General features: G+C 71.6%; 104 protein-coding genes and 4 pseudogenes (1 of these 108 only partly in view). 66 read left to right on the plus strand and 42 right to left on the minus strand.

Annotated elements, in window-relative coordinates; genetic code table 11:
* From AB0M56_RS33765 to AB0M56_RS33820, 12 genes are all read left to right on the plus strand, one after another.
* A protein-coding gene (locus tag AB0M56_RS33765) for an ABC transporter permease (protein ID WP_364183671.1) crosses the window boundary here: on the plus strand, nucleotides 1-638 show its 3' portion. The gene continues 406 nt to the left of window position 1, outside the view; 638 of the gene's 1,044 nt are visible here — the last part of the coding sequence; its start codon lies off the left edge, out of view; its stop codon occupies nucleotides 636-638.
* Complete coding sequence (locus AB0M56_RS33770; protein ID WP_364183673.1) at nucleotides 631-1,683, plus strand: ABC transporter permease; 1,053 nt, start codon at nucleotides 631-633, stop codon at nucleotides 1,681-1,683. Before AB0M56_RS33765 ends, AB0M56_RS33770 begins: the two co-directional genes overlap by 8 nt.
* A gap of 18 nt (nucleotides 1,684-1,701) precedes the next feature.
* On the plus strand, nucleotides 1,702-2,775 hold the full coding sequence (gene rhaS / locus AB0M56_RS33775) for a rhamnose ABC transporter substrate-binding protein (RefSeq protein ID WP_364183675.1): 1,074 nt from the start codon (nucleotides 1,702-1,704) through the stop codon (nucleotides 2,773-2,775).
* 72 nt (nucleotides 2,776-2,847) lie between these two features.
* A complete protein-coding gene (locus tag AB0M56_RS33780; protein ID WP_364183677.1) occupies nucleotides 2,848-3,186 on the plus strand; it encodes an L-rhamnose mutarotase in 339 nt (112 codons plus the stop codon).
* A 12-nt stretch (nucleotides 3,187-3,198) separates the two neighbouring features.
* On the plus strand, nucleotides 3,199-4,374 hold the full coding sequence (gene rhaI / locus AB0M56_RS33785) for an L-rhamnose isomerase (protein ID WP_364183680.1): 1,176 nt from the start codon (nucleotides 3,199-3,201) through the stop codon (nucleotides 4,372-4,374).
* Between the two features lie 2 nt (nucleotides 4,375-4,376).
* Nucleotides 4,377-6,407, plus strand: coding sequence for a bifunctional aldolase/short-chain dehydrogenase (locus AB0M56_RS33790; protein WP_364183683.1), 2,031 nt, complete (start codon nucleotides 4,377-4,379; stop codon nucleotides 6,405-6,407).
* Nucleotides 6,408-6,419: 12 nt separating this feature from the next.
* Nucleotides 6,420-7,880 (plus strand): L-fucose/L-arabinose isomerase family protein, encoded by a 1,461-nt coding sequence (locus AB0M56_RS33795; RefSeq protein WP_364183686.1) that lies wholly within the window; start codon nucleotides 6,420-6,422, stop codon nucleotides 7,878-7,880.
* A gap of 14 nt (nucleotides 7,881-7,894) precedes the next feature.
* The gene (locus AB0M56_RS33800; RefSeq protein ID WP_364183946.1) at nucleotides 7,895-9,355 is read left to right on the plus strand and encodes a rhamnulokinase family protein; all 1,461 of its coding nucleotides are present in this window, start codon (nucleotides 7,895-7,897) and stop codon (nucleotides 9,353-9,355) included.
* Nucleotides 9,352-10,077 carry a (Fe-S)-binding protein gene (locus tag AB0M56_RS33805; RefSeq protein ID WP_364183689.1) on the plus strand — a complete coding sequence of 242 codons (726 nt, stop codon included), beginning with the start codon at nucleotides 9,352-9,354 and terminating at the stop codon, nucleotides 10,075-10,077. The genes AB0M56_RS33800 and AB0M56_RS33805 overlap by 4 nt, the downstream gene beginning before the upstream one ends.
* A gap of 17 nt (nucleotides 10,078-10,094) precedes the next feature.
* On the plus strand, nucleotides 10,095-11,546 hold the full coding sequence (locus AB0M56_RS33810; RefSeq protein ID WP_364183949.1) for a lactate utilization protein B: 1,452 nt from the start codon (nucleotides 10,095-10,097) through the stop codon (nucleotides 11,544-11,546).
* Nucleotides 11,543-12,124 (plus strand): LUD domain-containing protein, encoded by a 582-nt coding sequence (locus tag AB0M56_RS33815; RefSeq protein WP_364183691.1) that lies wholly within the window; start codon nucleotides 11,543-11,545, stop codon nucleotides 12,122-12,124. Before AB0M56_RS33810 ends, AB0M56_RS33815 begins: the two co-directional genes overlap by 4 nt.
* Before the next feature lie 120 nt (nucleotides 12,125-12,244).
* Complete coding sequence (locus AB0M56_RS33820; protein WP_364183694.1) at nucleotides 12,245-12,898, plus strand: response regulator transcription factor; 654 nt, start codon at nucleotides 12,245-12,247, stop codon at nucleotides 12,896-12,898.
* On the opposite strand, the gene AB0M56_RS33825 is transcribed toward AB0M56_RS33820, so the two are convergent.
* Together AB0M56_RS33825 and AB0M56_RS33830 are read right to left on the minus strand one after the other, a co-directional pair.
* Complete coding sequence (locus AB0M56_RS33825) at nucleotides 12,895-13,257, minus strand: response regulator transcription factor (RefSeq protein ID WP_364183697.1); 363 nt, start codon at nucleotides 13,255-13,257, stop codon at nucleotides 12,895-12,897. The two genes, AB0M56_RS33820 and AB0M56_RS33825, sit on opposite strands and share 4 nt — an antisense overlap.
* 376 nt (nucleotides 13,258-13,633) lie before the next feature.
* Complete coding sequence (locus AB0M56_RS33830; protein WP_364183699.1) at nucleotides 13,634-15,139, minus strand: DUF4118 domain-containing protein; 1,506 nt, start codon at nucleotides 15,137-15,139, stop codon at nucleotides 13,634-13,636.
* 387 nt (nucleotides 15,140-15,526) lie between these two features.
* Here AB0M56_RS33830 and AB0M56_RS33835 point away from each other — a divergent pair, with 387 nt between their 5' ends.
* Both AB0M56_RS33835 and AB0M56_RS33840 read left to right on the plus strand, forming a co-directional pair.
* Entirely contained in the window at nucleotides 15,527-15,733 is a 207-nt protein-coding gene (locus AB0M56_RS33835) for a hypothetical protein (RefSeq protein ID WP_364183702.1), read from the plus strand.
* Entirely contained in the window at nucleotides 15,730-15,921 is a 192-nt protein-coding gene (locus AB0M56_RS33840) for a hypothetical protein (RefSeq protein ID WP_364183705.1), read from the plus strand. Before AB0M56_RS33835 ends, AB0M56_RS33840 begins: the two co-directional genes overlap by 4 nt.
* 120 nt (nucleotides 15,922-16,041) lie before the next feature.
* On the opposite strand, the gene AB0M56_RS33845 is transcribed toward AB0M56_RS33840, so the two are convergent.
* A complete protein-coding gene (locus AB0M56_RS33845) occupies nucleotides 16,042-16,527 on the minus strand; it encodes a helix-turn-helix domain-containing protein (protein WP_364183709.1) in 486 nt (161 codons plus the stop codon).
* A 665-nt stretch (nucleotides 16,528-17,192) separates the two neighbouring features.
* Between AB0M56_RS33845 and AB0M56_RS33850 the strand changes: the two are divergent.
* Nucleotides 17,193-17,453 (plus strand): annotated as a pseudogene (locus AB0M56_RS33850) (cupin domain-containing protein); the annotation flags it as partial.
* Between the two features lie 56 nt (nucleotides 17,454-17,509).
* Here AB0M56_RS33850 and AB0M56_RS33855 read toward each other — a convergent pair.
* Nucleotides 17,510-18,058: a carboxymuconolactone decarboxylase family protein gene (locus tag AB0M56_RS33855; protein WP_364183712.1), complete on the minus strand. Its 549-nt coding sequence runs from the start codon at nucleotides 18,056-18,058 to the stop codon at nucleotides 17,510-17,512.
* A gap of 120 nt (nucleotides 18,059-18,178) precedes the next feature.
* Between AB0M56_RS33855 and AB0M56_RS33860 the strand changes: the two genes are divergently transcribed.
* The gene (locus tag AB0M56_RS33860) at nucleotides 18,179-18,766 is read left to right on the plus strand and encodes an ABATE domain-containing protein (RefSeq protein WP_364183714.1); all 588 of its coding nucleotides are present in this window, start codon (nucleotides 18,179-18,181) and stop codon (nucleotides 18,764-18,766) included.
* 4 nt (nucleotides 18,767-18,770) lie between these two features.
* Here the strand turns inward: AB0M56_RS33860 and AB0M56_RS33865 are convergent, their stop codons facing one another.
* A complete protein-coding gene (locus tag AB0M56_RS33865; protein WP_364183717.1) occupies nucleotides 18,771-21,557 on the minus strand; it encodes a transcriptional regulator in 2,787 nt (928 codons plus the stop codon).
* Between the two features lie 154 nt (nucleotides 21,558-21,711).
* Here AB0M56_RS33865 and AB0M56_RS33870 point away from each other — a divergent pair, with 154 nt between their 5' ends.
* Complete coding sequence (locus AB0M56_RS33870) at nucleotides 21,712-23,199, plus strand: sialidase family protein (protein ID WP_364183719.1); 1,488 nt, start codon at nucleotides 21,712-21,714, stop codon at nucleotides 23,197-23,199.
* Between the two features lie 60 nt (nucleotides 23,200-23,259).
* On the opposite strand, the gene AB0M56_RS33875 is transcribed toward AB0M56_RS33870, so the two are convergent.
* From AB0M56_RS33875 to AB0M56_RS33895, 5 genes are all read right to left on the minus strand, one after another.
* Complete coding sequence (locus tag AB0M56_RS33875; protein ID WP_364183723.1) at nucleotides 23,260-24,849, minus strand: ABC transporter ATP-binding protein; 1,590 nt, start codon at nucleotides 24,847-24,849, stop codon at nucleotides 23,260-23,262.
* An 11-nt stretch (nucleotides 24,850-24,860) separates the two neighbouring features.
* A complete protein-coding gene (locus AB0M56_RS33880; protein WP_364183726.1) occupies nucleotides 24,861-25,733 on the minus strand; it encodes an ABC transporter permease in 873 nt (290 codons plus the stop codon).
* Nucleotides 25,730-26,686 carry an ABC transporter permease gene (locus AB0M56_RS33885; protein ID WP_364183728.1) on the minus strand — a complete coding sequence of 319 codons (957 nt, stop codon included), beginning with the start codon at nucleotides 26,684-26,686 and terminating at the stop codon, nucleotides 25,730-25,732. Before AB0M56_RS33885 ends, AB0M56_RS33880 begins: the two co-directional genes overlap by 4 nt.
* 3 nt (nucleotides 26,687-26,689) lie before the next feature.
* Entirely contained in the window at nucleotides 26,690-28,321 is a 1,632-nt protein-coding gene (locus tag AB0M56_RS33890; RefSeq protein WP_364183730.1) for an ABC transporter substrate-binding protein, read from the minus strand.
* Nucleotides 28,322-28,459: 138 nt separating this feature from the next.
* The gene (locus AB0M56_RS33895; protein ID WP_364183732.1) at nucleotides 28,460-30,250 is read right to left on the minus strand and encodes a gamma-glutamyltransferase; all 1,791 of its coding nucleotides are present in this window, start codon (nucleotides 30,248-30,250) and stop codon (nucleotides 28,460-28,462) included.
* A gap of 70 nt (nucleotides 30,251-30,320) precedes the next feature.
* On the opposite strand from AB0M56_RS33895, the gene AB0M56_RS33900 reads away from it, so the two are divergent.
* Nucleotides 30,321-31,193 (plus strand): LysR family transcriptional regulator, encoded by an 873-nt coding sequence (locus AB0M56_RS33900; RefSeq protein ID WP_364183735.1) that lies wholly within the window; start codon nucleotides 30,321-30,323, stop codon nucleotides 31,191-31,193.
* A 79-nt stretch (nucleotides 31,194-31,272) separates the two neighbouring features.
* Nucleotides 31,273-32,346 (plus strand): hypothetical protein, encoded by a 1,074-nt coding sequence (locus tag AB0M56_RS33905; RefSeq protein WP_364183737.1) that lies wholly within the window; start codon nucleotides 31,273-31,275, stop codon nucleotides 32,344-32,346.
* Here the strand turns inward: AB0M56_RS33905 and AB0M56_RS33910 are convergent, their stop codons facing one another.
* The 8 genes from AB0M56_RS33910 to AB0M56_RS33945 all read right to left on the minus strand — a co-directional run bounded on the left by AB0M56_RS33910 (nucleotide 32,347) and on the right by AB0M56_RS33945 (nucleotide 38,588).
* Nucleotides 32,347-33,012, minus strand: coding sequence for a hypothetical protein (locus tag AB0M56_RS33910; RefSeq protein ID WP_364183740.1), 666 nt, complete (start codon nucleotides 33,010-33,012; stop codon nucleotides 32,347-32,349).
* A 447-nt stretch (nucleotides 33,013-33,459) separates the two neighbouring features.
* Entirely contained in the window at nucleotides 33,460-33,726 is a 267-nt protein-coding gene (locus AB0M56_RS33915) for a hypothetical protein (RefSeq protein ID WP_364183743.1), read from the minus strand.
* On the minus strand, nucleotides 33,723-34,583 hold the full coding sequence (locus tag AB0M56_RS33920) for an SAM-dependent methyltransferase (RefSeq protein ID WP_364183746.1): 861 nt from the start codon (nucleotides 34,581-34,583) through the stop codon (nucleotides 33,723-33,725). Before AB0M56_RS33920 ends, AB0M56_RS33915 begins: the two co-directional genes overlap by 4 nt.
* Before the next feature lie 81 nt (nucleotides 34,584-34,664).
* Complete coding sequence (locus tag AB0M56_RS33925) at nucleotides 34,665-34,820, minus strand: hypothetical protein (protein ID WP_364183748.1); 156 nt, start codon at nucleotides 34,818-34,820, stop codon at nucleotides 34,665-34,667.
* A 168-nt stretch (nucleotides 34,821-34,988) separates the two neighbouring features.
* Entirely contained in the window at nucleotides 34,989-35,822 is an 834-nt protein-coding gene (locus AB0M56_RS33930; protein ID WP_364183751.1) for an EamA family transporter, read from the minus strand.
* A 194-nt stretch (nucleotides 35,823-36,016) separates the two neighbouring features.
* The gene (locus tag AB0M56_RS33935; protein WP_364183754.1) at nucleotides 36,017-36,826 is read right to left on the minus strand and encodes a DNA-formamidopyrimidine glycosylase family protein; all 810 of its coding nucleotides are present in this window, start codon (nucleotides 36,824-36,826) and stop codon (nucleotides 36,017-36,019) included.
* A 102-nt stretch (nucleotides 36,827-36,928) separates the two neighbouring features.
* Entirely contained in the window at nucleotides 36,929-37,057 is a 129-nt protein-coding gene (locus tag AB0M56_RS33940) for a hypothetical protein (protein WP_354870323.1), read from the minus strand.
* 85 nt (nucleotides 37,058-37,142) lie between these two features.
* Entirely contained in the window at nucleotides 37,143-38,588 is a 1,446-nt protein-coding gene (locus tag AB0M56_RS33945; RefSeq protein ID WP_364183757.1) for an aldehyde dehydrogenase, read from the minus strand.
* 176 nt (nucleotides 38,589-38,764) lie between these two features.
* Between AB0M56_RS33945 and AB0M56_RS33950 the strand changes: the two genes are divergently transcribed.
* From AB0M56_RS33950 to AB0M56_RS33985, 8 genes are all read left to right on the plus strand, one after another.
* The gene (locus AB0M56_RS33950) at nucleotides 38,765-39,580 is read left to right on the plus strand and encodes a fumarylacetoacetate hydrolase family protein (protein WP_364183760.1); all 816 of its coding nucleotides are present in this window, start codon (nucleotides 38,765-38,767) and stop codon (nucleotides 39,578-39,580) included.
* Nucleotides 39,577-40,347, plus strand: a complete 771-nt coding sequence (locus AB0M56_RS33955) for a fumarylacetoacetate hydrolase family protein (protein WP_364183763.1) — start codon at nucleotides 39,577-39,579, stop codon at nucleotides 40,345-40,347. Before AB0M56_RS33950 ends, AB0M56_RS33955 begins: the two co-directional genes overlap by 4 nt.
* Nucleotides 40,348-40,361: 14 nt before the next feature.
* Nucleotides 40,362-40,574: a tautomerase family protein gene (locus tag AB0M56_RS33960; RefSeq protein ID WP_354870316.1), complete on the plus strand. Its 213-nt coding sequence runs from the start codon at nucleotides 40,362-40,364 to the stop codon at nucleotides 40,572-40,574.
* On the plus strand, nucleotides 40,571-41,284 hold the full coding sequence (locus AB0M56_RS33965) for an alpha/beta fold hydrolase (protein ID WP_364183766.1): 714 nt from the start codon (nucleotides 40,571-40,573) through the stop codon (nucleotides 41,282-41,284). The genes AB0M56_RS33960 and AB0M56_RS33965 overlap by 4 nt, the downstream gene beginning before the upstream one ends.
* Entirely contained in the window at nucleotides 41,281-41,775 is a 495-nt protein-coding gene (locus AB0M56_RS33970) for an aromatic-ring-hydroxylating dioxygenase subunit beta (protein WP_364183769.1), read from the plus strand. Before AB0M56_RS33965 ends, AB0M56_RS33970 begins: the two co-directional genes overlap by 4 nt.
* A 7-nt stretch (nucleotides 41,776-41,782) precedes the next feature.
* On the plus strand, nucleotides 41,783-42,787 hold the full coding sequence (locus AB0M56_RS33975; protein WP_364183772.1) for an amidohydrolase family protein: 1,005 nt from the start codon (nucleotides 41,783-41,785) through the stop codon (nucleotides 42,785-42,787).
* Complete coding sequence (locus tag AB0M56_RS33980) at nucleotides 42,784-44,064, plus strand: aromatic ring-hydroxylating dioxygenase subunit alpha (protein WP_364183774.1); 1,281 nt, start codon at nucleotides 42,784-42,786, stop codon at nucleotides 44,062-44,064. Before AB0M56_RS33975 ends, AB0M56_RS33980 begins: the two co-directional genes overlap by 4 nt.
* 135 nt (nucleotides 44,065-44,199) lie before the next feature.
* Nucleotides 44,200-44,985 carry an IclR family transcriptional regulator gene (locus AB0M56_RS33985; RefSeq protein ID WP_364183777.1) on the plus strand — a complete coding sequence of 262 codons (786 nt, stop codon included), beginning with the start codon at nucleotides 44,200-44,202 and terminating at the stop codon, nucleotides 44,983-44,985.
* 10 nt (nucleotides 44,986-44,995) lie between these two features.
* Here AB0M56_RS33985 and AB0M56_RS33990 read toward each other — a convergent pair whose 3' ends face one another.
* Nucleotides 44,996-45,787 (minus strand): fumarylacetoacetate hydrolase family protein, encoded by a 792-nt coding sequence (locus tag AB0M56_RS33990; protein WP_364183780.1) that lies wholly within the window; start codon nucleotides 45,785-45,787, stop codon nucleotides 44,996-44,998.
* Between the two features lie 128 nt (nucleotides 45,788-45,915).
* Here AB0M56_RS33990 and AB0M56_RS33995 point away from each other — a divergent pair, with 128 nt between their 5' ends.
* The 13 genes and pseudogenes from AB0M56_RS33995 (at nucleotide 45,916) to AB0M56_RS34055 (ending at nucleotide 59,307) form a co-directional block, all read left to right on the plus strand.
* A complete protein-coding gene (locus tag AB0M56_RS33995; RefSeq protein WP_364183783.1) occupies nucleotides 45,916-46,989 on the plus strand; it encodes an extradiol ring-cleavage dioxygenase in 1,074 nt (357 codons plus the stop codon).
* A complete protein-coding gene (locus tag AB0M56_RS34000; RefSeq protein WP_364183786.1) occupies nucleotides 46,986-47,990 on the plus strand; it encodes an NAD(P)/FAD-dependent oxidoreductase in 1,005 nt (334 codons plus the stop codon). Before AB0M56_RS33995 ends, AB0M56_RS34000 begins: the two co-directional genes overlap by 4 nt.
* Before the next feature lie 18 nt (nucleotides 47,991-48,008).
* Nucleotides 48,009-48,350, plus strand: a complete 342-nt coding sequence (gene fdxA / locus AB0M56_RS34005; protein ID WP_220240399.1) for a ferredoxin — start codon at nucleotides 48,009-48,011, stop codon at nucleotides 48,348-48,350.
* 13 nt (nucleotides 48,351-48,363) lie between these two features.
* Nucleotides 48,364-49,887, plus strand: a complete 1,524-nt coding sequence (locus tag AB0M56_RS34010; protein ID WP_364183789.1) for an aldehyde dehydrogenase family protein — start codon at nucleotides 48,364-48,366, stop codon at nucleotides 49,885-49,887.
* 206 nt (nucleotides 49,888-50,093) lie between these two features.
* Nucleotides 50,094-51,428: a beta-propeller fold lactonase family protein gene (locus AB0M56_RS34015; RefSeq protein WP_364183792.1), complete on the plus strand. Its 1,335-nt coding sequence runs from the start codon at nucleotides 50,094-50,096 to the stop codon at nucleotides 51,426-51,428.
* Between the two features lie 170 nt (nucleotides 51,429-51,598).
* Nucleotides 51,599-52,999, plus strand: coding sequence for an FAD-dependent oxidoreductase (locus AB0M56_RS34020; protein WP_364183794.1), 1,401 nt, complete (start codon nucleotides 51,599-51,601; stop codon nucleotides 52,997-52,999).
* A gap of 164 nt (nucleotides 53,000-53,163) precedes the next feature.
* A complete protein-coding gene (locus tag AB0M56_RS34025) occupies nucleotides 53,164-54,399 on the plus strand; it encodes a beta-propeller fold lactonase family protein (RefSeq protein ID WP_364183797.1) in 1,236 nt (411 codons plus the stop codon).
* A 54-nt stretch (nucleotides 54,400-54,453) separates the two neighbouring features.
* Nucleotides 54,454-54,756, plus strand: a complete 303-nt coding sequence (locus tag AB0M56_RS34030) for an urease subunit gamma (RefSeq protein ID WP_220247702.1) — start codon at nucleotides 54,454-54,456, stop codon at nucleotides 54,754-54,756.
* A gap of 9 nt (nucleotides 54,757-54,765) precedes the next feature.
* Nucleotides 54,766-55,050: pseudogene (locus tag AB0M56_RS34035) on the plus strand (urease subunit beta); the annotation flags it as partial.
* 92 nt (nucleotides 55,051-55,142) lie between these two features.
* Nucleotides 55,143-56,861: an urease subunit alpha gene (ureC, locus tag AB0M56_RS34040; protein WP_364183800.1), complete on the plus strand. Its 1,719-nt coding sequence runs from the start codon at nucleotides 55,143-55,145 to the stop codon at nucleotides 56,859-56,861.
* Nucleotides 56,862-56,928: 67 nt separating this feature from the next.
* Nucleotides 56,929-57,660, plus strand: coding sequence for an urease accessory UreF family protein (locus AB0M56_RS34045; RefSeq protein WP_364183803.1), 732 nt, complete (start codon nucleotides 56,929-56,931; stop codon nucleotides 57,658-57,660).
* A 13-nt stretch (nucleotides 57,661-57,673) separates the two neighbouring features.
* Complete coding sequence (gene ureG / locus AB0M56_RS34050; protein WP_364183806.1) at nucleotides 57,674-58,372, plus strand: urease accessory protein UreG; 699 nt, start codon at nucleotides 57,674-57,676, stop codon at nucleotides 58,370-58,372.
* On the plus strand, nucleotides 58,369-59,307 hold the full coding sequence (locus AB0M56_RS34055) for an urease accessory protein UreD (RefSeq protein WP_364183809.1): 939 nt from the start codon (nucleotides 58,369-58,371) through the stop codon (nucleotides 59,305-59,307). The genes ureG and AB0M56_RS34055 overlap by 4 nt, the downstream gene beginning before the upstream one ends.
* A 434-nt stretch (nucleotides 59,308-59,741) precedes the next feature.
* Here AB0M56_RS34055 and AB0M56_RS34060 read toward each other — a convergent pair whose 3' ends face one another.
* Nucleotides 59,742-62,387, minus strand: a complete 2,646-nt coding sequence (locus AB0M56_RS34060) for an AAA family ATPase (protein WP_364183812.1) — start codon at nucleotides 62,385-62,387, stop codon at nucleotides 59,742-59,744.
* A complete protein-coding gene (locus AB0M56_RS34065) occupies nucleotides 62,384-64,912 on the minus strand; it encodes a LuxR C-terminal-related transcriptional regulator (protein WP_364183815.1) in 2,529 nt (842 codons plus the stop codon). The genes AB0M56_RS34060 and AB0M56_RS34065 overlap by 4 nt, the downstream gene beginning before the upstream one ends.
* A 202-nt stretch (nucleotides 64,913-65,114) precedes the next feature.
* Here AB0M56_RS34065 and AB0M56_RS34070 point away from each other — a divergent pair, with 202 nt between their 5' ends.
* Entirely contained in the window at nucleotides 65,115-67,814 is a 2,700-nt protein-coding gene (locus AB0M56_RS34070) for an AAA family ATPase (protein WP_364183818.1), read from the plus strand.
* Here AB0M56_RS34070 and AB0M56_RS34075 read toward each other — a convergent pair.
* Together AB0M56_RS34075 and AB0M56_RS34080 are read right to left on the minus strand one after the other, a co-directional pair.
* On the minus strand, nucleotides 67,805-68,065 hold the full coding sequence (locus tag AB0M56_RS34075; RefSeq protein WP_364183822.1) for a DUF6510 family protein: 261 nt from the start codon (nucleotides 68,063-68,065) through the stop codon (nucleotides 67,805-67,807). The genes AB0M56_RS34070 and AB0M56_RS34075 overlap by 10 nt on opposite strands.
* Complete coding sequence (locus AB0M56_RS34080) at nucleotides 68,062-68,928, minus strand: molybdopterin-dependent oxidoreductase (protein WP_364183825.1); 867 nt, start codon at nucleotides 68,926-68,928, stop codon at nucleotides 68,062-68,064. Before AB0M56_RS34080 ends, AB0M56_RS34075 begins: the two co-directional genes overlap by 4 nt.
* 206 nt (nucleotides 68,929-69,134) lie before the next feature.
* Between AB0M56_RS34080 and AB0M56_RS34085 the strand changes: the two genes are divergently transcribed.
* Together AB0M56_RS34085 and gcvH are read left to right on the plus strand one after the other, a co-directional pair.
* Nucleotides 69,135-69,425 carry a hypothetical protein gene (locus AB0M56_RS34085; protein WP_364183828.1) on the plus strand — a complete coding sequence of 97 codons (291 nt, stop codon included), beginning with the start codon at nucleotides 69,135-69,137 and terminating at the stop codon, nucleotides 69,423-69,425.
* A 214-nt stretch (nucleotides 69,426-69,639) separates the two neighbouring features.
* Nucleotides 69,640-70,041, plus strand: a complete 402-nt coding sequence (gene gcvH / locus AB0M56_RS34090; RefSeq protein WP_364183831.1) for a glycine cleavage system protein GcvH — start codon at nucleotides 69,640-69,642, stop codon at nucleotides 70,039-70,041.
* Nucleotides 70,042-70,386: 345 nt separating this feature from the next.
* Here gcvH and AB0M56_RS34095 read toward each other — a convergent pair whose 3' ends face one another.
* Nucleotides 70,387-70,707, minus strand: coding sequence for a hypothetical protein (locus AB0M56_RS34095; protein ID WP_364183834.1), 321 nt, complete (start codon nucleotides 70,705-70,707; stop codon nucleotides 70,387-70,389).
* A gap of 283 nt (nucleotides 70,708-70,990) precedes the next feature.
* On the opposite strand from AB0M56_RS34095, the gene AB0M56_RS34100 reads away from it, so the two are divergent.
* Nucleotides 70,991-72,346: an MFS transporter gene (locus tag AB0M56_RS34100; RefSeq protein WP_364183837.1), complete on the plus strand. Its 1,356-nt coding sequence runs from the start codon at nucleotides 70,991-70,993 to the stop codon at nucleotides 72,344-72,346.
* 72 nt (nucleotides 72,347-72,418) lie between these two features.
* Complete coding sequence (locus AB0M56_RS34105) at nucleotides 72,419-72,976, plus strand: flavoprotein (protein ID WP_364183840.1); 558 nt, start codon at nucleotides 72,419-72,421, stop codon at nucleotides 72,974-72,976.
* 5 nt (nucleotides 72,977-72,981) lie between these two features.
* Here AB0M56_RS34105 and AB0M56_RS34110 read toward each other — a convergent pair whose 3' ends face one another.
* Nucleotides 72,982-73,911, minus strand: a complete 930-nt coding sequence (locus AB0M56_RS34110; RefSeq protein ID WP_364183842.1) for an AraC family transcriptional regulator — start codon at nucleotides 73,909-73,911, stop codon at nucleotides 72,982-72,984.
* A gap of 300 nt (nucleotides 73,912-74,211) precedes the next feature.
* Here AB0M56_RS34110 and AB0M56_RS34115 point away from each other — a divergent pair, with 300 nt between their 5' ends.
* The gene (locus AB0M56_RS34115) at nucleotides 74,212-74,712 is read left to right on the plus strand and encodes a DinB family protein (RefSeq protein ID WP_364183952.1); all 501 of its coding nucleotides are present in this window, start codon (nucleotides 74,212-74,214) and stop codon (nucleotides 74,710-74,712) included.
* A 2,039-nt stretch (nucleotides 74,713-76,751) separates the two neighbouring features.
* Here AB0M56_RS34115 and AB0M56_RS34120 read toward each other — a convergent pair.
* Nucleotides 76,752-77,858, minus strand: a complete 1,107-nt coding sequence (locus AB0M56_RS34120; protein ID WP_364183845.1) for an NACHT domain-containing protein — start codon at nucleotides 77,856-77,858, stop codon at nucleotides 76,752-76,754.
* A gap of 140 nt (nucleotides 77,859-77,998) precedes the next feature.
* Between AB0M56_RS34120 and AB0M56_RS34125 the strand changes: the two genes are divergently transcribed.
* On the plus strand, nucleotides 77,999-79,021 hold the full coding sequence (locus AB0M56_RS34125; protein ID WP_364183848.1) for an LLM class flavin-dependent oxidoreductase: 1,023 nt from the start codon (nucleotides 77,999-78,001) through the stop codon (nucleotides 79,019-79,021).
* A 48-nt stretch (nucleotides 79,022-79,069) separates the two neighbouring features.
* Here AB0M56_RS34125 and AB0M56_RS34130 read toward each other — a convergent pair whose 3' ends face one another.
* The 9 genes from AB0M56_RS34130 to AB0M56_RS34170 form a co-directional block, all read right to left on the minus strand.
* Nucleotides 79,070-80,806, minus strand: a complete 1,737-nt coding sequence (locus AB0M56_RS34130) for an amidohydrolase (RefSeq protein ID WP_364183851.1) — start codon at nucleotides 80,804-80,806, stop codon at nucleotides 79,070-79,072.
* 275 nt (nucleotides 80,807-81,081) lie between these two features.
* Nucleotides 81,082-81,300, minus strand: coding sequence for a hypothetical protein (locus AB0M56_RS34135; protein WP_364183854.1), 219 nt, complete (start codon nucleotides 81,298-81,300; stop codon nucleotides 81,082-81,084).
* A gap of 72 nt (nucleotides 81,301-81,372) precedes the next feature.
* The gene (locus tag AB0M56_RS34140) at nucleotides 81,373-81,678 is read right to left on the minus strand and encodes a hypothetical protein (protein WP_364183857.1); all 306 of its coding nucleotides are present in this window, start codon (nucleotides 81,676-81,678) and stop codon (nucleotides 81,373-81,375) included.
* Nucleotides 81,679-81,872: 194 nt separating this feature from the next.
* Nucleotides 81,873-82,805: a TIGR03619 family F420-dependent LLM class oxidoreductase gene (locus AB0M56_RS34145; protein ID WP_364183860.1), complete on the minus strand. Its 933-nt coding sequence runs from the start codon at nucleotides 82,803-82,805 to the stop codon at nucleotides 81,873-81,875.
* An 88-nt stretch (nucleotides 82,806-82,893) separates the two neighbouring features.
* The gene (locus AB0M56_RS34150) at nucleotides 82,894-83,517 is read right to left on the minus strand and encodes a TetR/AcrR family transcriptional regulator (protein ID WP_364183863.1); all 624 of its coding nucleotides are present in this window, start codon (nucleotides 83,515-83,517) and stop codon (nucleotides 82,894-82,896) included.
* Nucleotides 83,518-83,846: 329 nt separating this feature from the next.
* Nucleotides 83,847-84,383: a hypothetical protein gene (locus tag AB0M56_RS34155; RefSeq protein WP_364183866.1), complete on the minus strand. Its 537-nt coding sequence runs from the start codon at nucleotides 84,381-84,383 to the stop codon at nucleotides 83,847-83,849.
* 156 nt (nucleotides 84,384-84,539) lie between these two features.
* On the minus strand, nucleotides 84,540-85,361 hold the full coding sequence (locus tag AB0M56_RS34160; protein ID WP_364183869.1) for a nuclear transport factor 2 family protein: 822 nt from the start codon (nucleotides 85,359-85,361) through the stop codon (nucleotides 84,540-84,542).
* A 137-nt stretch (nucleotides 85,362-85,498) separates the two neighbouring features.
* The gene (locus AB0M56_RS34165) at nucleotides 85,499-85,906 is read right to left on the minus strand and encodes a YkvA family protein (protein WP_364183872.1); all 408 of its coding nucleotides are present in this window, start codon (nucleotides 85,904-85,906) and stop codon (nucleotides 85,499-85,501) included.
* A gap of 65 nt (nucleotides 85,907-85,971) precedes the next feature.
* Entirely contained in the window at nucleotides 85,972-87,399 is a 1,428-nt protein-coding gene (locus tag AB0M56_RS34170; RefSeq protein WP_364183875.1) for a helix-turn-helix domain-containing protein, read from the minus strand.
* 196 nt (nucleotides 87,400-87,595) lie between these two features.
* Here AB0M56_RS34170 and AB0M56_RS34175 point away from each other — a divergent pair, with 196 nt between their 5' ends.
* The 7 genes and pseudogenes from AB0M56_RS34175 to AB0M56_RS34205 all read left to right on the plus strand — a co-directional run bounded on the left by AB0M56_RS34175 (nucleotide 87,596) and on the right by AB0M56_RS34205 (nucleotide 92,331).
* Nucleotides 87,596-88,621, plus strand: a complete 1,026-nt coding sequence (locus AB0M56_RS34175; protein ID WP_364183877.1) for an amidohydrolase family protein — start codon at nucleotides 87,596-87,598, stop codon at nucleotides 88,619-88,621.
* Nucleotides 88,621-89,373, plus strand: a complete 753-nt coding sequence (locus tag AB0M56_RS34180; RefSeq protein ID WP_364183879.1) for an iron-sulfur cluster assembly protein — start codon at nucleotides 88,621-88,623, stop codon at nucleotides 89,371-89,373. Before AB0M56_RS34175 ends, AB0M56_RS34180 begins: the two co-directional genes overlap by 1 nt.
* On the plus strand, nucleotides 89,370-90,395 hold the full coding sequence (locus tag AB0M56_RS34185) for an NAD(P)-dependent alcohol dehydrogenase (protein ID WP_364183882.1): 1,026 nt from the start codon (nucleotides 89,370-89,372) through the stop codon (nucleotides 90,393-90,395). The genes AB0M56_RS34180 and AB0M56_RS34185 overlap by 4 nt, the downstream gene beginning before the upstream one ends.
* Before the next feature lie 67 nt (nucleotides 90,396-90,462).
* Complete coding sequence (locus AB0M56_RS34190; RefSeq protein ID WP_220240434.1) at nucleotides 90,463-90,783, plus strand: putative quinol monooxygenase; 321 nt, start codon at nucleotides 90,463-90,465, stop codon at nucleotides 90,781-90,783.
* 197 nt (nucleotides 90,784-90,980) lie between these two features.
* On the plus strand, nucleotides 90,981-91,313 hold the full coding sequence (locus AB0M56_RS34195) for a hypothetical protein (protein ID WP_364183885.1): 333 nt from the start codon (nucleotides 90,981-90,983) through the stop codon (nucleotides 91,311-91,313).
* Nucleotides 91,314-91,388: 75 nt separating this feature from the next.
* Nucleotides 91,389-91,799: pseudogene (locus AB0M56_RS34200) on the plus strand (MsnO8 family LLM class oxidoreductase); the annotation flags it as partial.
* 67 nt (nucleotides 91,800-91,866) lie between these two features.
* On the plus strand, nucleotides 91,867-92,331 hold the full coding sequence (locus AB0M56_RS34205) for a hypothetical protein (RefSeq protein WP_364183956.1): 465 nt from the start codon (nucleotides 91,867-91,869) through the stop codon (nucleotides 92,329-92,331).
* Nucleotides 92,332-92,349: 18 nt separating this feature from the next.
* On the opposite strand, the gene AB0M56_RS34210 is transcribed toward AB0M56_RS34205, so the two are convergent.
* A complete protein-coding gene (locus AB0M56_RS34210; RefSeq protein ID WP_364183954.1) occupies nucleotides 92,350-92,526 on the minus strand; it encodes a helix-turn-helix domain-containing protein in 177 nt (58 codons plus the stop codon).
* A 172-nt stretch (nucleotides 92,527-92,698) separates the two neighbouring features.
* On the opposite strand from AB0M56_RS34210, the gene AB0M56_RS34215 reads away from it, so the two are divergent.
* From AB0M56_RS34215 to AB0M56_RS34245, 7 genes are all read left to right on the plus strand, one after another.
* A complete protein-coding gene (locus AB0M56_RS34215; RefSeq protein WP_364183888.1) occupies nucleotides 92,699-93,205 on the plus strand; it encodes a flavin reductase family protein in 507 nt (168 codons plus the stop codon).
* Nucleotides 93,202-93,501: a hypothetical protein gene (locus AB0M56_RS34220; RefSeq protein ID WP_364183891.1), complete on the plus strand. Its 300-nt coding sequence runs from the start codon at nucleotides 93,202-93,204 to the stop codon at nucleotides 93,499-93,501. The genes AB0M56_RS34215 and AB0M56_RS34220 overlap by 4 nt, the downstream gene beginning before the upstream one ends.
* 25 nt (nucleotides 93,502-93,526) lie before the next feature.
* Nucleotides 93,527-95,149, plus strand: a complete 1,623-nt coding sequence (locus AB0M56_RS34225; RefSeq protein ID WP_364183894.1) for an NAD(P)/FAD-dependent oxidoreductase — start codon at nucleotides 93,527-93,529, stop codon at nucleotides 95,147-95,149.
* A gap of 79 nt (nucleotides 95,150-95,228) precedes the next feature.
* The gene (locus AB0M56_RS34230) at nucleotides 95,229-96,008 is read left to right on the plus strand and encodes an IclR family transcriptional regulator (protein WP_364183896.1); all 780 of its coding nucleotides are present in this window, start codon (nucleotides 95,229-95,231) and stop codon (nucleotides 96,006-96,008) included.
* A 92-nt stretch (nucleotides 96,009-96,100) separates the two neighbouring features.
* Nucleotides 96,101-97,438: an MFS transporter gene (locus AB0M56_RS34235; protein ID WP_364183899.1), complete on the plus strand. Its 1,338-nt coding sequence runs from the start codon at nucleotides 96,101-96,103 to the stop codon at nucleotides 97,436-97,438.
* A complete protein-coding gene (locus tag AB0M56_RS34240; RefSeq protein ID WP_364183902.1) occupies nucleotides 97,435-98,559 on the plus strand; it encodes a thiolase family protein in 1,125 nt (374 codons plus the stop codon). The genes AB0M56_RS34235 and AB0M56_RS34240 overlap by 4 nt, the downstream gene beginning before the upstream one ends.
* Nucleotides 98,556-100,307 (plus strand): ATP-dependent acyl-CoA ligase, encoded by a 1,752-nt coding sequence (locus AB0M56_RS34245; protein WP_364183905.1) that lies wholly within the window; start codon nucleotides 98,556-98,558, stop codon nucleotides 100,305-100,307. The genes AB0M56_RS34240 and AB0M56_RS34245 overlap by 4 nt, the downstream gene beginning before the upstream one ends.
* Before the next feature lie 21 nt (nucleotides 100,308-100,328).
* On the opposite strand, the gene AB0M56_RS34250 is transcribed toward AB0M56_RS34245, so the two are convergent.
* The gene (locus AB0M56_RS34250) at nucleotides 100,329-100,526 is read right to left on the minus strand and encodes a hypothetical protein (protein WP_364183908.1); all 198 of its coding nucleotides are present in this window, start codon (nucleotides 100,524-100,526) and stop codon (nucleotides 100,329-100,331) included.
* Here AB0M56_RS34250 and AB0M56_RS34255 point away from each other — a divergent pair.
* Together AB0M56_RS34255 and AB0M56_RS34260 are read left to right on the plus strand one after the other, a co-directional pair.
* Nucleotides 100,518-100,784, plus strand: a complete 267-nt coding sequence (locus AB0M56_RS34255) for a hypothetical protein (protein WP_364183911.1) — start codon at nucleotides 100,518-100,520, stop codon at nucleotides 100,782-100,784. The two genes, AB0M56_RS34250 and AB0M56_RS34255, sit on opposite strands and share 9 nt — an antisense overlap.
* Nucleotides 100,785-100,872: 88 nt before the next feature.
* Nucleotides 100,873-101,319 (plus strand): hypothetical protein, encoded by a 447-nt coding sequence (locus AB0M56_RS34260; protein ID WP_364183912.1) that lies wholly within the window; start codon nucleotides 100,873-100,875, stop codon nucleotides 101,317-101,319.
* 4 nt (nucleotides 101,320-101,323) lie between these two features.
* Here AB0M56_RS34260 and AB0M56_RS34265 read toward each other — a convergent pair whose 3' ends face one another.
* The 5 genes from AB0M56_RS34265 to AB0M56_RS34285 form a co-directional block, all read right to left on the minus strand.
* Complete coding sequence (locus tag AB0M56_RS34265; protein ID WP_364183915.1) at nucleotides 101,324-101,572, minus strand: hypothetical protein; 249 nt, start codon at nucleotides 101,570-101,572, stop codon at nucleotides 101,324-101,326.
* 73 nt (nucleotides 101,573-101,645) lie between these two features.
* Nucleotides 101,646-101,777 carry a hypothetical protein gene (locus tag AB0M56_RS34270; RefSeq protein ID WP_364183918.1) on the minus strand — a complete coding sequence of 44 codons (132 nt, stop codon included), beginning with the start codon at nucleotides 101,775-101,777 and terminating at the stop codon, nucleotides 101,646-101,648.
* Between the two features lie 255 nt (nucleotides 101,778-102,032).
* Nucleotides 102,033-103,172 (minus strand): CoA transferase, encoded by a 1,140-nt coding sequence (locus AB0M56_RS34275; RefSeq protein WP_364183919.1) that lies wholly within the window; start codon nucleotides 103,170-103,172, stop codon nucleotides 102,033-102,035.
* The gene (locus AB0M56_RS34280) at nucleotides 103,165-103,983 is read right to left on the minus strand and encodes an enoyl-CoA hydratase/isomerase family protein (protein ID WP_364183922.1); all 819 of its coding nucleotides are present in this window, start codon (nucleotides 103,981-103,983) and stop codon (nucleotides 103,165-103,167) included. Before AB0M56_RS34280 ends, AB0M56_RS34275 begins: the two co-directional genes overlap by 8 nt.
* 31 nt (nucleotides 103,984-104,014) lie before the next feature.
* Nucleotides 104,015-104,593 (minus strand): TetR family transcriptional regulator, encoded by a 579-nt coding sequence (locus AB0M56_RS34285; RefSeq protein WP_364183925.1) that lies wholly within the window; start codon nucleotides 104,591-104,593, stop codon nucleotides 104,015-104,017.
* A 128-nt stretch (nucleotides 104,594-104,721) separates the two neighbouring features.
* Between AB0M56_RS34285 and AB0M56_RS34290 the strand changes: the two are divergent.
* From AB0M56_RS34290 to AB0M56_RS34300, 3 genes and pseudogenes are all read left to right on the plus strand, one after another.
* Nucleotides 104,722-104,889: pseudogene (locus AB0M56_RS34290) on the plus strand (SDR family NAD(P)-dependent oxidoreductase); the annotation flags it as partial.
* The gene (locus AB0M56_RS34295) at nucleotides 104,862-105,551 is read left to right on the plus strand and encodes an SDR family NAD(P)-dependent oxidoreductase (protein ID WP_364183928.1); all 690 of its coding nucleotides are present in this window, start codon (nucleotides 104,862-104,864) and stop codon (nucleotides 105,549-105,551) included. The pseudogene AB0M56_RS34290 and the gene AB0M56_RS34295, both read left to right, overlap by 28 nt.
* A gap of 45 nt (nucleotides 105,552-105,596) precedes the next feature.
* Nucleotides 105,597-106,514 (plus strand): SDR family NAD(P)-dependent oxidoreductase, encoded by a 918-nt coding sequence (locus AB0M56_RS34300; protein WP_364183931.1) that lies wholly within the window; start codon nucleotides 105,597-105,599, stop codon nucleotides 106,512-106,514.
* The last annotated feature ends 125 nt before the right edge of the window (nucleotides 106,515-106,639 follow it).

Here is a 106,639-nt window from a genome sequence, read left to right on the forward strand (position 1 = left end):
GCCGCGTCCCGGCGCTGGTCGTCACCCTCGGCACCTTGTACGCGTTCCGCGGCGCGGTCTACTTCTGGGCCGGCGGGCAGCAGATCAACGCCGACAAGCTCCCGCGCTCGTTCCTCGACTTCGGTGACGCGTCGGTGCTCGGGGTGCCGGGGCTGGTGCTGATCGCAGTGCTCGTGATGGTGATCGCCGGCGTGGTGCTGCGCAACTACCGCGGCGGCCGTGAGCTGTACGCCATGGGCTCGAGCCCCCAGGCCGCGCAGCTGGCCGGCATCAAGGTCGGGCGCAACACCACCATCGCGTTCCTCGTCAGCGGAGCGCTGGCCGGCCTCGCGGGCGTGCTGTTCGCGGCCCGCTTCGGCACGGTCGACGCCGCGGCCGGCACCGGGTACGAACTCAACGTCGTGGCCGCCGCGGTCGTCGGCGGGGTCGCCGTGTTCGGCGGTAGCGGTTCGGTGTGGGGCGCGAGCCTCGGCGCGCTGCTGCTGACGGTGATCGGCAGCGCGCTGGCCGTGCTGGACATCGACCAGTTCTGGCAGCAGGCGATCGTCGGCGCCCTGATCCTGCTGGCCATCGGCGCCGACCGGCTGGTCGCCGTGCGCGTCGCCAAGGCACTGAAGAAGAGGGACTCCCATGTCTGACCTCACCACCACGACGGACACAGCCCGGCGGCCCGCCTGGCTGGCCCGGCTCGCGAGCTGGGACGTCGCCGTCATCGCGATCGCGATCGTGGTGCTGCTCGTCGCGTCGGGCACCATCGACAACTTCGGCACCGGCCGCAACTACACGTTCCTGCTGCTGGACCTCCTGCCGATCGCGCTGATGGCGCTGCCGATGACGTTCATCATCGTCACCGGCGAGATCGACCTGTCGGTGGCGAGCACACTCGGGCTCACGTCCGCGGTCATGGGTTCGCTGTGGAACTCCGGGCTGACGATCGAGACGATCATCCCGCTGTGCATCGTGCTGGGCGCGATCCTCGGCGCGGTGAACGGCTTCTTCATCACGGTCCTGAAGCTGCCTTCGCTGGCCGTCACCATCGGCACCATGGCGCTCTACCGCGGCCTCGCGTTCGTGGTGCTCGGTGACAGCGCGGTGGCCGACTTCCCGCAGTCCTACACCGCGTGGGTGACCGGGACGCTCGGCGGCAGCTCGATCCCCAACGTCCTCATCCCGCTCATCGTGCTGGCGATCGTGTTCGGCGTGGTGCTGCACGCCACCCCGATCGGGCGCGGCGTGTTCGCGGCCGGAGCCAGCGACACCGCGGCCCGGTTCGCCGGCATCCGCACCGGGCGCACGAAGTTCTGGCTCTACGTCGTGAGCGGCGCGGTCGCCGGGCTGGCCGGGGTGCTGTGGACGCTGCGCTACTCCAGTGCCCGAGCCGACAACGGGTTCGGTCTCGAACTCGCCGTGGTGGCGGCCGTGCTGCTGGGTGGCGTCTCGATCTTCGGCGGCAAGGGCACGCTGCCGGGCGTACTCGGTGGTGTGGTGCTGCTTTCGGCGCTGCAGAACGCGTTGCGGCTGCAGGACGTGTCGAACGAGGCGCTCAACATCGTGACCGGCGTGCTGCTGATCATCTCGGTGCTGCTGCCCAACATCCTCTCCTCCTCCCGCGCCGCGCTGCAGCGGCGCAGGCGACGATCCCCGTCCCCGAAAGCCGGAGCTCTCGCCGGCGCCGAGCAGTAACCCAGAAAGGTGACGAAGATGTCCCGACGAATCCTGACCGGCGTCGTGTCGGTGGTGAGTGCGGCAGGCCTGGTCCTGAGCCTCACCGCGTGCGGTGGCACCACGAAGAACGACAGCACGGCGTCCGGCCCGGCCGCGTCCACCGCGTCCGCGGACCCGAACGCGGCGAGCAAGCAGGGCGTGAAGATGGCGTTCCTGCCCAAGCAGCTCAACAACCCCTACAGCGACATCGAGGTCGGCGGCGGCAAGACAGCGCTGGACGAGCTCAAGGGCACCTACAAGCTCGTCGGGCCGAACGACGCCAGCGCGTCCTCGCAGGTCAGCTACATCAATACGCTGATCCAGCAGCAGCAGGACGTGATCGGCATCGCCGCCAACGACCCGAACGCGGTGTGCCCGTCGCTCAACCAGGCCCGCAGCGCCGGCATCAAGGTCGTCGCGTTCGACTCCGACGCGGCGAAGAGCTGCCGCGACGTGTTCATCAACCAGGCCAGCACCCAGGGCATCGGCGAGCAGCTCGCGAAGATGGCGAACGAGCTGGCCGGTGGCGACGGTGAGATCGCGATCCTCTCGGCGACGCCCAACGCGACCAACCAGAACGCGTGGATCGCCGTGCTGCAGAACGAGCTCAAGAAGCCCGAGTACTCGAAGCTGAAGCTCGACAAGATCGCCTACGGCAACGACGACGACCAGAAGTCGTTCCAGGAGGCCCAGGGCCTGCTGCAGTCGTTCCCGAACCTCAAGGTGATCGTGTCGCCGACCACCGTCGGCATCGCGGCCGCGGCGCGCTACGTGAGCTCGTCGAGCTACAAGGGCAAGGTCGCGATCACGGGGCTGGGCACGCCGAACCAGATGCGCGCGTTCGTCAAGGACGGCACGGTCAAGGAGTTCGCGCTGTGGAACCCGGCCGACATCGGCTACCTCGCCGCCTACGCGGGTGTGGCGCTGAGCTCCGGGCAGATCACCGGCGCGCAGGGCCAGAAGTTCAAGGCCGGCAAGCTCGGTGAGTACACGATCGGCGCCGACGGCGAGATCGTGCTCGGCCCGCCGACCGTGTTCAACGCCGACAACATCGACAAGTTCAACTTCTGAGCGGAGCTCCGGCCGGGCCTGCTCGGCCCGGCCGGACCGCTGGACCCATCGAGTCCACTGAGGACGGAGACCGTGGCGCGATACTGCTTCCAGCTCCAGGTCCGGCCCGAGCGGATGGCCGAGTACGCCGAGCGCCACCGCGCCGTGTGGCCGGAGATGCAGGCGGCCCTGCGCGACACCGGCTGGCGCAACTACTCGCTTTTCCTGCGTGAGGACGGCCTGCTGATCGGTTACGTCGAGGCCGACGACCTCGCCGCGGCGCAGGCCGCGATGGCCGAGACCGAGGTCAACGCCCGGTGGCAGGCCGAGATGGCGCAGTTCTTCACCGGCCTCGACGGCCGCGGGCCCGACGAGGGGTTCGCCCTGCTCACCGAGGTTTTTCATCTGGACGACGAGCGCGCGAGCGCGTGAGAAGGAAAAGACGTGATCGACTTGCCCGACCGGACAGCCGTGAAATCCGCTCTGCGGGCGCAGCGGATCGAGACCCCCTCGTGGGCGTTCGCCAACTCCGGCACCCGGTTCAAGGTCTTCACCCAGGCCGGGGTTCCCCGCACGCCCGAGGAGAAGATCGCCGACGCGGCCACCGTGCACCGCTTCACCGGGGTCGCGCCGAGTGTCGCGTTGCACATCCCGTGGGACCGTGTCGAGGATTTCAAGGCATTGCGTGCCTATGCCGAGGACCTGGGTGTGGGGATCGGTGCGATCAACACCAACGTGTTCCAGGACAACGACTACAAGCTCGGCTCGGTCACCAACCCCGACCCGGGCATCCGGCGCAAGGCGACCGACCACCTGCTCGAGGCGATCTCCATCATGGACGCCACGGGCTCGCGCGACCTGAAGCTGTGGTTCTCCGACGGCCTCAACTACCCGGGCCAGGACGACCTGCGCGACCGTCAGGACCGCCTGGCCGCCGCGTTGCGCGAGGCGTATGACCGCCTGGGCGAGAACCAGCGGATGCTGCTGGAGTACAAGTTCTTCGAGCCCGCCTTCTACGCCACGGACGTGCCGGACTGGGGCACCTCGTACGCGCACTGCATCGAGCTGGGTGAAAAGGCGACGGTGTGCATCGACACCGGCCACCACGCGCCGGGCACGAACATCGAGTTCATTGTCGCGTTCCTGCTACGGGCCGGGAAGCTCGGTGCGTTCGACTTCAACTCGCGCTTCTACGCCGACGACGACCTGATGGCCGGCGCCGCGGACCCGTTCCAATTGTTCCGGATCCTGTACGAGATCGTGCGCGGTGACGCGCTGGATCCGGCTTACGGCATCAACTTCATGCTCGACCAGTGTCACAACATCGAGGCGAAGATCCCGGCGATCATCCGCTCGGTGATGAACGTGCAGGAGGCCACGGCCAAAGCGCTGCTGGTCGACCGCGACGCCCTGCGCGCGGCCCAGCAGTCGGGCGATGTGCTCGGCGCCAACGCTGTGCTGATGGACGCCTACAACACCGACGTGCGGCCGATTCTGGCCGAGCTGCGCGAGGACGCGGGGCTGGCCCCGGATCCGGTCGCCGCCTACCACCGCAGCGGCTACCAGCAGAAGATCGAGGCCGAGCGCGCCGACGGGCAGCAGGCCGGATGGGGAGCATGAGCATGACCGTGCCCGAGGAGCTCATCGCCCGCAGCAACGCGCTGGGCGCCGATCCGCGGAACACGAACTACGCCGGCGGCAACACCTCCGCGAAGGGCGAGGTGCTCGACCCGGTCACCGCCAAGCCCGTCGACCTGTTGTGGGTCAAGGGTTCCGGCGGTGACCTGGGCACCTTGACCGAAGCCGGACTCGCCGTGCTGCGGCTGGACCGGCTGCGGGCGCTCGTCGACGTCTACCCCGGTGTCGAGCGCGAGGACGAGATGGTCGCCGCGTTCGACTACTGCCTGCACGGGCGCGGCGGGGCCGCGCCGTCGATCGACACCGCGATGCACGGTCTCGTCGAGGCGGCGCACGTGGACCACCTGCACCCGGACTCGGGCATCGCCCTGGCCACGGCGGCCGACGGGGCCGCGTTGACGAAGGAGTGTTTCGGCGACCGCGTCGCGTGGGTGGACTGGCGCCGGCCCGGGTTCCAGCTCGGCCTGGACATCGCGGCGGTGAAGGAGGCCAACCCGCAGGCGATCGGCGTGATCCTCGGCGGGCACGGGATCACCGCGTGGGGCGCGACTTCCGAGGAGTGCCGGCGTAATTCACTGGAGATCATCCGCACTGCGGAGAGGTTTCTCGCCGAACGCGGCAAAGCCGAGCCGTTCGGCGTGGTCGTCCCCGGTTTCGAGGGGTTGCCGGAGGACGAGCGCCGCGCGCGGGCCGCGGCGCTGGCGCCGCTGATCCGTGGGCTCGCGTCCACGGATCAGCGGCAGGTCGGCCATTACACCGATGCCGACGTGGTGCTGGAGTTCCTCTCACGGGAGAAGCTCGGGCGGCTCGCCGCGCTGGGCACGTCGTGCCCGGACCACTTCCTGCGCACCAAGGTCCGGCCGCTGGTGGTCGACCTGCCCGCGACCGCGCCGCTGGAAGACGTCGTCGCGCGGCTGAAGGAGCTGCACGCCGAGTACCGCGAGTCCTACCGCGCCTACTACGAGCGTTATGCGACGCCCGATTCGCCGGCCATGCGCGGTGCCGACCCGGCCATCGTGCTGGTGCCCGGCGTCGGCATGTTCTCCTTCGGCAAGGACAAGCAGACCGCGCGCGTGGCGGGGGAGTTCTACGTCAACGCGATCAACGTGATGCGCGGCGCGGAAGCCGTCTCGACATACGCGCCGATCGCGGAGAGCGAGAAGTTCCGCATCGAGTACTGGGCGCTGGAGGAGGCCAAGCTCAAGCGCCTGCCGAAGCCGAAGCCACTGGCCGGCCGGATCGCGCTGGTCACGGGCGCCGGCTCGGGCATCGGGCGGGCGATTGCCGAACGGCTCGCGGCCGAGGGCGCCTGCGTGGCCGTCGCCGATCTGAACACCGAGGCGGCCGAAGAGGTCGCGACCGGCATCGGCGGTGCGGACAAGGCCATCGCCGTGACGGCGAACGTGACCGACGCGGCGGGCGTGGCGGCGGCGGTCGACGCGACCGTGCTGGCGTTCGGCGGGCTCGACCTGGTCGTGAACAACGCCGGGCTCTCGATCTCGAAGCCACTGCTGGAGACCACCGAACGCGACTGGGACCTGCAGCACGACGTGATGGCCAAGGGCTCGTTCCTGGTCTCCCAGGCCGCGGCCAAGGCGATGATCGCCCAGGGGATGGGTGGCGACGTCGTGTACATCTCGTCGAAGAACGCGGTGTTCGCCGGCCCCAACAACGTCGCCTACGGCGCGGCGAAAGCCGACCAGGCCCACCAGGTGCGGCTGCTGGCGGCCGAGCTCGGCGAGCACGGCATCCGCGTCAACGGCATCAACCCCGACGGCGTGGTCCGCGGCTCCGGCATCTTCGCCGGCGGCTGGGGTGCGCAGCGCGCCGCGGTCTACGGAGTGCCGGAGGAGAAGCTCGGCGAGTTCTACGCCCAGCGCACGATCCTCAAGCGCGAGGTGCTGCCCGCGCACGTCGCCGCCGCGGTGTTCGCGCTGACCGGCGGCGACCTCACCCACACCACGGGCCTGCACATCCCGGTCGACGCCGGGGTCGCCGCGGCCTTCCTCCGTTAGGGAGTGGACCTCATGACCGACACGCTCGGGCGGCCCGGCCCGTCAGTGCCGTCCCTGCTGGACCGCATCACCCCGCGCCGCACCCGCGTCGGCCTCGTCGCCGGCGGGCTCGGCGCGTACTGGCCGCAGTTCCCCGACCTGTTGCCGCAGCTGCAGGACTCGGCGCGCCGGGTCGCCGAGCGGCTGTCGGGACTGGACTGCGAAGTGGTCGACGCCGGGTTCATCTCCGACGCGGCAGAAGGCGCGGCCGCCGCGGAGAAGCTGCGGGTGGCCGACTGCGACCTGATCATCGGCTTCCTGACCACGTACCTGACGTCGAGCATGCTGGTGCCGATCGCGCAGCGCTCGGGCTCGCCGGTGCTGCTGCTGAACTTGCAGCCCACCGAGGCGATGGATCACGCGTCCTTCGACACGGGCGCGTGGCTGGCCTACTGCGGGGCCTGCCCGCTGCCGGAGATGGCCAACGCGTTCCGCCGCGTCGGCGTCGAGTTCCGCTCGGTGTCCGGGTATCTCGAGGACGAGCGGGCCTGGGTGAAGATCGCGCGGTGGATCAAGGCGGCCGGCGTGCGCGCGGCGTTCCGGCACGGCCGCCACGGCCTGCTCGGGCACCTGTACCCGGGGATGATGGACGTGGCCACCGATCCGACGCTGGTGTCGGCTCAGCTCGGCGGGCACGTCGAGATCCTGGAGGTCGACGACCTGCGCGTGCGCGTGGAGCAGGTCACCGACGCCGAGACGGCGGCCCGGATGGCGCTCGCACGCGAAGTGTTCACTGTGGACGATTCGGTCGTCGACGAGGATTTCGCCTGGGGAGCCAAGGTTTCGGTGGCGCTGGACCGCCTGGTCGGGGACTTCGGGCTGGACTCGCTCGCGTACTACCACCGAGGGCTCGACGGCGAGACCCACGAGCGCGTCGGGGCCGGGTTCATCCTTGGCGCGTCGCTGCTCACGGCCCGCGGAGTGCCCACGGTCGGCGAGTACGAGATGCGGGCGTCACTGGCGATGCTGTTGCTGGACCGGCTCGGTGCCGGCGGTTCGTTCACCGAGCTGCAGGCGCTGAACTTCCGTGACAACGTGGTAGAGATGGGCCACGACGGCCCGGCGCACCTGGCGATCAGCGCGCGCAAGCCGCTGCTGCGCGGACTCGGCGTCTACCACGGCAAGCGAGGCTGGGGCGTGTCCGTCGAGTTCGACGTGCAGCACGGCCCGGTGACGCTGTGCGGCCTCGGCCAGCTGCGCGACGGCACGTTCGTGCTCGTCGCGTCGGAAGGCGAGGTCGTGCCCGGGCCGCTGCTGCAGATCGGGAACACGACCTCGCGGGTGGACTTCGGCTGCGACCCCGGCGAGTGGACCGACGCGTGGTCGGCCACCGGGGTGAACCACCACTGGGCCCTGGGGACCGGTCACCGCGTCGCCGAGCTGAAGGCGGTGGCGGACCTGCTGGGACTCGAGCTGACCGTGGTGTCCGGCTGATGGGTGTCCGGGTGATGCGCGTGGCCGCCGTCGACCTCGGTGCCACCAGCGGCCGGGTGATGGCCGGGACGGTCGGGCCCGGGCGGCTCGAACTGGACGAGGTGCGCCGCTTTCCGAACGGCGGCGTCCGGGTCGCGAGCGCCACGGGCTCCACGCTGCACTGGGACGTGCTCGGGCTGTACCGCGAGGTGCTGGCCGGGCTCGGCGACGCCGGCGACGTGGCGGGTGTCGGCATCGACGCGTGGGCCGTCGACTACGGGCTGCTCGACGCCGACGGCCGGCTGCTCGGCAACCCCGTGCACTACCGCGACTCCCGCACCGACGGCGTGGCGGAGTTCGTGCACCGGACGATCCCCGCGCCGGAGCTGTTCGCCGTCACCGGGCTGCAGGAGCTGCCGTTCAACACGCTCTACCAGCTGGTGTCCGAAGGTGACCGGCTCGCGGCGGCCGAAAGGGTGCTGCTGATCCCGGACCTGCTCGGCTACTGGCTGACCGGGAGCGTCGGCGCGGAGCGCACCAACGCGTCGACCACGCAGCTCTACGACGTGCGCGAGCGGACCTGGGCGGACGACCTCGCCGAGCGGGCCGGCATTCCGGCGCGGCTGCTGCCTCCGCTGCGCGAGCCGGGGGAGCGGATCGGGACGCTGCTGTCGGAGCTGGCCGAAGAGCTCGGGAAACCGGAGCTGCCAGTGGTCGCCGTCGGTTCGCACGACACGGCGTCGGCGGTCGTGGCGGTGCCTGCCGAGCCCGGCACGAACTTCGCCTACATCTCCTCCGGCACGTGGTCGCTGGTCGGGCTGGAGCTCGACGAACCGCAGCTCGGCGCCTCGGCGCTGGCGGCGAACTTCACCAATGAGACCGGCGTCGACGGCAAGATCCGCTTCCTGCGCAACGTGATGGGTCTGTGGGTGCTGACCGAAACCCTGCGGACCTGGGCCGCGCACGGCGAGCCCGCGGACCTGGCGACGGTGCTCGCGGAGGCGGCCGCCGCACCCGCGCTGGCGGCCGTCGTGGACATCGACGCCCCCGAGTTCCTCCCGCCCGGCGACATGCCCGCGCGCATCGCCGCTGCCTGCCGCAGAACCGGGCAGCGGCCGCCGGAAAGCCGGGGCGAGCTGGTGCGGTGCATTGTGGACAGTCTGGCGCTCGCGTACCGGCGTGCGGTCCGGCAGGCCGCCCAGGTCACGGGCCGGAGGGTCGACGTGGTGCACCTCGTCGGCGGCGGTGCTCGCAACGAGCTGCTGTGCCGCCTGACGGCCGACGCGTGCGGCGTGCCGGTGCTGGCCGGGCCGGTGGAGGCGGCGGCGCTGGGCAACGTCCTCGTGCAGGCGCGGGCCCTCGGCGCCGGCCTGCCGGACCTCGCCGCCATGCGTAGGCTGATCCGCGAAACCCAGCCGCTGCGGCGATACCAGCCGGGCGGCGGGAACTGGACTGCCGCCGAGGCGCGGCTGAGCGGGGCGGGGGTGGTGGCGTGAAGGTCGCCGTGCTCGTGACGTGCATCAACGACACGATGTTCCCCGACACCGGCAAGGCGGTGTTCCGGCTGCTGCGGCGCCTCGGCGTCGACGCGGACTTCCCGGAGGCGCAGACCTGCTGCGGCCAGCCCATGGTCAACACCGGCTACCTCGACGAGGCTGTGCCCGTGGTGCGCGCCTTCACCGACGCGTTCGCCGGGTACGACTACGTCGTCACCCCGTCCGGATCCTGTGCAGGTTCGGCACGCCACCAGCATGGGTTGGTCGCCCGGCGTGCGGGTGATCCGCGGCTGGCGGAGACCGGGCCGAAGGTCTACGAGCTCAGCGAGTTCCTGGTCGACGTGCTCGGCGTGACCGACGTCGACGCCTACTTCCCGCACCGCGTGACCTATCACCCGACGTGCCATTCGCTGCGGATGCTCGGCGTCGGCGACAAACCCTTGCAGCTGCTGCGCAACGTGCGCGGGCTCGACCTGGTGGAGCTCCCTGCCGCTGAAGAGTGCTGCGGGTTCGGCGGGACGTTCGCGGTGAAAAACGCCGAGACGTCCACCGCCATGGGCGCGGACAAGGCCCGCCACGTCCGCGACACCGGCGCGGAGGTGCTCGTCGCGGGCGACAACTCTTGCCTGCTGCACATCGGCGGCCTGCTCTCGCGCGAGCGCTCCGGCGTCCGCGTGCTGCATCTCGCCGACGTACTGGCCTCGACCGAGGAGGACGCGTGAGCGCCACGTTCGTCGGGATGCCCGCGTTTCCGACGGCCGCGCGCGAGGCGCTGGCCGACAGCCAGCTGCGCCGCAACCTCGCCCACGCCACCGGCACGATCCGCGCCAAACGCGCGGCCGTCGTCGGGGAGGTGGACGAATGGGAGGAGCTGCGCCTCGCGGGCGCCGCGATCAAGGACAACACGCTGCGGCACCTCGATGAGCACCTGCTGACGCTGGAAGCGGCGTTGCAGTCCCGCGGCGCGACCGTGCACTGGGCCCGGGACGCGGCCGAAGCGTGCGACATCGTCGCGCGGATCGCCCACGGCCACGGCGTCGGCGAGGTCGTGAAGGTCAAGTCGATGGCCACGCAGGAGATCGGCCTCAACGAGGCGCTCGCCGCCCAGGGCATCACCGCGTGGGAGACCGACCTCGCCGAGCTGATCGTGCAGCTCGGCGACGACCTGCCCAGCCACATCCTCGTGCCGGCGATCCACCGCAACTGTGCGGAGATCCGCGAGATCTTCCGCCGCCGGATGGCCGCCGCCGGCCGTCCCGCGCCCGAGGACCTGACCGACGAACCGGCCGAGCTCGCGGCCGCCGCGCGGCTGCACCTGCGCGAGAAGTTCCTGCGCGCCAAGATGGCGGTGTCGGGTGCGAACTTCGCGGTCGCCGACAGCGGGACGCTGGTCGTGGTCGAGTCCGAGGGCAACGGCCGCATGTGCCTGACGCTGCCCGAGGTGCTGGTTTCCGTGGTGGGCATCGAGAAGGTGGTGCCGACCTGGTCCGATCTGGACGTGTTCCTGCAGTTGCTGCCGCGGTCCAGCACGGGGGAGCGGATGAACCCCTACACCTCCACGTGGTCGGGGATCACACCCGGAGACGGGCCGCAGGAGATGCACGTGGTGCTGCTGGACAACGGCCGCACCCGTGCGCTGGCCGACGAGGTGGGGCGGCAGGCGTTGCGGTGCATCCGCTGCTCGGCGTGCCTGAACGTGTGCCCGGTCTACGAACGCACCGGCGGCCACGCCTACGGCTCGGTGTACCCCGGCCCGATCGGCGCGATTCTCAACCCGCTACTCAAGGGCGTCGGCGTCGACGAGCAGACCGACTCGCTGCCGTATGCCTCCAGCCTGTGCGGCGCCTGCTTCGAAGCGTGCCCGGTCCGCATCGACATCCCCGAAGTGCTGGTCCACCTGCGCTCCCAGGTCGTGGACGCGCACCGCGGCGGGGCGCCGAAACCCGAAGCGGTGGCGATGAAATCCGCGTCCTGGGTCCTGTCCGACGCGCGGCGGCTCACCCTCGCCGAACGCGGGATGGGTGCGGCGGGCAAGGCGTTGAACCGCTTCGGCCGCGCGGTCCTGCCCGGTGGCCGGAGGGCGGTGCGGCGCCTGCCCTGGCCCGCGTCGCTGTGGACCGGCGCCCGCGACCTGCCCGCGCCGCCGGCGGAGTCCTTCCGCGCGTGGTGGCGCCGGACGGGCCGCCGATGAGCGCGCGCGACGAGATCCTCGCGGCCGTCCGCGGCGCGCTGCGGGACGCCGACCACGCCGAGGCGCCCGTGCCGAGGGGTTACCGCGGCGCACCACCGCCCGCGGACGTGGTTTCCCTCTTCGCCGAACGCGTGGTCGACTACCGCGCCACCCTCAGCCGGTGCACGCCGGCCGACCTGGCCGACACCGTCCGCGCCGCGCTGGGTGCGGCTGAAAACATCCTGGTTCCCGACGGCTTCCCGGTCGGCCTCGGCGGAGCGGCCGACGCCGACGACCTCGACTCCTGCGACGCAGTGGTCACCACCGCGGCCGTCGGGATCGCGCGCACCGGCACGCTCGTGCTCGACCACGGCGCGGGCCAGGGCCGCCGCGCGCTCAGCCTGGTTCCCGATGTGCACGTGTGCGTCGTCCGTGAGGACCAGATCGTGCCGGGCGTGCCCGAGGCGGTCGCGCTGCTGGACCCGGACCGGCCGCAGACGTGGATCAGCGGGCCCAGCGCCACGAGCGACATCGAGCTGAACCGCGTCGAAGGCGTGCACGGGCCGCGGACCCTGCACGTGGTGCTCGTCGGTTCGTGACACGCCGCGCGAGTTGGTGACACGCCGCGCGAGTTGGTGACGGCTGAAGCGCTATGGGACGATTTGTCCACTTGACTTCCGCGGCATCCGGGCAGCACCGCGGCGAAAGCGGTGGTGGCGATGACGGTGCCACGAGTGGTCCTGGCCGAGGACGACGTGCTGCTGCGCGAGGGCCTGGCCAGCCTGCTCGACCGCTCGGGGTTCGCCGTGGCCGGTCAGGCGGGCGACGCGGCCGCGCTGCTCGACCTCGTGCGGGAGCACCGGCCCGATCTGGTCCTGGTCGACGTCCGCATGCCCCCGACCCACACCGTCGAGGGGCTCGAGGCCGCGCGGACCATCCGTGAGGAGCTGCCCGAGATCGGCATCCTGGTGCTCTCGGCCCACGCCGACGTCGACCACGCGATGGAGCTGCTGGCCGGCGGCCGCGGCATCGGGTACCTGCTCAAGAGCCGGGTCGCCGACGTGGGGGAGTTCCTCGACACGCTCCGGCGAATCGCCAAGGGCGGCTCGGTCGTCGAGCCGGCGCTGGTGCGGGAGCTCGTCGAGGCCCGCCACCGCAACGACCCGCTGGCCGCGCTGAGCGCCCGTGAACGCGAGGTGCTGGGCCTGATGGCCGAGGGCCGCTCCAACGCCGGGATCGCGCGCCGGCTCTGGGTCACGGAAGGGACCGTGGAGAAGCACGTACGCAGCGTGCTGGCCAAGCTGGACCTGCCGGAGACCACGGACGACCACCGCCGCGTGCTGGCGGTGCTGGCCTACCTCGACAACCGTTAGCCGGTCGTGCCGAGCAGGCCGTGGATGGCCCGCGCCGACAGGATGGCCTTGGGCAGGAACCCGACCGCGGGACCCTCGGCGATCACGTCGCGGTAGTCCTCTTCCTCGTGGGTCGAGATCACGATGATGCGCGACGAGCCGCCGGCATCCGTGCGCGCCAGGCGCCCGACCAGGTCGAGACCGCTCTCGCCGCCCAGGTCGATGTCGACCAGCACGACGTCGGGGCGTAGCTCGTCGACGGACCGCAACGCTTCCGCTCCGCCCCGGGCCACCCCCGCGACCGTGACTCCCTCACGCTCCAGCAGCCGACGAGCCGCGGCCAGGAAACCCGGACTGTCGTCGACGATCAGGCACCGCACGTATTCACCCTCCCAGAACCGCGCAGTACGCGCATTCCCGCTAACCGGTACGGCCACGACCGGTCACCCCGTCCGCGTACACCTCGTCGAGCTGATGCAACCGGATGCGCCGCAGCGACTCCGCGAAAGTGCAGGCGCCGTACCAGAACCAGCCGCAGGCGTCGCAGTGGCTGTGCCAGCGCCCGCACCGGGTGCAGTACCTGTTGTTTGCGTGGTGGTGGACTGTCATGACCGGACTTCTTCCCGAGGAACCCTTGTTGCCTCCGTCTGGTCACCCAGTGTGGTGCCTCGAGGGGCTCGCCGTCGTCACGGCGAGCGGGAATCCCCGGGCCCGGCCAGCGGGGTAGCTCACCTACCGGCTGGCCGGTACGGCCGCTCAGCTTGCCTGCCTGACCAGCGGGAACTCGGCGCGCAGCGTCGTGCCGTCGGCGGGTGGGCTGTGGAGGAAGATCCGCCCGCCCAGCGCTTCGACGCGGTCCTTCAGCCCGGCCAGCCCGGTGCCGCGGGCGAAGTCGGCGCCGCCCGCGCCGTCGTCGTGCACGACGATGCGCAGCACGTCGGCGCGGGTCTCCACGACGACGGTGATGGCGGTGGCCTGCGCGTGCTTGGCCGCGTTCGTGAGCGCCTCGGCGACGACGTAGTACGCGCCGACCTCGATCGGCTCGGGGAGCCGGCCGTCGGCGCGGACGTCGAGGTTGATGGTCTGCGGCGAGCGGCGCGCGAGGGCCTTGAGCGCGGGCACGAGGCCGAGCTCGGCCAGCAGCGCGGGGTGGATGCCGCGAGCCATCTCGCGCAGCTCGTCCAGCGCGTCGGACAGCCCGTCGGCGATGCGGTCGAGCTCCCCGCGCGCCTCGAGGGACTCGTCGGGGATCAGCGCCTGGACCGCGCGCACCTGCAGGGAGAGCGAGACGAGCTGCTGCTGGGCGCCGTCGTGCAGGTCGCGCTCGATGCGCCGGCGGGTCCGGTCGGCGGTGGCGACGATGCGCGCTCGGGAGGCCTGGAGCTCGGCGCGGGCCTCGGCGTTTTCGATCGCGGTGGCGACGAGCTCGGTGAAGCTGGCGATCTGCGCCTCGGTGTTGTCCGGGAAGCGTTCGGCGCTTTTCGTCGATGCGGCGATCACGCCCCAGAGCCGGCCGGACGCCACGATCGGGCAGCCGACGGACGAGCGGATGCCAAGGCTGCGGGCCTCGCGCGCGATCGCGCCCGTCTCGCCGGCGAAGCTCGCGAGTCGTACCGGTGCGCCCGTGACGCGCACTTCGCGCGCGACACTGAGCCCGTCGAGCTCGATCTTCGTCCCGACAGCCAGGTGCACGGGCACCCGGGTCCAGGCGGCGACGCCGGTGACGGTGCCGTCCACTTCGTACCGTTCCATGCGGGCCAGGTCGGCGTCGCAGAGCAGGCCGACCTCACGCGTCACGGCTTCGAAGACCTCCGGCGGCGAGACCGATTGGGCGACGAGCGTCGCGACGCGGCGCAGGGCCGACTGCTCGTCGGTCAGGCGTTCGGAGATCAGGGCCGTGCGCTGTAGTCGTGACGCGAGGGTCCCCACTACGACCGCGGTGATGAGGAAAACGCCCAGCGCGACCGCGTTCTGGGCGTCGATGAGCTGCAGGCCGGAGGGCGGCGGGGCGAACAAGGTCGCGTAGACGACGACGCTCAGCAACGAGGTGCCCACCGCCAGGGCGGTTCCCCAGATCACGGCGACCGGCAGCACCACGACCAGGTACAGCATCAGCAGGGACACCGAGTCCACGTGCGGTTCGAGCAGCAGCGCGATACCCGTGACGGCGGCGACGGCGACCACTGCGGCGAGCGCGCCGCTGGAGCGCCGCCGCATGAGCTCTCCGGTTCGGCGGCGCTGCACCATCGTTTCGTTGGACACGCCGCAACACCCATCCTGAGGATAGGCGCCGCCCGCGCGCACAGCCAGCCCCCGGCCCGCGGGCGAAAGTCCGGGTAGCGGGGGCGGGGGACTCCAGGTGGCAGGAATGCGGACCGGAGCCGGTCCCGGCAATCCTGTGAGGACTCGAAAGCCATGGCGGTAGCCGGCACCGGGACGTGAAGATGTCGCCCGCCCCCGAGATCTGCTCCGGATCGGAAGGTGGAAGCGTGATGCGTCAGCACGGCTTGCCCGACCGGGGACGCGCGGTCGCCGCCCGCCGCGTCACGGCCGGACCTCGGCAGCGGACGCGGTCGGGCCGGCTGCCGCGCAGCTGCCCCACGACCGTGCTCGTCGCTCGGCGCCTCACGAACGCGGAGAGGACGATCCATGCCTGAGCAGTTCTCCCGCTGGGGTTTGCAGCTGTTCGGCTGCCCGTGCTCCGTGTGCGGCCGCCCGGCCGAGCGCCTGTGGTTCCTCGCCGACAGCCGCGTCGTCTCGCACCCCGGCGGCGGGCCGCTGTGCCGGCTGCCGAACCCGCAGACCGACGAAGACGTCTCGGCGCCGGTCGTCTCGCGAAGAATGAGTGCGGCGTGACCGAATACGTGGGACGGCCGAACTGGTGGTCGAGTGATCGGCTGCTGGGCTGGGACGACTTCGACCTGCGCGGCCAGGCGGCGCGGCTCGGACTGCCGACCGGCTGGCTGCTCGACCGGGCCGAGCGCGGCTCGGGTGAAGGTGCGCCACAGCGCGCCGATTGCCAGGCAATCCCTGGCGGACAGTGAAAACCGGGACGGACCGCCGTCCCCGCAGCTACCCGGCCGAGGTCGTGTGTCCCCCGCCCCGCGACGTCGGCCGGGTTCCCAATTCGCGAGTGGCGATGCGGGTTCCCGCACGGGCGGACATCACGGCCGCACCCAGGTCTCGTTAGGCACGACGGCGAGGGCTTCGAGGTCGAGCGGCTCACCGGAGTCGGTGTGGGGCGCGACGCTGACGGGTTTTCCGGAGCAGCGCTCGACGATCCGGACCGGACCGCCGTCGGGCTGCAGGTGCTTGTCGGCCCACTGCATCAGCGCGAGCACGACCGGGAAGAGATCGCGGCCCATCGGGGTGAGCACGTATTCGTCGCGCGGACGTGAGCCGGGCTCCCGGTAAGGCTGCTTCTCGAGCGCGCCGAGCTCCACGAGCTGCTTGAGCCGGGCGGCCGCGACGCTGGGGGAGAGGTCCGTGCGGTCGACGAACTCGTCGAAGCGCGTCGTGCCGTAGAAGGCCTCACGCAGCACGAGCACGGTCGCGCGGGCGCCCACGACATCGATCGCCTTGGTGATCGAGCAGTTCTCGGTCAGCCATCCGCGCCGGTCGGTGACCGCGCCCTCCAGAGTCATCGCCATGCGGTGAGTCTACCCCTGAGTTGCGATCGCCGAAGTCAGCTGCGTAGAGTCTGACTTCGACAATTCGAACCCAGCAGGGGGATCACCGATGCAGGCGGACTGGACTTACGCGACGGCCGGCGAACTGTCCGCTGCTCTGCGCGCGGGCAAGGTGAGCGCGGTCAAGCTGACGGAGTCGGCGATCGCGCGCATTGAGAAATACGACCCGGAGCTCAACGCGGTGTGCGTGCGCGACTTCGGTCCCTCCGGCGAGGCCGTGGCTCTCTGGGCAGCGGCCGACGACCACCCAGCCGGGCTGGGCCACGTTTCCCGATCCGTTGGCGCCCCGAGCGGTCGCGGCCCGCAACGCGATCGTCCACGACGCCGACGGAAGGCCGGTGATCGGAAAGACCCTGGGCGACGGCATCGAGCACGTGGCCGCGACGCGCCGGGGCGAGCCTGGTCCAGGCGGACGGACCGGACCTGCCCGCCGCGACCCGCGTCGTCGGGCGCGGGCCGGACCTGCACTTTCTCCTTGACCGCGACTGGCTGCGGCTGGCCGTCGAGGACCTCCCCGGCGAAGGGCTGCGATAGCCGGCTGACCGGCGACGTCACGACGCTTCCGCCGCCGAGCGCCGGCGCGTCTACAGGCCGGCCGACGGCATGAGCGTCTACCTGGCTTCTCCCGATACGAGTCGCACGCTGCTGTCGGGCATCGCCCTGCTGGAGCCGTGCACGACGGTAAAGAATGGGTCCACGTCGTGCGCGGCGCGGTGCAGCTCACGCTCGACGGCGGGGAGTCCGAAGTGGACCTCGAACCCGGCGACAGCGTCTATCTGCGCACGGGCCGGCGGCACCGCTTCGCGAACCGCGGAGATGTCGCGGCGGAGGTGATCACTGTGCTGTCGCAGGGCGGGTTCCCCGGTGGCGGTCCGGTGGCCGACTGAAATCTGTGCGCTGAGCGGGGTTCGAGCCTGGTTCGGCTCGAACCCCGCTCGCGAACTCAGTCGTGCTGGTGGGGCTGCACGACGGGGAACTCGTTGTCGGTGTCGGCGACGATGTTGAAGTAGTTCGTGAGGATGTTGAGCGCCAGGTTGGCGATGACCTCGCCGATCTCGGCGTTGGTGACGCCGGCTTCGCGCACGGTCTTGAGGACGGTCTCGTCGATCGTGCCGCGGCCGCGGGCGATGGCGTCGGACAGGGTGAGCAGGGCGGCGACGTGCTCGTCGGCCGAGTCGGCGCGGCGGGCGCGCTCGATCTCGTCGGCGTCGAGCTTGGCGACCTTCTTGCCGAGCATCGTGTGCGCCGACAGGCAGTAGGTGCACTGGTTGTATTCGGCGGTGGCGAGCGCGAGGCGTTCGCGGACCGCGGCGGGCAGCACGCCGCCGGCGAGCGCGCCGGACAGGCCGAGATAGCCCTTCAGGAGCGCGGGGCTGCTCGCCATGGTCTTCGCCATGTTCGGAATCGCGCCCATGTTCTTCTTCGTCTCGGTGAGCAGGACCGCGGCCTGGCCGGTGGCGTGTTCGAGCTCGATCTGGGGCAGCGTCGACATCTCGGAACCTCTCTAATGTTTGAAACTTGTGTAACCGTTAGGCCAAGGTGGCATGAGCCGGCTGGCGCTGTCAAATGGTTGTGACTCAGACTTCCATTAGGGAGTGGTAGTGTGGGTGCCATGACGACCGCTGCCCTGCTCGGCGAACCACTCCCGGTGGAGCTGATGAACACCGTGAACGCGGGCCGCGACGGCGTGACCGACGCGCTGACGGACGAGGCCGACGTCGCCGGTTGGCTGGCGGCGGTCGCCCCTCGTCTCGAGACCGAGGCCGGCGTGGCGCTCGACGGCGACTCAGCGCCCGTCGCCGACCGGCTTCGACGCTTGCGCGACGCCCTGCGCGCGCTCGCCGCCGAAGCCACGGACGACCCTCGCCCGGTCGCGGTCGAGGTGGCCCGGGCCGAGGCGCTGGCCACGCTCAACGACCTGGCCCAGACCCGCGCCGAGCTCGTCTGGCCCGAGGACGGCGAGCCCGCGCGCGTGCTGCGTTCGGGCGGCACCCCGGCCGAACGCGCTGTGGCATTCCTGGCGCACCAAGGCATCGACCTGCTCGGCAGCGACCAGCGGCAGAAGCTGCGCGCCTGTCTGGCGCCCAACTGCCTGCTGTTTTTCGTGAAGGACCACTCCCGGCGTGAGTGGTGCTCGGCCGGGTGTGGAAACAGGGCGCGCGTTCAGCGGCATTACCAGCGTCACCACGCCAAGAGCTGACGGGCTACGCGCCGTTGTCACTCCGAGCGGCGTCCGGCGGGTTGACGACCGGCAGGTCCCACGCCCGGCGGAACGCGCTGATGGTCAGCCACGCCAGTCGGGCGTTGACCGGGAAGAGCTGCCGGACCGATGTGAGGGTGTCGAACGACGAGTCTCCCTCGCCGCGTCCGCGTTCGAGATCCGCCGGGCCGAACGCCGGGCCGAACACTTCGAGGACGGTGCCGAGGTAGTACAGGTGCCCGAGCGTTTCGAGCTGAAGCCGGTGCAGTGCAACGGTTCCGGTCGTCACCGCAGCGGTGACCGGCGGCTGAGCCGCGGCCGTCAGCAGCGAAGCGCCCTCAGCCACGGCATGGGCGTCGACGTGCCGGACCAGCTCGCTCACGGCGATGTCGTCGAAGGTGTCGCGGCCCACGACCGTGCGCAGGGCCGCCCGCTTGTCCCGCAGTTCCTCCCCGACGAGCCGGCGCGCCACGTCGGCCAGCTGCCCGGCCGAGCCGAGCACCTGCCGCGTCACGCGGATCAGCTCGCGCGGCAGCCCACCGGAGAGGCAGTGCGCCAGGCACACGAACGGTTCGGGCAGCCCCAGCACCCGCCGGTTCAGCAGCTGCCGCGCGTCGTCGAGCCGCAGGTATTCGAGCCGGAAGATGCTGTCGAACGTGCTGTCGAAGGCGTCGCGCACCGGCAGGCCGCGCCGTTCGAACGACGCCAGCGCGTCCTCCGACACCGAGACCAGTAGCAGGAACCCGGGAACGTCGAACGTCAGCACCGCCTTGATCTCGTTGACGAAATCCTGGGCCGCCTCCGCCGAGACGATCTTGTCCAGCTCGTCGAGGATGACGACCACGGACGGCGTGGCCATCTGCGGCAACCCGCGGACGCAGTCGACGGTCAGGCCGAGGAAAGCGCTGAACTGGTGCACGATCTGCGGATACGTCAGCGGCTGCCGGGTGGTCTCCCGAGAGCCGCTCACGCCGGCTTCGGCACCGACCGGCAGGCCGACTTTGCCCGACCAGCCCGACGTGTGCTTCTGCTGATAACGGATCCGGCCGAGGTTGCCCTCCGCGACCGCCTTCAGCCCCCGCACGTCACCGGGTTCGAGCCGGGGTTGCTCGTGCACCTCCGCCGGCTCCGGTGGCGAGACGCGGCGGCGGCGCCGCGCCAGAGTCGCGACACCGGCCACGCCCAGCAGCGTCACGAGCGTCCACCAGTTGGCCGTGAGCCAGGTTCGTAGATCGGCCTGCGGACTGCGCAACGTCAGCGACCCGAGGACACCGACCATGACCCACGCGACCACCACAGCGGCGAACGGCCACGCCCGACGCAGCACGGGCCACACCGCCGCCCACCGGCTCGGCCGATCCGCCGCCTCGGCGCCCTCGGACTCACAGAACTTGATCACCGCTTCGCACACCCGCGCGTAGAGGTGCAGCACGAACTCGCGCGCGTCGTAGCGCACCGGGACGCTTTCCAGCAAGGCGATGTGCACGCGGTTCGGGTCCAGGAACCGGCCCGCCTGGTACGCCTCCAGCAGCGTCGACTTGCCCACGCCGCGCGGGCCCGCCATCCCGACCGCGCCGCCGCGGATGCCCGAGAGCAAGGACCGCAGCCGCCTGGCCGCGTCGGTGTCCAGGAAGACCTGCTCACCGGGGCGCATCTGGCCGAGCGCACCGCGATCGAGCTCGGGCAGCTCGGTGCTGAACGGCGGGTCGAGTACCGCGGCGAGGTGCAGCCGCACGCTCTGCTCGACCTGCGCCACAGCGGCTTTCGTCCACTCCTGGCTCGCCGTTTCGCGGGCCAGCTCCAGCTGGTCGTGGCGGCGGGTCCACGCGGGACTGCCGAACCGGGCGGGATCCCGCGAGAGCCGCGCGGGCACGGAGCTGAGCAGGAGCGGACCGCCGAAGACCGCGATCAGCGAACACAGCAGGTCGGCCACCAGCCACGCAGCCCAGTCCCCGCTCGCCGCGGTGAACACCGGGCTGAGGATCGCGGCCGCCGCCACCGTGACGAGCAGTTCCCGCCAGACGACCGGACTCGGGACGCGCCGGCCCGGCGGCTCGTCCTTGAGCTTCAAGAACGCGATCGCCATCACCATGAACAGCAGAAAAGCGGTGACGAGGCCGAGGGCAACCCAGACGATCACTGCCCAGAACGGGCCCATGCTCTCGCGCGAAGACGGCCACAGCCGCAGGATCAGCAGCAGGTACGTCGTGGCGAAGCCGGTCAGTAACGGCCAGCCCGCACCGCCGAGGGCCGGTTCGCCGGTCAGCCGCCGACCCGCCCGCGCGACGGCGAGGTACGCCGGCCGGAGCAGGGCGAATCCCGCGACCACGACGGCGGCCGACACCCAGAAGTGCGCGGTCGGGCTCAGCGGGGTCTGGAGCAGCTGCCAGACGACGACCGGCACCAGGACACCCAGCCACAGTGCGGAACCCAGCAGCGCGTGGGCGGCCTTGTCGCGCGGGTCGGGCTGCCCGGCCGCCTGCTGGGGCGGGGTTTCGTGTGCTTCGAGTGCCTGGCGCGCCTGGCGCAGCACGGAGATCTGCTCGTTGGTCTCGCTGAGCAGCGTGTCCGAGTCGCCGGTGACCTGCTGCACGACCTTCGCCCGAACGCCCTCATCCCGCACCCGGTGAGCCACGGCCACGTCCGGGGATTCGGCGAAAAAGCCGAGCATGGCCTCGGCCATGGGCTTGATCAACTTGCGCAGCTCTTCGACGAGCTCGTCACGGACCGGTTCGGCGTTCTTCGCGGGTTCCGGGAGGGCATCGGCGAGAGACTGTGGCGGCGCGGTCACAGCGGGGAACTCTATCGGGGCGAACGCCCCCACATCGGCGATTCCGGAAACTTCGACCTTCTGGCGCGCTGCGAACAATCGCCGTTGTACGTCGCTTGTACGGTCCGCCGCGATCCTGGCCGCACTTCAGAGGAGTCAGGACGGAGCCGGGATCATGGGATTGAGACGTTTCGCGACGGGGGTGCTGGCGGCCGCCGCCGCGGCGGCGGGGCTGGGGGCGCTGCCCGCCGCGCCCGCGTCGGCCGACGTGGCGAGCACGGTGGTGTTCCAGGCGAACACCGGCGGGTACGACTGTTTCCGCATTCCCGCGGTGGTCAAGGCGCACAACGGCGACCTGCTCGCCTTCGCCGAGGGACGGCACACGGGGGCCGGCTGCGCGGACATCGGTGACGTGGACGTGGTGCTCAAGCGGTCGAAGGACAACGGCAAGACGTGGAGCGCGTCGACCATCGCGGTGCAGGGATTCGGCGACACCAAGGACAACGCGGTGCCGATCGTGCTGCCGACGGGCCGGGTCGTGCTGCTGACCGAGATGCAGTGCGTGAAGTCGGCCGCCTGCGGGCGGGTGCCACGCGTGAGTTACAGCGACGACAACGGCGCGACCTGGACAGCCCCCAAGGCGCTCACCGCGCAGCTCGGCTTCACCACCGCGCCCGGCTGGCTCGCGACCGGCCCCGGCCACGGCATCGTGCTGCAGCACGGAACGCACGCCGGCCGGCTGGTGGTCGGCATGAGCTACCAAGCGAACACGTCGAGCGCAGACGTCGGCGCGCTCATCTACAGCGACGACCAGGGCGTCACCTGGCACCTGGGCGCGAGGGACGAGGCCACCGACCCGAACACGCTGAACCCGCAGGAGATCAGCGTCGCCGAGCTCGCCGACGGACGCGTCTACGCGGCCGCGCGCAACGACCACTACTCGAAGCCCGCAGACGCCTGCGCCATCCACAACCGCGCCTTCGCGATCAGCTCCGACGGCGGGGCGACGTTCGACAAGAAGTTCGCCGTGGAGACCGGTCTGACGACCCCGCAGGTGCAGGCGTCCGTGCTGGAGATGAGCGCCACCACGGCCAGCGGCGCGTACGATCGGCTGCTGTTCGCCGGACCGTCCACTTGCGACCGTCGTAAGGAGCTGCGCGTGCGCTCGTCCTTCGACGAGGGCGGCACGTGGACGAGCGACGCGAACAGTCTGCTCGTGTGGGGCCACGACGCGTCCTACACCGACCTGATCTCGCTGAGCCCGACGTCGGTCGGCCTGCTGTACGAGGCCGGCCCCGAGTTCCAGGCCGACGCCGGTATCCGCTGGTCCACGGTGTCGGAGACCCAGCTCGGCGCCCCGGCCTGCGGCACCGGCTACGGCGTGATCGACTCGGCCCCGCTGGGCACGACGGGCACCGCGTACCTGTCCTACAACGCGGCGAACGGCCAGAACTGCGTCAGCACCATGAAGAAGACCGGTGCGGGCACGCCTTCTCAGACTTCGGCCTACCTGCAGGTGGAAGGCGCGACGCGGAAAACGGACTCGGGCGCGTTCTCCTACTACGCCGGCCCGGTGGCGGCGGCCGCGGCGGGCAAGTGCGTGCAGTGGGGTGGCGCGATCGGCGCGGACAAGTACGACAGCCCCCTCGAACACTGCGGCTGATCGGACACTGCGGCTGAAACCGGGGTCCTCCGGCTCGGCAGGCCGGAGGACCCCCGCCTGTCACAGCGTGACCGCGCCGGCCCCGGGCACGGCATCGAGCAGCTGCCGGGTGTACGGATCGGCCGGCGAGGACAGGACCTCGCCGACCGGCCCGTGCTCGACGACACGGCCGGCCTGCATCACGAGCACGTCGTGGGCCAGCGACCGGACCACGGCGAGGTCGTGGGAGATGAACAGGTAGCTCAGCCCGAGTTCCTCCTGCAGGTTCCGCAGCAGGCCGAGGATCTGGTCCTGCACCAGCACGTCCAGCGCCGACACCGGTTCGTCACACACGACCAGCCGGGGACGTACCGCCAGCGCGCGGGCGATGGCGACGCGCTGGCGCTGGCCCCCGGACAGCTCGTGGGGATAACGCTGGGCCAGCGCGGCGGGCAGCGCGACCTGGTCGAGCAGCTCCGCGACCTGCATCCGCCGCGACGCGCGGTCGCCGACGCCGAACGTCCGCAGCGGCTCGGTGATCAGCCGCTCGACCGTCCACATCGGATCGAGCGACGCGTACGGGTCCTGGAACACCGGCTGCATCGCACGCCGGGCGGCCCGCAGCCGGGCGCCGCGCAGGCCGACGACCTCGGCGCCGTCGAGGCGGATCGTGCCGGACGTCGCGGGCACGAGGCCGAGCACCATGTGCGCGGTGGTGGTCTTGCCCGAACCGGACTCCCCGACGATCGCCGTGGTCCGCCCGTGCCCGACGGTGAACGACACGTCGTCCACGGCAAGCAGCGCACCACCGCCGCCGCGCACGCGGTACTCCTTCGCCACGTGCGACACCTCGAGCACCACGTCGGCGGCCGCCGAGGCCTCGTGCATCGGGCCGGTCAACGACGGAGCCGCCGCCACCAGCCGCTGCGTGTAGCCCTCCCTCGGCTCGGTCAGCACCCGGCGCGCCGGGCCGGTCTCGACGATCTTGCCCTCGGACATCACCACGACCCGGTCGGCCCGGTCCGCCGCCAGCCCCAGGTCGTGCGTGACCAGCAGCAACGCCGTGCCCAGCTCCTGCGTGAGCTTCTCCAGGTGGTCGAGGATCTGCCGCTGCACGGTCACGTCGAGCGCGGAGGTCGGCTCGTCCGCGATGAGCAGGTCGGGCCGGCAGGCCAGGCCGACCGCGATCAGCACGCGCTGGCGCATCCCGCCCGAAAACTCGTGCGGGTACTGCCGTGCCCGCCGCGCCGGTTCGGGGATCCCGGCCTCGCCGAGCAGTTCCACCGCCCGAGCCCACGCCTCCCGGCGCGAGCACATCCGGTGCGCCACGAGGGTTTCGGCGACCTGCCGGCCCACCCGCGCCACGGGGTTGAGGTTGGACATCGGGTCCTGCGGCACCAGCCCGACCTCGCGTCCGCGCAGGCGGCGCAGCCGTTTCTCCCCGGCGTTTGTGAGGTCCTCGCCGCGCCACCGGATCGCGCCGCCGGTGACGCGCCCGGCGCCGGGCAGCAGGCCGATGACCGCGTGCGCAGTGGTGGATTTGCCGGAGCCGGACTGCCCGACGACGGCCACGCGTTCGCCCGGTGCCATTTCGAGGCTCACGCCCCGCACGGCCGGGGTGCGGCCGAAGGACACCTCGAGGTCACTGATTTCCAGGAGCGGTTCGGTCATCGTGGTCCCCTTCACCGCGTGCTCTTCGGGTCCAGCGCGTCGCGCAGGGCGTCGCCGAACAGGTTGAACCCCAGGCAGATCAAGGCGAGCGCGATCCCGGGGAAGATGCCCGGCCAGGGGGTGCGGAACAGGTACTGCTGCGCGTCCGACAGCATGATCCCGAGGCTCGGCGCGGGCGGCTGGATGCCGAGGCCCAGGAACGACAGCACCGCCTCGCCGATGACCGCGACCGGCATGATCACCGTGGCCTGCACGATGATCGCCGAAGCGGCGTTGGGCAGCACGTGCTGCCCGAGGATCCGCCACGGCCCGGCGTGCATCGTGTTCGCGGCGAGGACGAAGTCGGTTTCCTTGAGCCGCAACGTGTCGGCGCGCACCACACGGGTCATCGTCGGGATCTGTGCGATGCCGAGCGCGATCGCGGCGTTGGTGAGGCCGCCGCCGTTGATCGCGGCGAGCCCGACGGCGACGACCAGGAAGGGGAACGCCAGCATGAGGTCCGCGAGCCGGGAGATCAGCGCGTCGAGCCACCGCCAGTACCCGGACAGCAGCCCGAGCGGCACGCCCACGAGCACGGCGAGCAGCACCGACAGGGCCCCGACCTCCAGCGACGCGCGCGTGCCGTAGAAGACGCGGGAGAGGATGTCGCGGCCGAGGTCGTCGGTGCCGAGGGCGAACCCGACCGTGCCCGGCTGCTGGAACGGCGTCTCGAAATGCACCTCCGTCGGCGCGTACGGAGCCAGCAGCGGCGCGAACACCCCGGCGATCACGACGATCAGCAGCAGCACGCCGCCGATCACGCCCAGCGGGTTGTGCAGAAGCCGTCGCGTCACACGACCGTGGACACGGGCCAGTAACGCGGGGGTTTCGGCGGCGATCGTCATCGGGTCCTCCCGGAGACTCGCAGGCGTGGGTCGATGACCGTGTAGAGGAAGTCGACGAGCAGGTTGATCACGATGTAGGCCGTCGTGATCACGAGGACCACGGCCTGGATCACCGGGTAGTCGCGGGTGAAGACCGAGTCGAGCGTCAGCTTGCCGATGCCCGGCAGGCTGAAGATGCGCTCGGTGACCACGGCGCCGGCGATGAGCCCGCCGAGCTGGAGCCCGACGATCGTGGTGACCACGATGAGGCTGTTGCGCAGGCCGTAGCGGAAGATCACCGCGGTGCGCCCGAGTCCCTTCGCCCGCGCGGTGCGCACGAAATCGGCGGTGAGTGTCTCGACCATCGAGGAGCGGGTTTGCCGCTGCACCACCGCCGCGTGCGTGAGGCCGAGGATCACCGCGGGCAGCGTGAGGTAGTAGATCCCGCGCAACGGCTGGTCGAACGGCGAGACGTAGCCGGACGCGGGGAACCACCGCAGCTGCACGGACAGGTAGAGCACGGCGAGGATGCCGAGCCAGAACGTCGGCACCGACAGCGCGAACAGCGAGAAGCCGTTGGCGCCCCATTCGGGCCAGCGACCGCGGAACACTGCCGCGACGACGCCGGCGAGCACGCCGATCAGGACGGCGACCAGCATCGCGAACACCGCGAGCTGCACTGTCACCGGCAGGGTCGCGCCGATCATCTCCCGAACCGGCGTCCCGGTGCGCACGGACTTGCCGAAGTCACCGGTGAGCGCGTGGCCGACGAACTTGAAGTACTGCACCGGCAACGGGTCGTCGAGCCCGAGCTGCGCCCGTACGGCCGCGATGGCGGCGGGGTCGGCTTCCTCGCCGGCCATCGCCGTGGCGGGGTCACCGGGCAGCGCGCGCACGCCGACGAACACCACGATCGACGCGAGCACCAGGGTCAGGGCGGACTGCCACAGGCGGTGGAGCAGGTAACGTCCCACGGCTCAGCCCTCCTGACTGTCGGTGAACGCGGCCTTGCCGAGCCGGACCACCCCGTCGGCGTACACCTGGATGCCGGTGACGCGGGTGGAATGCACGGTGAGGTTGCGGACCCGGTAGGTGTAGACGATCGGGTTCTGCTGCTGGATCAGCTGCACGGCCTGCCCGTAGAGCGCGGCACGCTGCTTCGTGTCGATGCTGCGTGCGGCGCTCGACAGCAGGTTGTCCAATGTGGAGGAATTGAAGCCGCCGTAGTTGCCGCCCGAGCCGGTGGAGAGGAAGCGCGCGGTGTTGGCGTCCGGGTCGATGCGGCCGGACCAGCCGAGCATCAGCGCCTCGAAGGTGCCACGTTTCTGCACGTCCAGCAGGGTGGAGTACTCGACCGGCACGATCTGCACGTCGAACCCGCCCTCGGCGACGCTGGCCTGCAGGGCCTGGGCGTATCGCAGCTGGTCCTGGGTGTTGGTCACCTGCAACGAGATCGGGAACGGCACGGGCACACCGGCCTCTTTCAGCAGCTGCCGCGATTTGGCGGGATCGAACGGCGGGCAGGCGTTGCTGGCGGCCGACGAGTAAGGCGTTTTCGGGGCGACGGGGGAGCAGGCGGGATCGAACCAGTTGTTGAAAACGGTGTCGACGAGCGTCTGCCGGTCCAGGGCCAGGGAGAACGCGAGGCGGATGCGGGGATCGTTCGCGATGGGTTTGTCGATGTGCTTCGTGGGTTTGCCGACGCCGTCGACGTTCCCGGTGTTGAAGGTGACGCTCTGGTAGCCCAGGGAAGGGGATTGCAGCACCTTGAGATCCGGGTCCTGTGCGAGCGCGTCGACGTCCTGGGGCGAGATCGTGTCGGCGACCTGGATGTCACCCGAGCGCAGGTTCGCCGCGCGAATGTTGGCGTCGGTCATGATCCGGTAAGTGATCTTGTCGAGGTGGACGTCTTTGGCGTCGTAGTACAGCGGGTCGCGCTCGACGTCGATCTCGGTCTGCGGCACGCGTTTCACGAACTTGAACGGGCCGACGCACACGGGGTTCTCGCCGAAGTCGTCGCCTTCTTTCGCGAGCGCGGCAGGCGACATGATCATGCCGGCGCGGTCGGCCAGCGCCGCGGTGATCGGCGCGAAGGGTTTCTTGTAGTGCAGCACGACGTGGCTCTTGTCGGGCGCGTCGATGCGGCTGATCGGGCCCATTTCGCTTTTGCGCTGGGAGGTTTTGAGCTCGAAGTGCCGGCGCAGGCTCGTCGCCACAGCCGGCGCGTCGAACGGGGTGCCGTCGGCGAAGACGATGCCGGTGCGCACGGGGATCGTGACGGTGAGGCCGTCGGGAGAGATGACCGGCAACGCGGTGGCCAGCTGCGGCACGATGGTGCTGGTGTCGTCGATGTCGTAGAGCTTTTCGCAGATCGTGGTCATCACGTAGCGCGTGTAGAGCGAACTGGACGTGGTGGGGTCGAGTTTGTCGGGCTCGTTGGACAGGCCCATGACGAGGTCGCCGCCGCGCTGGACCGTTCGGTTGCCGACAGGGGTGCCGAAGTCGTCGCGGTGCTCGCTGCGAGCGCTCGCGTGTTGCACGGGTACGCACGCCGTGAGTGTCAGCACCGCCAGCCCGGCCAGGAGGGGGAGCAGGGACCGAGGAGACATGGCGAACAACGTACGTCGGTTTTTCCCCCACTCGATTTCTGGCTGGTTAATGCGTGTTAAATCGTTATTCGCCGAAAATGGACATGCCGAAAAGCGGGCCCGGGAATCGGGTCCGCTTTTCGGCGGGATGTGCGGTGATTATCGCCCGGCGGCGTACCCCTGCATTCCGCGGGGGTTCGCGGCGGCCGAGAGGACGCCGGTCTCCGGATCGCGGGCGACGGCGCACAACCTCCCTTCGGACCAAGGTTCTCCGACAGTCACGAGGTGGCCTCGGCGCTCCAGTTCGGCGATGATGTCATCGCCGATCCGCGATTCCACGGTGACGCTGCCGGCCACCATCGCGCGCGGATAGAACGAGCCGGGGAAACTGTCGGTGTGCCAGTTGGGCGCGTCGATCGCGCCCTGCAGGTCGAGGCCGCTGCGCACTTTTTCGCGCAGCGCGACGGCGAGGAAGAAATGCGCGCTCCACTGGTCCTGCTGGTCGCCGCCGGGGGTGCCGAACGCCATCACGGGCACTCCGTCGCGCGAGGCCAGCGACGGTGTGAGCGTGGTGCGCGGGCGCTTGCCCGGGGCCAGCGAGTTGGGCAGGCCGGGGTCGAGCCATGCCATCTGCAGCCGGGTGCCGAGCGGGAACCCGAGCTGCGGGATGACGGGGTTGGACTGCAGCCAGCCGCCACTCGGCGTCGCGGCGATCATGTTGCCCCACCGGTCGACCACGTCGAGGTGGCAGGTGTCGCCGCGCGTCGCCCCGTCCTTGGCGACGGTCGGCTCACCCGCGCCGGCGGCCGTGGCCACGGCGCCGCCGCTCGCCACGTACCGGGCGTGCTTGCTCAGGCGTGGTTCCCGGCCGTCGGGGCGGCCCGGGCGCAGCTCGTGCGACGCGCGTTCGCCGATCAGCTTGCGGCGGGTTTCGTTGTAGGCGGGAGAAAGCAGCGTGGTGATGTCGACGTCGGCGCTGTCGCCGTACCAGGCTTCGCGGTCGGCCATCGCGAGCTTCGTGCCCTCGATGAGAGTGTGGTAGTAGTCCGGCGTGGCGTAGTCCAGGCCGTCCGCGTCCGGCAGGAGCGCGAGCTGCTGCAGCAGCGTCGGGCCCTGGCTCCACAGGCCGGCTTTCGCGATGGTCCAGCCGTTCCAGGTGAACGTGACCGGGTCCTCGTAGGTCGCGCGAAAGGCGGCGAGGTCGTCGCCGGTCAGGGTGCCGGCGTGGCGTTCGCCCGAGGTGTCCATGGTGGGCTTCGCCGCGAACTCGGCGATGGCTTCGGCGATGAAGCCCTCGCGCCAGACCTTTCGGGCGGCTTCGATCTGCGTCTCGCGGCTCGCGCCGGCGGCTTCGGCCTCGGTGATGAGGCGACGCCAGGTGTTCGCGAGAGCGGGGTTCTTGAAGAGCTCGCCGGGCTTCGGTGAGCGTCCGCCGGGGAGGTAGAGCTCGGCGGAGGTGGTCCACTCGGTCTCGAACAGCTCGCGCACGGTCTCCACGGTGGCGCCGACGCGATCCACGGCGGGGTGGCCGTTCTCGGCGTAGGAGATCGCGTACTTGAGGACCTCGCGCAGCGGCTTCGTGCCGTGGTCGTGCAGGAGCAGCAGCCACGCGTCGACCGCGCCGGGCACCGCGGCGGCGAGCGGCCCGGTGCCGGGCACGAGGTCGAGGCCGAGCGAGGTGTAGTGCTCGATCGTGGCGCCGGCCGGCGCGCCGCCCTGTCCACAGAGGACCTTCGGCGTGCCGTCCGCCGGGGCGACGATCATCGGCACCTCGCCGCCAGGGCCGTTGAGGTGCGGCTCGACGACGTGGAGCACGAACGCGGCCGCGACGGCGGCATCGTAGGCGTTGCCGTCGTCTTCCAGCACGGCCATCGCGGCGGCCGAGGCGAGCCAGTGGGTGGACGACACCATTCCGAAGGTGCCCTGCAACGTGGGACGGGTCTGGAACATCCCTGCATCGTCGCGCGTACGTCGGCGTACGTCAAAGACATGTATGACACCGTTGCGATAGCCTGACGCTATGGAACGTCGGCAGCTCGAGTACTTCGTCGCGATCGTCGAGCACGGCGGCTTCACCCACGCGGCGCGGGCGCTGCGGGTGGCCCAGCCGTCGCTGTCGCGCGCGATCGCCAAGCTGGAGCACGAGCTGGGTGTGGCACTGTTCCACCGCGTCGGCCGCAACGCCGTGCTCTCCAGCGCGGGCGAGTTCATGGCCGACCGCGCGCGGTTGGTTCTCCGCGACCTCGACGCCCTGCGCGCCGCGGCCCGGGCCGTCGGCGACGGTCTCGCCGGGCGCGTCGACGTGGCAGCCACGTCGTCCTCCGCGCTGGAACCGGTGATCAGCATCATCGCCGACCTGCGCGAACGTCACCCGGGCGTGCTGGTGAGCACCTCCTCGGCGCTGTCGGCGGCGGAGGTCGTGGCGATGGTCCTGCAGGGCCGCTGCGAGGCCGGGGTGTGCGGCAGCGCGGAGCGTCCGACCGGCCCCGGCTTGGTGGCCCACCACCTGCGCGACGAGGAGTTCCTGCTGGTCGCGCCCCCAGGCTCGGGCGTGGGCGACCCGGTCGAGTGGTCCGACCTGCGCGGCATGCGCTTCGTCGTCACCAAACCCGCCACGGCCGTGCGCGCGCTGTTCGACCGCATCGCCGCGACCGTCCCGGACGTCTCCATCGCCGCCGAAGTGGGCGACCGCAGCGTCGTCCTCCCGATGGTCCTGCGCGGCATCGGCGCCGGCCTGATGCCCGACGGCTGGACCGACCTGGCCCGCCGCGCCGGCGCGGAAGTGGTGCGCTTCTCGCCGGCTGAACGACTGCCGCAGTGGCTGGTGCACCGGTCCGGGCCGATTACGGCGGCTACGCAGGCGTTTCTCGACACGACGTTGGCGGCGCGGTAGTCGCGTTCAGTCTTGTGGTGGATGGTCACGTGGGAGTCTGCGATCTACCGTCGATCGAGTAGCGGGTCGGGTGCGCTCGGTGACGGGAGTGACTGTGGTCCAGCCTGGTGACTTCTCCGCGTTGGTGGCCCTCCGCGCGAAGGAAGGCGAGCTGACCGCGCTTGGCGAGCTCCACCGAGCCGATCAACTCCGGCTGGTTCAGCCGCTGCTCCAGTTCGACGCCGACGGAACACCGACGAAGCAACTCGACGATGTCGAAACGGCTGTCCGAATCCTCCACAACCTCGGCCGGGTGGCCATGCTCGACGCTACCGACGTCGCGGAACATTCGGGCTACGGCGCGGCCGGAGCCCTCGGCGGCCTGACCGACCGCCTCACCCACCAGGCTGATCTCTTCCAGCCGATCGCCTTCATCCCCGTGGTTCGCAGCGATCTCGCCGCGACGCGGATCGCCCCGCTCGGGCGGCTCTGCCGGGAGCTGGGTGCCGGCGGCGCGCTGCGAATCCGAAGACCCACGCCGGATGCGGGGCGTCTCGGGCGCCTGCTCGAGATGCTTCGCGTGGACCCGGAGGACCTCGACCTGATCGTCGATCTCGAGTACCTCCCGGAACTGACCTCCGACGCAATCGCGCACGCGCAGCGCGTTCTGGGGACTTCAGCGTCGTTCGGCGGGTTCCGGTCGACGAGCCTGCTGGCCGGTTCGGTGCCGCCCGCGTTGTCGCAGACCGAGGTCTGGGAGGCTCCGCGAGTCGAAGAAGCGGCGTGGGACACGCTGGTTCGAGCCGGGGCACAGGGCCTCCGGTTCGGAGACTACGGCGCGGTGCACCCGGGTTCGGGCCCTGCGTTCCCGCCGCGGCACGTCACCCTCAGGTACACCTGCTGGGACCACTGGCTCTACTCGCGCGAGCGCATCCCCAAGCCGGACGCGGAAACCGGCGAGACGCATTCGGAACCCCCTCGGAACCGCACCTTCCGAGCGGTCTGCCGCCACGTGGTGGAGTCCGAAGGCTTCGCCGGTGCCGAATTCTCGTGGGGCGACCGGGCCATTCGCGAAGCCGCGGAAGGCCGAGGCCACGGCCTCGGCTCCACCAGCAAACCCGTCGCCTTCGCGACGTCGCACCACTTGGCTCATCTGGCGAGCCGCGCGGCGTGATCAGCTGAACTTGGCCGAAGCCACCATCCCGTCGAAAGCCGCGTCCTGGGCGGGGGTGCTGGCGTGTTCGACGATGAGGATTTTGCTGGTGGGCAGCCACCACATGCGGACCTGGTTGTTCTGCGCCGGGTCCTTGCAGGTTTCCTGGAAGCGCGCGTATTCGGCCTTCTTCGGGCCGACCGGGGCGAAGCCGTGCTCCAGGACCGCGCCGCCGGTGGCTTCGGAGGCGACGCCGGGGTCGGCGGACGGGCCGATGCACGTGGGGACGTCCGTGCCGGGGTACCAGCCGAACGCGCGGGTCGAGCTGGGAAGGTTGATCATGCCCTCATCGGCGGCCTGGCGCAGATCCAGGATCTTGCCCGCGCAGGCGAAGGTGGCCGACTGCAGGCAGCCCTCGTAGCCGGGGTCGCGCGACTCGACGGCGTACTGCGTGCCGGCAGGGAGGGTGACGGTCATGGTGGCGACGGTCGCGGTGACGCCGTCGGTGGAGGGGTAGGACGGTTGCGTGGAGGGGACGGGGGAGCCGGTGCCCGGCGAACCGCCGAGCTGACCGACCTCACCCGCCGCGCTGGGCTGCGCTTGGCCGGTGATGGTCTGCGTGCAGGCCGTCAACGCCATCGTCGCCGCCAGTGTGACGGTTGCCAGAAACCAGGATCTTCTTCGCACCGCTACCCCTTTCCTCAGGCCTCCGGTGACTTCGACGTCGACGAGCGGCGCCGGTTCCGGTGCAGGCCAAAGGTTAGGCCACGGTGCCGGGCCGTCCGCAGAGTGCGCTCGCGGGTGGCCCGGGGTGCGGTCAGCACTCGTTCACGCCGTCGGATTCGTCGTGCCACTCGTCGACCCGGCTGTCGCCGTCGGGGGCCGTTCATGTTGTAGAACAGGGATTTGGTCCCGTTGGCCTGGTTGCTCCGCACTGCGGAGACCCGGTCGTTGCAGGGTTGTCCGGGGGTTGTCCGCGTCTTCTGGGAGCGGTGTGGGTGACGATCAGTTGGTCCTCGGTGTCCGACAGGTACAGGGATTCGTAGCCCAGCACCAGAAGTCGCGCGCGGGTGCCGCAGGCAAGTCAACCTGCGCCACGGCATCCTCGTCCCGACCGGGCAGCCGCCTTGAGGCTCAGCCGAACATCGCGCGGTGGCGGCCCACAAAATCCGCGAAGTCGGATGCCGGCCGGTCCGTGAGGGCGGCGACGGTCGTGGTCACCGTGTCGGCACCGCCGTCGCGGCAGACGCGGGCGGCAGCGTCTCGGGCTTCGCGAGATCGAGCGTCACCGCCGGTTGTCCGGACTCGAACGCGCGAGCGGTAGGTCGCCGCGGCGTCCGCGCCGAGCAGGGCGATCAGTGCCGAGCCGACGTTGCCGCCGGCGCCGGTCACGAGGATCACGGCTTGCGCGCGATGCCGCCGACGATGAGGCGCTGGGCTACGTTCATCCCGGACAACAGGGGACCAGCCGGCCACCAGGCCGCCAGCGGCACGATCTCCGGCTCGGCGCCCGGGCCCTGCGGCACGAGCTCGAGACCGTGGAACAGCTCCCGGATCTCCGCGCGCGTGCGCATGGTGGCCCCGCCGAGCGCGCCGCTGCGGACGGTCTCGATGAGCTGCTCCATCGCCTGCGCGTCGTCGGAGCCGTCGTGCGGGTCGAGGATGTGGGAGATCACCACGAACGAACCCGGCGGCAGCCGGTCGATGAACTCCTGCGTGACCTCGGCCGGGCGGCCGCGGTCGCCTTTCCAGTGGTGCAGCGTCGCGACGAACAGCAGCGCGATCGGCCTGGTCCAGTCCAGGTGCCCGCGCACCACCTCGTCGTCGAGGATGCTGGCGGGCCGGTAGATGTCGCCCTCGACGTAGCGGGTCCGCTCGTTCTCTTCGAGCAGCGCGCGGCCGTGCGCGGTGACGACCGGGTCGAAGTCGGTGTACACGACCTTTGCTTCGGGGCTGACGCGCTGCACGACCTGGTGCACGTTCTCGGCCGTCGGCAGGCCCGAGCCGCAGTCGAGGTACTGGTCGATCCCGGCGTTGCGCGCGAGGAAGGTGCACGCGCGGATGAGGAACGCCCGGTTCTCGACGGCGAGGTCGCGCACCTCCGGCATCTTCTCCGCCAGCTCGCGGGCGACCTTGCGGTCCACCTCGTAGTGCGTGTTTCCGCCAAGCAAGTAGTCGTACACGCGCGCGACGCTCGCCCGGTTCGGGTCGACGCCTGGCGGGCTGTCGAGTGCCGATCGGTCCGCGTGCTGCGACATCCGGGTGCCTCCTCGGTTTGCGTGGCGGGTGCGACACCGAGGGTAGGGGTTCGCAGGTCACCGCGTAAAACCGGGAGCGGTTCACGCGGCGCGCGGAACGGCCTTCGCGGCCGTTGCGACGCGGTCGCGCAGCCGGCGGTGGCCGGGGTCGTCGGTGTGGCGCGGGCTCCAGGACATCGCCTCGGTGATGTTGCCGACGATGCAGCGCACCGAGTACCAGGTGGATGGTCCGCTCACCGAGCTCGCACGGCAGGTCCGTGGCCGCGGCGACACCGCCGAGCTCGCCGTCCGTGCGCCGAGGCCGAGTCGAAGTCGCACTACACCTCGGTGAAGTACCAGCCGGAGTACGTGCGTGAGCGGGACGTGCGCGACGGGTACTTCAAGCCGGCCTGGCGCCGGGCAGGGTCACGGCTGGCCGAGCGTGATGGCCGTGACCCCGGCCGCGGCGATGGCGAGGCCGGTGATCTGCGGGCGGCTCCAGCGTTCGTGCAGCAGGCCGCGCGCGAGGACGATCGTGATGGCGGGGTAGAGCGACGTGATGACCGCGACTACGGCCAGCTGGCTCGCCCCGGTGGCCGCGACGAACAGCAGGTTGGCCGCACCGCCGAGGATGCCGGCGGCGGTCGCCGGCCACCACGCGCGCGCCCACGACGTCGGACGCAGCCAGATCGCGGCGATCACAAGCAGGAGCACGCCGACGGATTGGCCCGCGACCAGTGGCCAGCTGCCCGCCGCCGTGCCCGCGCGGTCGAGGCCGATGAACAGGACGCCGAACCCCGCGCCGGCGATCACGCCCTCGACCAGGCCGGACCGCCTGCGTTCGGTGTCGTCGCCCTGGTGTTGCGAGACCAGCGCGATGGCCGGCAGCACCAGCGCGATGCCCACCCACGACAGCCACGCCAGCCGGTCGCCCGTCGCGAACCCGACGAGCGCGGGCAGCGCCGCCGCCAGCACCGCGGAGACGGGCGCGACCACGCTCATCCGCGCCGTGGAGAGGCCCCGGTACAGGGCGAACGTGCCGACCGCCGTGCCGAGCCCGCTCACCGCGCCCCATGCGAGCTCCTCGGCGTGCGGGGCGCGCGGCCCCATCACCAGCACGGCGATCAGGGCCGCGAGCAGGCTCCACGGCTGCGCGAGGACTGTGACGGCGTTCGGGTCGCTGCGCCGCCCGCCCACGCCCGCGACGAAATCGGAAGCGCCGTAGCTGAGCGCGGACAACAACCCCAGGAGGACACCCACGCGTCCATTCTGCCGAGTTCCCGCCGGGCCGGGATCGCGGCGTCGGTGAGTGCGCTGGTGGGCCTCGGCGGAACGGCTTCCGGCCGGGCCGGCCTCGCACACCGAAGGCTCGGCGCACGATCTCGCCGCCAGCGAGCCCGGAGCGCCGCGCGCCGCCGCGCCCAGGGCGTCTCGCCGGTGGTTCCGGCGCGGCCTCAGTGAGGGAGCTGCTGCTCCGCGCTGCACCACCAGCTCGTGCGGCCGCCGACTTTGCCGCGCGCCATGGGCGCGTGGTCGCGCGGGCATGACGCGCCGGGTTTGCGGTAGGGGATCACGGTGAGGGTGTGGACGCCGCCGTGGTCGAGGGCGGCGGTGACGGAGCTTCGGGTGGCGCGCAGGAGGCGGTCGAGGGCCGGGCGGTCGAGCTCGTCGACGCGGTGAGCCGGGTGCACGCGGGCGCGCCAGAGGATCTCGTCGGCGAGGAGGTTGCCGATGCCGGCCAGGGCGTGCTGGTCGAGCAGGCGCGCCTTGACGGGCGCGGTGCCCTTGGTGATCGCGGTGCGGAACTCGGCGGGCGTGACCGCGGCGGCGTCGGGCCCGAGCAGTTCGATGTGCGGGTCGAGGGTGATGCGGCCGAGGCGGCGCGGGTCGACGAGCATCATCAGGCCGCCGTCGTCGAAGGTGAGGGCGAAGCGCGACCAGCGGTAGTCGCCCTGCACGCGGCGGCCTTCCCAGTAGTCGCCGCCGTCGATCTCGGTGCCGTCGGCGTCGGCGATCACGATCTTGCCCGACATCCCGAGGTGCACGCCGAGCGCCGGACCGTCGTCGCCGGTGTCGCACCACAGCGACTTGCCGCGCCGGTGCGCGGCCACGAGCCGGCGCCCGAGCAGCGCCTCGCGGATCTCGCCGGGCGCGTGGGGCCGGCAGACGTAGGAATCGGTATCGTCGACCTCGACGATCAACCGGCCGAGCGCGGCCCGGTCGATCACCGATCGGGCCGACTCGACCTCGGGCAGTTCGGGCACGGGCGACTCCGCGGCTCGGGGTGGACACGACGGCGACCATTGTCACCGATGCGACGCGAACCAGGCCGGCGACCCGCGAGCCCGCGGATCACCGGCCGTGCGTCACTGGCAGGCTTCGCAGTCCGGGTCGTCGATGCGGCACGAGGCGCCGTCGGTGAGCTCGAAGTCGAAGTCGTCGAGCACGGGCACGGGCAGGGCCTCGGCCGTCTCGGACGCGGTGGAAGCAGTCATGTCTCTCCCTCGGGTCGGAACAGGTGTCTCCCTTCTGTAGCGCCGAAGATCGTCCGGCATTCCGTGACCCGGACCACAACGGGCGTCAGAACTGGTAGATCGACTTCGCCTGCTGGTAGCTCGCGAGGCCGTCCGGCCCGAGCTCGCGCCCGATGCCGCTCTGCTTCACGCCGCCGAAGGGGGCGGCGAGGTCGGGGACGTACCCGTTGATCCCGATGGATCCGGTGCGCACGCGGGCGGCGAGCGCGAGGCCCCGGTCCACGTCGGCGGTCCAGACGCTGCCGGCGAGGCCGTAGTCGGAGTCGTTGGCCAGCGCGACGGCTTCGTCGTCCGTGTCGTACGGCGTCACCGTGAGGACGGGGCCGAAGATGTCCTCGCGCGCGACGGGCCAGCGGTTGTCCACGTCGGCGAGGACGGTCGGCTGCAGGAACCAGCCCTCGTCCAGCCCGCGCGGGCGCGCGCCACCCGCGACCAGGCGGGCGCCGTCTTCGAGGCCGCGGGCGATCGCGTCCTCGACCGTCTGCCGGTGGCGCTGCGACACCAGCGGGCCGATCTGCGTGGCGGGGTCGAGCGCGTCGCCGACGGTCAGCGAGCCGGCGAACGCGGCCAGCGTGTCCACGACTTCGGTGTAGCGGCTGCGCGGGGCGAGCACGCGGGTGGAGAGGAAACACGTCTGCCCGTTGTTGACGAGCATCGCGCCGAACAGTGCCTCGCCAACCCGTGCCAAGTCGAGGTCGGCGTCGTCGAGCACCACGGCCGCCGATCGCCCGCCCAGCTCGAGGATCACCGGGCGGATCAGCGTCCCGCAGATCTCGGAGATCCGCCGCCCGATCGCGGTGGATCCGGTGAACGCCACCAGGTCCACGCCGGGGTGGCCTACGAGGTAGGAGCTGGCGTCGGCTTCGGCGGGCACGACGTTGAGCACACCCGGCGGAAACCCGGCCTCGATCGCCGCTTCCGCGACGGCCCGGGTGTCGAGCACGGTCTGCGGCGACGGCTTGAGGATCACCGTGCACCCGGCGGCGAGCGCGGGCGCGTACTTCTGTGCGGCCAGCGCCTGCGGGAAGTTCCACGGCGCGATCGCCGCGACCACACCGGCAGGTTCGCGCCGGACGTGCGTAATGCCGCCGAACATCCCCGGATTGCTGGTCTGCTCCGGCTGCGCGCGCACGAGTCCCGCGAAGTAGCGCAGCATCGCGGACGGGAATTGCGCTTCGATCTGCCCGGAGACGGCGATGGGCATGCCGTTTTGCTCGCTCACCGTCCGAGCCGTCTCGGCACCGCGCCGGTCGAGGGCCACGGCGAACCGGTCGAGCGCGTCGGCGCGTTCGGAGACCGGCCACGTGGCCCAGCCGGCCGGATCGTCGAACGCGCCGCGCGCGGCGGCCACCGCCCGGTCCACATCGGTGCGGTTCGCGGACACCGTGGTGCCGAGCGGTTTTCCGGTGCCGGCCGAGCAGACGGAGATCGTCTCCGTACCGGCAGAAGCCGCCCATTCGCCGCCGATGAAAAGGGATTCACTGGTCGTCATTGCCCACTCTCCCTGGAAAAAAGGTTCTCGCTCGCCGAGCCAACCGGGGTGATCGACATCGCTCCACGGATCGGTCCATTGGGCGGGCCCGGAACCGGAACCCGGCTGCGCACGAACCGGTCCACTGGCCGAACCGTCCGGGTGTTTTCGCGCGCGGCGGCCCGCACGCTGCCTGCATGGCACTCAGTGAAGAGGACGTCCGGCACCTCGCCGGCGAGCTGTGGGAGGCGGAGCGCAAGGCCGCTCCGGTCGCCCCCATCACCGGCAGGTTCCCCGGCGCGGACGTCGAAGACGCGTACGGCATCCAGCTGGAGGGCGTGCGGCTTCGTTGCGAGGCCGGCGATTCCGTGCGCGGGCACAAGGTCGGGCTCACGGCCCGGGTGATGCAAACGCAGTTCGGTGTGGACCGGCCCGACTTCGGCCACCTGCTCGCGTCGATGTTCCATCCGGAAGGAGAACCGCTGCCCGTCGGCTCGCTCATCGCCCCGCGAGTGGAGCCCGAGCTGGCGTTCGTGCTCGACTCCCCGTTGCGGGGCCCCGGCGTGACCGTGGCCGACGTGCTCGCCGCGACCGCGTTCGTGATGCCGGCGCTGGAGATCATCGACTCGCGCATCCAGGACTGGCGGATCGGGATCGTCGACACCGTGGCGGACAACGCGTCGTCGGCGCGCGTGGTGCTGGGCGGCAAGCGCACCCCGATCGCGGGCCTCGACCCGCGGCTGATCGGTGTGGTGCTGCGGCGCAACGGCGAGATCGTCGAGACGGGCGCGAGCGGCGCGGTGCTGGGGAACCCGGCGCAGGCCGTCGCGTGGCTGGCCAACACCGTGGCCGGCGACGGCGTGGTGCTCAAGGCGGGCGACGTGATCATGCCCGGCACCTGCACGCGTGCGGTCGAACTCAAACCCGGTGACACCGTGCGCGCGGACTTCGAGCACCTGGGCCACGTCGGCGTTTCCTTCAGCGCCGCCCGCGCCGCGGAGGTGGCCGCATGACCGGCGCACGCACCTGGGCGGGCCGGCTCGACGACGCCGCCACCACGCAGGCGACGGTCGCGCCGCTCACCACCGACGGCCTGGCCGACCTCCGCACCGCCTACGAGGTGCAGGACGCGCTCGTCCGCCTGCGGCTCGACCGCGGCGAACGCCTGGTCGGCGGCAAGCTCGGCCTGACCAGCCGCGCCAAGCAGCTGGCGATGGGCGTGGACAAGCCGCTCTACGGCCTGGTCACCAGCGGCATGAGCCGCGCCTCGGGCTCGCGCCTGTCGCTGAAGGACCTGATCCACCCGCGCGTCGAGCCGGAGATCGCGTTCGTGCTCGGCGAGGCGCTGGAAGGCCCCGACGTCACGGTCTCCGACGTCCTCGGCGCGACGCGGTACCTCTGCGCCGCGCTCGACGTGATCGACAGCCGTTACGAGGGGTTCTCCTTCCGCCACCTCGACGCGATCGCGGACAACGCGTCCTCCGCGGCCTTCGCGCTGGGCGACGACCTGGTCGCGCCGCACGGAGATCTCGCGTTGACCGGCTGTGTGCTCGAGGTCGACGGGCAGGTCGTCGAGTCGGCGGCCGGCGCCGCGGTGATGGGCCACCCGGCCGCCGCCGTCGCGTTCATGGCCAACCAGCTCGCCCTGGCCGGGAAACGCCTCGAGGCCGGCTGGGTCGTGCTCTCGGGCGGGCTCACCGCCCCTGTTCCGTTGATGGCCGGTTCGACCGTGACCGCGACGCTCAGCGGGCTCGGCAGCGTCACCCTCGGCGCGGAATAAGGGAAAGGGACACCATGCCGTTCATCCAGATCAACCTCGGGGCCGGTCGCACGCCCGAGCAGAAGGACCAGCTGATCCGCGCCGTGTCCGCGGCGGCGGCCGAGGCGATCTCCGTGCCGGAGACGTCGGTGCGCGTGTGGGTCGTGGAAGTGCCGGCGACGGAGGTCCTCGTCGGCGGGGTCACGCTCGCCGAGCGGCAGGCCGCGAAACCGGCGGGCCCGGCATGACGCACTTCGTGCTGGTGCACGGCGGCTGGCACGGCGCGTGGTGCTGGGAGGCCGAGGTCTCCGCGCTGGAGGCGCTCGGCCACTCGGCGACGGCCGTGGAACTGCCGTCGGACGACGTGCGCGCGGGCACTCGCCAGTACGCCGCCACGATCGCCGCCGCCGTGCGCGGTCCTGGCGACGTCGTGGTCGGTCACTCGCTGGCCGGCCTGGCGATTCCGCTGGTCCCGCAGCGGACGGCGGTCGCCGCGCTCGTCTTCCTGGCGTCGTTGCTGCCCGAGCCGGGCCGGTCGTGGCGGGACCAGCTGACGCTCGGACGCCCCATGGCCGAGTGGTTCCACGAAAACGGCCTGCCGAAGCAGGAACGCGACGAGCAAGGGCGAACGGTGTGGCCGGCGTCCGTCGCGGCCGAGCTGTTCTTCCACGACTGTCCACCCGAGACAGCCGCCGCGGCCGCGGCCAGGCTCCGGCCCCAGTCGCCGGCCCCGATCACGGAAGTCACGCCCCTGCAGGCGTTTCCCGAGCTGCCGATGCACTACGTCGGCTGCCGCGCCGATCGCGCCGTCTCCGGGGACTGGGCCGAACGCACCGCGAAGGACCGGCTCGGCGCCGAAGTCACCTGGCTCGACACCTCCCACAGCCCCTTCCTGTCCGCCCCCGGCGAGCTGGCCGGCCTGCTCGTCACCCTCGCTTCGAGATCGGAGGTCCGATGACCGCCGCCGCCACCACGCCCGACCTGCACCACCGCGTCGAACAGTTCCTCTACCGGGAAGCCGCTCTGCTCGACGAGTGGCGGCTCGACGAGTGGTTCGCGCTGATGCACCCGCGGATCGAGTACCGCGTTCCGTCGCCGGGCTCCGACCACCTCGAACCGCGCCGCACGCTCCAGGTGATCCACGACAACCACACCCGGCTCGGCGGGCGCGTGACCCGGTTGAAGAGCAAGCACGCGCACGCCGAAAGCCCGCATTCGCGCACGCGCCGGCTGGTCACCAACGTCCGCGCCGAACCTCTCGGCGACACGGTGGTGGCGCACGCCAACTTCCACGTGATGCGCACGCGGCTCGGTCAGCTCGACCACTTCCTCGGCACCTATCGCCACGTGCTGGTCGAAGACGGCGCCGGGTTCCTCGTCCTCGAACGCGTCGCGACCCTCGACCACGGCATCGTCGAGGCGGGCGGCACCGTGTCGATCATCCTGTGACGGGAGCGTGACCGTGCTCGACCTGCACACCCACGTGGTGCCTCGGGAGACGCCCTTCCGCACCTCGGCCGAACCGCGCTGGGCGCGGCTCGACACCGGAACCGGGGTCGTCTCCGTGTCCGGCAAGCCGTTCCGGACGGTGCACCGCGTCGCCTGGGATCTCGGCGCCCGTCGCGCGGCCGCCGAAGCCGCGGGCGGCACCGGCCAGCTGCTGTCCGCCATGCCCGAGCTGCTCGCGCCGTGGGCCCCGCCCGGCGAAGGACTCGCCTACGCGCAGGCCTTCAACGCTTGGCTCGCGGACGAAGTGGGACAGCACAACGGGTTCTTCACCGGACTGGGTGTCGTTCCGTTGCAGGATCCCGATGCCGCCGCCGACCTGCTGACCGAGATCGCCGACGCCGGTCTGCTCGGCATCGAGGTGCCCTCGAACCCGCCGACGGCGCCCCTGCACGCGCCGGCGTGGGCCGGGTTCCTCGACGAGGCCGAACGGCTGGGGCTGCTCGTGTTCGTGCACGCGGCCGGGGGTCCGGGGGTCGCGGACTATCCGCACCCGATGGCCGCCAACGGGGTGCTGTTCCCCGCGGGCATCGGCACGGCGCTCGGCGGCCTGATCGTCACGGGTGCGCTGGCCGCGCGGCCCGGGCTGCGCCTGCTGGCCAGCCATGGCGGCGGCGCCCTGATCACCGAGCTGCCGAGAATCGACTACCTGCGCGGGATCACCCCCGCGCTGCGGGAGCTGATGCCCGAGTCCGCTGTGGACTCCGCGCGCCGTCTGTGGTTCGACCCGCTGCTGTTCGACGCCGGCCTCGTGCGCCACCTCGCCGGCACCGTCGGGCCGGACCGGATCGTGCTCGGCACGGACCACCCGTTCATGCCCACCGACCCGCTCGCGTTCCTCGACGACCCGGCGCTGCCCGCGGGGTTCGCGAAGGCCGTGCGCGAGACCAACCCCGCGGCGCTGCTCACCGCGCTGACCCGACCGAACTCCCGGCAAAGGAGCTGGAGACGATGACCTCCGAACCGATCGCACCCCCGTCCACCACGCTGGTCGACGACCGCGCCGCCGACGGGCTCTTCCGCGTCGACCGGGCCGCGCTCGTCGACGAGGGCGTGCTCGCACAGGAACGCCGCGCCATCTTCGACAAGTGCTGGCTCTACGTCGGACACGTCTCGGAGGTGCCCGACCCGGGCGACTTCCGCGCCCGCACCGTGGCCGGGCGTCCGCTCGTGCTGTGGCGCGGCAGCGACGGCGAGGTGCGGGTGTTCCTCAACGCGTGCCGGCACCGCGGCGCCCAGCTGTGCCGGGTGCCCGAAGGCAACGCGCGCGGGATGTCGTGCTTCTACCACGCGTGGACCTACGCCAACGACGGCCGGCTGACCGCGCTGCCCGACGTCGACGGCTACGGCCCCGACTTCGACCGTTCCCGCTTCAGCCTGAACTCCCCGCCGCGCGTCGAGGAGTACCGCGGGTTCGTCTTCTGCTGCTTCGATCCCGACGCTGTGACGTTGCCGGAGTACCTCGGCGAAGCCCGCGACTACCTGGACCTGGTGGCGGACCAGTCGCCGGACATGGAGGTGGTCGACGGCGTGCACGAGTACTCGATGGAGGCGAACTGGAAGCTGTTCGTGGAGAACAGCCTCGACGGCTACCACCTGATCCCCTTGCACCGCACGTACTTCGACTACCTGAAGTCCACCGAGGACTCCTACCTCGACCCGCGCAAGGCGACCGAGGCGAAGGATCTCGGCAATGGGCACGCGGTGATCACCGTGGAGGGGCCGTGGGCCCGCCCGGTCGCGCGGTGGACGCCGGCGATGGGGGAGGAGAACCGCGAGTACGTCGAGGGGCAGCGGGCGCGGCTCGAAGAAGAGTTCGGTGCCGACCGCGCGCGCCGGATCGCGACGACCGACCGGAACCTGCTGATCTTCCCCAACCTCGTGATCAACGACATCATGGGGATCGTCGTCCGCACGATCACGCCCACCGCGGCCGGGCGCACGCTGGTGGCGCAGTGGACGATGGCGACGAAGGGCGAACCGGAGTCGGTGCGTGCGCGGCGGCTGGACTCGTACGTGACGTTCCAGGGGCCGGGTGGGCTGGCGACGCCGGACGACATGGAGGCGTGCGAGTCCTGCCAGGAGGGGTTCGCCGTCGCGGCCGAGTCGCCGTGGTCGGACATTTCGCGGGGGATCCACAAGGAAGCCACGGGTGGACCGTTCGTCGCGTCCGACGAAGTGCAGCAACGTGCGTTCTGGCGTCGGTGGCGGGATCTCCTCGGCAGCATTTGATCAGAGAGTGTTTTGATTCGGCAGCATTTGAACAGGCAGTGTTTGTTTCGGCACTGCGTAATCGGAGTGCCACCACGCGTCGACCCCCACCCGAACAAATCCGGCCTGACGGCCGAGAACGGATATCGTGGCCGGATGCGCATCAGTGCCGAGGAGACGGAGCAGCACCGGTCGGTGGGGGACCGGATGCTGCTCATCCTCGACACCGTTGCGACCTCGCCCGGCGAGGTGGGGCTCAGTGAGCTCGCGCGGCGGACCGGGCTGAAGAAGGCGACCGTGCACCGGCTGGCCCTGGACCTCGTGGCGCACCGGATGCTCGAACGCGGCGCGTACGGCTACCGCCTCGGGCTGCACCTGTTCGAGCTGGGCCAGCACGTGCCGGCTTCGCGGCGGCTGCGGGCGACCGCGTTGCCGTTCATGGCCGACCTGCTGACCGCGACGGGTGAGGTCGTGCAGCTGGGCGTGCTCGACGACACGGACATCGTGTACGTCGAGAAGCTCACCGGCCAGCACAGCGCCTCGGTGCCCTCGGCGGTCGGTACACGGCTGCCCGCGTACTGCACCGGACTGGGCAAGGCGATTCTCGCATTCAGCGACGACTCCGCGGTCGACCGCGTGACGTCCGCGCCCATGCCGGCGCGGACCGGGACCACGATCACCGATCCGCGGCACTTCCTGCGCGAGCTGGCGAAAATCCACGACTCCGGCATCGCCTACGACCGGGAGGAGGGCACGCGGGGCATCGCGTGCGTCGCGGCGCCGATCGTGGTGGAGAGCTACGTCGGGCGCGACGGCCACCGAGCCGTCGCCGGGCTTTCCGTGACGGGCCCCGCGCACCGCCTGCAGCCGGCGCGGCTGGGGGCGGCGGTGCGGACCGCAGCCCTGAGCATCAGCCGTCTCCTGGGCTACCCGCTGCACTGACCCCGCGGGTTCACGCGTCGGTTTCGCCGGCCGGCCTGCGGACGCTCACGGTGGTGGTGCCGCCGAAGCGGGCCGTGATCGTGCCCCCGGCTCGCAGCGGCACGGCGGAGGTGAGGCCGCCGGTGATGATCAGTTCGTCCTTCTTCAGGCCGCTTCCGCGCGCGGCCAGCTGCGCGGCCAACCACGCGACGCCGTGCAGCGGATGCCCGGCGGCCGCCGCGGAGGTCGCGGTCGCGACGAGGGCGTTGTCTTCGTGCAGCTCGACGGTGACCCGGTGGGCGTGCAGCGGATCGACGTCGAGCACCGGTCCCAGCACGACTCCCGCGGCCGAGGAGCCGTCGGCGGTGTTCTGTTCGGCGGTGAAGCGGTAGTCACGCCAGATCGAGTCGACGACCTCGAGGCACACGCGCACCTCGGCGATCGCGTCGGCGACCTCGTGCAGCGCGAGCCCCGGGCCGGTCAGGTCGCGGCCCAGGACGACGCCGATCTCCGGCTCGACGCGGGGGTGCAGGAAACCGGTGGCTCGTGCGCCGTCGCGCAGCACCATGTCGTCGAGCAACGGGCCGTGATTGGGTGCGGTGACGCCCATCTGCCGGCGCATCGCGGCGGAGGTGTAGCCGAGCTTGTAGCCGATGGCGCAGCGTCCGTCGGCGAGGCGCAGGCGCGTGAGGTCGTCCTGGATTTCGTACGCGCTGTCCAGCGACAGCGCGGTCGCTTCCGTTGCCGCGTCGAGAAGCGTGCGTTCGGTGCGGGCCCGGTGCAGCACTTGCGCGAGGGCGGGGATTTCGATCGTGTCGGTCACTTCCTCATCGTCGCGGCCGGCGGCCGTCGATGAGTCCCACCGGTCCACTCGCCGGTCCGAGGCGTGGCCGGGGGTCCCGCCGGTTCCGAGACTGGACGTCACCACCCACTCGACGACGAGGAGGAACCATGGCCGAAGTACTGGGTCTCGGGGTCACCCACTACCCACCGCTGAGCGGTACCGACGACAACCTGACGCGGGTGTTCCGCGGCGCGCTCGCGGACCCGAAGCTGCCCGCCGAACTGCGCGACCCGGCGTCGTGGCCCGAGCGGGCCCGCCGTGAATGGGCCGGGGACGAAGGTGTCGCGGCCGGGAAGGCGCACCGCGCGGCGTTGCTGGAGGGCTTCCGCCGCACGCGCGCCGCGCTGGACGAGTTCCAGCCGGACGTCGTGCTGATCTGGGGCGACGACCAGTACGAGAACTTCCGCGAGGACCTCGTGCCGCCGTACGCCGTGCAGATCTACGACGACCTCACAGTGCACCCGTGGCGCCACGCCGACGAGTCGTCGAACATGAAGGGCAAGCCCAACGTCTGGGGCGAGGGCGAGAACACCGAGCGCCTCATCCGCGGCCACCGGCCGTTCGCCCGCCACCTGGTGGAAGGTCTGCTGGCACGCCACATCGACGTGCCGTACTCCTACGAGCCGCTGCACCACCCGGGTCTCGCGCACGCGTTCCTCAACACGGTGCTGTACCTGGACTACGACCGCGAGGGGTTCGACTACCCGGTGGTCACGTTCCCGTTGAACTGCTACGGCCGCAAGGTGATCAGCTTCCAGGGCAACATCAGCCCGCTGGGTGTGGAGCGCGAGCTCGACCCGCCGTCGCCCTCGCCGGCGCGGATCATGGACGTCGGCGCGGCGGTCGCGCGGATCTGTGCGGACAGCCCGTACCGGGTCGCGCTCATGGCCAGCTCCAGCTGGTCGCACAGCTTCCTCGTGGACTCGACGATGCGGCTGTTCCCCGATTCCGCGGCCGACGAGAAGATGTACGACGCGCTCGTCGCCGCGGACTATCCGGTGTGGGAGAACACGACGCTCGCGGACGCGGAGAAGGCCGGCCAGCAGGAGCTGCTGAACTGGTGGGCGCTGCTCGGCGCGATGCGGGAGCTGGGCCGCGGGCCGAGCTGGACGAGCTTCGTGGCGTCGAACATCTTCGTGTCCAACAAGGTCTTCGCGGTCTACGACGCGGAGCAGCGGTGACGCGCTGCGACGTCGCGGTCGTCGGCGGCGGGCCCGCGGGGCTGTTCGCGGCCGTGTACGCGGGGATGCGCGGGCTGTCGGTGGCGGTCGTCGACGCGCTGCCGGAGCCTGGCGGGCAGATCACCGCGCTGTACCCGGAAAAGCTCATCCGCGACGTCGCCGGGTTCCCCGCGGTGAAGGGCCGCGACCTCGTCCGCGGACTGGTGGAGCAGCTCGACCAGTTCTCGCCGCGGATGCTGCTCGGGCACCGGGCGACGGCGCTGGACGACCTGGCGGACGGGCGGCTGCGGCTGGGCTTCGACGACGGTGCTGTGCTGGAGGCCGGCGCGGTCGTGGTCACGGGTGGGATCGGCACATTCTCCCCGCGCAAGCTGCCGTGCGGCGAGGAGTTCCTGGGCCGCGGGCTCACCTACTTCGTCCGCGATCCGGCCGAGCTCGCCGGCAGCCGCGTGCTCGTGGTCGGCGGCGGCGATTCGGCGCTCGACTGGGCCGAGACGTTGCAACACAACGCGGACGTCACGCTCGTACACCGCCGCGATACCTTCCGCGCGCACCTGCACACCGTGGGCCAGGTGCTGGCCGGCCCGGCGACCGTACGCACGAACGCGACCGTCGAACGTCTCGACGGCGACGCCCGGATCATGCGCGCGACCCTGCGCGACACGGTGAGCGGCGAGATGACCCAGGTGCCGTGCGACCACGTCGTGGCGGCACTGGGGTTCGTCGCGAACCCGGGCCCGCTGCTGCAGTGGGACCTGGCGACGCGCGACCGCAAGATCGTGGTCGACGCCGCCATGCGCACGTCGCGGCCCGGCGTCTTCGCCGCCGGCGACATCTGCACCTACGACGGCCGGGTCCCGCTCATCGCGGTCGGTTTCGGCGAGGCGGCCACCGCCGTGAACCACGCGGCCGTCCGCCTCGACCCGACCGCCTCCCCCTTCCCAGGGCACTCCACCGACGGCCCGGCACCCGCCGCCCGGCCCCTGCGAGTCCCCGCCTGACCCGAGAGGACCCCGGCCATGGCCTACGTCATCACCGACGCCTGCGTCGACATCCTCGACCGCGCGTGCACCGAGGAATGCCCGGTCGACTGCATCTACGAGGGCGATCGCAAGATGTACATCAATCCCGTGGAATGCATCGACTGCGGCGCGTGCGAACAGGCCTGCCCGACGGGCGCGGCGCTCGCCGACCGGATGCTCGCCGGCACCGACGCGCAGTGGAACACGGCTGACAATGCCGGGTTCTTCACCGAAGCGCTGCCGGGCCGGGAAACCCCGCTCGGCACCCCCGGCGGCGCTACCCACCTGGGCGCGGTCGGCGTGGACACCGAAACCGTTGCCGCGCTGCCTCGAACCTGATTCGGAGAGAACTGTGACAACCCTGGAAAACCGGCCGGTCGCCGGAGTCGATCCGTGGACCGGTGAGGCGCTGGATGCCAGCGCGGTGGAGAACAGCTCGGAGGAAGTGCGCGCCATCGTGGCGGAGGCGGCCGCGGCGGCGCCTGGGCTGGAGGCGCTGGGCCGGCGAGGGCGGGCAAACCTGCTGCGTGCGCTCGCGCAGGCGCTCGAAGCCGCGCGCGAGCAGATCGTTTCGGTCGCCGACGCCGAGACGGCGCTGGGTGCGCCGCGGCTCGGCGGGGAGCTGACCCGTACGTGCTACCAGTTCGAGTTCTTCGCCGACGTCGTGGCGGACGGCGGCTACGTGGAGGCGACCCTCGACCCGGCCGGGCCGACGCCGATGGGGCCGCGGCCGGACCTGCGGCGCATGCTGGTGTCGATCGGGCCTGTCGCGGTGTTCGGGGCGAGCAACTTCCCGCTGGCGTTCTCGGTGCCCGGCGGGGACACGGCGTCGGCCCTGGCGGCGGGGAACCCCGTGGTGGTCAAGGCGCACGGATCGCACCCCGCGACTTCGCGGCTCGTCCACGAGGTACTGCGGGAGGCGCTCGTCGCGGCGGGGGCACCGGCCGGGGCGCTCGGGCTGGTCTTCGGGCGGGCGGCGGGGGAGAGCCTCGTGACCGATCCCACGGTCAAAGCGGTCGGGTTCACGGGCTCGCTGTCCGGCGGCCGGGCGCTGCTGGACCTCATCCACGGCCGTGCGGAACCGATCCCGTTCTACGGTGAGCTCTCCAGCCTCAACCCGCTGGTCGTCACCGCTGCCGCGGCGCGCGAGAGGGGCGCCGAAATCGGGATGGGCCTCGCCGCGTCGGTCACCGGGTCGGCTGGGCAGCTGTGCACGAAACCCGGTCTCGTGCTGGTGCCGGCCGGTGCCGAAGGCGACGCTGTGGTGGCCGCTGCGGCCGAAGCTCTCAGCAACGCGGAAGTCGTGCCGTTGCTCAACCAGCGAATCCACCAGGCGTACCTCAGCGACATCGCCGAGCTCGTCCGCGCCAAGGAAGTGTCCGAAGTAGCCAGTGGACCGAAGCCAAGCGGCGGGTACGGGGTGGCTCCGCTCCTGACCACAGTGGACGCCGACGGGATCCCCGCCGAGGCGTTCGCGGAGTACTTCGGCCCCGCCGCTGTGATCGTGCGGTACCGGAGCCAAGCCGAGCTGCTCGCCGTCGTCGACCAGGCGCCCGCGTCGCTCACCGCCACGCTGCACCTCGGCGCGGACGAGGCCGCCAAGGACCTGGCCACCGAGCTCGGCCGGCGCGTCGGCCGGCTGGTTTTCAACGGCTACCCGACCGGCGTGGCGGTGAGCTGGGCCCAGCACCACGGCGGCCCGTGGCCGGCGACCAACAGCCTCCACACCTCCGTCGGCGCGACGGCGATCCGCCGGTTCCTGCGGCCCCTGGCCTGGCAGAACGCCCCGACGCACCTGCTGCCCGACGAGCTCACCGACGAGCCCCGAGCGCCCCTGCCGCGCCGGATCGACGGGCGGCTGCAGCTTCCGCACTGAGGGAAACAATTCTTACCAGGCGATGACAACCTGACCCCCGTGGGTAAGAATCAGAAATCCGCACAAAACAACCCCGGAAACTCGTAGTGGATCGTTAATATATTACCATTCCTTTCGTATCCTTCCGGCACGTTTCCGATCACCCTTAGGGTCGTGCTCAGCCACGTCGGAAATTCCCGTGACGTGGGTAAAGGGAGGAACGATTCGTGAGCAAGTCTTCGTCGCGCAGGGCGGTTCGCACCGCGCTGGCGGCCGCGGCGCTGGTGCCGTTCGCCGCGGTGTTCGCGGGGGGCACCGCGGCGGCGTCGCCGGCCGCGGACTGGGTCCGGCCGGGGTCGGTTTTCGTGGGCACCAACCACAACAGCAGCAGCGATCCGAGCGAGCCGGGCAACCAGATCGCCTACTACCACCGCGCAAGCGACGGCAAGCTGACGCTGGTCGGCAAGTTCGCCACCGGTGGTCAGGGGTCGGGTCCGGGTCAGCGGTTCGCGGGTGACGGCCTCGGTTCGGGCAATTCGGTCCGGCTCACCGCCGACCACCGTTTCCTGCTCGTGACCAACGCCGGGAGCAACACCCTTTCCGTGTTGCGGATTCTGCCGGATCGCCTGCAGGTGGTCGACGTCGTGCCGACGAGCGACGGTTCTTCTTCGCAGCGTTTCCCGAACACTGTCACGCAGCACGGAAACGTCGTTTACGTCCTCAACGCTTCGGGCCAGGGCAGCATCACCGGCTTCCGGCTCGGGCTCGACGGCCGGCTCACTCCGATCGCCGGCTCGACCCGGCAGCTGAAGGCCGCTCAGGACCGCTTCGCGCCCGACGCGCTGAAGGACCCGACGCAGGTCGCGTTCAGCCCGGACGGGCACCACCTGCTGGTGTCCATCAAGGACGGCCCCACCAACGACGTGATCCATGGCGCCAACCCGACCGGGCCGGGCCGGGTGCTCACCTTCGGCGTCGACGGTGCCGGCAAACCCAGCAAGGACTTCGTTCGCACCGACTTCGACAACCGCGGCCCGTTCGGGTTCTCCTTCGACCGCGAGGGCAACGTCGACCTCGCCGAGTTCGTGGGCGGCGGCGTGGAGGACGGGCACCCGACCGGCGCGGCGGGCAGCTACCGCATCGGGCGTGACGGGCACTTGACCCCGATCAGCACGGCCGTGGCCGACCACCAGATCGACACGTGCTGGGTCGTCAACAACGGCAAGTACGCCTTCGGCTCCAACTACACCTCCGGCACCATCTCCAGCTGGAAGGTGAACCCCGACGGCAGCCTCACCCTCCTGCACGAGGTGGCCGGTACCACGGACAAGTCGGCCAACAGCCAGGGCAGCACCCCGCTCGACCTGGGCGTGAGCCCGGACGGGAAGAACCTCTACAACGTGCTTCCAGGCTCTGGCAAGCTCGCCGCCTGGTCGATCGGCGCGAACGGCGAGCTCACCAAGATCGGCGAGTTCGGCGGCCTGCCCCAGACCGTGAACGGTGACCACGCGCCGAGCGACTTCAGCGCGCTCGGCAGCCCCGCGGGCATCGACGTGAGCTGACCCCACGCCCGGGATGGCCGCCGAAAACCGGCCATTCCGGGCCTGGTCCGTGAAACCGCGGCCCACTGGGGTCGCCGGCTCGGGTGTTCCTCGATGCGACGGCGCCGCCCACCGGGGCAGGGTCGGCCCGTACCGCGTTGTCCACACTCGTGCGCAAAGGGCCTTCAATCATGGAAACCGTCGAAAATTCGCTCCAAGCCGACCTCCTCGTGGTCGGCTTCGGCAAGGGCGGCAAAATCACCGCCGGTACCATGGCCCGGCTCGGGAAGCGGGTCATCGTCGTCGAGCAGTCGCCGGAGATGTACGGCGGCACCTGCCCGAACGTCGGCTGCGTGCCCACCAAGGCGCTGGTGCACCGCTCCCGCAACCGCCGCCCGTCCGACTCGCCGCAGGAGTGGTACGAGCGGGCCGTGGGCGAGGTGCACGACATCACCTCGCTGTTCAACAAGGGCAACTTCGACGGGATGGACGGCCTCGAGACGGCGTCGGTCCTCACCGGGCACGCGGTGTTCACCAGCCCCGACACCGTCCTCGTGGACACCGCCGACGGCCCTGTCACCGTCCGGGCCGAGCACATCCTCATCAACACCGGCTCCACGCCGGTGATCCCCGACCTCCCGGGCCTGCGCGAGAGCAAGTACCTGGTCACCAGCACCGACCTCATCCACCGCACCGAGCTGCCGAAGCGGCTGGCGATCGTCGGCGGCGGCTACCTCGGCATCGAGTTCGCCGCCATCTACCGCCAGTTCGGCTCTGAGGTCACGCTCTTCGAGTCGACAGCGCGCATTCTCGACCACCTCGACGACGACGTGCAGGCCGTGGCCGAGAAGATCCTCGTCGACGAGGGCATCGAGATCGTCACCGGCGCCAATGTCACGGGCGTCGAGGACGGCGACGGCGAGGCGATCGTGCAGTACATGCACGACGGCCGCGAGCGCACCCTGGCCGTGGACGCGGTCTTGTCCGCCGCCGGTCGCAAACCGGCCACCGAAGGTCTCGGCCTCGCCGCGGCGGGCGTCCGCGTGACCGCCCGGGGCGCGGTGGAGGTCGACGAGCACCTGCGCACCAGCCAGCCGCACATCTTCGCGCTCGGCGACGTCAACGGCGGGCCGCAGTTCACCTACGTCTCCCTCGACGACAGCCGCATCGTGCTCGATCAGCTGCGCGGCGAGGGCAAGCGCACCACGACCGACCGCGTCGCCGTGCCGCGGACGCTGTTCATGACCCCGCCGCTGGCGATGGTCGGCCTCACCGAGCGTGAGGCGCGTGACGCGGGCCACCGGATCAAGGTCTCGAGCCAGCCGGTCGCGGAGATCATCGCGATGCCGCGCGCCTACGTCGTCGACGAGACGCGCGGCGTGATGAAGTTCGTGATCGACCTCGACACCGACGAGATCCTCGGCGCCTCGCTGCTGAGTGTCGACGCACAGGAGCTGATCAACACCGTGGCGCAGGCGATGCGCCACGGCATCAAGGCCGCGCAGCTGGGCGAGGCGATCTACACGCACCCCTCGTCGACGGAAGCGTTCAACGACGTGATCTCCACGGTGGTCCGGAGCGACGAGAAGTAGCCGCCACACGCGGAAACGCCCCATATCGTCCACAAAGGATGTTTTGGGGCTTTTCTTTTCCCGCCACCACAACGCACTGGGGGGTCGGGCCCGGGTGCACCCGGACGCGACGCGGGCGCCGCGCGGGCAGGCTCTGACGCGACGACCGGAAACGGAGAACCCACATGCCAGGTATGCAGGCCGCCGGCCACCTCTACCTCCAGACCAACGAGGTCAGGAACGCGATCATCCACTACGCCCGAGGGGCCGACGGCGCCCTCACCGAGGTGGAACGCGTGCCCACCGGGGGTGGCGGGTCCGGGGTGTACAAGCCGATCAGCGGTCAGGAGAGCGCGCCGAACGCCTTCGAGGCGGCGGGCAGCGTGATCCTCACGGCGGACCAGCAGTTCCTGTTCGCCACCAACGGCGGCGACAACTCCGTCTCCAGCTTCTCCGTCGGCAGCGACGGCAAACTGACGCTGCTCGACGTGAAGCGCACGGGCAACATCGTGGCCGGCCGCAGCGGCACCGCGAAGTCGCTGGCATTCTCGCCGGCCACCAGCACGCTGTACGTGCTGCACTCGTTCGGCCCCGACCACGTGCGGCTGATGACCGTGGACCCCGAAGGCCGGCTCACCGCGCGGCCCGAGGGCTACACCGTGAACACGCCGGACAAGCCGCTGCGCGTGTCCACGATGGTCGTACTCTCGCCGGACGAGCGCTTCCTCGTCGTCGGCACCACGTTCGACCAGCCGGCCGCGGCCAACCCGGACGGTTCGCCGATCCTGTGGGCCGACCAGCCGGACGGCTCGAAGAAGTCGGTCGCGTCCAACGCCCCCGACCCCGACGGCATCATCGTCTTCCCGCTGCAGCACGACGGTTCGCTGGGCGAGGGCATGTTCCAGGACGGCGGCGGCGGTTCGCCGTTCTACCCCGCGTTCCTGCACCACCGCCCCGACCACTTCGTGATCGGCTACGCCGTGGCCGACGGGGTCGCGCTGGCCAAGCTCGACGACCGCGGCCAGATCGGCACCGGACCGGTCGTGAAGATCGACACCAGCGCGGGCCTGCCCTCGGAGCTGTGCTGGCTCGCGGTTTCGCCCGACGACAAGTGGATCTTCGCCACGAACTTCGGCTACAGCAACATCTCCTGCTTCCGCATCGACGGCGACGTCGTCTCGCTGGTGCACGACAACGCCTGCCCGAAGATTCCCGGCGACGGCACCTTCCGCGCGCTCAACGGCACCGTCAGCAGCGGCCCGAGCGACAACTGGCTGACCCCGGACGGCACCCACCTGTACCAGATCTACGCCAACGCCTCGAAGCTCGTGGGCTACGTGGTGCAGTCCGACGGTTCGCTCGTCGAGGTCACCGCCGCGGAGATCCCGTACAACAGCCCGCAGGGCCTGGCCGGGTTCTGAGCCGTGACGGCGGGTGAGGCCGGCCAGGCGCGCATCGAGGCGACATTGTCGTCGCTGATGCTCAGCCCCCGGGAAATCGAGAAGCTGGTGATCTACCAGGTGGCCGAGCTGGCTCGGCGGCGCAAGGACCGCGGTCTGAAGCTCAACTTCCCGGAGTCGATCGCGTTGATCACCGAGGCGCTTCTGGAGGCGGCCCGGGACGGCAGGTCGGTGGCGGAGGTGACCGAGCTGGGCAAGCAGGTGCTCACGCGCGAGGACGTGCTGCCCGGCGTGCCGGAGATGGTGAACGTGGTGCAGGTCGAGGCCACGTTCCGCACAGGCACCCAGCTCGTGGCCGTGGCCGACCCGATTCCGTAGGAGCGCACGATGATTCCAGGCGAATGGCTGCTGGCCGACGAGCCGATCGAGCTCAACGCCGGCCGGCGCACCGCGCGCCAGCCGGTGCGCAACACCGGTGACCGGCCGATCCAGATCGGTTCGCACTTCCACTTCTTCGAGGTGAACCGGGTGCTGGACTTCGACCGCCCGGCGACGCTGGGCATGCGGCTCAACGTGCCCTCGGGGCAATCGATCCGCTTCGAGCCCGGCGACGAACGCGACGTCGAGCTCGTGGAGTTCGGCGGTGCCGGGCGGGTGGTCGGCTTCAGCGGCCTGCTCGACAGTGGTTTCGCGGTTCGCGGAGCGGCGGCCCGGGCCCAGGCTCGGGCCGCCGAGCGCGGCTTCACGGGAACGGGGGAGCAGGCGTGACGACGGTTTCGCGGCGGCATTACGCGTCGCTCTACGGCCCGACGGCGGGCGACCGCTTCCGCCTGGCCGACACCGAGCTGCTCGCCCGGGTGGAGCGCAGTCTCATCCTCCCGGGTGAGGAAGCGATCTACGGCGGTGGGAAGTCCATTCGGGACGGGATGGCGCAGGCGCCCGGCGTCCGCAACGCGGACGGCGCCCTGGATCTCGTGATCACCTCGGTGATCGTGATGGACGCCGTGCTCGGCATCCTCAAGGCGGACATCGGCGTCAAGGACGGGCTGATCGCCGGCATCGGCCAGGCCGGCAACCCGTACGTGCAGGACGGGGTATCGCCCGGGCTGGTGATCGGGCCGGGCACGGAGGTGATCTCCGGCGAGGGCCTCGTCGCCACCGCCGGGGCGATCGACACCCACGTGCATTTCCTGACGCCGGCCCAGATCCCGCACGCGCTCGCCGGTGGCGTCACCACGCTGCTGGGCGGCGGGACCGGGCCGGCCGACGGGTCCAAGGGCACGACCTGCACGCCCGGGCCCTGGAACCTGGCCCGGATGTTCGAGGCGACGGCCGCGCTGCCGGTCAACATCGGCCTGATGGGCAAGGGCAACAGCAGCCGCCCGGAAGGCCTGCGCGAGCAGGTGGAGGCCGGCGCCTGCGGCCTGAAGGTGCACGAGGACTGGGGCGCCACCCCGGCGGCGCTGGACTGCGCGCTGTCGGTCGCCGACGAGTACGACGTGCAGGTGGCGCTGCACGCCGACACCCTCAACGAAAGTGGCTACCTGGTCGACACGCTCGACGCGATCGACGGCCGGACGATCCACAGCTACCACACCGAGGGCGCCGGCGGCGGCCACGCGCCCGACATGATGGCGATCGCGTCACTGCCCAACGTGCTGCCGTCCTCGACCAACCCGACGCGTCCGTACACCACCGACACGACGGACAACCTGTTCTACATGACGATCGTGACGCACCACCTCAACCCCGACAACCCCGAGGACGTCGCGTTCGCGCAGTCGCGGATCCGCGCCGAGACCGAGGCGGCCGAGGACGTGCTGCACGACCGGGGTGTGCTGAGCATGTACTCCTCGGACGCGCAGGCCATGGGGCGCATCGGGGACACCGTCACGACGTGCTGGCGCACCGCGGACAAGATGAAGAAGCTCACCGGCAGCCTGCCCGGGGAGGCTGCGGGCGACGACAACCAGCGGATCCTGCGGTACCTGGCGAAGCTCACGATCAACCCGGCGCTGACGCACGGCATCGGCCACGTCGTGGGCTCGTTGGAGCCGGGCAAGCTCGCCGACATCGTGCTGTGGCCGACGAACACCTTCGGTGTCAAGCCCAAGTACGTGCTCAAGGGCGGGTTCGTCGCGTGGTCGGTGATGGGTGACGCCAACGCGTCCATCCCGACGCCGGAACCGGTGCTGCTGCAGCCGATGTTCGCCGGCCTCGGCAAGGCGGTGGGGCGGACGTCGATAACGTTCCTCTCGCAGGCGGCGAAGGAGAGCAAGCTGTTCGAGCGGCTCGGGATCGACCGGTGGACCGAGGCCGTGCGAGGGTGCCGGACGGTGGGCAAGGCGCAGATGGTGCGCAACGAGCTCACGCCCGACATCGCGGTGGACCCCGAGACGTACCAGGTCACTGTGGACGGTGAGCCGGCCGTGGTGCCCGCGGTCGACGAGGTATCCATGTCGCAGCTGTACTACATCGTCTGAAGTGCGGGATCGTCTGATGTGCGAGGTCGTCTGATGTGCGCGCCTGTCCGATGACCGGGATCCGCTGATGCCGCCGTATCTCGGGGGCGCCGAGTGGCTCACGGGCTTCCTGTCCGTGCTGCAGCTGAGCGATTCGGCGTTCCCGAGCGGCCGCTACACGCTGTCCTACGGCCTGGAAACCCTGGTGCAGTCGGGTTTCCTGGCGACGCCGAGCGATCCGCGGGTGCTCTCGGCGCTGCTGCGGGACCAGCTGCTGCTCGGGGTGGCCCCGTCGGACGGGGTGGCGCTGGCGTGCGCCCACCGCGCCACGGCGTCGGGGGACTCCCTCGACCTCGAGTGCGTGACCCGAGCCGACGAACGGCTGACCGCGGTGAAGCTGGCGCGGGAGGCGCGGGAGACGTCCACCCGCACGGGCCGGGCGCTGCTACGGATCGCCCGGTCGGTGTTCCCGACCGAGGCGTTGCGGCACTACGCCGACTGTGTCGCGAAAGGACGGTCGCCCGGCAACCACGCGGTGGTGCTGGGAATCCTGAGCGCGTCGGTGGGCGTGCCGCGGCTGGAGGCCGTGGCGGGGGAGCTGTTCGCGTTCTCCGCGGCCTGGGTCGCGGCGGGCGTGCGGCTGGCCGTCACCGACCACAGCACCGCGCAAGCCGTGCTCCACGACGTGCGGGCCGCCACGGCCGAAGCGGCGATGTGCGCCGTGGACAAGGACCCCGACGCCATCACGAGCTGCACGCCGCTGCCGGACGTGGCGGCGATGCGGCACGAGCAAACGCAACTGCGGCTGTTCGCCAGCTGAGAGAAGGAAAACCATGGAACCCCACCCGCATTCGCACGACCACTCGCACTCCCACGCGGAGTTCTCCGCCGTGCGCTCGCCCGGCGTCGCCCGCATCGGCATCGGCGGCCCGGTCGGGTCGGGCAAGACGGCGCTCATCGAGGCTTTGGTGCCGATGCTGATCGCGGCCGGCCACCGCCCGCTGGTCGTCACCAACGACATCTTCACCAGCGAAGACGCCCTGCACGTGCGGCGCACCCTGGCCGGCGTGCTCGCGCCGGAGCGGGTCGTCGGCGTGGAGACCGGTTCGTGCCCGCACACCGCGGTGCGCGACGACCCGACCATGAACCTCGACGCCGTCACCGAGCTCACCGACCGCTACCCCGACGCGGACGTGGTCCTCGTCGAGTCGGGAGGTGACAACCTGACGCTGACGTTCAGCGCGGCGCTGGCCGACTACTTCGTCTTCGTGATCGACGTGGCGCAGGGAGACAAGATCCCGCGCAAGCGCGGCCCGGGCGTGACCCACTCCGACCTGCTGGTGATCAACAAGGTCGACCTGGCGGACCTCGTCCGGTCCGACCTGGCGGTGATGGATCGCGACGCCGGCGCCGTGCGCGAAGGCCGCCCGTTCGTGTTCACCAACTGCTTCACCGGTGAGGGGCTCGACGAGGTCACCCGCCGTGTCCGCGACGTGATCGGCCGGTTCGCGCCCGCAGCCGAAGTGGGATGACCCGTCGCGACGACCCGGCGTGGTGCACGCCGGCCCGGTTGCCCGAGGAGCTGCTCGGCTTCGACGGGCCCATCCGCGACGGCCTCGGCGTCGGGGCGCCCGGCAAGCTCGGCGTGCTCGACCTCGCGCTCGCCCCGCGCGGCGGCACCACCCGGGTCGTCCGGCAGTACCAGCGCGCGCCGCTGCACATCTACCGCCCGATCCACCTCGACCCGCTGCGGCCGGACATGGCCTTCGTGTTCCTGCAGCAGCAGGGCGACGGCTTCGTGCAGGGCGACCGCTACCGCATCGACGTCGACTGCGCCCCCGGCTCGGCCGTCCACCTCACGACGCAGGCGTCCACCAAGGTGTTCGGTGCGCGCGACAACTACGCGACGCAGCTGGTGAACCTGACCGTCGGCGCCGGCGCGGTGCTGGAGTACCTGCCCGACCCGGTCGTCCCGTTCCGCGGCTCGCGCCTCTTCCAGCGCACGGCCGTGAGCATCGCGGCCGACGCGACGGTGATCCTCGGCGAGATTCTGCTCCCGGGCCGCGTGGCGCGTGGCGAGGCCCACGTCTACGACCTCTACTGGGCGGAGCTGGAAGCCCGCACCCCCGACGGCGCGCTGCTGTTCACCGACACCTTGCGCCTGCGCCCGGGCGGTGCCGGCGATCCCGCCTCACCCGCGACGCTGGGCGGGTACCAGGTCGTGGCGAGCCTATACGTGGTGTCGGACCGGATGCCGCCGGCCGAGCTCGTGATCGCGCTGCGCGAGGCCCTGGCCCGGGTGCCGGACGTCCTCGCCGGCGTCTCCGAGCTGCCGGCCGCGTGCGGCGTGGGCGCGCGGCTGCTGGGACACACCTCCCAGTCGGTCCAGGCCGCGATGCACGCCGCGTGGGACCGCGCGCGCCTCGGCCTGCTGGGCGCGCCGGCACCCGACCTGCGCAAAGGCTGAGCTCACGGGTGGACGTTGGGGGCAGGCAGGCGTATGCGTCTTGTCTGCACCCCGGGTCTGCCGGGTTGGGCGAGTCACCCTGCGGGGGATGACCTGGCTGAGAGTTGCGGGGCCTGGTGGCCCGGGACGTGCAGATCGGCCACAAGGCTGCGCGCCACGGGCCTCGCGGCCCCGGAGCGCCTCAGTGAGCGACCGACCCGAGATCGGCAACTGCCCGCGCCCGCTTCCCCGACGCCCAAGCACTGGTCGCCGCGGCCGGAGTCGCGCGCTCGACCCGCCAATCCGGCAAACACCACACCGTCACCTACTGCCGCGGCTGCAACACACCTGGACCAGAATCCTTCGGCGCTGCCGGCACGACCACATCCCCGACAACCCCGGCCTCCACGGCCACCTCACCACCCTCCGCGAGAAGGCCGCTTGACATAGGGCTCTCAGTCGTCCGCGCAAGCGGCCAGGACCAGGTGCAGCTCGGTGCGCGTGGTGATGGACAGCTTGGTGAACACCTTGTGCAGGTGGTACTCGACCGTGCGCGGGCTGATGGACAGGGCGGTGGCGATCTCGGGGTTGGAGCGGCCGTCGCGGGCGAGCGAGGCGATGCGGCGCTCCTGCGGCGTCAGCTGGGAGCTGGTTTCCGGCACCCGGCGGCGCGCACGTTCGCCGGTGGCGAGGAGTTCGCGCATCGCGCGGGCGGCGAAGGCTTCGGCGCGCATGGCGAGGAACGCCTCGTGGGCGGCGCGCAGGGGGCCTCGTGCGTCGATGCGCCGGCCGCGGCGGCGGAGCCACTCGCCGTAGAGCAGGCGGGCGCGCGCGAGGTGCGGGGTGATGCGGGAGCGACCCAGGCGGTCGATCGCTTCCGTGTACAGGTCTTCCGCTGCTTGGCCGTCGTGAAGCAGCGCGCGGGATCGCGCGTCGACGCCGAGGGCCCATTCGGTGCCGCTGAGGCAGGCGCGTTCGGAGAGGCGGTCGGCCGCCGCCGCGGCGGTGGTCAGGTCGCCGGAGCGGACGGCGCCTTCGACGAGCTCGACGAGGGACCAGCCTTGGAGCTCGATACCGTCGCGGTCGAGGACGTCGCGGGTCGCCTCGGCAGCTTTGGCGTACGCGGTGAGGCCGTTGCGGAGCACGGCGGTGGCGTAGCGGGCGGTGGTGCGGGCCATACCGCCGTTTTCGAAAGAGGACTCGGCGAACGTCGGCAGCTCGTGCCCGCGCCACGCGGCCAGCACGCAGGCGGCGTGCGGGAACGACGGGGTGCCAGAGAGCCGGGTGAGGGATTCCGCTTCGGCCACCAAGGACTCCGCGACGGCGAATTGTCCGAAGTGGACTTCGGCCAGTGCGCGGTGGGTGAGGACGTACGGCAGGATCGTGCGGGCGCCGGTCTCGCGCGCGCCGGCGAGTTCCTGCCGGGTGAGGTCGTGCCAGGTGTCGTCGTCCCACAGGTCCGGTGCGACGAGGCAGGCCAGCAGCCGGGAGCGGGCGTCGTCTTCGTGGTCGTTGTCGAGGGTTTTCAACGCGAGCTTGAGTGGCTCGACCGCGGCCGCGTAGCCGGCGGTGCAGCGTTGCGCGACGCCTTCGAGTAGCCGGTCCGAGCCCGTCGGCCGATGGGTGGCCAGGCGTGCGAGCACCGCGTGGACGATGTCGACGTGGCCGGTGAAGATCGCGGCGCCCAGGGCTTCGAGGTACGCGGGCCTCGCGAGGCGGGGTTCGCACACTTCCAGGTCCTGGGCCGAGGTGAGCAGCCGTCCGACCGCGGGCCCGCCGCGGCCGGAGTCGAACGCCATGCGGGCGCGCACCCGGTTCGACCGCGCCCGGGCTGCGACGCCGGGAGAGCCCAGCTCCGCGACAGCCAGCAGGCGGACCGCCGCGTCCACGGCTCCGGCCGCGTGGTGCGCGTCCGCCGCCGCGATGGCCCGCTCGGCGCGCAGCCGCGGGTCGGGGGTGCGCAGCGCGGCGTGTTCCAGGAAGGCGGCCGCGGCCGGCAGCCCGCCCCGGCGTCCGGCATCGTCGGCGAGGCGGGCCAGGGAATCGGCGACGGCTTCGGCCGGTTCGACCGTCGCGTGGGCGAGGTGCCACGCGCGCCGGTCGGGTTCGCGCTGCGGATCGGTCGCGAGGGCGAGGGCGCCGTGGACCAGACGGCGTTCCGCACCGGACGCGAGGCCGTAGACGCACTGGCGCAGGCGGGGTTCGCGGAAGGTGACCCACGCGCCGAAGGACACGAGGCCCGCCGTTTCGAGCGGCTCGGCCGCGTCCGGTCCGATCGCGAGCCCGGTGGCCGCATGCCACAGCCGGACGGGCTCGCCGAGCGGTTCGGCGGAGGCGAGGATGAGCAGGAGCCTGCTCTCCGGTGTCAACGTTTTCGACGGGCCGGCGATTTCGGGACAGGACAAGGGAACCACGCCGTAACCGCCGGCGAGGCCGGCCGCCGGGCGGACGGCGTCGAGCAGCAGCCGCGGATTTCCCCGGGCCTCCGCCACGACGCGGTCGAGCACGGCGTGGTCCAGCGGCGCGGCCGGCGCGGACCTGAGGAGCTCGCGCGACTCGGCGTGGCCCAAGGGTTCGAGGCTGAGACTCGGCAGGTCGGCGAACCGCTCTCCGCGTTCGGCGAACACCAGCGCGACGGGCACCGGCCCGAGCCGCCGGGTGGCGGCCGCGAGGACGGAGGCCGAAGCCTCGTCCAGCCACTGCGCGTCGTCGATCAGGCACAGCACCGGCTGCTTTTCTGCCGCCAGCGCCAGCAGCTCCACCACGGCGACGCAGACGGGGAGCCGTTCGGGCGCGGCACCCGCGCGGAGTCCGACGGCCCGTTCCAGCACCTCGCGCCGGTGCGCGTGCAGCCGGGAGAGCTCGGCGGGCAGGGCCGAGCACAGCAGGTGCAGCGCGGCGTACGGCAGATCCGCTTCGGCGGCGATCCCGCGGACGTTCAGCACCCGGTGCTCGCCGGCCGCGTTCGCGATCTGCGTGAGCAAGGCCGTTTTCCCGAGGCCCGCCGCGCCGCGGACCACGACCGCGCCGCCGCGGGTCAGCAGGTCCCGGAGCCGGGCGCGTTCGAGGTCGCGTCCGACGAGGGGGAGTGTCGCGTTCATCGTGCGGCGGCCTCGATTCCGTGCTGGTGCTCGGTGAAGGCCAGGTGCAGCTCGGTTCGCGACGTGATGCGCAGCTTCGCGAAAACCTTGCGCAGGTGGTACTCGACCGTGCGGGGGCTGATCGACAGCGTGGCGCCGATCTCCGAGTTGGTGAGGCCGCCGCGGGCGAGCGCGGCGATCCGGTGTTCGTGCCGGGTCAGCGCCGAGGTGGTGATTGCGGGGGTCTCGGGTTCGCCGATCGCGAGCAACGCGCGGTCCGCGAAGGCCGTGGCCCCCATGCGGAGGAACTCGTCGTACGCGGCGCGCAACGGCTCACCGGCTTCCTCGTCGCGTCCGTGCCGTCGCAGCCATTCCCCGTAGCCGAGCCGAGTGCGGGCCAGGAGCGGTCGGATCCTCGTCCGGGCAAGCCGTTCGATCGCTTCGAGGTACAGGCGTCCGGCCTCGGGACCTTCGGCCGACAGCGCACGGGACCGGGCCTGGGCGCCGAGCGCCCAGTCCGTCCCGCACCGGTCGGTGCGGGAGACGAGCGCCTCGAGCGCCGTCGTCGCGATGTCGAGCCGGCCCGCGCCCACGGCGGCTTCGACCAGCTCGACCAGCGCCCAGCCGGCCGTCGCCAGTTCGTCGCGCTCCACGACACGCCGTGCCGCGGCGAGCGCGCGCGAGTAGTCGCCGACGGCGTTGCCCGCCACCGCGGCGGCCAGCTCGCCGCACGTGCGGGCGAGTCCGTGGCCGGTCGGGCCGCCGAACTCCTGACCACGCCAGGCCGCGACGAGCACAGTCGCGTGCTCCAGCGGTGCCTGGCCCAGCTTCATGCTCATCGTGCGAGCCTCGTCGTCCAGCGCGGCCGCCTCGGTGAGATTGCCGGTATGGACCGAAAACAGTGCTTTTCCGGCCAAGACATCCGGCAGGGCGCCGGGATCGGCCGCTTCGCTCACCAATCGGTGCCACGCCTGGTCGTCCCACAGTTCAGCGGCGACGAGCCCGGCCGGCCACGATGGCCGAGCGGTTTCGAGAGCTGTGGTCAGCGGCCCGACGGCAGCGTCGAAACCTTCGGTGCCGCGCAGAATCAGCCCGGCCCCGAGTCCGTCGTCGTGGCTGGGCGGCATGGGGGCGAAATCGACGCCGGTGAGGACGGCGGCGCCGAGCGCGTCGAGACACGCTTGGCTTGCCGGGCCGAAGGGGAAACTGTCGCGGGTCGCGCGCAGCAGTGCTTCCGTTGCGGAGGGGGTGCGGGTCGAGATGAACGTGAGCCAGGCTCGCAGCCGAGTGGCTTCGGCCCGCTGTGCCGGTTCGAGGGGGCCGACCATCGCATCCAGCAGCTGAAGCGCGTTTCCGGGCTGCCCGGCGTCGAGTTCCGCTGCGATCGCGGCCAGAGTGCGCTCGGTCCGCAGGGCGGGGTCGGAGGTGAGTGTGGCGGCGACACGCACGAACGCGGCCGCCGCGCTTTGCCCGCCACGCTTGCGTGCCGAGGGCACCTGTGCGAGCAGGCCGTCGGCTGCCGCCGGATCCGGGCCTGGCACCGAGTGTGCGCGGTGCCAGGACCTCCGGTCTTCTGACGTTGCCGCGTCGGCCAGCGCTCGATGGACCGTACGTCGCTCCGAAGGGGTGGCCCGATGATAAACCCAGCCACGCGCGGCCGGGTCGGAAAACGTGACCCGCTCGCCGAACGCGAGCAACCCGTCCGGCGCGACCGCCGGGATCCCCAGCCGCGCGGCGGCTTGCCACAGCAGAGTCACCTGGCCCGTCGGATCCGCGGCGGCGGCCAGCAGCAGGGTGCGGCCGCCCGGGTCGAGGCGCAGCACCCGCTCCTGGGTGTCGGCGTCCGGGTTCCCGTCGGGCAGGCCGAATCCACCGGCCGGCGCGAAGGCCGTTACGGCCGAAAGGATCGCTCGCGGATTCCCCCGGATCTCCGCGACGAACCGCTCGACCACGTCCTCGTCCACCGGACCCGGCACCAGCGAATCGACCAGCGCACGAGCACCGGCCCGGCACAACCCGGGCACCACCAGCTCCGGCAAGTCCTGCAGCCCACCGAACCCGGTGCGCTCCGCGAAGAGCAGCACCACCCGCCGCCCTGGCAATCGCCGTGCCACGAAAGCCAGAGCGCGCGCCGAAGGCTCGTCCAGCCGGTGTGCGTCGTCGACCACGCACAGCAACGGGGCCGCGGCCGAGAGGAGGAACGTCGCTGCCACCCCGACCGCGAACGGATCGGAGTCCTCCGTGATCGCACGCAGTGCCAGCGCATGGTGCGGCATCAGCTGCCCGAACACCCCTTCGAGCGCGGCCGACAGCTGCCGCAGCCCCGCGTACGGCCGCGTCCCGGACGAGCGCACATGGACCACCCGGTACCCGCGCGTTCGCGCGACGACGTGTCGCAGCAACGCCGTTTTCCCCACGCCAGGAGCACCCCGCAGCACGAGCGCGCCGTGGCCGTCCCGCACGTGCTGATCGAGCAGGTGGACTTCGGCGGCACGGCCGTGCAGAGTGACGTCGGTTACTACACTGGCCGGGTTCGGGTCGGGCACGGCGTCGACGCTCGCGGGTCCCCGGCCGCTTCGAACCCGGGCCGCCCCGGGCGCGACCCCGGGACCAGGGCGAACCCGGGCGAACGGGGCGACACCGGTGAACGCTGTGTACCCGGCGCCGCCCGATGATCGGGATATCCTGCGGGCGCCCGCTGGTCGCCGTGACCGGAAGGGAAGAGCGAGCACACGGGCAGGTGGGTGAGTGCTGGACCGGCGCGCGGAGCGCGAGACCCTCGACCGGCTGCTGGACTCCGTCCGCGCCGGCAAGAGCCAGGTGCTCGTGCTGCGCGGCGAGGCGGGTGTCGGCAAGACCGTGCTGCTCGACCATCTGGCCCGCCAGGCCGCAGGGCTCCGCGTCGCCCGCGCCGGGGGCGTCCAGTCCGAAATGGAGCTCGCGTTCGCCGGCCTGCACCAGCTGTGCGCGCCGATGCTCGATGGCGCCGAAACCCTGCCGGACCCGCAGCGAGTGGCGCTGCGGACCGCGTTCGGCCTGAGCCCAGGCCCCGCGCCCGACCGGTTCCTCGTCGGCCTGGCCGTGCTGGGTCTGCTGGCCGAGGAGGCGCGAAACCGGCCGTTGCTGTGCGTGATCGACGACGCTCAGTGGCTGGACAGCGCTTCCGCGCAAGCCCTCGCCTTCGTCGCCCGCCGGCTGGTCGCCGAGTCGGTCGCGCTGGTGTTCGCGGTGCGCGAGCCGGCCGCGGCCACGGAGCTGACGGGCGTCGCGCAGCTCGTGGTCGAGGGCTTGCCCGACGCGGCGGCCCGCGACCTGCTCGACTCCGTGCTGCGCTTGCCCGCCGACGACCGCGTGCGCGACCGGATCGTCGCCGAGACCCGCGGAAACCCGCTGGCGCTGGTGGAGCTCTCGCGCGGGCTGAGCCCGAAGGAGCTGGCCGAGGGGTTCTCCCTGGCCGGTGCGACCACGATCCCGCGCCGCATCGAGCAGCGCTACCAGGCGCGGCTGGCCCAGCTCGACTCCGACACCACGCGTTTGCTGCTGATCGCCGCACTGGAACCGCAGGGCGACCCGGTGATGCTGTGGCGTGCGGCCGGCCTGCTCGACATCGGCGCCGAAGCGGCGGAACCCGCGCTGGCGGCCGGGTTGATCGAGATCGGCACCCACGTGCGCTTCCACCACCCGCTGGTGCGCTCGGCGATCTACCAGGCCGCGGCACCGAGCGAGCGGCGCCGGGCGCACTGGGCGCTCGCGCAGGTCACCGACCCCGCGACCGACCAGGACCGCCGCGCCTGGCACGTGGCGCAGGCCGCCGAAGCACCCGCGGAAGAGGCCGCCGAAGAGCTCGGCCGGGCGGCCTGCCGGGCGCAGTCCCGGGGCGGCATGGCGGCCGCCGCGGCGATGCTGGAGCGCGCGGCGGAGCTGACGGCGGACCCCAAGACCCGGGCGAAGCGCACCCTCGAGGCGGCCCACGTCACGCACGTCGCGGGCGCGCCGGAGGAAGCGCTGCGGCTGTTGTCGATCGCCGAGGCCGGCCCGCTCGACCGGCTCGAGAAGGCCGAGGCCGACCTGCTGCGCGGCCGGATCTCGATGACCGTCAACCGCGGCCCCGCGGCACTCCCGCTGCTGTTCGCCGCGGCCCGTCAGCTCGAGGAGCTGGACGTGCGGCTGGCCCGCGAGACCTACCTCGACGCGCTGCTGGCCGGGATGTTCGCGAGCGTGACCGGCGCCGACCTGCGTGAGGTTGCCCGAGCCGCGCGCGCCGCACCGCGGTCGCCGCAGCCGCCCGGCCCAGCCGACCTGCTGCTCGACGGCCTGGCGATCCGGTTCACCGACGGGTTCGCGCCCTCGCTGCCGATGCTGCGGCGGGCGCTGAGTGCGTTCCGCACCCCCGACTTGTCGCTGAAGGAACTGCACTGGCTGTGGCTCGCCCACATCATGGCCGGGAACATGTGGGACGAGCAGACGCTCGACACCGCGCGGCACCTGCAGCTCGCGCGCGACAAGGGCGCGCTCAACACCCTGCCGCTCGCGCTCGCGTCGCACATCGGCGCCCACGTCTACGCGGGTGACCTGGTCACCGCGGCGCACCTGCGCGACGAGCTCGCCGAGGTGTCGCGGGCGACCGGGATTCCGGCGGCGACGTACGGGACGCTGCTGCTGGCCGCGTGGCGCGGGCGCGAGGACCAGGCACGTGACGTGATCGCGCGCACCGAAGCGGAGGCAGTGCGGCGAGGGGAAGGGTTCGGGCTGCTGATCGTCGGGTCGGCCCGGGCGGTGCTGTGCAACAGCCTCGGCCACTACGCGGAAGCGCTGGCGTCGAGCGAAGACGCGCGCCGGCGGCCGCCGGTGATGGGCGTGGAGCCGTGGCTCGCGCTGGTGGAGCTGATCGAAGCCGCCACCCGGCTCGGCAGGATCGAGGCGGCCGAGGACGCGTTCGCCCGGCTCGTGGAGACCACCCGCGCCAGCGGCACCGACTGGGCGCTGGCCGTCGAAGCCCGTTCACGCGCGTTGCTGGCCACCGGCGAAGACGCCGAGAGCGCTTACCGCGAGGCCGTGGACCGCCTGTCGCGCACCCGCATCCGGGGCGAGTGCGCGCGGGCACGACTCCTGTACGGGGAGTGGCTGCGCCGCCGGCGCCGTCGCGCGGACGCGCGGGAACAACTGCGCGCCGCCCACGACATGTTCACCGAGATGGGCATGGAGGCCTTCGCCGAACGCGCGGGCCGCGAGCTGCGGGCGACCGGCGGCACCGCGCGCAAGCGTTCCGTCGAGACCGGCACGGAGCTCACCGCGCAGGAGGCCCAGATCGTGCGGATAGTGCGCGAGGGACTGTCCAACGCGGAGATCGGCGCGCGGCTGTTCCTTAGCCCGCGCACGGTGGAATGGCACCTGGGGCGGATCTTCGACAAGCTCAACGTCACGTCCCGGCGCCAGCTTCAGAGCTGAACGGGCTCCTCCAGCGCCGCGAAGCCCGACACGTCCACGCAGTTGATACCGCGCTTCTCCACGATGACCATCAGGATCGCGTCGCAGTGCCTGCAGCGGGCCACCACACCCGGCGCGTCGCGGTAGACCCGCAGCTGCGCCAGGAGTTCGGTGGCGCCGCACGACGCGCAGGTTCCGCTCACCGTGGTCATCTCGCCGCCGAACACCGCGTTGAGGGTGCCGGCGATGGCGTTGCCGTCGAACGTCGTCATGGTGTCCCCGTTCCGCTGAAGCGTTCGGTCCGGATCCGCTCGGGCCGGTGGCCGAGGTCGACGAGTGTGTTCGCCACCGTCTCGACGAATCCGGTCGGCCCGCACACGTAGACCAGGGGCTCCTCGGTGGGCGGCAGGCCGGCCCGAGTGAGGAAGTCCCGGTCGATCCGCCCGTGCTCACCCGGCCCGGTGCCCGAGTTTTCGCGAGTGAGTGTGACGCGGATGTCGATCCCGCCGCGTCCCCCGATCCGGGTGAACTCGTCGGCGTAGATCAGGGTTTCCCGCGACCGCGCCGAATACAGCAGCCGCATCGGCACCGTGCTGCCCGCCGCGGCGTGGTGGCGCAGCATGGAACGGAACGGCACCACGCCGGAGCCGCCCGCGACGAGCAGCACCGGACTGTCGGACCCGGACTCCCACACGAAGTGCCCGCCGACGGGGCCGCGCAGCTCCACCTCGTCGCCGACGCGCAGCTCGTCGACGAGGTAGGGCGAGACCTCGCCGTCGTCGAGCCGCTCGACCGTGAGCACCACGTGCGCGTAACCGGCCCGGGTCTCCACACTGTCGAGCAGCGTGTCGAGCGAGACGCCGGTCCACGTCGTGTCGAGCTTCGACCACTTGGTGACGCAGTGGATGTCCACGGTGATCGACTCGGAGGGCAGCGAGCGCAGCGCGTCCCAGGTCCAGGTGACGGGCCGCTTCGCGGCTTCGCGGACGGTGAACGTCCAGTCGTCGGCGACCACCTTCGGCGTCGGCCCCGCGGAGAGCACCGGGAACCCCGGCGTCACGTACTGCCCCGGCGGCACCCGCGCCGGGTCGACCTCGGCTCGTCGCTTGCTGTGGAAGTTGCGGGTGAAGGCCATCAGGCGCACCTCCCGTGCCCGGCTGCTCCGAGTTCCATGCGGCCCAGCGTTTCTCCCCGGCCCCGCGCTTCGCGTCGGGGAACCCCCGGGTGGACCCACCGGGGCGGCCGGGACCGGGGCCCCACGCCCGGGCTCCCCCCGATGCGACGGGCCGCGGTGCCAGGCACTCTGGCGGGCAAGGGGAGTAGTCGGGGAGGAGTGAAGGGGTGACCGGCACGATCGGCTCCCGGACCGGCCTGCGGGTGGTGGTCACGGGGGTGCTCGAGGTCCGCGCCGCGCAAGACGGGCAGCTCGACCTGGCCGTCGTCCTGGACGGCTCGGGGGACTGCGTCGCGCTCGAGTTCCCCACGGACCCCACCGCGCTGACCCGGGCCAGCATCCTGCGCCCGGTGACCGCGTCCGGTTGGCTGCGCCAATCCGAAAAGCACTGGATCCTGCACGTGGAGTGGCTGCGCCCGGTGCGCGCGAGCGGCTACCTCCCGGACAACGAGCAGTAGCGCTCGGCCCGGGACGTGATGCACAACTTGGTGATCACCTGGTGCAGGTGGGCACGAGCGGGGCCCTTGCCGCGATGCCGCGAGGGACTTGGCCGAATTCGGTCACCCGACTCGGTGCCGCACTGGGGTTCACCCCGATGCGATCCGGGCGTTCGCGGAGCACAGTCGCCGGCACCGCATCGTCGAACCCGTTCCCGGAGAGGTGTGCCCCGCGATGGCTGAAGTGGACCCCGACGTCGAATACACTGAGCAGCACGTGTGGGTGCGGTTGTCGCCGCGTGGCTCGGCGCGCGTGGGGATCACGGACTTCGCGCAGGAGTCGCTGGGGGACCTGATCACCGTCACCTTGCCCGCGGTGGGCGACGAGTTGGTGGCCGGCGAGGCCTTCGGCGAGATCGAGTCGACCAAGAGCGTGTCCGAGGTCTACGCCCCGGTGCCCGGGGTGGTCACCGCGGTGAACCCGCTTCTCGTCGACAGCCCGGAGCTCGTCAACGACGAACCGTACGGGGAGGGCTGGCTGATCGTGCTCAGCGTCGTCGTGGACTCGGCCGAATCCGCGTCCGGCGAGGTGAAGCTGATGAGCGCGGACGAATACCGCGGTTTCACCGCGGAATAGCGTACGAGATTGAAACTGATTCCGTCCGGCACCTTTTCGTTCCTTGATCCGGTGACCGATCTATCGCGGGATAATCCGGCCCCTGGTGGAACTGCGCAGGCCCTGGTCAGCTTCCGGGGAAAGATGAAATCCGCACGAGGAGTCCCCTGAAGAAGACTGCGCGTTTGTCGTCGCGGCCGGGGTGCGGTAGCTGCGGTGGGGAACACGCTCGTTTCGGGGGCCGGCACGGCTTCCGTGGCGACGGCCGGGCCACGCTCGACGACAAGACCTTTCTACGCGGGCGATTCCGTCGGCCCGGCACGTTGGCCGCGTCGCTCGGGTCGTTCGACGACCGCGCGTCGTCGATCAAGGTGGTCGGACCAGCAGCCAGGAATCCATTTGCTTCTGCCTCGATGCCAATGTCAGCGTCGCGCATTTCTCGGGGACGGTGGCCGCCGGTTCCACGTTCATGCTCCCGGTGCGGCGGCTTGTCAATCCGGCGTACGACAACTCCATTTCCTCGATTCTGCCCAAGCTGCCCGGAGACCGCAACCGACGGGGTGGACGGAGAATCGTGAAATCCTGAAGCTCGTCGCGGTCACCGACGATCCCGAGGCGCGCGCCATCGTCGACACCCTCACCACCCTGCTGCCGCGCGGACTCCGCGTCGCCGACGGCGGGGGACAAGGCGGCTCCGGCCACCTCACCGTGGACGACGCCCGCGGCAACACGCGGGGCTACGGTGTGCCCGCGCCGCGCGAAAAGCCGGTCCTCTCGTCCGAATCGCTCAGGCGCATCGCCCTTCGCCCGAACGGAAGAAAACGGTCGCGAACCGGCTGCGCTGAATCCCACCCGGATCGTGTGAAACCCGCACCGGGCCTGGGCAAGCAGCGGTGAACCGGCAGACTTCGATGATCCGGGAGACACTCGTACGCGGCCGCTGAACGGCGGGCGGCCGGAAGGTGGATCCATGGTGGAGGGGAAGGCCGGCGACATCCAGGTCGTCGAGCCCGTGGTGATCAACCGGGCGGTCGGCGCGGCCGCGATCGGCAACATCACCGAGTGGTACGACTTCGGCGTCTACGGGTACTTGGCGACGACGATCCAGAAGGTGTTCTTCACGGACCTGCCGGCTTCGGCCGGGCAGATCGCGACGTTCGGGGTGTTCGCCGTCTCGTTCCTGATCCGCCCGTTCGGCGGGCTGATCTTCGGGCCGCTGGGTGACCGGATCGGGCGGAAAAAGGTCCTGTCGCTCACGGTGATCCTCATGGCGCTGGGCACGTTCGCCCTCGGGGTGATTCCGAGCTACGGCGCCATCGGCCTCGCCGCGCCCCTGCTCGTGCTGCTCGCCCGGCTGGCGCAGGGCATCTCCACCGGCGGTGAGTACGGCAACGCCATGACGTTCATCGCCGAGTACGCGCCGGACCGCCGGCGCGGGTTCTTCGGCAGCTGGCTCGAGTTCGGCACGCTGACCGGCTACGCGTTCGGCGCGACGATCGCCACCGTGCTCAGCGCGGTCCTGTCCGACCAGGCGCTGCTGACGTGGGGCTGGCGCATCCCGTTCCTGCTCGCACTCCCGCTCGGGGCCGTCGGGCTCTACCTGCGCCGGCGGCTGGAGGAGTCGCCCGCGTTCGCGCAGCTCCAGGAGACGGAGAAGCCGGACGAACGCGTCCGGTCACTGGGCGGCGAGGTGCGCGCGGTGTTCACGAAGTACTGGCCCGCGATGCTGCTGTGCGCCGGGCTCGTGCTGACGTGGAACGTCGCGAACTACATGCTCACCAGCTACATGCCGACCTACCTGACGGAAACGCTGCCCGAGCAGCACACCGGCGTCGGCAAGACGGCGTCGGAGATCCTGCAGATCGTGGTGCTCGTGCTGCTGATGGTGGTGATCACGTTCGTCGGCCGGCTGTCGGACAAGGTCGGCCGGCGGCCGGTGATCCTGGCCGGCTGCCTCGGGCTCGTGGTGCTGTCGCTGCCCGCCGTTCTGCTGGTCCGCGCCGGCGGCACCACCTCGACGTTCTTCGGCCTGCTGGTGATGGGGCTCGTGCTGGTGCTGTTCTCGGCGATCCTCCCGTCGACGCTGCCGGCGCTGTTCCCCACGAACGTCCGCGCCGGCGGGCTGTCGATCGCGTTCAACCTTTCGGTGTCCCTGTTCGGCGGGACCACGGCGACGGTGATGAGCGCGCTCGTCTCGGGCACGGGGGACCTCAACTGGCCCGCGTACTACCTGATGATCGCCGGGGTGATCGGCGGGATTTGCGTCCTCTTCATGCGGGAGACGGCGCGCAGACCGCTGCCGGGATCCGTCGCGCGAGAGGGTTAGCCGGCGCAAGGCGTCACCCGTCCGGGCACAGCTGGTCACGCCTGAGCGGGCGCGACCGGCCATCGTGGTCGCATGGACAACACCTTCGAAGGTCGCCTGCTCATCGGGGCGACCGGCTCGGCCGCGGTCGCGACACTGCCGATGCACCTCGGCGCGCTGCGGACGGTCTTGCGTGGCCCGATCACCGTGCTCATGACGCACACCGCGGCGACTTTCCTGCCCGCGCACACCGTCGGCCTGTTCGCCGACCGCGTGGTGACGGGCGCGGACGCGGCGACGTGGCCGGCCGACAACCACGCCACACTGGCCGCCGGACACGACCTCACGGTGATCCTCCCGGCCAGCGCCCACACGCTGTCCACGGTCGCGGCGGGCGCCGCGCCGAACATGCTGGCCACGACCGTGCTCGCCGCAACGCACCCCGTCGCGTTCTTCCCGGTGATGACGGGGGAGATGTGGGCCAAGGCGGCGGTGCAGCGCAACGTGACCCAGCTGCGGGAAGACGGCTACCACGTGTACGACCCGGCGTCCGGCCCGCGCTACGACGTGGCGACCGGCGCGTTCGTCGAGAGCCCGCAGCCCCCGCCGCCGCCCCGGTTCCTGGAGATCGTGCGCGAGCTGATGGGCTGAGCCTCTCAGGGCCGGTTGGCCCGGAAGGTCCCCGGTGTCGTGCCTTCGACGGCGCGGAACGCCCGGTGCAGCTGGGCCGCGCCGCCGAACCCGGACTGCGCGGCGATCACGGCCAGCGGCAGGTCCGGCCGGTCACGCAGCAGCCGCCGGGCGCGGGCCACGCGCAGGCGCCGGATCAGCGCGGTGAGCGACTCCCCGTCGTCGGCCAGCGCCCGGAACATCGACCGCCGCGACAGCCCGCACCCCGCGGCCACCGCGCCGGCGTCCAGCGCCGGATCGGCCAGGTGCTGCCGGACGAACCGGTGGATCCGTTCCCGCGACAGCGAGGCCGACGTCGGGGTGGTGCCGCGGGCGGCCCAGTCGAGGGCCGTTTCCAGCAGGCCGACGGCATGCGGCAGCAGCGCGGCGGCCACCGCCGGGTCTTCGCGCTGCTGCCGGGCCAGCCCGGCGAGGAATTCGGCGACGAGCCGGCCGGGGCCGCGCCCGTCCAGCTCGACGGCCGTGACACCGGCCGCGGCCCGGGCGGGCAGCAGCGTCCGCGGCACCCGCAGGATGATCTGGGAGAACGCTCCCGCGAACTCCAGCCGATAGGGCCGCGTGCTGTCCAGCACCGTCATCGTCCCCGGCTCCAGCGTGGCCGTCCGCCCGTCCTGCTGCGCCAGGGAACGCCCGCCCGTTTGCACGTTGACCAGGAGGTATTCCTCCGGGTCGCGCGCGATCAGCCGCGTCGTGCGCGCCACTTCCTGCGGGCCGGACGCGACCGTCGACAGCCCGACGCCGTCGAGTGCGGCGTGCTCGAACCGGCCCGTGAACGGTGCCTCGCCGGTCGCACGGGCCGAGACCTGCACGAGGGCGTCGCAGATGACCTCGGACCAGTACCCGAACGCGTCGGGCGCGGCGACGTCCTCTGTGGACCAGGACGAGGGCTCTTCCACCTCGCGATGGTGACACAGGTCGACCTCGCACCCGCCTGGGGCTAGAGTTCGGGTTACGCCTGCGCGTGACGCCACTGATCGGTGAAGACCCGGGTTCTCCCGCCGCGCAGATCTTGCGACTCAGAGCCGGCAACCGCGCTCGGCGAGCGACTCGCCCAGACCACTCGTCCGGCGACGCCGGAACCTCGATCACGCGCCCGCCACGATGCGACGTGGTCCTCGTCCGTGGCGACCGGCGCGCCGAGAACCGAAACCACCGCTACACCGGGCAGATCCACTCCCACCAGAATCGAGCCGACCATGACCCGGTCCATGCCACCGATCACCACCGGCACCGAACGCCGCTTGCTCGAGAGCATGCTCGACCGCAACCGGGCCGAGCTGGTCAACACGGTGCGCGGCCTGTCCGAGGCAGCGGCTCGCCGCCGCTTCGTTGCGTCGCTCACCACCCCGATCGGATTGGTCAAGCACGCCGCGGTCGCCGAACGGATCTGGTTCCAGCACGTCCTGGCGGGCCTGCCCGAGAGCGAATGCGACGGCGGCACGACGCCGGGCGACGCCAGTTTCCTCGTCGACGACAACCAGAGCCTGGCCGACGTGATCTCCGAATTCGAGCGCGCCGCCCGGCGCTCCCGCGAGATCGCCGCCGGGTTCGAACTCGACGACATCAGGACACACCCCCGGGTCGGCGACGTCAGCCTGCGGTTCGTCTACCTGCTCGCGATCGAGGACTTCGCGCGTCACGCAGGCCACGGCGACATCCTCCGCGAGCAGATCGAGCATCCCATCGCACGCGGCTGACCACGGAGACCTTCGACGACGAACCAGATCTTCGCCAGTCCGCGGGATCGAATTCAGCAAGCCGACCTCGACGGAGGAACTGCTTGAGCAGGGTCAGCGTTCGGTGATGCTCGCCGCCAAGTCGAGGTGCAGCACGAGGTCGGCTTCCGGCAGCGCCTCGCGCGCCGCCCGGTCGTCGGCCGGGGTGAGGCCCGACAGCTCGATGCGCAGCGCGCCGAGCCGACGAAGGCGCACGAGGTCACGCGCCGGGGCCGCGGCGGTGAGGACGAGGGCGCGCAACGCCGGCAGCGCGGCCAGCTCGTCGACCTCCGCGACGGAGGGAACGCCGGCCGCGGCGACCGTGTGCACGTCGGCGAGGCGGGTGATGCCCCGCAGGTCACGCTGGTCCGCGCCCATGTCGACCACGAGCTCGCCCACGCGCAGGCCCTCGGGCAGCACGTCCAGGCCGTCGACGAGCTTGCGGTGGCGCACCGACAACCGCGGCAGGTAGATGCCCTCGACCGACGCCAGGGCTTGGATCGCGTCGAGCGTGCCGGCGTGCAGCCGCAGGTCGGTGAGGTGCATGCGTGACAGTGCCGAGAGGTCGGTCAGCGCACTGCCGAAGCCGGTGATCCACAGGGAACGCAGCGCGCGGCAGGCGACGAGCCCTTCGAGGTCGTGCACGACGTCGTTGGACTTGATCTCGAGGTGGCGCAAAGCGGGCAGCCGGGTGAGCGGGTGCAGCCCGAGGGCCGGGTCGTCGAGCGTCACGTCGCCGACCAGCTGGATCGCCGTGAGCGTGCGAAGGTGGCGCAGCCGGCGCAGCACGTCCCAGCGGTGCACCTCCAGCACGAAGTCGCCGAAGTCCACACTGGACAGCAGGGTGGCGGCGTACTCCTCGGAGTACTCGTTGTGGCGCCAGGCCCGCAGCAGCTCGTCGATCACCGAACCCCGGTGCGTGCGGCTGAACGCCTGGATCTTCTCCCACGACTCCTCGCCGCCGATCAGCGCGAGCGTGCGGATCACGCGCGCCGCCACCAGATCCACGTCGCCGCTCGCGTGCCGGGTGATCTCGGCCGGCCCGGGGAGCAGGTCGATCACGAACGAGCCGGCCTTGGCGAGCAGCTCCGCCTGGTCGAACCCGGCGGGCGGGATGAGCCCGCGGACCGCGGCCAGCACGTCGGTGCGCACCTGCTCGGGCTCGATCACGTCGACGTAGCTCATCGCCGCCGCGGCCAGCAGCGACAGCCGGTCGGCGACCTCGCGGTTGCCGCGCTTGCGCGCCCGCTCCAGCAGCCGGGCCAGCAAGTCGCCGGCCTCCCGTGCGCGGGCCTGGGCGGCGACCATGAACACGACCTCGTTGAGCGCGTCGTCGTGGGCGTGCTCGACGAGGTAGCCGAGCTCGCCGGACTTCACGAACTCGCCGGCCGCGAGGAAATCGCGGAACGTGCGGTGCACGAACGCGATCCGCCCGTCCACGGTGTTCTGCCGCAGGACGCCACTGCGCTCGAGCAGGTGCCGCAGCACCAGGTCGGGCTCGATGCCCTGCGAGCGCAGCCCGGACATCGCACGGCCGAAGCGCTTGCGCGCGTCTTCGGGGTGCACGAGCAGTTCGGCGTTGCGGACCATCGGCGCGGCGAACCGCTCCAGGAGGATGATCTTCTCGTTGTCCGACATCTTCAGCTCGTCCTCGACCTGCACCCCGCGCCGCGTGTCCCACTCGCCGAGCAGCAGCTTCAGCGCCTTGTCGAGCAGGTCTTTGCGGCTCTGCGGGAGGTACATGTTCTCCCGCCGGTAGAGCGCGCACAGCAGGGAGCACAGCAGCGGGCTCGAGACCAGCCCGCGCACGTCCGGGCGCGTCGCGAGCGAGTCGCCGAGCCGTTGTTCGCAGTCGGCGAGCCAGGAGCGCTGCAGCTCGTCGGTCTCCATCGCGCGGGCGGCGCTGAACCAGTTGCCGATGAGCTCCCGCATGCCCCGCCCGCTGAGCGGCAGGAGCTCGTACGCGGGGAAGGGCTCGCCGGCGATCGGCCACTCGGGGTCGACGACGGCGGGGCGGGTACTCACGACGTAGCGCGCTCCGGGGTACCCGCGCAGCAGGCCTTCGAGCCAGCGGCGCACTTCCTCTCGCCGCGGCTGCAGGACCTCGTCCACGCCGTCGACGAGCACCATCGCGCGCCCGGAGCGCAGCAGCTCGCTGACCACCGCGCGGGTTTCTCGCCGGCCAGCGCGGGTGCTGTCACGCGCACGAGGTCTTCGGGTTGAGGCAGGCCGCGGTCGGCGAACTCGCGCAGCGGCACGAAAAACGGCACGACGCCGCGCCAGGGGTCTTCGCTTTCGCCGTCGCCGGTGAACCCGGCGGTGGCCGCCGTGTAGGCCAGCCACTGCAGCAGTGTCGTCTTCCCGGCGCCCGCGCCGCCGACGAGCAGCACGCGCCGCTCGGCGGCCAGCGCGTGGGCGGTGTTGGTGCCCGCGCCGGTCAGCGCCGAGCCCTCGGCCGTCCCGCCCTGGCGGGTGACCGACGGCGCCGCGTAGTACTGCGAGAACGAGTGGCGCACGGGGGCGCGGCCGTGGCCGACCTGGAACAGCTCGAAGGTGGCGTAGTCCGTGGCGAGGTAGGACAGGTAGTGCTGCTCGAAGGCTTCGGCGCGGTCGCGCGTGCGCCGGTCCTCCTGGCCCTGCAGGTCGACGACGGCGCGGCGGATCTTCAGCACGTCGCCGGCCATCCCGGCCTGCACGGCGCGCATGACCTCGTCGACGGCCCGGGCGCGCCGGGCGATGCGCCGGCAGCACTCGTCGAGCAGGCGGTGGAACGCCGCGGTGCCGTCGGAGCCCAGGGCGGCGGCGTCGAGCGCGTGGCCGCCGGCGGCGCGGACGCGGGCCCGCAGGCGGTCTTCGTCGACGAGCACGGCCGGGTTCGTGCGGACGAGACGGCCCACGTCGGCGGCGTCGAGAGCGACCGCCACCGCGTCGAGCGCGGCCTGCCAGTCGCCGTCGGGCACGGCCGGGAACTCGACCCGCCGCAGCTCGGCCAGATCCTCCTCGGCCGCGACCAGCTGCCGGTGGGGGTCGCCCAGGGCTCGCGCCCGGCGTTGAGCGGTGAGCTTGTCGGCCCCGCGCTCGACCGCCCACTGGTACAGCGCGGAGAAGGTGGCACCCAGCGTGGCCACCAGTGCGGAGGAGAGCGGATCTACGACGACACCCCCAGTGTGCGTTCTGTCGTCAGTTTACCGGCCGGGGCGACCCGCGGCGAGGACGTGAGCCGCACCGCGTCGGGAATCAATCGAGGCCCGCGTACGCTTCCACGGGCGTGAAGAAGATTGGTTTCCTCTCGTTCGGCCACTGGTCGGACACCGCGCACTCAGAGACCCGGTCGGCGAAGGACTTCCTGCACCAGTCGATCGACCTGGCGGTGGCGGCCGAGGAGCTCGGCGTGGACGGCGCCTACTTCCGCGTGCACCACTTCGCGCGGCAGGCCGGCAGCCCGTTTCCGCTGCTCTCGGCCATCGGTGCCCGTACCTCGAAGATCGAAATCGGCACCGGCGTGATCGACATGCGCTACGAGAACCCGCTCTACATGGCGGAGGACGCCGGCGCGGCCGACCTCATTTCCAGCGGCAGGCTCCAGCTCGGCATCAGCCGGGGATCCCCCGAGCAGGTGATCGACGGCTGGCGTTACTTCGGCTTCGCGCCCGCCGACGGCGAAACCGACTCGGACATGGCCCGCCAGCACGCCGAGGTGTTCCTCAAGGTCATCGAGGGCGACGGTTTCGCGCAGCCGAACCCGAGGCCGATGTTCGCCAACCCGCCCGGCCTGCTGCGCGTCGAACCGCACTCGCCCGGCCTGCGCGAGCGCATCTGGTGGGGCTCCGGCTCCAACGCGACCGGCGTATGGGCCGCGAAGCTCGGCATGAACCTGCAGAGCTCCACGCTCAAGGACGACGAAACGGGCGAACCCCTCCACATCCAGCAGCGCAAGCAGATCGAGGCCTACCGCGAGGCGTGGAAGGAGGCCGGCCACGAGCGCGAACCGCGCGTGTCGGTCAGCCGTAGCATCTTCGCGCTCACCAACGACCTCGACCGCGCCTACTTCGGCCGCGACCGCGACTCGCGCGACCAGGTCGGCATGATCGACGAGAACACCCGGGCGATCTTCGGCCGTTCCTACGCCGCGGAACCCGACGAGCTCGTGCGCCAGCTCAAGGAGGACGAGGCCGTCGAGACCGCGGACACCCTGCTGCTGACGATCCCGAACCAGCTCGGGGTGGAGTACAACGCCCACGTGCTGGAGAGCATCCTGACGCACGTGGCGCCGGAACTTGGCTGGCGCTGAAGTTCTCCACCGAGGCCCGGCCGGTCGGCCGGGCCTCGGTCGTTGCGGTCAGGCCTCGTGCACCACGCGCCCGCCGACGACGGTCATCTCGACGGCGAGGTCCTTGATCGAGCCCGGGTCGGCCGTGAGGGGGTTGGCGTCGAGGACGACGAGGTCGGCGAGTTTGCCGGGGTCGAGGGTGCCGAGGGTGTGTTCGGCGAACTGCGTCTGCGCGCTGCCGAGGGTGTAGAGGTGCAGGGCCTCGCGGGCGGTGATGGCCTGTTCGGGGCCGAGGACGTCGCCCTTGAGGGTTTCGCGCGTGACCATCCAGCGGAGCGACCACAGGGGGCTGGGCGGGACCACGGGGGCGTCGGTGCCGCCGCCGGCGAGGAGGCCGGCGTCGAGGATGTCGCGGATCGGCACGGCGCGGGAGCCGCGTTCGGCGCCCCACCACTTGACCTGGTTGGCGCCGAGCAGCACGGGGTGGTCCTGCACGCTCGCGAGCAGGCCCATCTTCCGCATGTGCGCGAGGTTCGGCCCGCTGGGCAGGAACAGGTGCATCAGCACCCAGCGCAGGTGCGTGAGCGACGTGTCGCGGTGCACGGTGGCGAGGACGTCGACGATGAAGTCCATCGCCGCGTCGCCGACCACGTGGGTCTGCACCTGGAACCCGTGCCGCGCGGCGCGGCGGTACATCTCGGTCAGCTCGTCCTTGCCGCCGGGCGGCAGAAGCTGGACGCCGTGGTAGTCCGGGCTGGTCTGCTCGCCGGGCACGAGCTGGTAGGGGTCGCGCAGGAAGCCGCCTTCGACGCCGCCGTCGGAAAGGTACTTGAGGCCGTCGAAGCGGAGCATGTCGTCGCCGGTGCGCGGCTTGAACGCCGCCACGGCCGCGTCGACGTCCGCGAGCGCCGCGATCCGCCACAGCAGGTGTGCTCGCGTGGTCATCTCGCCGTCGTGCCACAGGCGCGTGTAGATCTCGATCTGCGACGGGTCCAGCCCCGGCTCGGTGACGCCGGTGATGCCCAGCGCGTTGTGCTCGGCCATCTGGTCGCGCAGCTGCTGCCGCTGCTGGTCGGCCGACGGCGGTGCCGGCAGGAACGGCGTCACGAGCGAGCGCGCGCGTTCCAGGAGCACGCCGGTGGGCTCGCCGCTCGCGTCGCGGACGATGACGCCGCCCGTCGGATCGGGGGTGTTGCGCGTGATGCCGGCGAGTTCCAGAGCGCGGCTGTTCACCGTGGCGACGTGGCCTCCACGCGGGATGAACACCGGGTTCTCGGGCGACACCGGGTCGAGCTCGGCCCGTGCGGGCAGCCGGCCTTCGGCCAGGAGGCTTTCGTGCCAGCCCGACCGCGCCTGCACCCACGCGCCGGACGCGCTCGCGGCGACCCTGGTGCCGATCGCCGCGACGACGTCGGCGATGCTGCGCGCTTCCAGCAGCGACACGTTCGGCCGGTCGAGCGCCGAGGTGAATTGGTGCAGGTGGCTGTCGATGAGCCCCGGCACGACCGCGCGGCCCTTGAGGTCCACGGTGCGCGTGTGCCGCCCGCGCAGGCGCAGGATCTCGTTCGACGTCCCCGCCGCTTCGACGCGTCCGCCGCGGATCGCGATCGCCTGCGCGGTGCGCCCGTGCAACGCCGCGGTGACGACGTGTCCATTGTGGAGGATCAGGTTGACCCCGGCGTCCGGGTGGGCCGCGGCGTTCGCCGGCGTCCCGAGCATCATCGGCGTCACGGCCAGCCCGGCCGCCGCGGCGAACAACGTCCGCCTCGAGACCGCGGAGCTTTCCCGCGCTTCGGAACCGCACAACTGGCACATACTTCGACCCTTCGGACGAAAGACCCGTGGTACATCGCGTGCTTGTGGCGGCGGTGACCGTATCAACACATCGGGGTCGAGTAATAGATCTTCCCAACCGAAGATCCTTTTGCTACAGCGACGTCAGCCCTCGCCGGGTCGCGATCAGTGACGCGTGCTCGCGGCCGGCGTGCGGCCGGTGCTGAACCGCCGCTCGGACCGCGCGCCGGCCGGCGAACGGGGCCGGCGCAACCGCGCGCACTTCGTCTACATCGGACTCGAGGTCGTCAAGGTGGCAGGGCTCGTCGAGCTCGGGATCGCGGCGCTCGCCGGGCGGCGACCTGGTGCCCGCTGCAGCACGACGTGCGGGCCGCGGCGACGTAATGCGGGTCGTGCCGCCGGAAGGCGGCGTCGGCGGGGTGGTCGGGGATCGGGGCGAGCCGGGTGTTGACCGCGGGCGTGGTCGAGGGTGCCGCCGAGGCCAAGGGCGCCAGCAGGGCGTCCACCGTGTGCACGCGACCGGCCACCCGGGTCCGGCGGACGTCGGCCGCGGCGGTGATGTCGGTCGGGTCGGCGGGTCAGCGGGTCAGCGGATCGGCGCCGAGGACGACGAGGTCGGCGTAGCAGCCGCGGGCGATGCGGCCCGGCGGTTCGGCCAGGGCTTCGCCGGTGATGCTCGTGGTGGTGGTCAGCGCTTCGAGCGCGGAACAGTCCGGCGACCACGTCGGCATCGCGATGTCGAACAGGTCGCCGGTCAGGCGCTTGGCCTGCCCGCCCCGCGCCGGCACGAGCCGCAGGACGCCGAGCAGGTCGAGGGCGACCTGGCGGCCCTCGGGGGAGACCTGTGCCGTGCCGAGGCCCACGGCCCCGATCGCGCCCACCACGCCCGCCAGGAATCCCCGCCTGTTGACCGTCCCCGAGCCCCACCTCCACCCCGACGCAAGATCGATCCGGACCCGAGTCCCGAAGTTGTGCCGTGAGCGAACCCTCGACCACGGAACGGCACGAAAGAGCAGTCGCCTTGCCCGGACGCCCCCGGTCACCGGGGCGTCCGGGGCGACGCCGAAAGGCCCGGTGGTCAGATCCCGGCCGCGCCGAACGCCGCGTGGAACTCGGCGAGCAGGTCGCTGTACTCCTCGATGTCGCGCGAGATGTTCGGCAGCGTCAGCACCGACTCCTCCACGCCCGCGGCACCCAGTTCGGCGAGGTCGCCGAGGATCTGCTCGATGCTGCCCTGGTACGGCGGGCGATCTGCCGTCTCCACGCGCACGAACTCGCCGCCCAGCGCGATGATCGCGATGCAGCGGATCACCCGCGGGTCCCGGCCGTGCTCCTCGGCCCGCTTGCGCAGGTCGGTCAGCGTCGAGGCGACCTGGGCGGGCGGCACCATGACCGGGAGCCAGCCGTCGGCGCGGCGGGCGATGCGCTCGAGCGGCTTGCCCGACCAGCCGCCGAGGAACACGGGGATCCGCTCGGCCGGCTTGGGGCCGGTTTCGGCCGGCCACAACGTGTAGCGCTCGTTCTCGAACGAGGCCGGGTCCGGGCCCCAGACCGCGTCGGCCACGTCGAGGAACTCGTCCAGGGCGGCGCCGCGCTCTTTCATGGGCCGGGGCGCGGTGGCGGCGAACTCGTCCACGGACCAGCCGGTGCCGAGGCCCGCGATCACCCGCCCGCCGCTGATCGCACCGATCGCGGCCAGTGAGTTCGCCAGCCGGTAAGGCATGTGCAGCGGCGGCAGGAGCACCGAAGCGCCGATCCGGACTCGTGAGGTGACGGTCGCGGCCATCGTCATCGCCACCAGCGGGTCGAGCACCTTGCGGTAGACGTCGGGCCAGGCGCCGTCGCCGTACTCGGTGAGCCGGTGGATCCCTGTCTGGTCCTGCGGGTAGAGCACCCGTTCGGCCACCCACACGCTGTCGTAGCCGATCTCCTCCGCCTCGCGGGCGCCGCGGACCAGGTCGGTGCGGGGGTCGAACTTCCAGTTCTGGGGCAACGTTACGCCGAGCTTCATCCAGGTCTCCTCGCTGAACACAAATCATTGACTGTCAATCAATGGTCAGCGTACGCCGAGACTGGTGGAGGGCGAAACCACGTGCGGGCTACAGGTGGGCGAGTGCCTTCGTCACGTCGAGGGCGGGGTCCAGTTCGTGCGCACCGCGCAGTGCGCCGGCGAGCAGCGCGCAGAACGCCTCCACCAGCGCGTCGAGCCCGAACGGCCGGTCGGCACGCAGCCAGTCGGCCGTGAGGCGTACGGCGCCGTCGGCGAACGAACGCAGCGTCGCGGCCACTGCGGGGCGGTCCGGGTCGAGACCGAGCAGTCCGGCGAGCACCCGCAGGTTCCGGTCGCGCAGGCCGGCGAACGCCTCGTCCCGGCCGGCGGCGAGGACCAGGTTCAACGCCAGGTCGGGGTGTGCGGCGAGGAAGGTGACGAACCCGCGGAACCGCGCCCGGATCCGGTCGGGCACCGCCGCCGGCTGCTCGGCTTCCTCCGCTTCGCGCAGCTGCTCGTAGACCTCGGCCACGGCGGCGACGTACGCGCCTTGCTTGCCTTGGAAGTGGTGCGACACCAGCCCGTGCGCCACGCCGGCGGCGCGCGCGATGTCGCCCACGGTCACCTCGGCGTAGGGCCGCCGCGAGAACTCCGCCAACGCGGCTTCGAGCAGCTTCTGCCGGGTTTGCTCGGCAGCGGCCTGGCGCGCGGTCGGCGGCTTCTCGGGGCTCACGGACCGTCACGGTACTGCAGGCGACCGACGGCGGCGTTCGCGGTCACCGCGGCAGTGGCGAAAAATGCGATTCTTTTTCGCGCAAAGAATCGTGGCGAATGGCGTGGGTCAGGCTTCGGCGACAGCGAGACCGCTCACGCACAAGCCGGCGGTGGCGAATCCGCTCACAACATGACCGAGAATCCTGCGAAGGCGAAACATGGTCATTTCCTCCCTGTCGATCCCGGTCGGCCGTCCGGCCCTTCGTGATCGACGCTAACAGGAAACGCGGGCCACGCCTCGCCTGAAAACGATCTTGCACGCTTTCGTGCCCCTGCCGCCCTTTCCGCTCACGCTCCGTCGTGGACGAGTGCTTTCCCAACCGGACTTCGCCGGAGGAGACCCCACGGTTTGAATACCGCGATCAAATAGGAGAACAGCAGCAGGCTCGGCGCCACGAACACCGGGTACAGCAGATCCACCGGGCGCGCGGCGGCTTCACCGGCCATCAGCGCCCGGGCGTAGCCGGCGGCCGCGTCGACCCCCGGCCGCAGTGCAACCAGGATGAGCACCGCCATCAGCACGTTGACCGCCAGTTTCGCGGCTACCCACCAGTACCGGACCAGGCCGTACTTGCTGCCCAAGCCGAGCACGACGCCGGTGGCGAGCGTGAGCAGGCTCGCGGTGAACATGGGCCACACGGCGAAGAACTCCAGCGCCTGCAACGAGGTCACGATCACGGCCGGGTCGTCGGTCAGCAGGGCCGTGCACGCGAGGATCCCCAGCGCGAGGTCGAGGCCGAACCACGCCGCCCCGGACACGATGTGCCCGACCAGGTACCACTTCCGGGTGCGCGCGCCGAGCCGCCACCCCTGTCCGGTCGCCATGCCGCCTCCTCCGTCGATGGCCCGTGCTGTGCGTCCATCGTCGGGGGAAGGCGGGCGGGCGTCGTCCGTCGAGCTGCGGTACTTCGGCGTACTACTGCCTGCGTACGCGGGTGATGCTCGCGACGGCTCGGTCCTGTGTAGAACGTTCTGGTGCGGCTACGCGGCCGGCGCCTCGATGTCGTCGTACACGCGGACTGCGCTCAGCAGCCCGTCGGGGCCGCGGTCGAAGACGCACACCCCGGCCTGCGGCGGCACGTCGTGCCGGCCCCAGCCGACGCAGTTGTACTCGAGGACGCAGCGCACGCCGTCGTCGGTGACCACGCACGGTTCCAGGTGGACACCGCCGGCGGTGAACGTCTTCGTGAAGAACTCGCGCAGCTCGCCGGGGCCGGTGTGCTGCGTGTGCGTGCCGATGGGCTCGCGCAGGTAGCCGATGGGGGCGAAGGTGCCGACGATCGCGTCGGTGTCACCGGCCGCCAGCGCCGCGAGGTAGTGCCCGACGACGTCGCCGAGCGGGGTGTCGGCGGAGGCGAGGATCGGCGGCCGCAGGTGCCGGCGCCCGTCGACCGGCCACTGGCTGCAGTAGGTGCGGAAGACCACGGACCGCTCGGTGGCCGACTCGGCGACCACCGCCACCGGCCAGGCCACCTCCTGCCCGTCGCCGCCGAGCCACGCCAGCAGCTCGACCACGGCCCGCCCGCCGACGCGCGTGGTCGCGATCGTCTCCGCGCGGGCGTGCTGCTCGCCCAGCCAGACCTGGTTCACGTGGACGAAGTGCCGCAGCTCCTTGCGGCTGCGGATCTCCCCGGCCCGAGGGTCGAACACCGCGACCTCGCCGGGCCAGACCGTCTCGAGCGTGTGCGCGTCGCCGTCGGTCAGCGCCGCGAAGAACTGCCCGACGGGATCCGCGTGCCCTTCGACGCGGGTCTGCTTGCGCGCCAGCTCGGCCGCGTTGACGAAGTCCGGGAACCACGGCATCTCGACCCACGCTCCTTCTCCCGAGCGGACACCCGGACCCCACCCTGCCGTGTCGGGCGCCGCGGCGACAGTCCCGAAGGGCTGACTTCACCCGGTGTATAACGCCCTACACGGCGCGGCGATGATCCTCGTCCAGGTCAGAGGCCGGTCAACCGCGTCAGACCGGCGAACCCGTCTTCGGTGCCGGGCCAGTGGGCCCGGACGGCGTCGATCCCGGCGTGGCGCACGACGCTGCGCAGCACGAGGGTGACGACGATGGCGTCGTCCGCGTAGCCGAGCACCGGGATGAAGTCCGGGATCAGGTCGATCGGCAGCGCGAGGTAGAGCAGCAGCAGACCGAGCCGCACCCGCACGCCGCGGGGGAGGTCCCGGTCGGCGGCCAGGCGGCGGATCAGCCGCAGGACGTCGGGAAGCAGGCGCAGCGCCTCGCGCAACAGGTCGCCGCGCGGGCGGGCCACGACGAGCACGGCCACGAGGGCGAGCCACAGCACCAGCACCCCGGCGGCGATCCCTAGCAGCAGGTCCCACCAGAACGAGCCGGTCACCGGTTCGGGCCGGGATCGTCGGGGGCGAGGTCAACCATCACGGCCTGATGTTACGGAAGCGCCGTTCAGGACCGCAGTCGGCGGTTCTTGATCCCGTACTGCGCCATCTTCCGGTAGATCGTCGCGCGGCCCATGCCGAGCTCGGCGGCCGCGCGGACGACGGTGGCCCCGGGCTGGGCGAGGCAGCGGACGATCTCGTCGCGTTCCATCGCCTGCAGGCGGCTGAGGCGGTGGCCCGTGGTGGTGAACACCTCCGGCGGCAGGTGGTGCGTGTCGACGGTGTCCGCGCGGGCGGCGGCCTCGGCGACGACGCGCCGGAGCTGCTTGGCGTTGTCGGGCCAGTCGTGGGTCGCCAGGGCGCGGGCGGCGGCGGGGGTGAAGGAGACGGCGCGGCCGCGGGCGCGGTGGGCGAAGTGGTGGGCCAGGGGGAGGATGTCGTCGGGTCGCAGCCGCAGGGGCGGGAGCTCGACGACGGTGTCCACGAAGGACAGCAGCGGCTGCGGGATGGCGGCGGAATCCGTTGCGGTCAGGACGAAACCGGTCGGGTGGCCGGTGAAGCGGGCGGCCAGCTCGCCGGCGGCCCAGGCGGGCAGGGCGTCGACGCCGGAGACGATCACGCAAGTGTCGGCCTTGCCGACCTCCGGGGCCCACATCGCGAGCCACGCGTCCACGTCGTCGGGCGCGGGCGGTCGTGCGTTGAGCACGCGCTCGCGCGGGTGCAGCTCACGACGGGCCAGCGCGGCCAGCGCCGTCTTGCCGGCGCCCGGCTCGCCGACCACCGCGACGGTGCGGCCGCGGCCCATCGTGTCCATCGCCTTCAGCAGCGCGTGCTGCCACGCGGCCGAGAGCTCCGGCGGGTCGATGCGGTCGGCGTACACGCGGAAGACCTCGCCGCGCGGGGCGGGGCGCGGGCGGCGGCCCGAGGCGCGCGCGAGCATCAGCGAGGAGGTGTGGCCGGCGGCCGTCTGGGCCAGCGCGAGCAGCAGGCCCGAGGACTGCTCGGACCACGTCGTGAGGTTCACGCTGCCCGCCAGCGCGCCCGTGATCGGGTCGGGCACGGGCACGGCGGCGCACGTATAGCCGCGCAGGCTCGTGCAGTAGTGCTCACCCGCGCGGACCAGTGACGGCGCGCGATCGGCGAGCGCCAGGGCGAGGCCGTTGGTGCCGGCGTTGCTCTCCGCGTAGGAGAACCCCGGGGCGAGGTGCACCCGATCGAGCGACCGGGTCATCCCCGGGTCGCCGCACAGCCGGCTGAGCACCAGGCCTTCGCTGTCGGTGAGCATCAGGCTGATGGGTTCGTCGGCCAGCGTCACGTGCAGGCCGCGCAGCACCTCGTTGCCGCATTCGAACAGCAGCGAGCCCGTGTCGACCGTGGCCGTGAACACGGGTTTCACCTCGTCGTCGGGCACCCCGTAGCGCGCGCTGCGCCGCCAGGACGCCCGAAGCCTCGGCGTGGTGTCGCCGCGGGGCTCGAGCCCGTCACCGCGTGTCATGCCACCTCCCGGAAGACGCCACACTGCGTCTCGGCCGTCTGTGCGTCCGGCTTGGGCAAGGCTAGAAGACCCAGGGTAGCCGCCGCCGCACTCTCGTGTCTCAAATCGAGACAGCAAGGGCCACCTCATCCGGCAATGATCGCCCTAAGTTCCGGTCTTGACGTGCCGATGTGGTCACGAATGCGGAGGAAAGCCCATGTACACCAAGGACGGCGAGAAGTACTTCATCCTCGATGCGCACGTCGCGCTCTGGGACGCCCGGCCGGAGAACCAGCGCAACATCCACGGCAAACAGTTCATCGACTGCTTCTACGACTACCACCGCAACCTCAGCCCCGAGTCCGAGGTGTGGTCGTACGAGGACTACCTCTACTACGGTGGCGAGCGGCTGATGAAGGACCTGTTCACCGACGGGTACGTGGACCACGCCATCTTCCAGCCCGCGGCCCTGCCCGCCTTCTACAACAACAACTTCGGGCAGACCGACGAGGCGTTCGCGCTGGCGCAGAAGCACCCCGACAAGCTCACCTACAACCACTGCTGGGACCCGCGCTACGGCGAGGACGGCCTCAAGCAGCTGCGTGAGGACGCGAAGCGCTTCAATCTCAAGGGCGCGAAGCTGTACACGGCCGAGTGGTTCGGCGACTCGCGCGGCTGGAAGCTCGACGACAAGTGGAGCTACAAGTACCTGGAGGCCGCGCAGGAGCTGGGGATCAAGAACATCCACATCCACAAGGGCCCGACGATCCGGCCCCTGGACCGCGACGCGTTCGACGTCGCCGACGTGGACAAGGTCGCCACCGACTTCACCGAGCTCAACTTCGTGATCGAGCACTGCGGCCTGCCCCGGCTCGAGGACTTCTGCTGGATCGCCACGCAGGAGCCGAACGTGCACGCCGGCCTCGCGGTCGCGATGCCGTTCATCCACACACGGCCGCGGTACTTCGCGCAGATCATCGGCGAGCTGCTCTACTGGCTCGACGAGAACCGCATCCAGTTCTCCAGCGACTACGCGATCTGGACGCCGAAGTGGCTCGTCGAGAAGTTCGTGGACTTCCAGATCCCCGAGGACATGACGGAGTACGCGCCGCTCACCACGGAGATCAAGAAGAAGATCCTGGGCCTCAACGCCGCGGCCATGTACGACATCCCGGTGCCCGAGGAGCTGCAGGTGAAGAACCCGCCCGCGGAGGCGAAGGCCGAAGCGGCGGCGGTTGCCTGATGCCCGATCTCGAAGAGCTGGCGCGCAGTGCGCTCGACTCGGTCTACGACCCGGAGCTCGACGAACCCATCACCGATCTGGGGTTCGTGCGTTCCGTGGCCGCGACCGAGGACGAGCTCACCGTGCACCTGCGGCTGCCGACCTCGTTCTGCTCGCCCAACTTCGCGTACCTCATGGCTTCGGACGCGAAGGACGTGCTCACCGCCCTGCCGGGCGAGCGGCGCGTGGTCGTGCAGCTCGACGACCACCACGACTCCGACCTGATCAACCGCGGCCTCGCCGCCGACGCCGGGTACCTCGGCACGTTCGGCTCCGAGGCCGAGAAGGACCTCGACGAGCTGCGGCTCACCTTCCGGCGCAAGGCCCACACGGCCGCCATGGAGCGGGCGCTGACGGGCTTGCTGCGCGCGGACAAGGACCTGAAGGAAGAAGATCTGCACGACGTCACGCTCGGCGGCCTGCCCGCGGGCCGCACGACCGACGCGCTGTTGCGGCGGCGGACGGCGCTCGGCCTGAGCGTCAAACCGGGTGAACCGGTGCTCGTCGACGAGCACGGCAAGCCCTACCCGCGTGAGGAAGTGCCGCTGCGGCTGCGGTTCGCCCGGTCGATCCGGATCTCGATCGACGGCAACGCGCACTTCTGCCGCGGTCTGCTTCGCACGCGTTACCCCGGGTCGGAGACCGACCAGACGACCCGGCCGCACGACCCGTCCGTTTCGGCTGTCGCCGGTGAGGAGGCACGAGCTTCGTGAAGGCTGTCCAGGTCGTCGGGTACGACGAGAAGCTGCGCATGACCGACGTTCCCGAACCCGAGGTGACCGGGCCGCACGACGTGCTCGTGCGCATCGGCGGGGCGGGCGTGTGCCGTACCGACCTCCACATCCTCGAGGGGCAGTGGGCGGAGAAGTCCGGCGTCACGCTGCCTTACACGATCGGGCACGAGAACGCGGGCTGGGTGCAGGCCGTGGGCTCCGCCGTCACGAACGTGGCCGAGGGCGACAAGGTGATCGTGCACCCGCTGATCACGTGCGGGCTGTGCCCCGCGTGCCGGCGCGGCGACGACGTGCACTGCGAGAACAGCCAGTTTCCCGGCATCGACACCGCCGGCGGCTACGCGCAGGTGCTCAAGACGTCGGCACGCAGCGTGGTCAAGCTCGACGACTCGCTGGAGCCTTCGGACGTCGCGGCCCTGGCCGACGCCGGCCTCACCGCGTACCACGCGGCGGCCAAGGCCTCGCGTCGCCTTCACCCGGGCGACAAGTGCGTGGTGATCGGCGCGGGCGGGCTCGGGCACATCGGTATCCAGGTGCTCAAGGCGATGACCGCGGCGGAGCTGATCGTGGTCGACCGCAACGCCGACGCGGTGAAGCTGGCCGAGTCGATCGGCGCGGACCATGGTGTGGTCGCCGACGGCGGCCACGTGGCGGCCGTGCAGGAGCTGACGGGCGGCCACGGCGCGGAGGTCGTGGTCGACTTCGTCGGCGAGGGCGGCGCGACGCGCGACGGCGTGGCGATGCTGCGCCGCGCGGGCGACTACCACGTGGTGGGCTACGGCGAGAACATCAACATCCCGACGATCGACGTGATCTCCACCGAGATCAACTTCATCGGGAACCTCGTCGGCTCCTACACCGACCTGTGCGAGCTGATGGTGCTGGCCGCGCAGGACAAGGTGAAGCTGCACACCACGAAGTACTCGCTCGACAACTTCCAGCAGGCCCTCGACGACCTCGATGGCGGCCGCATCCGCGGGCGGGCGATCCTGGTCCCGTGAGCGCGGCCGTCCACAGCGGACGCGCCCGCCGCGGCGCTACGCTGCTGAGGGCACGAAGGAGGAACAGATGATCTTCATCACCGTGAAGTGGCAGATCAAGCCGGAGTACGCGGACCGGTGGCCGGAGCTCTCGCGGGAGTTCACCGAGGCCACGCGAGCCGAACCGGGCAACAAGTGGTTCGACTGGTCCCGCAGCCTCGACAACCCGAACGAGTACGTCCTCGTGGAGGCCTTCGCCGACGACGCGGCCGCGGCGCACGTCAACGCGGACCACTTCAAGAAGGCGCAGGCCGACTTCCCGCAGTATCTGCAGAAGACCCCGGACATCATCAACACCACCCTCGACCAGGACACTTGGTCGGAGCTGGGCGAGATGAAGGTCGGCTGAGGCGCTCGAACACGACGACGGCGGTGCACCCCTGGGCGGGTGCGCCGCCGTTGTCGTCTGCCGCACCCTCTCGATCGAAGGTGGCGTGTCTGTGACGATCGGAACGGACGCGGGATGGTCGTGCTGTGGTCGGGACCAGTCGGCGGCCCGAGTGAACCGGATCATCGCGACTTCGCCCGACGGGCGGACTCGACGGCTTGGTCGGCGTCGGTACACGGGGACTCGACGTTCCGGCCGGCACGGTCCTGTCGGACTTCGACGACACGCACCTGGTCTTCGCCGCGCTCAGCGCCCGCGACGTGCCCGTGCATTTCGCGAGGACCATCCCTGAGCTGCTCGACCTGATCCGGCAGCCGCGCTTCGGTCGCGCCGCCGGGGGAGTCGGCGCTGCGCGGGAGCCTCAAGGCGGCCGGCTCGCCGATTTCACGGTGTGGCCGGGAGATCCGCTGACCCGCGCCGTCGGGGAACTGCGGGCACTCGTGCCGATGCACAAGGTCCTCGGCGGCCGGACGATCCACGGCGGGAGCTGAGCAGCGGCGGCGGTGCGAGCGCGTCCGGGGTAGGCAGGACGGGTGCGCGTCTCGGTGCTCGACACCTCCCCGATCGTGCGAGGGGCCACGGCGGCCGAGGCCCTGCACCGCACTGTGGACCTCGCGGTGCTGGCCGACGAGCTCGGGTACCACCGCTACTGGGTGCCCGAGCACCACGGCATGCGCGGGATCGCCGGCTCGGCGCCGGCGGTGGTCGTGGGGCGGCTCGCGGCGGCGACGAGCCGGACCCGGATGGGTGCCGGCGGGGTGCTGCTGCCGAACCACGCGCCGATCGTGGTGGCCGAGCAGCTCGGCACGCTGGCGGCGTTCCACCCGGGCCGCATCGACCTCGGGCTCGGGCGGGCGCTCGGCGGTCCTCGCGCCGCCGCGGACGCCGTGCGCGGCGAGCGGGAGCGCTCGGCGAAAACCTTTGCGGAACAAGTGAAAGAGCTGCTGGGCTACTTCGCCGGCGACGGGTCCGTCCGCCCGGTGCCCGCGGTCGGCAACACGCCGGAGGTATGGGTGCTGGGGTCGAGCCCGGCCCGGCGCGCGGGTGGCTGCCGGGCTCGGGCTGCCCTACGCGTTCGCCCACCACCTCAACGCTCGCGACGCGTTCGAAGCGCTGCTGTCCTACCGGGAGATCACCGTGCGCCCGACGCTGCTGAGCGTTGCCGTGATCGCGGCGGACACCGACGAACACGCGGAGTGGCTCGCGGGACCCGAGCGACTGAAGATCCTGAGACGGCACCACGCCCGCCGGATTCTGTTACCCGACCCGGAAACGGCCGCCGCGCACCCGTACACCGAGGCCGGCCGCGCGGAGCTCGAGGCGCGGTGCGGCCACCTCGTGGTGGGTTCGCCTTCGACCGTGCAGGAGCGGCTGCAGGGCCTGCTAGACCGGACGGCTCCGCACGAGCTGATGATCACCACTCCCGTGTACGACCACGCGGACCGGCGGCATTCGTACGAGCTCGTCGCCGACGTCGTGAACCGGCTGCTGCCCGCGCACAGCGACTAGGTCGACGGTCCACTGTGGTCAGAGCGGCCGTCGCCGCCGGGCCGTCTCGGAGGGCAGCTCGCCGAACCGCGCGCGGTACTCCTGCGCGAACCGGCTCAGGTGCGTGAAGCCGCAGGAGGACGCGATCTCGGCCACCGTCCGGTCGGCGCCGAGCAGGGCGCGGTGCGCGCGGCCGAGCCGGATGTCGCGCAGCAGCGCCGTCGGCGTGGGAACGGCTCGCCCCCGCGGCGATCTGCCTGACCGAGCCGGACGTCGTGCAGGAAAGACGAATCCATCGCGTGCTTCGGCAAGAGGCGTTCAACACGATCGTCGGGCTCACCGCGGGCGGGTGAGGCAGACTCGCCGACGCCGCTCGGAGAGGAGTGTCATGAGCGTGACCACGGGAAGCACCGGCGTCGACGGCGGGCTGTTCCGCGAAGCCATGGCGGGGGTGTGCGCGCCGGTGTCCATCGTGACGACGCTGCACGACGGGGTGGCCCACGGCACCACGGTCAGCGCGTTCGCGTCGCTGTCGGCCGATCCGCCGCTGGTCAGCGTCGCGCTGGACACCGGTTCGCGGCTGCCGGCCCGCGTGCGGCTTTCGGGCCGGCTCGGGATCAACGTGCTGACGCGCGAGCACGCCGGCCTCGCCCTGGCCTTCGCGGGCAAGGGCGATCGACAAGTTCGCCAGCTCGAGTGGTCTCTGGATGACCGGCTGCCCGGCGCGGGCTGGCTGGCCTGCACCGTGGCCGATCTCGTGCGCGGTGGCGACCACGTCGTCGCGTTCGCGCAGGCCACGTCGGCGGTGCCGCGGCTGGCCGAGCCGCTGACCTACCACAACCGGGCGTTCGGAACGCACCTGCCGCAGCAGGTCGGACGAGAGGAGAAGGCGTGAAGGTCGTCATCGGTGCGGAGCTTCGGCCGGCGCTGGTCGAAGCCGAGGAGCTGACGTCACTGTCGGTCGAACGAGCCGAGGGAGTGACCGAAGCCGACGTCGACGCGGCGTTGCGCGGCGCCGGCGCCGGCACCGCGGCCGGCGGGCACGCGTGGCTGTCGGTGGCGTGGCTGCGGGGTGAAGGACCCGGTCACGATCCACAGTGGACGGAAGCGTTCGGGAAGATGATCGTTTACGCTGAAAGCAAGGGCTGGACCGATCCGCAACGGGACGCGGTGCGGGCCCACCTGTCGTGATGGGGACGGCGTGAAGGGGAAGCGGATGCCGGACGCGATCGTGATCGGCAGTGGCGTCAACGGCCTGGTGGCGGCGGCCGAACTGGCCGGTGCGGGCTGGTCGGTGACGCTCGTGGAGCGCAACGACCGGCTCGGCGGGTTCATCGCGAGCGAGGAACGCACGCTCCCGGGCTACGTGCACGACACGTTCTCCTCCTGGCATCCGCTGTTCGTCTCGGGCGGCGCGTACGCGGCGCTGGGGGAGGAACTGCACCGGCACGGGCTCGTCTACCGCAACGCCGACGGGCCGCTCGTCGCGAGCATCGCCGACGACGGGCACGCCGTGGTCGCGCACCGCGAGCCGGAGCAGACCGCGGCGGAGTTCGCGCACGCCGAGGACCGCACCCGGTACCTGAAGGCGTTGCAGGACTTCCTGGACCACGCCGGCCCGGTCGGCGGGCTGATGGGTTCGGAGCTGCGCTCGCCTCTGTTGCTGAAGCACGCCGGCGGGCTCGCGCGCGGCCTCGGCCGCACGGGGACCGAACGCTGGCTGCGTGACTTCGTGAGCAGCGGCCGTTCGTGGTGCGCGCGGGAGTTCACCGGCTCCGAGGTCGACCACCTGTGGATCCCGTGGCTGCTGCACGCGGGCTTGGCACCCGACCAGGCCTCGGGCGGGTTCCTCGTGCCGGTGCTGGCGGCGACCATGCACGGGTTCGGCCTGCCCGTGGTCGAGGGCGGCGCCGGACGGTTCGTCGAGGCGTTCCGGTCGCTGCTCGAAGCCCGGGGCGTGGAGATCCACACGGGCGCGCCGGTCGAACGCATCCTCGTCGAGGGCGGCCGCGCAGTCGGTGTCGTGGCTGGCGGGAAAACCTTGCGGGCCACATGGGCCGTCGTCGCCTCAGTGACGCCGACGGCCCTGTACGGCGAGCTGCTGCCGGCCGGGTCCGTGCCCGAGCAGGTCACCGACGAGGCCCGGCGCTTCCGTTACGGCCGCGCGGAGCTGCAGATCCACGTCGCCCTGTCCGCGCCGCTGGACTGGCGCGACGAGCGGCTGCGCGAAATCCCGCTCGTCCATGTCTCCGACGGTTCGGCGAGCACCGGCATCGCCTGCGCCCAGGCGGAAGCCGGCCTGCTGCCGGACCGCCCGACGATCGTCGTCGGCCAGCAGTACCTGCTCGACCCGTCACGCGTCCCAGAGGGTGCGGCCGCGTTGTGGTTGCAGCTGCAGGAAACGCCGTTCGCCCCGGTCGGTGACGCGGCGGGGGAGCTCGACGTCACCGGCGGCTGGACGTCGCGGCTCGCTTCCGCCTACGCCGACCGCGTGCTGGACCGGATCGCGCGGCACGCGCCCGGGCTGCGGGACAAGGTGCTGGCCGTCGACGTGATCACCCCGCCGGACCTCGAAGCGGCGAACGTCAACGCCGTCGCCGGCGACCCGTACGGCGGCGCCGCCGAAGTCGATCAGAGCTTCCTCTGGCGCCCGTTGCCCAGCGCGGCCCACCACCGCACGCCGGTGCCGGGGCTGTGGCACATCGGCGCGTCGACGCACCCGGGAGCCGGGCTCGGCGGCGGCTCGGGCCACCTCGTCGCCCAGAGCCTCACCACGCCTTCGCGCGTGGAGACGGCGAAGGCCATGCTGACGTCGTGGTTGAGGGGCTCGCGCACCTGAGCGCGGGTCGGCGACGGCGGGTGCGGCGGCCGGGAAACCGACCTAGCATCAGCGGTCACGGCGGCAGGCGGGAGACGGCATGGCGGCCGGCAGCGAACCCCTCGGCACCCCGCCCGCGAAGGCGGTCCTGCGCCGCGCACGGGCGATCCTGCGGTCGTTCGACGCGAGCTCGTCCGTGCTCGGGATCAGCGAGCTCGCCCGCCGCAGCGGCCTGCCGAAGGCGACGGTCCACCGGCTCGTGCAGGAGCTCGTCGAATGCGAGCTGCTGGAGCGCGACGGGCACCGCTACCGTCTCGGCACCTGGCTCTACGAGCTCGGCCAGCGCGCGCCCGCACACCGCTCGCTGCGCGTGGTCGCCGCGCCGTTCCTCGACGATCTGGCGCACGTCACGCAGGAGACCGTGCTGCTGGTCGTGCCCGGTCAGGGCGGGATGCTGTTCACCGAGAAGTACGTCGGCAGCCGGGGCCGCGGCCGCGTCGTCACGCAGCTCGACGGCCGCGTCCCCCCGCATTCCGCGGCTTCCGGCAAGGCGATCCTCGCGTTCGGCCCGCCCGAGCGTGTCGACGAGCTGTGCGCCACGACCGGTCCCGAAACGCAGCCGCCGCTGGACGAGCGGCGGTTGCGCGCCGAGCTCGCCGAGATCCGCCGCCGCGGCTACGCCGTGTCGCACATCGAGCCGGCCCCGGGCTACGGCGCCATCGCGGCCCCGGTCTGGTCCGACGCGACCGTGGTCGCGGCCCTGAGCATCGTGGCGCCGGGTGACCGGCTCGACATCGGCCGGTTCTCGGCCGCGCTGCAGCTGGCCTGCACTGCGTTGACTCGCCGCCTCCGCGGCTCTCGCGCACAAGCGTTCCGCTGACTGGACCGTTGGCCTTCTGCGTGCCGCGGCGCCGTCGCACCATGGCCGCTCCCCATCGGGACGCGCGCCGTCCCGGCACCCGAGGAGGACCAATGGCGGACTCTCTTCACCCACCGCGGCAGTCGATGCGCCGCGTCGTGCTGGCGAGCCTTATCGGCAATGCCCTGGAGTGGTACGACTTCTTCCTCTACGGCACCGCCGCCGCGATCGTGTTCAACAAGCTGTTCTTCCCGGCGGTCGATCCGATCGCGGGCACCATCGCCGCGTTCGGCACCTACGCGCTCGGCTTCGCTGCTCGGCCCATCGGCGGCATCATCTTCGGCCACTTCGGTGACCGCATCGGCCGGCGCGCGATGCTCGTGACCACCCTGACGCTGATGGGGCTCACGACGGCGCTGGTCGGCGTGCTGCCGACGTACCAGCAGATCGGGCTGTGGGCACCGATTCTGCTGACCGTGCTGCGGATCGTGCAGGGCATCGCGGTCGGCGGCGAGTGGGGCGGCGGCGTGCTGCTGATCAGCGAGAACGCCGACCCTAAGCGGCGCGGCATGCAGACGGCGCTGGGCCAGAGCGGCGTCAGCATCGGGTTCGTGCTCAGTGCGGCGGTGTTCGCGCTGCTCAGCGGGACCACGAGCACGGAGGCGTTCCAGTCGTGGGGCTGGCGGATCCCGTTCCTCGTGGGGGTCGTGCTCATGGTCGTCGGGCTGGTGATCCGGATGAACGTGCTGGAGACGCGGTCGTTCGCCCAGGTGCAGCGGCGTCACGAGACCGAGCGGTTCCCCGTGCTCGCCGCGATCCGCAAGCACCCGCGTGCGGTGGTGGTGTCCTTCGGCGCCCGCCTCGCCGAGAACGGCGGCAGCTACATCTTCCTGGTCTTCGTGCTCACCTACGCGAGCCACATCGGCATCCCGCAGTGGGTGACGTTGGTCGGGGTGATCCTCGGCGAGCTCCTCGAAGCCTTCACGATGCCGTTGTGGGGCGCGCTGTCCGACCGCGTGGGCCGGCGCCCGGTGTACCTCGGCGGCGCGATCGCGATGATCGTGTGGGCGGTGCCGTTCTTCGCGCTGCTGCACACCCGCGAGACCTGGCTGGTGTGGCTGGCCGTCGTGGTCGCCAACGCCGCGTGCCACAGCGCGATGATCGGCGTGCAGGCGAGCTTCTTCAGTGAGCTGTTCGGCAGCGGCGTACGCTACAGCGGGGTCGCGCTCGGCCACGAGCTCGCGTCGGTCCTCGCCGGTGGGCTGTCCCCGCTCATCGCGACGGTGCTGCTGGCGTGGAGCGGATCGTGGTGGCCGGTCGCCGCCTACCTCGGATTGCTGGGTCTCCTCACGGTCGCCGCGCTCGCGTGGGCACCGGAAACGCGGGTCCGCGACCTCGACGCCGTCGGGCAACCCGAGCCCGCGCAGCCGGCGAGCGAGCTCGCCCGATGACCGCGGCTCTCGTCGCCGCGTACGAGCACCCCTACACCCGGCACGCGGGTCCCGGGACGACCACAGAGCACGTGCTCACCGCCGCGTTCCACGGGGTCCTGCGCGAATCCGGCCTGCAGCCGGACGACGTGGACGGGCTCGGCGTCGCCAGCTTCACCCTCGCGCCCGACCACGCGATCGACCTGGCCTGGCGGCTCGGGCTGCGGCTGCGCTGGCTCATGCAAGACCCGCACGGCGGCGCGAGCGGGCTCAACCTCCTGCAGCACGCGGTGCGCGCGGTCGAGGCCGGTGACGCCCGGACCGTGGTCCTACTCGCCGGAGACCACCTCGACCGCCCGGCGTTCTGCGAGCTCGTCGCGAACTACAACCGGGCGACGGCGGAAACCCTGACGCCACTGGGCATTTCCGGCCCGAACGCGCTGTTCGCCATGCTCACTCAGCGGCATATGCGGGCCACGGGGCTGACGGAAAAGGACTACGCGCAGGTACCGATCGCGCAGCGGTGGTGGGCCGGCCGCAATCCCGGCGCCGTGTATCGCGCGCCGCTGGGGCTCGACGAGTATCTGGCCGCTCCCGTCGTCGCGGTCCCGCTGCGCCGCTACGACTGCGTGCCGGTGGTGACCGGCGCGGACGCCGTGGTCGTCACCGCCGCCGCGCGGGGCGCCCGGGCCGAGGTTCGCGCGTTCGGGGCGAGCCACAACCACGACGGGCAGCAGGGCGACGGACTCCACACCGGGCACCACCTGATCGCCGACCGGCTGTGGGCGGACGCGGCGCTCGGGCCGGCCGACGTCGGTCTCGCCTGCGTCTACGACGACTACCCGGTGATGGCCCTGGCCCAGCTGCAGGACCTCGGCCTCGCGCCGGACCCCGGCCGGCTGCTGCACGAGCGGCTCGCCGTCGGCCACTGGCCGCTGAACCCGTCGGGCGGCCAGCTCTCCGCCGGCCAGGCGGGAGCCGCCGCCGGGCTGCACGGTCTCGTCGAGGCCGTGCGGCAGCTGCTGGGGCGCGCGGGCGAGCGGCAGGTGGCCGCCCGCCACGCGCTCGTGACCGGCTACGGGATGGTCCTGCACCGCTACGGCGCCTGCGCCAACGCCGCGATTCTGGAGGGAAAACGATGACGGACTCGCCGACCGCGCGCGTCGAGCAGGTGACCGAGGCGAAAGGCGTCCGCGTGGCGACGCTGCGCACCACGAGCGGGGCCGTGGTCGTCGGCCGGCTCGAGGGCGACGAGGAACCCGGGGCCGACGTCCGCGTGACCGCGGCACCGGAGGGCCCCGGCACGGCGTGGGTGCCGACGGCCCCTCGGCTGCCGGACCGGTCGGAGTCGCTGCGGGCGCTGTGGCCCGACGCGTGCACCGTGCCGAAGCTGCTGACCGGGCAGGCCGAGCGGCACGGGGACCGGCCGCTGGTCGTCTGCGGCGAGATGACGTGGACGTACCAGGACACCGCGGACCGCGCCGCGCGAGCGGCGGGGATGCTCCAACGGCGCGGGGTCGTGGCCGGGGACCGGGTCGCGCTGCTGTGCGGGAACCGGTTGGAACTGCTGGAAATCATGCTCGGCTGCGCGTGGCTCGGGGCGATCGCCGTGCCGCTGAACACCGCGTTGCGGGGCGCGGGACTGCGGCACACGCTGGCCGACTCCGGTGCGCGTGTGCTCGTCGCCGAGCCGCACCTGGTCACCGCGCTGGAGCACGTTGACGTCCCGGAGACGCTGGCGCAGGTCTGGGTGCTCGACGGCCCGGACCACCCCGTGCTCGCCGACGCCGTGCCACCGGTCGACGCCGCACCCGGTGACACGCTGGCCATCCTGTACACGTCGGGCACCACGGGGCTGCCAAAGGGCGTGTGCTGCCCGCACGCCCAGTTCTTCTGGTTCGGCGTCGGGGTCGGCGAATGCCTGGAGATCGGCGCGGACGACGTGCTCTACACCTGCCTGCCGCTGTTCCACATCAACGCGCTCACCGCGTTCTTCCAGGCTCTGCTGACCGGCGCCCGGATCGTGTTCGGCGCGAAGTTCTCCGTGTCACGCTATTGGGCCGAGGCGGCCGCGTGCGGGGCGACGGTGACCTACGTCCTCGGCGCCATGGTGCAGATGCTCCTGGCCGCGCCCGAGTCCGAAGTGGACAGCCGGCACCAGGTTCGGATCGCCCTGGCGCCGGCGACCCCGCCCATGTCCCACGAGCAGTTCCACGCGCGGTTCGGCGTGCGGCTGATCGAGGGGTACGCCTCGACCGAGACCAACATGATGGTCGGGGCTCACGCATCGACCCAACGGCCGGGCTTGATGGGCGTGGTGCTGCCCGACTACGAGGCACGCGTGGTCGACGCGGCCGGGCTCGACGTCCCGGACGGGGAATCGGGGGAGCTGCTGTGCCGCTCGCGCCTGCCGTACGCGTTCGCGACCGGCTACTTCGGCAACCCCGCCGCGACGGCCGCGTCCTGGCACGACCTGTGGTTCCACACCGGTGATCGCGTGGTGCGCGACGGGGCCGGGTGGCTGCGGTTCGTCGACCGCGTGAAGGACAGCATCCGCCGCCGGGGCGAGAACATTTCGTCGATGGAGGTGGAGCAGGTCCTGGGCGAGCACCCGGCCGTCGCGGCGGTCGCCGTGTTCGCCGTGCCGTCGGAGCTCGCCGAGGACGAGGTGATGGCCGCGGTCGTCACCCGGGCGGAGGTGACGCCGCTGGAGCTCGTCCGGTGGTGCGAGCCGCGGCTGTCGTACTTCGCGATCCCGCGGTACGTCGACCTCGTGGACTCGCTGCCGCTGACGGAGAACGGCAAGGTGCGCAAGGCCGTCCTGCGCGCCCGGGGGGTGAGCGACGGGACGTGGGACCGCGAGGCGGCGGGCTACCGGCTCCTGCGGTGAACCGGAGCCGGTAGCGCCGGCTCACCGCATGAGCCGGCGGGGGTGGTGGAGGAGTTCGCGGACGGTGGCCAGGAACTCGGCCCCGTCCGCGTTCTTCACCGCGCCCGCGCACGTCAGCGACAGCAGCGCCGGCAGTGCTCGTGCGCGGCAATCGGGCCAGTTGCTGGCGGACCGCGGCGGCGATGCTGCCCAGCGACCGGAGTCCGCGTCGTGCACCACGAGGAGAACGGCGCGCTGGCCGCTCCCCCCGTGCACTACAAACGAGCGGCCTTCCTCGACCCGGACGGGGAGCCGGTGGCGTTCCCGGCGGACCTGATGCGCAAGGACGTGGCGCCGGCCCTGTCCGTGGGCCGGGATCTCGGTGTGGCGCCGGAGCTGGGTGAGGTCGCGGCGAGGCGGCTCGACAGCGCGCGCGAGGCGGGTTTCGGCGCGCGGGACCTCGGGGAGGTGCTGCGCGCGTCTCGTCCGGAGGTATGAGACGGCGGCCGAGGTTCGTCCGCGCGGTCGATCTTCGCCGGCGCCGGTTCCGGGAGTCTCGACGCATCGGCACACGAAGGAGATCCCGATGCTGAAGACGGACTTCATCCCCGTGGCGCAGCTGCTTCCGGAGGGCAGGATCACCGGGCTGCCCGCGTGGTATTTCGTGCTCGTGGGGCTGCTCGCGGCGAGCGGGGACCTCACCGTGCAGTTCCAGGACCGGTACCCGTGGGTGGCGTTGCTCCCGCTCGTCGTGCTCGCGGTCCACCTGGTGTTGTGGTCCACGATGCTGGCGCGCCGACGCCGGCTGCTGCGCGCGGTGTGGCGCCGCAAGCAGGCGCTGGGCCTGGTGGCGACGCTGTTCGTGGCGCGGCTGCTCGTGCAGCTCGGCCTCACGCGGCTGACCGACAGCGTCGCGCCGCTGCACAGCTACACCCACCTGATCCTCGGCCTGGTGATGCTCGTGGTGACGACCGTGGGTGCGTGGTTCGACCAGTGGCTGGTGCTGCGCGTGGTGAACAAGGACCGCGCGTGAGCCGTCAGCGGCGGCGCTTCGCGTCCCGGAGCACGCGCTGGGCCGCGAGCCGGCCGGACGTCGCGTTGGTGCCGGCGCCCGGCCAGGTCGCCGCGCCCGTGAGGTAGAGCCCGTCGACCGCTGTGCGGTAGCCGTGGTGGCCCCAGCCGAGCGGGTGGAACACGAAGTTCTGCGGCAGGTGGTGGCTGCCGCCGACGCTGCCGCCGCCGACCAGGTTCGGGTTGGCGGCTTCGAGGTCCGGGGGTGTGTGCACCGCGTACTTCGCGATCCGGGCGGCCCGAAGCGGCCGAGCCGATGGCCGAACGCGTACTCGCGAAGCTCGAGCGCTACGCACCCGGCGCGTCGGCGTAGGTCTTGGCGAGGTCGTCGACGTAGGGCGCGGCGTGGACGTAACCGAACTCGGCGAGGTCCTCGCCGGCGGCCCAGGGGAGCGGGCCGTCGAGAGCGAGGTGGAGCATGAGCGTGGCGGGGCCGTAGCGGAAGTTCTTCGCCTTGCGCCGCGGGGGCGCCGCTGGACGGAGTACTTCGTGGCCAGCACAAACTCGTCACGCCGCCCGTCTGGCAGTTCGCCGAGGATCGTTTCCGACGAGCCGTTGGTGTAGTTGACCGCCGTGTTCAGGAAGGTGCCGCGTTCCCTGCCATCACGGTGGCAGGCACTGCGGACGGTGCGGCAGGGAGAGAACCTCCGTAGGACGGCGAGTACCACCCAGGGGCTACGGGCCGAAGACCTCCGCGTTGTGCTCTCCGACGGACGGCGCCGGGCTCGGGTCGAGGCGCGCGCCGTCGACCACGAGCGGCGACTTCGGCGCCAGGTGCGGGCCGACGCCGGGCTGGTCGAGGGAGGCGAAGAGGTCCTGGTCCGCCAGCTCGGGGTCGCGGCCGACCTCGGCGAAGGTGCGGTAGCGCTGCCACAGGATGCGGTGGGCGTCGAGGGCCTTGGCGGCGTCGGCGTACGGCGTGGTGGCGAACCAGCGGGCCAGCAGCGCCGAGATGAGGTCGCGGTGCTCGAAGCGGGCGGCTTCGCCGGAAAAGTCGATCGCGAGGGAGTCGGCGAGAGCGGCGAACGCGGCGGTGAGGCCCGTGGCGGCCAGCAGCTTCGTCCAGTGGCGTTCGGTCAGCACGACAAGCACGACGGGCACGCCGTCGGCCGTGGTGAAGTCGCGGCCGTAGGTGCCGTGGATGTCGTTGCCGGACTTGGCGCGTCCGTGGTCGGTGACCTGGGCCTCGGTGAGGTAACCGAGGTTGCCCGCGGTGGCGAGGGCGACGTCCTCCAGCGCGACGCGCAGCGACGCACCCCGGCCGGTCCGCAGACGGCGGCGCTCGGCGGCGAGCAGGCCCGTGGCAAGGTACAGACCGGCGGCGAGGTCCCACGCGGGCAGGACGTGATTGACCGGCCCGGGCACGTCGGCCGGGCCCGTGATGAGCGGGAACCCCGTGGCCGCCTGGATGGTGTAGTCCACCGCGGCGCCTCCGTCGGAGCGGCCTTCCAGCAGCACGTGGATCACGTCAGGACGCCGCGCGGACAGTGCGGAGTGCGTGAGCTCGGGATGCCGATCGGTGTTGGTGACGACGACACAAGGTCCACCGTGGACGATCAGGTCCGCCACCCGTTGCCGGTCCGCTTCGGACGCGAGGTCCACCGCGATCGCGCGTTTCCCTTTGTTGAGCCCGGTCCAGTACAGGCTCGTGCCCGATCCGGCCAATGGCCAGCGCGTGCGGTCGGGCGCGCCGCCCAGCGGCTCGACGCGCACGACGTCGGCGCCCAGCTGGGCCAGGGTCAAGCCGCACAGGGGAGTGGCGACGTAGCTGGAGATCTCGACCACCCGCAGCCCGTCGAGCAGCGCCTCAGGCATCGGCGCCGCCCCGGCCGGTGAAGTCGGGCTTGCGGCGTTCCCGGTGCGACGCCAGGCCTTCGCGCACTTCCGGCCCGGCGAACCCGTAGAACTCCAGCGCCAGCGAGGAGTCGAAGATCGCGCCGGCGATCTGCCGGTACCACGAGTTCAGGCTCTGCTTCGTCCACCGGATCGCGTTCGGCGCGCCGAGCGCCAGCTCCCGGGCGAGGCCGCGCGCGGTGGGCAGCAGCTGCGCTTCTTCGTCCACGCACAGCGAAACGAGGCCGATCCGCTCGGCCTCCTCGCCGGTCATCGGCCGGCAGGTCATCAGGTAGTACTTGGCTTTCGCCATCCCGCACAGCAGCGGCCAGCAGATCGCCGCGTGGTCCCCGGCCGCGACGCCGAGCCGCGTGTGGCCGTCGACGATCTTCGCGGTCTTCGCCACCACCGACACGTCCGCGAGCACCCCCGCCACCAGCCCCGCGCCGACAGCGGGGCCGTGAATCGCGGACACGATCGGCTTGGCGCAGTCGATGATGTTGTAAACGAGGTCCCGCGCCTCCCGCATGGTGCGCGAGCGGGCCTCGAAATCGGTGGTCAGCTTCTCGACCAGGTCGAACGACCCGCCTGCGGAGAACCCCTTGCCCTCGCCGCGCAGCAGCACCGCGTTCACCTCGGGGTCGCGGTCGAACTCGCGCCAGATCTCGGCCAGGTCGCCGTGCGCGGCCTCGCTCACGGCGTTGAGGTTCGGTCCGTCCAGCACCAGCTCGACCACGCCGTCCTCGTCCGGCCCGTCGACCCTCAAGTGCTCGAAACGCGCGTACCGGCTCATGCGGCTCCCTCCGCTCGTGGGTGATCAGAGCTCAGTCTGCACCGTCGGAGCCCAGGAGTTCGGCCACGACGGCCGTGGTCGCGCGCCGCACGGCCTCGCGGTGGCGCTTGAGGCGGGCGGCCGGGTCGTGGCCGGCGGGGGAGCGGATCCCGTGTGGAGTGAGGTTCCACGACTGCGCCAGCGCGAGGGTGAGCATGAGGACGTCGATGCCCTGCTCGTCGTCGACGTTGTGCCCGGTGGAGATCTCCGCGGCCTTGTCGAGGTGGGCGCGCACCTCCGCGGCCGACGCTTCTGGGCGCTCGAGCGCCTTCCACTGCATGAGGCGCATCACGGTCGGCTCGGCGACGAGGTAGTCGAACAGCGCGCCGATGTAGCCGGGCAGGTCGTCGGGCGTGAAGGGGACCAGGTCGGCGAGTACGCCGAGCCGCGCGTCGAGGACGGCGTCGAACAGGGCGTTCTTCGAGCCGTAGTACGCGTAGATGGCCTGCTTGTTCGCCGAGGCCGCGGCCGCGATGCGGTCGACCCGGGCACCGGCGAGGCCGCGCTCGACGAACTCGTCGTGGGCCGCCTCCAGCAGGCGGGCGCGGGTCGCGTCCGAGTCGTACGTCATGGCCCCAGACTAATAAACCAACTGGCTGGTTGACAATCCACGGGCGCCGTGGCTAGGTTTTAAACCATCCAGTTGGTTTCGTATCGGCAGATTAAACCAACTAGTTGGAACTATCGAGGGAGCGCGACATGGGTACCTGGTTCGTCACCGGTGCGTCGACCGGCATCGGCCGGGCGGTCACCGACCAGCTGCTGGCGCGGGGACACCGCGTGGCCGCCACGGCGCGCCGGCCGGAGACGCTGGCCGACCTGGGACACGCGGACCTGCTGTGGACCGCGCAGCTGGACGTGACCGACACGGCGCAGCTGCGGTCCGTGGTCGACAAGGCGTTCGCGGAGCTCGGCCGCATCGACGTGGGTTCTCCAACGCCGGCGCCGCGACGTTCGGGGCGGCCGAAGAGCTGTCGGACGAGGCGATCGAGGGGCAGATCGCGCTCAACACCACCGCGCCGATCCAGCTCTTCCGCGCCGTGCTCCCGCACATGCGCGCGCAGGGCGGCGGGCGGTTCGTGCAGACGTCCACGATGGGCGCCCACATCTCCAGCCCCGGCGGCAGCATGTACCACGCGTCGAAGTGGGGTGTGGAGGGCTTCCTCGAGTCGGTGATCGGCGAGGTCGCGCCGTTCGGCGTCGGCATCACGATGGTGGAGCCCGGCGCCGTCCGCACCGGCTTCGGCGCGGCGATGACCGTCGCCGAACCGCTCGACGTCTACGCGGACACGCCCGTCGGCCAGATGCGCCAGTACCTCGAAGGGGCCGGCAACCTCACCGGCGACGCCCCCGGCGACCCGGCCCGCGTCGCGAAGGCCGTGATCGACTCCGCCGGCGTCACCCCGGCCCCGCGCCGCCTCGCCCTCGGCAGTGATGCCTTCGAGGCAATCCGAGCCGCACTGACCGGGCGCCTCGCCGAGCTGGACGCGGGCGAGGACGTGGCCCGCAGCACCGATTTCCCCCGCTGAACCTTCGGTACCCGGGTGCCGAGAAGATCGAAGAGAGCTGGAAAAATGACTGACACCGCACTGCCGTTCACCGCGTCGTCCACTGCCGCCGAGGTGCTCGACGGCGTCGACCTCACCGGCCGCCGTGCCATCGTCACCGGAGGCGCGTCCGGCATCGGCCTCGTCACCGCCCGGACTCTGGCGGCGGCCGGCGCCGACGTGACCGTGGCCGTCCGCGACCCGAAGGCCGTCGAGGATCTGCCCGCCGTGCAGCTCGACCTGGCGGACCGCGCGAGCGTCGCGGCTTTCACCGCCGCGTGGGACGGGCCGTTGCACATCCTGGTCAACAACGCCGGGATCATGGCGCTGCCCGAGCTCACGCGCACCGCCGACGGGTGGGAGCGGCAGTTCGCCGTGAACCACCTCGGCCCGGCCGCGCTCACCCTCGGCCTGCGCGACGCCCTCGCTCGGGCCGGCGGCGCCCGCGTGGTCAACGTCGCGTCCTCGGCCCACCTCATGGCCGCCGTCGACTTCGACGACCCGCACTTCGAGCGCACGCCCTACGAAGCGTGGACCGCCTACGCCCGCTCGAAGACCGCGATGATCCTCTTCACCGTCGCCCTCGCCGAACGCTGGGCGCCCGACGGCATCACCGTCAACGCCCTGCACCCGGGCGGCATCATGACCAACCTGCAGCGCCACCTCGACAAAACGCAGCTCGGCTTCGTCGGCGCCGTCGACGACCACGGCAACGTCCTCGCCGTCCCGCCCGGCTGGAAGACTCCGGACCAGGGCGCGTCGACGTCGGTGCTGCTCGCGAGTTCGCCCCTGGTCGAGGGCATCACGGGCCGCTACTTCGAGGACACGGCCCTCGCGCCCGTCCAGCCGAAACCGACCCCGGACGGCAAGGGCGTCGCGCCGTACGCGATCGACCCCGCACTCGCGGCGCGGCTGTGGGACGAGACGCGGAAGCTGCTCGGCTGAGGCCGCTGACCACAGTGGACGGTCCGGGACCGGCTAGCTGTAGTGCCCTGTGAGGTTGTTGACCCGGGTGATGGGTGGGTGGCCGTTGAGGGCGGTGTGGGCTCGGTGGTGGTTGTAGTGGTGCA

Origin of the sequence: Amycolatopsis sp. NPDC051372 (genome assembly GCF_040682095.1) — a bacterium.
Classification (GTDB): domain Bacteria; phylum Actinomycetota; class Actinomycetes; order Mycobacteriales; family Pseudonocardiaceae; genus Amycolatopsis.

Excerpts from the sequence above, each read along its gene's own strand:
- AB0M56_RS33770 (WP_364183673.1), top strand. The coding sequence starts at position 631 with ATGTCTGACCTCACCACCACGACGGACACAGCCCGGCGGCCCGCCTGG.
- rhaS (WP_364183675.1), top strand. The coding sequence starts at position 1,702 with ATGTCCCGACGAATCCTGACCGGCGTCGTGTCGGTGGTGAGTGCGGCA.
- AB0M56_RS33790 (WP_364183683.1), top strand. The coding sequence starts at position 4,377 with ATGACCGTGCCCGAGGAGCTCATCGCCCGCAGCAACGCGCTGGGCGCC.
- AB0M56_RS33795 (WP_364183686.1), top strand. The coding sequence starts at position 6,420 with ATGACCGACACGCTCGGGCGGCCCGGCCCGTCAGTGCCGTCCCTGCTG.
- AB0M56_RS33800 (WP_364183946.1), top strand. The coding sequence starts at position 7,895 with ATGCGCGTGGCCGCCGTCGACCTCGGTGCCACCAGCGGCCGGGTGATG.
- AB0M56_RS33810 (WP_364183949.1), top strand. The coding sequence starts at position 10,095 with ATGCCCGCGTTTCCGACGGCCGCGCGCGAGGCGCTGGCCGACAGCCAG.
- AB0M56_RS33815 (WP_364183691.1), top strand. The coding sequence starts at position 11,543 with ATGAGCGCGCGCGACGAGATCCTCGCGGCCGTCCGCGGCGCGCTGCGG.
- AB0M56_RS33820 (WP_364183694.1), top strand. The coding sequence starts at position 12,245 with ATGACGGTGCCACGAGTGGTCCTGGCCGAGGACGACGTGCTGCTGCGC.
- AB0M56_RS33835 (WP_364183702.1), top strand. The coding sequence starts at position 15,527 with ATGCCTGAGCAGTTCTCCCGCTGGGGTTTGCAGCTGTTCGGCTGCCCG.
- AB0M56_RS33845 (WP_364183709.1), bottom strand. The coding sequence starts at position 16,527 with ATGGCGATGACTCTGGAGGGCGCGGTCACCGACCGGCGCGGATGGCTG.
- AB0M56_RS33855 (WP_364183712.1), bottom strand. The coding sequence starts at position 18,058 with ATGTCGACGCTGCCCCAGATCGAGCTCGAACACGCCACCGGCCAGGCC.
- AB0M56_RS33860 (WP_364183714.1), top strand. The coding sequence starts at position 18,179 with ATGACGACCGCTGCCCTGCTCGGCGAACCACTCCCGGTGGAGCTGATG.
- AB0M56_RS33870 (WP_364183719.1), top strand. The coding sequence starts at position 21,712 with ATGGGATTGAGACGTTTCGCGACGGGGGTGCTGGCGGCCGCCGCCGCG.
- AB0M56_RS33875 (WP_364183723.1), bottom strand. The coding sequence starts at position 24,849 with ATGACCGAACCGCTCCTGGAAATCAGTGACCTCGAGGTGTCCTTCGGC.
- AB0M56_RS33880 (WP_364183726.1), bottom strand. The coding sequence starts at position 25,733 with ATGACGATCGCCGCCGAAACCCCCGCGTTACTGGCCCGTGTCCACGGT.
- AB0M56_RS33890 (WP_364183730.1), bottom strand. The coding sequence starts at position 28,321 with ATGTCTCCTCGGTCCCTGCTCCCCCTCCTGGCCGGGCTGGCGGTGCTG.
- AB0M56_RS33895 (WP_364183732.1), bottom strand. The coding sequence starts at position 30,250 with ATGTTCCAGACCCGTCCCACGTTGCAGGGCACCTTCGGAATGGTGTCG.
- AB0M56_RS33900 (WP_364183735.1), top strand. The coding sequence starts at position 30,321 with ATGGAACGTCGGCAGCTCGAGTACTTCGTCGCGATCGTCGAGCACGGC.
- AB0M56_RS33920 (WP_364183746.1), bottom strand. The coding sequence starts at position 34,583 with ATGTCGCAGCACGCGGACCGATCGGCACTCGACAGCCCGCCAGGCGTC.
- AB0M56_RS33940 (WP_354870323.1), bottom strand. The coding sequence starts at position 37,057 with ATGACTGCTTCCACCGCGTCCGAGACGGCCGAGGCCCTGCCCGTGCCC.
- AB0M56_RS33945 (WP_364183757.1), bottom strand. The coding sequence starts at position 38,588 with ATGACGACCAGTGAATCCCTTTTCATCGGCGGCGAATGGGCGGCTTCT.
- AB0M56_RS33950 (WP_364183760.1), top strand. The coding sequence starts at position 38,765 with ATGGCACTCAGTGAAGAGGACGTCCGGCACCTCGCCGGCGAGCTGTGG.
- AB0M56_RS33955 (WP_364183763.1), top strand. The coding sequence starts at position 39,577 with ATGACCGGCGCACGCACCTGGGCGGGCCGGCTCGACGACGCCGCCACC.
- AB0M56_RS33960 (WP_354870316.1), top strand. The coding sequence starts at position 40,362 with ATGCCGTTCATCCAGATCAACCTCGGGGCCGGTCGCACGCCCGAGCAG.
- AB0M56_RS33965 (WP_364183766.1), top strand. The coding sequence starts at position 40,571 with ATGACGCACTTCGTGCTGGTGCACGGCGGCTGGCACGGCGCGTGGTGC.
- AB0M56_RS33970 (WP_364183769.1), top strand. The coding sequence starts at position 41,281 with ATGACCGCCGCCGCCACCACGCCCGACCTGCACCACCGCGTCGAACAG.
- AB0M56_RS33980 (WP_364183774.1), top strand. The coding sequence starts at position 42,784 with ATGACCTCCGAACCGATCGCACCCCCGTCCACCACGCTGGTCGACGAC.
- AB0M56_RS33985 (WP_364183777.1), top strand. The coding sequence starts at position 44,200 with ATGCGCATCAGTGCCGAGGAGACGGAGCAGCACCGGTCGGTGGGGGAC.
- AB0M56_RS33995 (WP_364183783.1), top strand. The coding sequence starts at position 45,916 with ATGGCCGAAGTACTGGGTCTCGGGGTCACCCACTACCCACCGCTGAGC.
- fdxA (WP_220240399.1), top strand. The coding sequence starts at position 48,009 with ATGGCCTACGTCATCACCGACGCCTGCGTCGACATCCTCGACCGCGCG.
- AB0M56_RS34020 (WP_364183794.1), top strand. The coding sequence starts at position 51,599 with ATGGAAACCGTCGAAAATTCGCTCCAAGCCGACCTCCTCGTGGTCGGC.
- AB0M56_RS34025 (WP_364183797.1), top strand. The coding sequence starts at position 53,164 with ATGCCAGGTATGCAGGCCGCCGGCCACCTCTACCTCCAGACCAACGAG.
- AB0M56_RS34045 (WP_364183803.1), top strand. The coding sequence starts at position 56,929 with ATGCCGCCGTATCTCGGGGGCGCCGAGTGGCTCACGGGCTTCCTGTCC.
- ureG (WP_364183806.1), top strand. The coding sequence starts at position 57,674 with ATGGAACCCCACCCGCATTCGCACGACCACTCGCACTCCCACGCGGAG.
- AB0M56_RS34055 (WP_364183809.1), top strand. The coding sequence starts at position 58,369 with ATGACCCGTCGCGACGACCCGGCGTGGTGCACGCCGGCCCGGTTGCCC.
- AB0M56_RS34060 (WP_364183812.1), bottom strand. The coding sequence starts at position 62,387 with ATGAACGCGACACTCCCCCTCGTCGGACGCGACCTCGAACGCGCCCGG.
- AB0M56_RS34075 (WP_364183822.1), bottom strand. The coding sequence starts at position 68,065 with ATGACGACGTTCGACGGCAACGCCATCGCCGGCACCCTCAACGCGGTG.
- AB0M56_RS34080 (WP_364183825.1), bottom strand. The coding sequence starts at position 68,928 with ATGGCCTTCACCCGCAACTTCCACAGCAAGCGACGAGCCGAGGTCGAC.
- gcvH (WP_364183831.1), top strand. The coding sequence starts at position 69,640 with ATGGCTGAAGTGGACCCCGACGTCGAATACACTGAGCAGCACGTGTGG.
- AB0M56_RS34100 (WP_364183837.1), top strand. The coding sequence starts at position 70,991 with ATGGTGGAGGGGAAGGCCGGCGACATCCAGGTCGTCGAGCCCGTGGTG.
- AB0M56_RS34105 (WP_364183840.1), top strand. The coding sequence starts at position 72,419 with ATGGACAACACCTTCGAAGGTCGCCTGCTCATCGGGGCGACCGGCTCG.
- AB0M56_RS34115 (WP_364183952.1), top strand. The coding sequence starts at position 74,212 with ATGACCCGGTCCATGCCACCGATCACCACCGGCACCGAACGCCGCTTG.
- AB0M56_RS34145 (WP_364183860.1), bottom strand. The coding sequence starts at position 82,805 with ATGAAGCTCGGCGTAACGTTGCCCCAGAACTGGAAGTTCGACCCCCGC.
- AB0M56_RS34155 (WP_364183866.1), bottom strand. The coding sequence starts at position 84,383 with ATGGCGACCGGACAGGGGTGGCGGCTCGGCGCGCGCACCCGGAAGTGG.
- AB0M56_RS34160 (WP_364183869.1), bottom strand. The coding sequence starts at position 85,361 with ATGCCGTGGTTCCCGGACTTCGTCAACGCGGCCGAGCTGGCGCGCAAG.
- AB0M56_RS34170 (WP_364183875.1), bottom strand. The coding sequence starts at position 87,399 with ATGACACGCGGTGACGGGCTCGAGCCCCGCGGCGACACCACGCCGAGG.
- AB0M56_RS34175 (WP_364183877.1), top strand. The coding sequence starts at position 87,596 with ATGTACACCAAGGACGGCGAGAAGTACTTCATCCTCGATGCGCACGTC.
- AB0M56_RS34180 (WP_364183879.1), top strand. The coding sequence starts at position 88,621 with ATGCCCGATCTCGAAGAGCTGGCGCGCAGTGCGCTCGACTCGGTCTAC.
- AB0M56_RS34190 (WP_220240434.1), top strand. The coding sequence starts at position 90,463 with ATGATCTTCATCACCGTGAAGTGGCAGATCAAGCCGGAGTACGCGGAC.
- AB0M56_RS34215 (WP_364183888.1), top strand. The coding sequence starts at position 92,699 with ATGAGCGTGACCACGGGAAGCACCGGCGTCGACGGCGGGCTGTTCCGC.
- AB0M56_RS34225 (WP_364183894.1), top strand. The coding sequence starts at position 93,527 with ATGCCGGACGCGATCGTGATCGGCAGTGGCGTCAACGGCCTGGTGGCG.
- AB0M56_RS34230 (WP_364183896.1), top strand. The coding sequence starts at position 95,229 with ATGGCGGCCGGCAGCGAACCCCTCGGCACCCCGCCCGCGAAGGCGGTC.
- AB0M56_RS34235 (WP_364183899.1), top strand. The coding sequence starts at position 96,101 with ATGGCGGACTCTCTTCACCCACCGCGGCAGTCGATGCGCCGCGTCGTG.
- AB0M56_RS34240 (WP_364183902.1), top strand. The coding sequence starts at position 97,435 with ATGACCGCGGCTCTCGTCGCCGCGTACGAGCACCCCTACACCCGGCAC.
- AB0M56_RS34245 (WP_364183905.1), top strand. The coding sequence starts at position 98,556 with ATGACGGACTCGCCGACCGCGCGCGTCGAGCAGGTGACCGAGGCGAAA.
- AB0M56_RS34260 (WP_364183912.1), top strand. The coding sequence starts at position 100,873 with ATGCTGAAGACGGACTTCATCCCCGTGGCGCAGCTGCTTCCGGAGGGC.
- AB0M56_RS34270 (WP_364183918.1), bottom strand. The coding sequence starts at position 101,777 with ATGCTCCACCTCGCTCTCGACGGCCCGCTCCCCTGGGCCGCCGGCGAG.
- AB0M56_RS34275 (WP_364183919.1), bottom strand. The coding sequence starts at position 103,172 with ATGCCTGAGGCGCTGCTCGACGGGCTGCGGGTGGTCGAGATCTCCAGC.
- AB0M56_RS34280 (WP_364183922.1), bottom strand. The coding sequence starts at position 103,983 with ATGAGCCGGTACGCGCGTTTCGAGCACTTGAGGGTCGACGGGCCGGAC.
- AB0M56_RS34285 (WP_364183925.1), bottom strand. The coding sequence starts at position 104,593 with ATGACGTACGACTCGGACGCGACCCGCGCCCGCCTGCTGGAGGCGGCC.
- AB0M56_RS34300 (WP_364183931.1), top strand. The coding sequence starts at position 105,597 with ATGACTGACACCGCACTGCCGTTCACCGCGTCGTCCACTGCCGCCGAG.